Source organism: Bradyrhizobium sp. 956_D2_N1_4 (assembly GCF_052076025.1).
Taxonomy (GTDB): Bacteria; Pseudomonadota; Alphaproteobacteria; order Rhizobiales; family Xanthobacteraceae; genus Bradyrhizobium; species Bradyrhizobium barranii.
This window is the reverse complement of sequence record NZ_CP197237.1, coordinates 3,251,125-3,361,069: the sequence shown is the minus strand read 5'-3', so window position 1 is coordinate 3,361,069 and position 109,945 is coordinate 3,251,125. Positions and strand designations below refer to the sequence as shown.

The 109,945-nt window shown below is 60.8% G+C and carries 121 protein-coding genes, 1 tRNA gene and 5 pseudogenes (1 of these 127 cut by a window edge); 66 read left to right on the top strand and 61 right to left on the bottom strand.

All coding sequences use genetic code 11. From position 1 onward, the window contains the following. The first annotated feature begins 221 nt into the window (after positions 1-221). Positions 222-545 carry a hypothetical protein gene (locus tag AB7535_RS15735; RefSeq protein ID WP_071913852.1) on the top strand — a complete coding sequence of 108 codons (324 nt, stop codon included), beginning with the start codon at positions 222-224 and terminating at the stop codon, positions 543-545. Positions 546-894: 349 nt separating this feature from the next. On the opposite strand, the gene AB7535_RS15730 is transcribed toward AB7535_RS15735, so the two are convergent. Then, the gene (locus AB7535_RS15730) at positions 895-1,416 is read right to left on the bottom strand and encodes a GNAT family N-acetyltransferase (protein WP_439036656.1); all 522 of its coding nucleotides are present in this window, start codon (positions 1,414-1,416) and stop codon (positions 895-897) included. A gap of 151 nt (positions 1,417-1,567) precedes the next feature. Between AB7535_RS15730 and AB7535_RS15725 the strand changes: the two genes are divergently transcribed. The 4 genes from AB7535_RS15725 to fabI are packed head-to-tail and all read left to right on the top strand — an operon-like array spanning position 1,568 to position 6,787. Continuing rightward, entirely contained in the window at positions 1,568-3,790 is a 2,223-nt protein-coding gene (locus tag AB7535_RS15725) for a DUF3141 domain-containing protein (protein WP_439036655.1), read from the top strand. A gap of 29 nt (positions 3,791-3,819) precedes the next feature. After that, positions 3,820-4,782: a phosphate acetyltransferase gene (locus tag AB7535_RS15720; protein ID WP_439036654.1), complete on the top strand. Its 963-nt coding sequence runs from the start codon at positions 3,820-3,822 to the stop codon at positions 4,780-4,782. Positions 4,783-4,787: 5 nt separating this feature from the next. Continuing rightward, positions 4,788-6,002 carry an acetate/propionate family kinase gene (locus tag AB7535_RS15715; protein ID WP_439036653.1) on the top strand — a complete coding sequence of 405 codons (1,215 nt, stop codon included), beginning with the start codon at positions 4,788-4,790 and terminating at the stop codon, positions 6,000-6,002. Beyond that, positions 5,999-6,787, top strand: a complete 789-nt coding sequence (gene fabI / locus AB7535_RS15710; RefSeq protein WP_028147828.1) for an enoyl-ACP reductase FabI — start codon at positions 5,999-6,001, stop codon at positions 6,785-6,787. Before AB7535_RS15715 ends, fabI begins: the two co-directional genes overlap by 4 nt. A 6-nt stretch (positions 6,788-6,793) precedes the next feature. On the opposite strand, the gene AB7535_RS15705 is transcribed toward fabI, so the two are convergent. The 5 genes from AB7535_RS15705 to AB7535_RS15685 form a co-directional block, all read right to left on the bottom strand. After that, positions 6,794-7,252 carry a MaoC family dehydratase gene (locus AB7535_RS15705; RefSeq protein WP_354175517.1) on the bottom strand — a complete coding sequence of 153 codons (459 nt, stop codon included), beginning with the start codon at positions 7,250-7,252 and terminating at the stop codon, positions 6,794-6,796. A gap of 13 nt (positions 7,253-7,265) precedes the next feature. Continuing rightward, the gene (locus AB7535_RS15700; RefSeq protein WP_166096587.1) at positions 7,266-7,916 is read right to left on the bottom strand and encodes a 3-oxoacid CoA-transferase subunit B; all 651 of its coding nucleotides are present in this window, start codon (positions 7,914-7,916) and stop codon (positions 7,266-7,268) included. Between the two features lie 4 nt (positions 7,917-7,920). After that, positions 7,921-8,568: a CoA transferase subunit A gene (locus tag AB7535_RS15695; RefSeq protein WP_439036652.1), complete on the bottom strand. Its 648-nt coding sequence runs from the start codon at positions 8,566-8,568 to the stop codon at positions 7,921-7,923. Positions 8,569-8,661: 93 nt separating this feature from the next. Next, positions 8,662-9,258, bottom strand: a complete 597-nt coding sequence (locus AB7535_RS15690) for a hypothetical protein (RefSeq protein WP_439036651.1) — start codon at positions 9,256-9,258, stop codon at positions 8,662-8,664. After that, entirely contained in the window at positions 9,255-10,181 is a 927-nt protein-coding gene (locus tag AB7535_RS15685) for an alpha/beta fold hydrolase (RefSeq protein WP_439036650.1), read from the bottom strand. The genes AB7535_RS15690 and AB7535_RS15685 overlap by 4 nt, the downstream gene beginning before the upstream one ends. A 132-nt stretch (positions 10,182-10,313) precedes the next feature. Between AB7535_RS15685 and AB7535_RS15680 the strand changes: the two genes are divergently transcribed. From AB7535_RS15680 to AB7535_RS15645, 8 genes are all read left to right on the top strand, one after another. Further along, on the top strand, positions 10,314-12,821 hold the full coding sequence (locus AB7535_RS15680) for an alpha/beta hydrolase (protein WP_439036649.1): 2,508 nt from the start codon (positions 10,314-10,316) through the stop codon (positions 12,819-12,821). 9 nt (positions 12,822-12,830) lie between these two features. Beyond that, a complete protein-coding gene (locus AB7535_RS15675) occupies positions 12,831-13,694 on the top strand; it encodes an alpha/beta fold hydrolase (RefSeq protein ID WP_085401516.1) in 864 nt (287 codons plus the stop codon). 27 nt (positions 13,695-13,721) lie between these two features. Further along, positions 13,722-14,072, top strand: a complete 351-nt coding sequence (locus tag AB7535_RS15670; protein ID WP_071913875.1) for a phasin — start codon at positions 13,722-13,724, stop codon at positions 14,070-14,072. Between the two features lie 49 nt (positions 14,073-14,121). After that, positions 14,122-14,298 (top strand): hypothetical protein, encoded by a 177-nt coding sequence (locus AB7535_RS15665; protein WP_166096581.1) that lies wholly within the window; start codon positions 14,122-14,124, stop codon positions 14,296-14,298. A 16-nt stretch (positions 14,299-14,314) separates the two neighbouring features. Then, positions 14,315-14,449, top strand: a complete 135-nt coding sequence (locus AB7535_RS15660; protein ID WP_256376406.1) for a hypothetical protein — start codon at positions 14,315-14,317, stop codon at positions 14,447-14,449. Positions 14,450-14,473: 24 nt separating this feature from the next. Further along, positions 14,474-15,163, top strand: a complete 690-nt coding sequence (locus AB7535_RS15655) for a MarC family protein (RefSeq protein WP_439036648.1) — start codon at positions 14,474-14,476, stop codon at positions 15,161-15,163. Between the two features lie 674 nt (positions 15,164-15,837). Next, the gene (locus tag AB7535_RS15650) at positions 15,838-17,451 is read left to right on the top strand and encodes an NAD(P)-binding domain-containing protein (protein ID WP_439036647.1); all 1,614 of its coding nucleotides are present in this window, start codon (positions 15,838-15,840) and stop codon (positions 17,449-17,451) included. A gap of 204 nt (positions 17,452-17,655) precedes the next feature. Beyond that, positions 17,656-17,847: a hypothetical protein gene (locus tag AB7535_RS15645; RefSeq protein ID WP_063983274.1), complete on the top strand. Its 192-nt coding sequence runs from the start codon at positions 17,656-17,658 to the stop codon at positions 17,845-17,847. 47 nt (positions 17,848-17,894) lie between these two features. Here the strand turns inward: AB7535_RS15645 and AB7535_RS15640 are convergent, their stop codons facing one another. From AB7535_RS15640 to AB7535_RS15620, 5 genes are all read right to left on the bottom strand, one after another. After that, complete coding sequence (locus AB7535_RS15640; RefSeq protein ID WP_439036646.1) at positions 17,895-21,275, bottom strand: AAA family ATPase; 3,381 nt, start codon at positions 21,273-21,275, stop codon at positions 17,895-17,897. 814 nt (positions 21,276-22,089) lie between these two features. Further along, positions 22,090-22,350, bottom strand: a complete 261-nt coding sequence (locus AB7535_RS15635) for a DUF3551 domain-containing protein (protein ID WP_071917452.1) — start codon at positions 22,348-22,350, stop codon at positions 22,090-22,092. A gap of 283 nt (positions 22,351-22,633) precedes the next feature. After that, positions 22,634-22,906, bottom strand: coding sequence for a hypothetical protein (locus AB7535_RS15630; RefSeq protein ID WP_063983276.1), 273 nt, complete (start codon positions 22,904-22,906; stop codon positions 22,634-22,636). Between the two features lie 42 nt (positions 22,907-22,948). Further along, positions 22,949-23,203, bottom strand: a complete 255-nt coding sequence (locus AB7535_RS15625) for a hypothetical protein (RefSeq protein WP_038937372.1) — start codon at positions 23,201-23,203, stop codon at positions 22,949-22,951. A 118-nt stretch (positions 23,204-23,321) separates the two neighbouring features. After that, positions 23,322-23,621, bottom strand: a complete 300-nt coding sequence (locus tag AB7535_RS15620) for a hypothetical protein (protein ID WP_439036645.1) — start codon at positions 23,619-23,621, stop codon at positions 23,322-23,324. A gap of 195 nt (positions 23,622-23,816) precedes the next feature. On the opposite strand from AB7535_RS15620, the gene AB7535_RS15615 reads away from it, so the two are divergent. After that, on the top strand, positions 23,817-24,167 hold the full coding sequence (locus tag AB7535_RS15615; RefSeq protein ID WP_439035038.1) for a hypothetical protein: 351 nt from the start codon (positions 23,817-23,819) through the stop codon (positions 24,165-24,167). Between the two features lie 312 nt (positions 24,168-24,479). On the opposite strand, the gene AB7535_RS15610 is transcribed toward AB7535_RS15615, so the two are convergent. Together AB7535_RS15610 and AB7535_RS15605 are read right to left on the bottom strand one after the other, a co-directional pair. Beyond that, positions 24,480-25,094 (bottom strand): tetratricopeptide repeat protein, encoded by a 615-nt coding sequence (locus AB7535_RS15610; RefSeq protein WP_439036644.1) that lies wholly within the window; start codon positions 25,092-25,094, stop codon positions 24,480-24,482. Between the two features lie 293 nt (positions 25,095-25,387). After that, a complete protein-coding gene (locus AB7535_RS15605) occupies positions 25,388-25,810 on the bottom strand; it encodes a hypothetical protein (RefSeq protein ID WP_439035036.1) in 423 nt (140 codons plus the stop codon). 183 nt (positions 25,811-25,993) lie between these two features. On the opposite strand from AB7535_RS15605, the gene AB7535_RS15600 reads away from it, so the two are divergent. Both AB7535_RS15600 and AB7535_RS15595 read left to right on the top strand, forming a co-directional pair. Next, complete coding sequence (locus AB7535_RS15600; protein WP_439036643.1) at positions 25,994-26,203, top strand: hypothetical protein; 210 nt, start codon at positions 25,994-25,996, stop codon at positions 26,201-26,203. Positions 26,204-26,318: 115 nt separating this feature from the next. After that, positions 26,319-26,696 (top strand): hypothetical protein, encoded by a 378-nt coding sequence (locus tag AB7535_RS15595; RefSeq protein ID WP_439036642.1) that lies wholly within the window; start codon positions 26,319-26,321, stop codon positions 26,694-26,696. Between the two features lie 211 nt (positions 26,697-26,907). Here AB7535_RS15595 and AB7535_RS15590 read toward each other — a convergent pair whose 3' ends face one another. After that, positions 26,908-27,060, bottom strand: coding sequence for a DUF1214 domain-containing protein (locus AB7535_RS15590; protein WP_439036641.1), 153 nt, complete (start codon positions 27,058-27,060; stop codon positions 26,908-26,910). Positions 27,061-27,178: 118 nt separating this feature from the next. Between AB7535_RS15590 and AB7535_RS15585 the strand changes: the two are divergent. After that, positions 27,179-28,729 (top strand): annotated as a pseudogene (locus tag AB7535_RS15585) (winged helix-turn-helix domain-containing tetratricopeptide repeat protein). 156 nt (positions 28,730-28,885) lie between these two features. On the opposite strand, the gene AB7535_RS15580 reads toward AB7535_RS15585, so the two are convergent. After that, positions 28,886-29,056 (bottom strand): hypothetical protein, encoded by a 171-nt coding sequence (locus tag AB7535_RS15580; RefSeq protein WP_439035031.1) that lies wholly within the window; start codon positions 29,054-29,056, stop codon positions 28,886-28,888. Continuing rightward, the gene (locus AB7535_RS15575) at positions 29,053-29,397 is read right to left on the bottom strand and encodes a hypothetical protein (RefSeq protein WP_439035030.1); all 345 of its coding nucleotides are present in this window, start codon (positions 29,395-29,397) and stop codon (positions 29,053-29,055) included. The genes AB7535_RS15580 and AB7535_RS15575 overlap by 4 nt, the downstream gene beginning before the upstream one ends. 291 nt (positions 29,398-29,688) lie before the next feature. Here AB7535_RS15575 and AB7535_RS15570 point away from each other — a divergent pair, with 291 nt between their 5' ends. The 5 genes and pseudogenes from AB7535_RS15570 to AB7535_RS15550 all read left to right on the top strand — a co-directional run bounded on the left by AB7535_RS15570 (position 29,689) and on the right by AB7535_RS15550 (position 34,331). After that, the gene (locus tag AB7535_RS15570) at positions 29,689-29,961 is read left to right on the top strand and encodes a hypothetical protein (RefSeq protein ID WP_439035029.1); all 273 of its coding nucleotides are present in this window, start codon (positions 29,689-29,691) and stop codon (positions 29,959-29,961) included. A gap of 1,126 nt (positions 29,962-31,087) precedes the next feature. After that, a complete protein-coding gene (locus tag AB7535_RS15565; protein WP_439035028.1) occupies positions 31,088-31,531 on the top strand; it encodes a hypothetical protein in 444 nt (147 codons plus the stop codon). Between the two features lie 408 nt (positions 31,532-31,939). Beyond that, positions 31,940-32,218, top strand: coding sequence for a hypothetical protein (locus tag AB7535_RS15560; RefSeq protein ID WP_439035027.1), 279 nt, complete (start codon positions 31,940-31,942; stop codon positions 32,216-32,218). Positions 32,219-32,534: 316 nt separating this feature from the next. Further along, positions 32,535-33,169 (top strand): annotated as a pseudogene (locus AB7535_RS15555) (tyrosine-type recombinase/integrase). Between the two features lie 397 nt (positions 33,170-33,566). Beyond that, positions 33,567-34,331 (top strand): outer membrane protein, encoded by a 765-nt coding sequence (locus AB7535_RS15550; protein ID WP_439036640.1) that lies wholly within the window; start codon positions 33,567-33,569, stop codon positions 34,329-34,331. Positions 34,332-35,348: 1,017 nt separating this feature from the next. Here the strand turns inward: AB7535_RS15550 and AB7535_RS15545 are convergent. The 3 genes from AB7535_RS15545 to AB7535_RS15535 all read right to left on the bottom strand — a co-directional run bounded on the left by AB7535_RS15545 (position 35,349) and on the right by AB7535_RS15535 (position 37,314). Beyond that, on the bottom strand, positions 35,349-36,191 hold the full coding sequence (locus AB7535_RS15545; protein WP_439036639.1) for a helix-turn-helix domain-containing protein: 843 nt from the start codon (positions 36,189-36,191) through the stop codon (positions 35,349-35,351). A gap of 55 nt (positions 36,192-36,246) precedes the next feature. Next, positions 36,247-36,525, bottom strand: a complete 279-nt coding sequence (locus AB7535_RS15540; protein ID WP_439036638.1) for a helix-turn-helix domain-containing protein — start codon at positions 36,523-36,525, stop codon at positions 36,247-36,249. 81 nt (positions 36,526-36,606) lie between these two features. Beyond that, a complete protein-coding gene (locus tag AB7535_RS15535; protein WP_439036637.1) occupies positions 36,607-37,314 on the bottom strand; it encodes a hypothetical protein in 708 nt (235 codons plus the stop codon). 350 nt (positions 37,315-37,664) lie between these two features. Here AB7535_RS15535 and AB7535_RS15530 point away from each other — a divergent pair, with 350 nt between their 5' ends. Next, entirely contained in the window at positions 37,665-37,817 is a 153-nt protein-coding gene (locus AB7535_RS15530; RefSeq protein WP_439036636.1) for a hypothetical protein, read from the top strand. A 437-nt stretch (positions 37,818-38,254) separates the two neighbouring features. Here the strand turns inward: AB7535_RS15530 and AB7535_RS15525 are convergent, their stop codons facing one another. The 3 genes from AB7535_RS15525 to AB7535_RS15515 all read right to left on the bottom strand — a co-directional run bounded on the left by AB7535_RS15525 (position 38,255) and on the right by AB7535_RS15515 (position 40,897). After that, a complete protein-coding gene (locus AB7535_RS15525; RefSeq protein WP_439036635.1) occupies positions 38,255-38,485 on the bottom strand; it encodes a hypothetical protein in 231 nt (76 codons plus the stop codon). A gap of 517 nt (positions 38,486-39,002) precedes the next feature. Beyond that, entirely contained in the window at positions 39,003-40,559 is a 1,557-nt protein-coding gene (locus tag AB7535_RS15520; RefSeq protein ID WP_439036634.1) for an ISL3 family transposase, read from the bottom strand. A gap of 92 nt (positions 40,560-40,651) precedes the next feature. Continuing rightward, the gene (locus AB7535_RS15515) at positions 40,652-40,897 is read right to left on the bottom strand and encodes a hypothetical protein (protein WP_439036633.1); all 246 of its coding nucleotides are present in this window, start codon (positions 40,895-40,897) and stop codon (positions 40,652-40,654) included. 133 nt (positions 40,898-41,030) lie between these two features. On the opposite strand from AB7535_RS15515, the gene AB7535_RS15510 reads away from it, so the two are divergent. Further along, positions 41,031-41,222 (top strand): helix-turn-helix domain-containing protein, encoded by a 192-nt coding sequence (locus tag AB7535_RS15510; RefSeq protein WP_354110815.1) that lies wholly within the window; start codon positions 41,031-41,033, stop codon positions 41,220-41,222. A gap of 583 nt (positions 41,223-41,805) precedes the next feature. On the opposite strand, the gene AB7535_RS15505 is transcribed toward AB7535_RS15510, so the two are convergent. From AB7535_RS15505 to AB7535_RS15475, 7 genes are all read right to left on the bottom strand, one after another. Then, positions 41,806-42,597: an acetoacetate decarboxylase gene (locus tag AB7535_RS15505; protein ID WP_354133855.1), complete on the bottom strand. Its 792-nt coding sequence runs from the start codon at positions 42,595-42,597 to the stop codon at positions 41,806-41,808. Positions 42,598-42,632: 35 nt separating this feature from the next. After that, complete coding sequence (locus AB7535_RS15500) at positions 42,633-43,802, bottom strand: DUF3734 domain-containing protein (RefSeq protein ID WP_354133854.1); 1,170 nt, start codon at positions 43,800-43,802, stop codon at positions 42,633-42,635. A 159-nt stretch (positions 43,803-43,961) separates the two neighbouring features. After that, positions 43,962-44,561, bottom strand: a complete 600-nt coding sequence (locus AB7535_RS15495) for a PepSY domain-containing protein (protein WP_354133853.1) — start codon at positions 44,559-44,561, stop codon at positions 43,962-43,964. A 78-nt stretch (positions 44,562-44,639) separates the two neighbouring features. After that, the gene (locus AB7535_RS15490) at positions 44,640-45,131 is read right to left on the bottom strand and encodes a hypothetical protein (RefSeq protein ID WP_439036632.1); all 492 of its coding nucleotides are present in this window, start codon (positions 45,129-45,131) and stop codon (positions 44,640-44,642) included. Between the two features lie 56 nt (positions 45,132-45,187). Further along, positions 45,188-45,451: a hypothetical protein gene (locus tag AB7535_RS15485; RefSeq protein WP_354133852.1), complete on the bottom strand. Its 264-nt coding sequence runs from the start codon at positions 45,449-45,451 to the stop codon at positions 45,188-45,190. An 18-nt stretch (positions 45,452-45,469) separates the two neighbouring features. Next, the gene (locus AB7535_RS15480) at positions 45,470-45,628 is read right to left on the bottom strand and encodes a hypothetical protein (protein ID WP_354133851.1); all 159 of its coding nucleotides are present in this window, start codon (positions 45,626-45,628) and stop codon (positions 45,470-45,472) included. Continuing rightward, the gene (locus tag AB7535_RS15475) at positions 45,625-45,831 is read right to left on the bottom strand and encodes a hypothetical protein (RefSeq protein ID WP_354133850.1); all 207 of its coding nucleotides are present in this window, start codon (positions 45,829-45,831) and stop codon (positions 45,625-45,627) included. The genes AB7535_RS15480 and AB7535_RS15475 overlap by 4 nt, the downstream gene beginning before the upstream one ends. Positions 45,832-46,008: 177 nt before the next feature. Here AB7535_RS15475 and AB7535_RS15470 point away from each other — a divergent pair, with 177 nt between their 5' ends. The 4 genes and pseudogenes from AB7535_RS15470 (at position 46,009) to AB7535_RS15455 (ending at position 47,427) form a co-directional block, all read left to right on the top strand. After that, complete coding sequence (locus AB7535_RS15470) at positions 46,009-46,302, top strand: hypothetical protein (protein ID WP_354133849.1); 294 nt, start codon at positions 46,009-46,011, stop codon at positions 46,300-46,302. Positions 46,303-46,306: 4 nt separating this feature from the next. Further along, positions 46,307-46,744 carry a hypothetical protein gene (locus AB7535_RS15465; RefSeq protein WP_354133848.1) on the top strand — a complete coding sequence of 146 codons (438 nt, stop codon included), beginning with the start codon at positions 46,307-46,309 and terminating at the stop codon, positions 46,742-46,744. Positions 46,745-46,752: 8 nt separating this feature from the next. After that, a pseudogene (locus AB7535_RS15460) lies at positions 46,753-46,935 on the top strand (TetR/AcrR family transcriptional regulator); the annotation flags it as partial. Between the two features lie 12 nt (positions 46,936-46,947). Beyond that, a complete protein-coding gene (locus AB7535_RS15455; RefSeq protein ID WP_439037346.1) occupies positions 46,948-47,427 on the top strand; it encodes a TetR/AcrR family transcriptional regulator in 480 nt (159 codons plus the stop codon). 18 nt (positions 47,428-47,445) lie between these two features. On the opposite strand, the gene AB7535_RS15450 is transcribed toward AB7535_RS15455, so the two are convergent. Next, complete coding sequence (locus AB7535_RS15450) at positions 47,446-48,108, bottom strand: TetR/AcrR family transcriptional regulator (protein ID WP_354133846.1); 663 nt, start codon at positions 48,106-48,108, stop codon at positions 47,446-47,448. Between the two features lie 212 nt (positions 48,109-48,320). Here AB7535_RS15450 and AB7535_RS15445 point away from each other — a divergent pair, with 212 nt between their 5' ends. The 5 genes from AB7535_RS15445 (at position 48,321) to AB7535_RS15425 (ending at position 55,186) form a co-directional block, all read left to right on the top strand. Next, complete coding sequence (locus tag AB7535_RS15445; RefSeq protein ID WP_354133871.1) at positions 48,321-49,181, top strand: sensor histidine kinase; 861 nt, start codon at positions 48,321-48,323, stop codon at positions 49,179-49,181. Further along, entirely contained in the window at positions 49,178-50,305 is a 1,128-nt protein-coding gene (locus tag AB7535_RS15440) for an efflux RND transporter periplasmic adaptor subunit (protein ID WP_439035018.1), read from the top strand. The genes AB7535_RS15445 and AB7535_RS15440 overlap by 4 nt, the downstream gene beginning before the upstream one ends. Continuing rightward, positions 50,302-51,378, top strand: a complete 1,077-nt coding sequence (locus AB7535_RS15435) for an efflux RND transporter periplasmic adaptor subunit (protein WP_354133844.1) — start codon at positions 50,302-50,304, stop codon at positions 51,376-51,378. The genes AB7535_RS15440 and AB7535_RS15435 overlap by 4 nt, the downstream gene beginning before the upstream one ends. Beyond that, the gene (locus tag AB7535_RS15430) at positions 51,375-54,524 is read left to right on the top strand and encodes an efflux RND transporter permease subunit (protein WP_354133843.1); all 3,150 of its coding nucleotides are present in this window, start codon (positions 51,375-51,377) and stop codon (positions 54,522-54,524) included. The genes AB7535_RS15435 and AB7535_RS15430 overlap by 4 nt, the downstream gene beginning before the upstream one ends. 332 nt (positions 54,525-54,856) lie before the next feature. Next, positions 54,857-55,186: a hypothetical protein gene (locus tag AB7535_RS15425; protein WP_439035017.1), complete on the top strand. Its 330-nt coding sequence runs from the start codon at positions 54,857-54,859 to the stop codon at positions 55,184-55,186. Between the two features lie 149 nt (positions 55,187-55,335). On the opposite strand, the gene AB7535_RS15420 is transcribed toward AB7535_RS15425, so the two are convergent. After that, complete coding sequence (locus AB7535_RS15420) at positions 55,336-56,079, bottom strand: C13 family peptidase (protein WP_439036631.1); 744 nt, start codon at positions 56,077-56,079, stop codon at positions 55,336-55,338. 489 nt (positions 56,080-56,568) lie between these two features. Between AB7535_RS15420 and AB7535_RS15415 the strand changes: the two genes are divergently transcribed. Next, the gene (locus AB7535_RS15415; protein WP_439035016.1) at positions 56,569-57,561 is read left to right on the top strand and encodes a Gfo/Idh/MocA family protein; all 993 of its coding nucleotides are present in this window, start codon (positions 56,569-56,571) and stop codon (positions 57,559-57,561) included. Positions 57,562-58,439: 878 nt separating this feature from the next. Next, the gene (locus AB7535_RS15410; protein ID WP_439036630.1) at positions 58,440-60,092 is read left to right on the top strand and encodes an arylsulfatase; all 1,653 of its coding nucleotides are present in this window, start codon (positions 58,440-58,442) and stop codon (positions 60,090-60,092) included. A gap of 296 nt (positions 60,093-60,388) precedes the next feature. On the opposite strand, the gene AB7535_RS15405 is transcribed toward AB7535_RS15410, so the two are convergent. From AB7535_RS15405 to AB7535_RS15385, 5 genes are all read right to left on the bottom strand, one after another. Beyond that, positions 60,389-61,831 carry a DUF1254 domain-containing protein gene (locus AB7535_RS15405; protein ID WP_354133870.1) on the bottom strand — a complete coding sequence of 481 codons (1,443 nt, stop codon included), beginning with the start codon at positions 61,829-61,831 and terminating at the stop codon, positions 60,389-60,391. A gap of 337 nt (positions 61,832-62,168) precedes the next feature. Then, positions 62,169-62,381: a hypothetical protein gene (locus AB7535_RS15400; protein WP_354133838.1), complete on the bottom strand. Its 213-nt coding sequence runs from the start codon at positions 62,379-62,381 to the stop codon at positions 62,169-62,171. A gap of 227 nt (positions 62,382-62,608) precedes the next feature. Then, positions 62,609-63,040 (bottom strand): hypothetical protein, encoded by a 432-nt coding sequence (locus AB7535_RS15395; RefSeq protein WP_354133837.1) that lies wholly within the window; start codon positions 63,038-63,040, stop codon positions 62,609-62,611. A gap of 478 nt (positions 63,041-63,518) precedes the next feature. Further along, complete coding sequence (locus tag AB7535_RS15390) at positions 63,519-63,719, bottom strand: hypothetical protein (RefSeq protein ID WP_439036629.1); 201 nt, start codon at positions 63,717-63,719, stop codon at positions 63,519-63,521. Between the two features lie 50 nt (positions 63,720-63,769). Further along, a complete protein-coding gene (locus AB7535_RS15385) occupies positions 63,770-63,916 on the bottom strand; it encodes a hypothetical protein (RefSeq protein ID WP_439036628.1) in 147 nt (48 codons plus the stop codon). Here AB7535_RS15385 and AB7535_RS15380 point away from each other — a divergent pair. Continuing rightward, positions 63,905-64,114 (top strand): hypothetical protein, encoded by a 210-nt coding sequence (locus AB7535_RS15380; protein ID WP_439036627.1) that lies wholly within the window; start codon positions 63,905-63,907, stop codon positions 64,112-64,114. The two genes, AB7535_RS15385 and AB7535_RS15380, sit on opposite strands and share 12 nt — an antisense overlap. Before the next feature lie 282 nt (positions 64,115-64,396). On the opposite strand, the gene AB7535_RS15375 is transcribed toward AB7535_RS15380, so the two are convergent. Continuing rightward, entirely contained in the window at positions 64,397-64,609 is a 213-nt protein-coding gene (locus tag AB7535_RS15375; protein WP_038976660.1) for a hypothetical protein, read from the bottom strand. Between the two features lie 1,204 nt (positions 64,610-65,813). Continuing rightward, a pseudogene (locus AB7535_RS15370) lies at positions 65,814-66,722 on the bottom strand (sulfatase-like hydrolase/transferase); the annotation flags it as partial. Positions 66,723-67,072: 350 nt separating this feature from the next. Between AB7535_RS15370 and AB7535_RS15365 the strand changes: the two are divergent. Both AB7535_RS15365 and AB7535_RS15360 read left to right on the top strand, forming a co-directional pair. Beyond that, the gene (locus AB7535_RS15365; RefSeq protein WP_039156949.1) at positions 67,073-67,327 is read left to right on the top strand and encodes a PepSY domain-containing protein; all 255 of its coding nucleotides are present in this window, start codon (positions 67,073-67,075) and stop codon (positions 67,325-67,327) included. Between the two features lie 107 nt (positions 67,328-67,434). After that, positions 67,435-67,632: a hypothetical protein gene (locus tag AB7535_RS15360; RefSeq protein ID WP_135217200.1), complete on the top strand. Its 198-nt coding sequence runs from the start codon at positions 67,435-67,437 to the stop codon at positions 67,630-67,632. Positions 67,633-67,668: 36 nt separating this feature from the next. Here AB7535_RS15360 and AB7535_RS15355 read toward each other — a convergent pair whose 3' ends face one another. From AB7535_RS15355 to AB7535_RS15345, 3 genes and pseudogenes are all read right to left on the bottom strand, one after another. Further along, positions 67,669-68,046 (bottom strand): NUDIX hydrolase, encoded by a 378-nt coding sequence (locus AB7535_RS15355; protein ID WP_039148570.1) that lies wholly within the window; start codon positions 68,044-68,046, stop codon positions 67,669-67,671. Positions 68,047-68,299: 253 nt separating this feature from the next. After that, the gene (locus AB7535_RS15350; RefSeq protein ID WP_439036626.1) at positions 68,300-68,539 is read right to left on the bottom strand and encodes a hypothetical protein; all 240 of its coding nucleotides are present in this window, start codon (positions 68,537-68,539) and stop codon (positions 68,300-68,302) included. Further along, positions 68,539-68,900, bottom strand: a pseudogene (locus tag AB7535_RS15345) (hypothetical protein). The gene AB7535_RS15350 and the pseudogene AB7535_RS15345 overlap by 1 nt, the downstream one beginning before the upstream one ends. A 472-nt stretch (positions 68,901-69,372) precedes the next feature. On the opposite strand from AB7535_RS15345, the gene AB7535_RS15340 reads away from it, so the two are divergent. Both AB7535_RS15340 and AB7535_RS15335 read left to right on the top strand, forming a co-directional pair. After that, entirely contained in the window at positions 69,373-69,615 is a 243-nt protein-coding gene (locus AB7535_RS15340; protein WP_038937291.1) for a DUF6894 family protein, read from the top strand. A 327-nt stretch (positions 69,616-69,942) separates the two neighbouring features. After that, positions 69,943-71,226, top strand: a complete 1,284-nt coding sequence (locus tag AB7535_RS15335) for an ATP-binding protein (RefSeq protein ID WP_441279795.1) — start codon at positions 69,943-69,945, stop codon at positions 71,224-71,226. Between the two features lie 1,825 nt (positions 71,227-73,051). On the opposite strand, the gene AB7535_RS15330 is transcribed toward AB7535_RS15335, so the two are convergent. The 4 genes from AB7535_RS15330 to AB7535_RS15315 all read right to left on the bottom strand — a co-directional run bounded on the left by AB7535_RS15330 (position 73,052) and on the right by AB7535_RS15315 (position 76,246). Next, the gene (locus AB7535_RS15330; protein ID WP_039148576.1) at positions 73,052-74,281 is read right to left on the bottom strand and encodes a tyrosine-type recombinase/integrase; all 1,230 of its coding nucleotides are present in this window, start codon (positions 74,279-74,281) and stop codon (positions 73,052-73,054) included. A 160-nt stretch (positions 74,282-74,441) separates the two neighbouring features. Next, positions 74,442-74,531 (bottom strand) — tRNA-Ser (locus AB7535_RS15325). A 91-nt stretch (positions 74,532-74,622) separates the two neighbouring features. Next, positions 74,623-75,885, bottom strand: coding sequence for a site-specific integrase (locus AB7535_RS15320; RefSeq protein WP_441279794.1), 1,263 nt, complete (start codon positions 75,883-75,885; stop codon positions 74,623-74,625). Beyond that, positions 75,875-76,246 (bottom strand): toxin-antitoxin system HicB family antitoxin, encoded by a 372-nt coding sequence (locus AB7535_RS15315; protein ID WP_439036623.1) that lies wholly within the window; start codon positions 76,244-76,246, stop codon positions 75,875-75,877. Before AB7535_RS15315 ends, AB7535_RS15320 begins: the two co-directional genes overlap by 11 nt. A gap of 98 nt (positions 76,247-76,344) precedes the next feature. Between AB7535_RS15315 and AB7535_RS15310 the strand changes: the two genes are divergently transcribed. The 5 genes from AB7535_RS15310 (at position 76,345) to AB7535_RS15290 (ending at position 79,668) form a co-directional block, all read left to right on the top strand. Further along, positions 76,345-76,551, top strand: a complete 207-nt coding sequence (locus tag AB7535_RS15310) for a helix-turn-helix domain-containing protein (protein WP_439036622.1) — start codon at positions 76,345-76,347, stop codon at positions 76,549-76,551. Continuing rightward, positions 76,548-76,919, top strand: a complete 372-nt coding sequence (locus tag AB7535_RS15305) for a hypothetical protein (RefSeq protein WP_439036621.1) — start codon at positions 76,548-76,550, stop codon at positions 76,917-76,919. The genes AB7535_RS15310 and AB7535_RS15305 overlap by 4 nt, the downstream gene beginning before the upstream one ends. Next, positions 76,916-77,614 carry a helix-turn-helix domain-containing protein gene (locus AB7535_RS15300; protein WP_439036620.1) on the top strand — a complete coding sequence of 233 codons (699 nt, stop codon included), beginning with the start codon at positions 76,916-76,918 and terminating at the stop codon, positions 77,612-77,614. The genes AB7535_RS15305 and AB7535_RS15300 overlap by 4 nt, the downstream gene beginning before the upstream one ends. A gap of 75 nt (positions 77,615-77,689) precedes the next feature. After that, entirely contained in the window at positions 77,690-78,247 is a 558-nt protein-coding gene (locus AB7535_RS15295; protein WP_439036619.1) for a terminase small subunit, read from the top strand. Between the two features lie 560 nt (positions 78,248-78,807). Further along, the gene (locus AB7535_RS15290) at positions 78,808-79,668 is read left to right on the top strand and encodes a hypothetical protein (protein ID WP_439036618.1); all 861 of its coding nucleotides are present in this window, start codon (positions 78,808-78,810) and stop codon (positions 79,666-79,668) included. A 202-nt stretch (positions 79,669-79,870) separates the two neighbouring features. Here AB7535_RS15290 and AB7535_RS15285 read toward each other — a convergent pair whose 3' ends face one another. Together AB7535_RS15285 and AB7535_RS15280 are read right to left on the bottom strand one after the other, a co-directional pair. After that, on the bottom strand, positions 79,871-80,950 hold the full coding sequence (locus tag AB7535_RS15285) for a DUF6161 domain-containing protein (protein WP_439036617.1): 1,080 nt from the start codon (positions 80,948-80,950) through the stop codon (positions 79,871-79,873). A 137-nt stretch (positions 80,951-81,087) separates the two neighbouring features. Further along, positions 81,088-81,228: a hypothetical protein gene (locus tag AB7535_RS15280; RefSeq protein WP_439036616.1), complete on the bottom strand. Its 141-nt coding sequence runs from the start codon at positions 81,226-81,228 to the stop codon at positions 81,088-81,090. Positions 81,229-81,572: 344 nt separating this feature from the next. Here AB7535_RS15280 and AB7535_RS15275 point away from each other — a divergent pair, with 344 nt between their 5' ends. Then, positions 81,573-82,262 (top strand): hypothetical protein, encoded by a 690-nt coding sequence (locus AB7535_RS15275; protein WP_439036615.1) that lies wholly within the window; start codon positions 81,573-81,575, stop codon positions 82,260-82,262. Positions 82,263-82,737: 475 nt separating this feature from the next. Here the strand turns inward: AB7535_RS15275 and AB7535_RS15270 are convergent, their stop codons facing one another. The 3 genes from AB7535_RS15270 to AB7535_RS15260 are packed head-to-tail and all read right to left on the bottom strand — an operon-like array spanning position 82,738 to position 84,009. After that, positions 82,738-83,040: a hypothetical protein gene (locus AB7535_RS15270; protein WP_439036614.1), complete on the bottom strand. Its 303-nt coding sequence runs from the start codon at positions 83,038-83,040 to the stop codon at positions 82,738-82,740. A 16-nt stretch (positions 83,041-83,056) separates the two neighbouring features. Next, positions 83,057-83,692, bottom strand: coding sequence for a hypothetical protein (locus AB7535_RS15265; protein ID WP_439036613.1), 636 nt, complete (start codon positions 83,690-83,692; stop codon positions 83,057-83,059). Further along, complete coding sequence (locus AB7535_RS15260) at positions 83,689-84,009, bottom strand: hypothetical protein (protein WP_439036612.1); 321 nt, start codon at positions 84,007-84,009, stop codon at positions 83,689-83,691. Before AB7535_RS15260 ends, AB7535_RS15265 begins: the two co-directional genes overlap by 4 nt. A 123-nt stretch (positions 84,010-84,132) precedes the next feature. On the opposite strand from AB7535_RS15260, the gene AB7535_RS15255 reads away from it, so the two are divergent. The 9 genes from AB7535_RS15255 (at position 84,133) to AB7535_RS15215 (ending at position 87,187) form a co-directional block, all read left to right on the top strand. After that, a complete protein-coding gene (locus AB7535_RS15255; RefSeq protein WP_439036611.1) occupies positions 84,133-84,324 on the top strand; it encodes a hypothetical protein in 192 nt (63 codons plus the stop codon). A gap of 25 nt (positions 84,325-84,349) precedes the next feature. After that, the gene (locus tag AB7535_RS15250) at positions 84,350-84,595 is read left to right on the top strand and encodes a hypothetical protein (protein ID WP_439036610.1); all 246 of its coding nucleotides are present in this window, start codon (positions 84,350-84,352) and stop codon (positions 84,593-84,595) included. After that, positions 84,592-84,942, top strand: a complete 351-nt coding sequence (locus AB7535_RS15245; RefSeq protein WP_439036609.1) for a hypothetical protein — start codon at positions 84,592-84,594, stop codon at positions 84,940-84,942. The genes AB7535_RS15250 and AB7535_RS15245 overlap by 4 nt, the downstream gene beginning before the upstream one ends. Beyond that, positions 84,942-85,289: a hypothetical protein gene (locus tag AB7535_RS15240; RefSeq protein ID WP_439036608.1), complete on the top strand. Its 348-nt coding sequence runs from the start codon at positions 84,942-84,944 to the stop codon at positions 85,287-85,289. Before AB7535_RS15245 ends, AB7535_RS15240 begins: the two co-directional genes overlap by 1 nt. Positions 85,290-85,292: 3 nt before the next feature. Further along, positions 85,293-85,595 (top strand): hypothetical protein, encoded by a 303-nt coding sequence (locus tag AB7535_RS15235; protein ID WP_439036607.1) that lies wholly within the window; start codon positions 85,293-85,295, stop codon positions 85,593-85,595. 112 nt (positions 85,596-85,707) lie between these two features. Next, complete coding sequence (locus AB7535_RS15230; RefSeq protein ID WP_439036606.1) at positions 85,708-86,451, top strand: hypothetical protein; 744 nt, start codon at positions 85,708-85,710, stop codon at positions 86,449-86,451. Further along, positions 86,452-86,637, top strand: a complete 186-nt coding sequence (locus tag AB7535_RS15225; RefSeq protein ID WP_439036605.1) for a hypothetical protein — start codon at positions 86,452-86,454, stop codon at positions 86,635-86,637. Beyond that, a complete protein-coding gene (locus AB7535_RS15220; RefSeq protein ID WP_439036604.1) occupies positions 86,637-86,822 on the top strand; it encodes a hypothetical protein in 186 nt (61 codons plus the stop codon). Before AB7535_RS15225 ends, AB7535_RS15220 begins: the two co-directional genes overlap by 1 nt. Beyond that, entirely contained in the window at positions 86,819-87,187 is a 369-nt protein-coding gene (locus tag AB7535_RS15215) for a hypothetical protein (protein ID WP_439036603.1), read from the top strand. Before AB7535_RS15220 ends, AB7535_RS15215 begins: the two co-directional genes overlap by 4 nt. Positions 87,188-87,231: 44 nt before the next feature. On the opposite strand, the gene AB7535_RS15210 is transcribed toward AB7535_RS15215, so the two are convergent. The 7 genes from AB7535_RS15210 to AB7535_RS15180 form a co-directional block, all read right to left on the bottom strand. Further along, a complete protein-coding gene (locus tag AB7535_RS15210) occupies positions 87,232-87,606 on the bottom strand; it encodes a hypothetical protein (RefSeq protein ID WP_439036602.1) in 375 nt (124 codons plus the stop codon). Then, positions 87,593-88,114 carry a hypothetical protein gene (locus AB7535_RS15205; protein ID WP_439036601.1) on the bottom strand — a complete coding sequence of 174 codons (522 nt, stop codon included), beginning with the start codon at positions 88,112-88,114 and terminating at the stop codon, positions 87,593-87,595. Before AB7535_RS15205 ends, AB7535_RS15210 begins: the two co-directional genes overlap by 14 nt. Positions 88,115-88,197: 83 nt before the next feature. After that, a complete protein-coding gene (locus AB7535_RS15200; RefSeq protein WP_439036600.1) occupies positions 88,198-88,728 on the bottom strand; it encodes a thermonuclease family protein in 531 nt (176 codons plus the stop codon). A gap of 1 nt (position 88,729) precedes the next feature. Continuing rightward, positions 88,730-88,948, bottom strand: coding sequence for a hypothetical protein (locus AB7535_RS15195; RefSeq protein ID WP_439036599.1), 219 nt, complete (start codon positions 88,946-88,948; stop codon positions 88,730-88,732). 1 nt (position 88,949) lies between these two features. Further along, positions 88,950-89,459, bottom strand: coding sequence for a hypothetical protein (locus AB7535_RS15190; protein WP_439036598.1), 510 nt, complete (start codon positions 89,457-89,459; stop codon positions 88,950-88,952). After that, on the bottom strand, positions 89,456-89,932 hold the full coding sequence (locus AB7535_RS15185; protein ID WP_439036597.1) for a hypothetical protein: 477 nt from the start codon (positions 89,930-89,932) through the stop codon (positions 89,456-89,458). Before AB7535_RS15185 ends, AB7535_RS15190 begins: the two co-directional genes overlap by 4 nt. Before the next feature lie 156 nt (positions 89,933-90,088). Beyond that, positions 90,089-90,724 carry a hypothetical protein gene (locus AB7535_RS15180; protein WP_439036596.1) on the bottom strand — a complete coding sequence of 212 codons (636 nt, stop codon included), beginning with the start codon at positions 90,722-90,724 and terminating at the stop codon, positions 90,089-90,091. Between the two features lie 658 nt (positions 90,725-91,382). Here AB7535_RS15180 and AB7535_RS15175 point away from each other — a divergent pair. The 7 genes from AB7535_RS15175 to AB7535_RS15145 all read left to right on the top strand — a co-directional run bounded on the left by AB7535_RS15175 (position 91,383) and on the right by AB7535_RS15145 (position 100,542). Next, positions 91,383-93,488: a tyrosinase family protein gene (locus tag AB7535_RS15175; RefSeq protein WP_439036595.1), complete on the top strand. Its 2,106-nt coding sequence runs from the start codon at positions 91,383-91,385 to the stop codon at positions 93,486-93,488. 18 nt (positions 93,489-93,506) lie between these two features. Continuing rightward, positions 93,507-95,786 (top strand): LodA/GoxA family CTQ-dependent oxidase, encoded by a 2,280-nt coding sequence (locus AB7535_RS15170; protein ID WP_439036594.1) that lies wholly within the window; start codon positions 93,507-93,509, stop codon positions 95,784-95,786. Then, the gene (locus tag AB7535_RS15165) at positions 95,783-96,199 is read left to right on the top strand and encodes a hypothetical protein (RefSeq protein WP_439036593.1); all 417 of its coding nucleotides are present in this window, start codon (positions 95,783-95,785) and stop codon (positions 96,197-96,199) included. The genes AB7535_RS15170 and AB7535_RS15165 overlap by 4 nt, the downstream gene beginning before the upstream one ends. A 161-nt stretch (positions 96,200-96,360) precedes the next feature. Then, positions 96,361-97,338, top strand: a complete 978-nt coding sequence (locus tag AB7535_RS15160) for a tryptophan 7-halogenase (RefSeq protein ID WP_439036592.1) — start codon at positions 96,361-96,363, stop codon at positions 97,336-97,338. Positions 97,339-97,348: 10 nt separating this feature from the next. Beyond that, entirely contained in the window at positions 97,349-99,556 is a 2,208-nt protein-coding gene (locus tag AB7535_RS15155; RefSeq protein WP_439036591.1) for a multicopper oxidase family protein, read from the top strand. Between the two features lie 31 nt (positions 99,557-99,587). Next, positions 99,588-100,235, top strand: a complete 648-nt coding sequence (locus tag AB7535_RS15150; RefSeq protein ID WP_439036590.1) for a DJ-1/PfpI family protein — start codon at positions 99,588-99,590, stop codon at positions 100,233-100,235. A 115-nt stretch (positions 100,236-100,350) separates the two neighbouring features. Beyond that, complete coding sequence (locus AB7535_RS15145; RefSeq protein ID WP_028153368.1) at positions 100,351-100,542, top strand: hypothetical protein; 192 nt, start codon at positions 100,351-100,353, stop codon at positions 100,540-100,542. 58 nt (positions 100,543-100,600) lie between these two features. Here AB7535_RS15145 and AB7535_RS15140 read toward each other — a convergent pair whose 3' ends face one another. After that, a complete protein-coding gene (locus tag AB7535_RS15140) occupies positions 100,601-100,825 on the bottom strand; it encodes a hypothetical protein (RefSeq protein WP_028153369.1) in 225 nt (74 codons plus the stop codon). A gap of 262 nt (positions 100,826-101,087) precedes the next feature. On the opposite strand from AB7535_RS15140, the gene AB7535_RS15135 reads away from it, so the two are divergent. Further along, positions 101,088-101,408: a DUF1476 domain-containing protein gene (locus AB7535_RS15135; protein WP_439036589.1), complete on the top strand. Its 321-nt coding sequence runs from the start codon at positions 101,088-101,090 to the stop codon at positions 101,406-101,408. Positions 101,409-101,426: 18 nt separating this feature from the next. Here the strand turns inward: AB7535_RS15135 and AB7535_RS15130 are convergent, their stop codons facing one another. Continuing rightward, positions 101,427-102,017 (bottom strand): TIGR00645 family protein, encoded by a 591-nt coding sequence (locus AB7535_RS15130; RefSeq protein WP_063983282.1) that lies wholly within the window; start codon positions 102,015-102,017, stop codon positions 101,427-101,429. Between the two features lie 162 nt (positions 102,018-102,179). Between AB7535_RS15130 and AB7535_RS15125 the strand changes: the two genes are divergently transcribed. Further along, positions 102,180-102,470, top strand: a complete 291-nt coding sequence (locus AB7535_RS15125) for a hypothetical protein (RefSeq protein ID WP_439036588.1) — start codon at positions 102,180-102,182, stop codon at positions 102,468-102,470. A 31-nt stretch (positions 102,471-102,501) separates the two neighbouring features. Here the strand turns inward: AB7535_RS15125 and AB7535_RS15120 are convergent, their stop codons facing one another. Beyond that, positions 102,502-102,630, bottom strand: a complete 129-nt coding sequence (locus tag AB7535_RS15120) for a hypothetical protein (protein WP_256374848.1) — start codon at positions 102,628-102,630, stop codon at positions 102,502-102,504. 804 nt (positions 102,631-103,434) lie between these two features. Between AB7535_RS15120 and AB7535_RS15115 the strand changes: the two genes are divergently transcribed. Next, positions 103,435-104,367, top strand: coding sequence for a septal ring lytic transglycosylase RlpA family protein (locus tag AB7535_RS15115; protein ID WP_166096571.1), 933 nt, complete (start codon positions 103,435-103,437; stop codon positions 104,365-104,367). Positions 104,368-104,433: 66 nt separating this feature from the next. On the opposite strand, the gene AB7535_RS15110 is transcribed toward AB7535_RS15115, so the two are convergent. After that, positions 104,434-108,888 carry a beta strand repeat-containing protein gene (locus tag AB7535_RS15110; protein WP_441279793.1) on the bottom strand — a complete coding sequence of 1,485 codons (4,455 nt, stop codon included), beginning with the start codon at positions 108,886-108,888 and terminating at the stop codon, positions 104,434-104,436. A gap of 584 nt (positions 108,889-109,472) precedes the next feature. Between AB7535_RS15110 and AB7535_RS15105 the strand changes: the two genes are divergently transcribed. Continuing rightward, positions 109,473-109,945 carry the 5' portion of a phage tail protein gene (locus tag AB7535_RS15105; RefSeq protein WP_166096569.1) on the top strand. 73 nt of this gene lie beyond the right edge of the window, so 473 of the gene's 546 nt are visible here — the first part of the coding sequence; its start codon is at positions 109,473-109,475; the stop codon falls past the right edge of the window.

The window sequence follows — 109,945 nt, the reverse complement described above, 5'->3', positions numbered from 1 at the left end:
CGCTGCACCGTCCGCGCCTCGCGCGCATAGTCAACAAGTTCTGAACGGCCGGCGAAAGCCGGCCGTTCGCATTAAGGATGCCTCGACGAAGTTCGGCAACTCGGGATGTTGCAGCGTATACTGCTCGCGACCTTCGCAAATCCATTTTGGGCAACTGGGGCACCACCACAATGTCTCGTACTCTCGCTATCGCTTTCTCAACAGTCGTCGCCGCGATTTCCATGACGAGCGCGGCCTCTGCCGGCTGCTACAATTGCTACGCGCCGCCGCCGTGCCAGACCTGCTACCAGCAGCAATACGTGCAGCCGCAATACCGCACCGTCGACGAGACCGTGATGGTTTCTCCCGGCGCTACCGTCGCGCACCGCACGCCGGCGCAGTACCGCACCGTGATGGTGCCGCAGACAGTGATGGTGGCACCGCCGAGCGTCCAGTACGAACGCGTCCCGCCGCAATACGCCACGCGCCAGCGCGTCGAGATGGTTTCGCCGGGGTATTCCTATTACGCGCCGGTGCAGATGGGCTGCGCGTCCTGCGGCTACTGAGCCGACGCAGCGACGAAGAGTTTCGGGCGGCGCTCCTTTGGGGGCGCCGTTTTCTTTTGAGGCAGCAAACGAGGCCCGGAAATGGACGCGAATCCAACCGGGCCTCGCAACCGGCGACGCCCTGGGCGGTGTCGCCAGTGTCCGGGATTGCTGAGGGGCGGCGTGTGTCGGCGGCCGACATGTTGCGAAGCTAGACGAACAGGCTGACGCTCGCCTGACAGATCGCGCGCGGCGGAAAATTCAGGCCTGGGGTGAGGGCGCGCGCTTGGAGGTGCTGGTACCAACGGACGGTGGCGCGACGCGCCGCCGCCATTTCTCTCGATGCTGGAGCTCTCGTGCCGGCCGCGTATTAGGACAGCTTCAATGCCATGTGAATTACACCGGGTTCGCGGATCGTTGCGGGCTTGAAGCCAAACTTGTCGAAGACGCGGCGCATGGCTGCGTTCTCCGGTAGCACTTCCGCGGTCAACTCCGTCAAACCGGCCTCGCGGGCGATAGCGATCAGATGGTGCGTCAGCAGCCCGCCAACGCCGCGTCCCTGCCAGGCATCGATCACGACGAAAGCTGCTTCGGCCCGTCCAGGCTCGAATATGACATAGCGACCACCGCCGATGATCATGCTGCGGCTCGCCTCTTCCGTGCACGCAACCAGCGCCACGTGGTTTCTGAAATCGGGTTCCATGAAGAAAGCGCGTTCCCGTTCGGAAAAATGACGCTTCGTCACAAAGAAGCGGCGTTGGAGCGATTGAGCGCTGGTCTCCTCGAGCGCGGCAAGCATGTCGGGCTCATCCTCGGGACGAAGCGCCCGGATATCGACCAATCGTCCGTCGCGTAGTCTCTCCTGGCGGCTGTAATTGGCTGCATCCGGCACTTAAGCTCTCCCGCGGCCCGATTGCGGCGTGCCCCCGCGGGGCGGTTGGTCGATCCCGATTGACGCGAACGCCGTCACCAACCGTTGACCTAAATCAACGTCAGCGACCGCCGAGCTTTTTGAATGACCTCGCGCGACGACGAGGTCGAACATGGCGATCAAAGACTTAAAGCTGCCTGATGGCCCGATGTCGGGGCTAGTCGCCTCGGCCGTGGAATACATGGTTGATGCGGGACAGCGCAGCGTCCTGTTCCTGGACATCATGCGCCAGCGCGGCGACCAGTACCGCGATCACGTCGCCCAGACCGCACCGCATGTGCTGCAATATGCTGCTGAATTGATCACGGACGGCCGGAAGCTGGACGAACCGGTCAACTACGCGCTGGTGCGCATCATTCCGCCGAAGGATGTTGAGATCGACATGAGCCGGCGTCCGTTCGTCGTGGTCGATCCGCGCGCCGGCCATGGACCCGGCATCGGCGGCTTCAAGGCCGATAGCGAGATCGGCGTCGCCATGAAGGCGGGGCATCCCTGCTACTTCATCGGCTTCCTTCCGGAGCCTATGCCCGGGCAAACCATCGAACGCATTGCGCGCGCGGAAGCCATCTTCATCGAGACCGTCATTAGCCGCCATCCGGACGCCGACGGAAAGCCCTGCGTGATCGGCAATTGTCAGGCCGGCTGGGCCGTCATGATCCTGGCATCACTGCGGCCGGAATTATTCGGGCCGCTGATCATCGCCGGTGCGCCGCTGGCTTACTGGGCAGGCGTGCATGGCAAATACCCCATGCGCTATTCCGGCGGCCTGCTGGGCGGAAGCTGGCTCACGGCGCTCACGAGCGATCTCGGCGCCGGCAAGTTCGACGGTGCCTGGCTGGTACAGAATTTCGAGAACCAGAACCCGTCGAATACGCTCTGGGCCAAGCAGTACAACGTCTACTCCAAGGTCGATACCGAGGCGGAACGCTATCTCGATTTCGAGCGCTGGTGGGGCGGACACGTCAATCTCAATGCCGAGGAAATCCAGTTCATCGTCGACGAGCTCTTCATCGGCAACAATCTCGCAGCCGGCAAGATCGATATGTCCGATGGCCAGAAGGTCGATCTGCGCAACATTCGCTCGCCGATCGTGGTGTTCTGCTCCAAGGGCGACAATGTCACCCCGCCGCAGCAGGCGTTGGACTGGATCCTGGACTGCTACGCCGACGTCGACGAGATCAGAGCTTATGGCCAGACCATCGTCTATACCGTTCACGAGAGCATCGGCCATCTCGGCATCTTCGTATCCGGCGGTGTGGCGAAGAAGGAGCACGCTGAGTTCTCCAGCAACATCGACCTGATCGACGTGCTGCCGCCAGGACTCTACGAGGCCACGTTCGAGGCCCGTGGCAACGAGACGCTCAATGCGGATCTTGCGACAGGCCAGTGGGTGATGCGCTGCGAGGCCCGCACGCTGGATGATATCCGCGCGATGGGCGGAAATTCGCCCGAGGACGAGCGGCGCTTCGCTGCGGCCAAGCGTGTCTCGGAGCTCAATCTCGCGGCCTATCAAAAATTCTTGCGGCCGTGGGTGAAGGGCATGGTGACGCCCCAACTCGCGGAATGGGCCCGCAACATGCATCCGCTGCGGCTGCAATACGAGGCGTTCAGCAGCCAGAACCCCTGGATGTCCACGGTCAAATCGGCTGCAGATCGTGTCGAGACAGACCGCAAGCCGGCTTCAAAGGACAATCCATTCCTGGCATTCCAGGAACAAATGTCGAAGCAGATCGTGCACACGCTGGATAGCTGGCGCGATGCGCAGGAGGCGCTGAGCGAGGCCGTCTTCCTCAACCTCTACGGCTCGCCGCTGCTCCAGGCCGCGGTCGGCGTCGACCCTAATTCCGTGCCCTCGCGCCACCGGGAGATGTCGCCGGAGCATCGCGCCATGCTCGCGGCACGGATCGCCGAGCTGAAATCGCACATCGCTGAGGGCGGGCTCCGCGAAGCGGCGCTCCGCGCGCTGCTTTATGTTGGCTCCGCACGCGGCATGGTGGATGAGCGGAGCATCGAGGCGTTGCGGCATGTTCGGCGTGACCATGCCGGCGCCCGCATGACGCTGTCGGAATTCAAGAAGCTGGTGCGTGAGCAGTTCTTCATGCTGCTTCTCGATCGCGAAGGTGCTCTCGCTGCGATCCCGAAATTGTTGCCCGACGACACCAACCAGCGGCGTGCGGCCTTCGTGGCGATGCGCGAGGTGCTGTCCGCGAGTGAGGACATCACCGGCGAGCGGGCCAATCGCCTGAAGCGCGTCGCCGCGCTCTTCGGTCTGGACGGAGAGGCGGAGTTGACATCGAACGTCGCCCCTTTCGATCCCAAGGCACGGGCGTCGTAACGCGGATTGGCAGGATCGGGAGTGACATCATGTCGGCCGACACGACGCAAATCCAGCCCGGTAGCAAGTACGATCGCTTAATTGCGGCGGCGAAGGGTGCGCCACCAACGCCGACCATCGTGGTGCATCCTTGCGACGAGACCTCGCTGCGCGGCGCCATCGATAGCGCAAGCGCCGGAATTATCCGGCCTGTGCTCGTCGGGCCCGAGCGGAAGATCAAGGATACTGCCGCCCGGTGCGATCTCGATGTGTCCGGTTTCGAGATCGTTGATGCCGCGCACAGCGACGAATCCGCGACCAAGGGCGTCGAGCTCATCCATGCCGCCAAAGGCGAGCTGTTGATGAAGGGCAGCCTGCACACCGACGAATTGATGCGCGCCGTCACGGCCAAGACCGGTGGCTTGCGCACCAACCGGCGTATCAGCCATGTCTTCGTGATGGATGTGCCTGCCTATGCAGAGACCATCTTCGTGACGGATGCGGCGATCAACATTTTCCCCGATCTCGACGCCAAACGCGACATCATTCAGAACGCGATCGACCTCTACAACCAGGCAGGGTTCGGCAAGACGCCGCGGGTGGCGATTCTGTCTGCTGTCGAAACCGTGACCTCGAAAATCCCCTCGACCATCGAAGCCGCTGCCCTATGCAAGATGGCCGATCGCGGCCAGATCACCGGCGGCATCCTCGACGGCCCGCTGGCTTTCGACAATGCCATCGATCTGGAAGCGGCGCGGATCAAGGGCATCACATCCGAGGTCGCCGGCCGCGCCCAGATCCTGATGGTTCCGGACCTCGAGTCCGGCAACATGCTCGCCAAGAATCTCGCCTATTTCGCCAAGGCCGATGGCGCCGGCATCGTGCTCGGTGCGCGCGTGCCCGTCGTGCTGACCTCGCGCGCGGATTCGCCACGTGCGCGGATGGCGTCTTGTGCCGTCGCCGCGCTCTATGCTCATGCCCGGCGCCGGAAGGCGCCGACGGTTGCCGCGTGATCGCCATGGATACGATCCTCGTCGTCAATGCCGGCTCGTCCAGTGTGAAGTTTCAGGTCTATGCGATCGAAGGCGACGGTGCGCTTCGTCGTCAGATCAAGGGACAGATTGACGGTATCGGCAGCCGACCGCGTCTGCGGGCAAGTGGCCCGAGCGGCGATCCGATGGCCGATCGGGCCTATCCGATCGAGGCCGTGCCTGATGTTCCGGCGGCGATGGCCGTTGCCGGCGACTGGCTGCGGGACGAACTTCGCGTCACGCCGATGGCGGTCGGTCACCGGGTCGTGCATGGTGGGCCGGACTATTCGCGGCCGGTACTGATCGACCACGGCGTCGTGTCCCGTCTCGAACGATTTGTGACCCTGGCGCCGCTGCACCAGCCCCACAATCTGGCGCCGATCCGTTCGCTGCTGGCGAATTTCCCGACGCTGCCACAGGTTGCCTGCTTCGACACCGCATTTCACCGCACGCATGATGCCGTCGCCGACCATTATGCTATTCCGCATCAACTTCATGCCGAGGGTGTCAGGCGCTATGGCTTTCATGGGCTGTCCTACGAATATATCGCCCGGACGCTGCCGGGCGTGGCGCCCGATATCGCGAAGCGGCGCGTGATCGTTGCCCATCTCGGCAGCGGCGCGTCGATGTGCGCGCTCAAGGACGGGCGTAGCGTCGAGAGCACCATGGGTTTCACGGCGCTCGATGGCCTCCCGATGGGAACGCGTCCAGGCCAGATTGATCCCGGGGTGGTGATCTACCTCATCTCCGAGAAAGGGATGTCTGCCTCAAACGTGCAGAACTTCCTTTATCGCGACTGCGGATTGAAGGGGCTCTCCGGTGTCAGCAATGACATGCGCGAGCTGGAGGCGAGCGCCGACCCCAAGGCGAAGCTCGCGGTCGACTATTTCGTCTATCGGATCGGTCTCAGTGCCGGCATGCTCGCGGCCGCCTTGCAGGGCCTCGACGCCTTCGTCTTCACGGCCGGGATCGGCGAGAATTCGGCGAACATTCGCGCGCGCGTGGTCGAGCAGCTCGGATGGCTCGGCGGCACGCTCGATCCCGTCGAGAACTCCCGCAATTCCAGATTGATCTCGCGTTCCGACAGCCGCATCCCCGTCTACGTCGTGCCGACCGACGAAGAGCTGATGATCGCACAGCATACGCTGTCGCTGTTGATGAACGGACAATCGACCAATCCAAGGCAAGAGAGGGTGTCATGATCCCCGTGTTCCCGGATACAAAGGTTGCCCTGAAGGGCAAGAAGGGCCTCGTCGTCGGCATCGCGAACGACCAGTCCATTGCCTGGGGGTGCGCGAGGGCATTTCGTGCGCTTGGGGCCGATCTGGCCGTCACTTACCTCAACGATCGCGCCAAGAAGCACGTCGAACCGCTGGCGCAGGCGCTGGAAGCGCCGATCTTCATGCCGCTGGACGTGATGACGGAGGGGCAGACCGAGGCGGTGTTCGAGCGGATTACGAAGGAATGGGGACAGCTCGATTTCCTGCTGCATTCAATCGCCTTCTCGCCGAAGGAAGCACTCCATGGCCGCGTGGTGGACGTCGGCCGCGATGGCTTCCTTAAGACGATGGACGTCTCTTGCTGGTCATTCCTGCGCATGGCGCATCTCGCCGAGCCGCTGATGAAGAACGGCGGCACGATGTTCACCATGACCTATTACGGCAGCCAGATGGTGGTGGAGAACTACAACATCATGGGCGTGGCGAAAGCGGCGCTTGAAGCGGCCGTCCGCTACGCGGCCGCCGAACTTGGCCCAAAGGGGATCCGCGTACACGCGATCTCACCCGGCCCGCTCGCCACGCGTGCAGCGTCAGGTATCCCGGAGTTCGACGAGCTTATGGACAAGGCGCAGTCCAAAGCGCCGGCGCGCAGCCTGGTCAGCATCGACGACGTCGGCAATGCCACCGCGTTCCTGGCGCTTGACGGCGCCAAGCTGATCACCGGGGGCGTTCTCTATATCGATGGCGGGTATCACATCATCGACTGAGCGCCCTCAGCGATAGTGCAGGGCGATCAGCTCGGCGACACAAGCGGGCTTCTTGCCGCCCTCGATCTCGATCACGAGATGATAGTTGACGCGCAAGCCGTCCGGCGGCACGTCCTCGGTTTCAGCGACGGTGACCCGGCCGCGGAGCTTTGAGCCGGCCGGCACCGGCGCCAGATACCGGATGCGATCCGCGCCATAATTCAGCGTATTGCGCAGCCCTTTCAAGCCCATCACGGATCGAATGAACAGTGGAGCAAGCGAGAGCGACAGCAGGCCGTGAGCGATGGTGGTGCCGCCGGGCGCTTCCTTCCTGGCGCGGTCCTGGTCGACATGGATCCATTGCTGGTCACAGGTTGCTTCGGCGAATTTATTGATCCGATCCTGGGTCACTTCGATCCAGTCGCTCGCGCCGATCTCGGTGCCGACCGCGGATTTGATCTCGTTGAAGTCGCTGAATATCCGCATGGTCGTGACCTCGTCAGATCGTCATTTCAGGGATGTTGTCAGGAACGACCAATTCGGCCTCTGTCACCGCCATAACCTCGCCAACGCTGACACCTGGGGCGGTCTCGAGCAGCGTCGCCTTGCCGTCCGCAAAACCGATGACCGCCATGTCGGTCACGACCAAATGGACCGGGCGCGCCGAGGTCAGAGGCAAGTTGCATGTCTTGACAATCTTCGACTTGCCCTTCGCTGCATGTTGCATGGCGACGATGACCCGCTTGGCGCCGCTGACGAGGTCCATCGCCCCGCCCATACCCGGCACCATCTTGCCTGGGATCATCCAGTTGGCGAGAAGCCCATGCGCATCGACCTGGAGGCCGCCGAGCACGGTGACGTCGACATGGCCGCCGCGGATCAGTCCGAACGACATCGCACTGTCGAAGGTCGCCGCACCCGGGAGCGCGCTAATGGGGCGGCCGCCGGCGTCTGTCAGTGTCGGATGCGCCATGCCTTGTTCGGGAATCGGCCCGGTGCCGATCAGTCCGTTCTCCGACTGAAAGAAGACTTTCAAATCGGCCGGAACGTAGTTCGCAACCAGGGTCGGAATGCCGATGCCGAGATTGACGAGGTTTCCGCTCTTCAACTCCCTGGCGACGCGTCGGGCGATGATGATCTGCGGGTCCATGATCTCACCCGTTGGTAATGAGGTAATCGACGAGCGGCGCCGGGGTCACGACGTGATCGGGCGCGATGACACCGACGGGCACGATATTCTCTGCAGTGACGATGACCGTGTCGGCAGCCATCGCCATGATCGGGTTGAAGTTGCGGGAGGTCAGAGCGTAAGCGAGATTGCCGAGATAGTCGGCGAGAAACGCGTGAACCAGCGCGTACTGCGCCCGCAATGCCGTCTCCAGCAGGAACGGCTTGCCATCCACCTCGATCTGACGCTTGCCTTCGGCAACCAGCGTTCCGACGCCCGTCGGCGTCAGCACGCCGCCGAGGCCACATCCGCCGGCGCGGATGCGTTCGACGAAGGTGCCTTGCGGCACGAGATCGACGGCGATCTGGTTCGCGAGCATCTGCTGCTGCGCCTTCGGATTGAGGCCGATATGCGTTGCCGTCAGCCTTGAGACCAGCGCAGCGTCGAACAGCTTGCCGACGCCTTTGCCGGGAGTAGCGGCGTCATTGCAGATCAGAGACAGGCCGGTCTTGTTCTGCCGCACGAGTTCGTCAAGCAGGCGCTCCGGGGTTCCGACGCCCATAAAGCCGCCGACCATGACGCTCGCACCGGCCGGGATCATCGCAACGGCTTCTTCGACGGAAACGGCCTTCATGGGCGGAACTCCGGTCGGCAGGCGCAAGTGAATACTGGATCGATGTTGGGGGCGGGCAGACTCTCGGCTTTGATCTGCGTCAAGGTTGCCGGGTCATTCGCGCAGGCCAACGCCGACGCCTGCAAGGGTCTCGTGCCAGAGCCTGCGCACCTCGGCGTGCCGCCGTTCGAGCGTCGCGCTGACGGCATCCCGGAAAGGTAGGAGGTCCGGGCCCTTCAGGAACAGAATCTGCGCCTGCAACAGCCGGCCGCTTTCGAACTCGATGCGGCGCAGCGCCATCACGAAGGGATCGTTCGCGTTCGCTTCCGTCGGCAGCAGGGCCGCCGGCCGGATCCCGGCATGGACCGCATGTGCGAGCGTCGCGAGGTGAATGGTCTGCGCGCGGGTGTGGTCGGCGATGCCTTCGATGGGGGCGGGGAGCCAGGCCATCTCCCAGGATGCCGCCATGGGGCCCAGCGCGAGGTCCGGGACCCAGGCGGTCGCGCGCATGAGAAGCGAGACGATCTCGCTCTCGCGATAGAACTGCGCGTGCAATTCGGTCTGCCAGGCGGCATCGAATCTCGCGGGCAGGGCGACCGCGAATTGCCGTGCCAGCGCACCATGCGCAGAAACCAGGAACGCGGCGACCCGCGTCTGCTGGTGCGGCGGCACGCGCCCGTCGGCTTGCAGCGGTCCGAAGAACGCGCTCATGTTGCTGGCCTCTGCACCGGGATCGCGCGCAGATGGTCATAGCCGGCGGGAAACGGCGAAAAGTCTCCGCCGGCATCTTCCGGCGCGATCAAGACCTGCTTGTTGCCCTGCCAGCGGCCAGCCAACACGTCCTCGGCGAAGCGCGCCAACAGGTCGGCAGTTAGTGCAGCCTTTTCGAGCGTGAAGGCGTGATAGGCCCTCGGGATGATGACGAGCGCACTGTCGGGAATCTCCACACGCAACGTCTCGTGCAGCGCCCGCGGCGTGAGGAAGTCGAACTCGCCGTTCAGGATCATGGTCGGGACGGATATTGAGGAGAGCTGCGGCGTCAGCGGCTTGAAGTCGAGGAAAGACTCCATCAGGTTCTGAAGGGCGTAGACGTCGTTGACCAGCCAGCCCCGCCGCTTCACGTTGTCGAGCTTGTCCAGCAGCGGCTTCAGCCACTGGTCGGACAGGTTCATCGGCAGCAGCAGATCCTGGAGGTAGCCGGTTCCGCCCAGGATGAGGCCGGTGCGCAAGGCGTTGCCGATCAGAAGCAGTTGTGGTGAAAGCTCGGCAAAGCAGCTCATCGGTACAAGGCCCGACAGCCGCGCGCCATGCTCGATGGCATAGCGCAGCGCGATCAAGCCACCGAAACTGATGCCACTGAGGAAGACCGGACTGTCTCCAAGTTCGCCGATCAGGCGATGCAGCACGGCGATGTGGTCGTCCTGATCGATGAACAGCGCGGGCTTGTCGGAGACGCCCTGGCCGAGCAGGTCGAAGGTAGCGACCCGGAACCGCCGTGCGATCAGCGTGTCGCGATACGTGCCCCAAAGCTCGGAATACTGCGTGAGACCGTTGACGAGCACATAGGCAGGCGCATTCGCCGGTCCGTCGAGCTCATAGCGGATACGATATGAGCCATGAGTGAGGAAGGGCATTGCGGAGACCGGCCAGCGTGACGATGACCACGATCCTCAACGCAGGCTCAAGGATTCCATTGAGCTAAATCAAACCTCAGGAGGAGGTCCAGCCTAGCGTTCGCGCAAAATACCGCCAGTAGGGAGTTCGTCATGAACGGGAGAAGCGCACTCAAGCGTTGCTTCGTCAGCCTGATCCTGTTGCTGCTCGGCACCGCGCTCGCGGTCGCCCAGCCGTTCACGCGGCGCTCGTCGCAGATGCAGCATGACGGGCTCAAAAAGACCTATGAGATCGCGAACTTCCGGCTTGGCGGCAAGTACGACCTGGCCAATCCCTCCAAATGGGAGAATGGCGGCGAGGGCGGCGTGACGCTGGAATCGCTCGGGGCAGGCAAGCTGCGTACCGGATACATCGCGATCGGCAACGCGCGGCGCAATGCCGCCGGTGAGATCACCAACGCGGTCGTGATCAATTCCTATTATTCCGGCGATTCCACCGATATGTACGAACAGTGGGTCAAGGGCGCGGCCCTGTCGGGCGGCGTCCCGATCATCGGCCCCGGACGGCCGATCGACACCGACCGCTACTACGTCATCATGGTCGACCCGCTCGGGACGTGGGGCGCCAGCAAACCGTCCGACGGCCTCGGCATCAAGTTTCCGCAGTACAGCTACTACGACATGGTGCAGGCGAACTACCGCCTGCTGCGCGACGAGTTGAAGGTCGCGCGCGTCGCGCTTGTCACGGGCGTCTCCATGGGCGGCACCCAGACCTATGTGTGGGGGGTCATGCATCCCGAATATATCGGCGCGCTGATGCCGATCGGCGGCACCACGCAGTCGGACGGTGAAGACCCCGTCGGCAACTGGACCTTCCAGATGATGACGGCCGCGATCGAGGGCGATCCGGTCTGGCAGGCGACCAAGGGCGACTACTACAATCTGCCCAAGGAGAAGCACCCTATGCCGGGTGTGGCGTTCGGTTGGTCGATTCTGGGCATGACGGGCTACGACTTCGGCTTCCGCACGACCCAGAACTGGGCCGCGGTCCAGCCCGAGATATTCTACTGGGATCCGCCGAACGAGAAGGCCGGTCTGAGTGTCACCAACCGTGCCAAGCTCTATGACGCCGTCGATCTCGTCTGGCGCAACCGGGTCGGTGAGACCCACAACATCAATCCATATCTCGGCCGCATCCAGTCGCGCACACTGGTGATGCACATCACCAACGACCTCTGGCTGAACTTCAAGCTGGCGCAGAAGGCCGTAGATCGCGTGCCGGGCGCGGACCTGATCGCGCAGGAGAGCCCGGTCGCACATTACGGCGTGTTCCCAATCATCAACCAGCGCAAGAACGATCCGAAGTTCGTCGCCTTCATGGACGACGTCGCGGCTCTCGATCGTGCGAGGATGTTCGTCGACAAGAATTATCGTGTGCCGGGCGTCGCCGAAAACATCGATCCGAGCAAGTCCTTTTGGAAGGACTTCGTGACCTATCCCTATCCGGTCAAATACGCCAACGCCAAGGACAAGATCGGCAACACCTGGCAGATCGGTTACATGGATGAGTATGCCGGCACCGACAAGGATCCCAAGGTCCTCGTCATCATCCACGGCAAGGGCGCATTCGGCGGGCACTATGGCAACATCATGCAATATGCGCTGCGGAGTGGCTTGCGTGTGATCGTGCCGGACTTGCCGAACTACGGCATGTCCGGGCCCGGTAATCTCGATAAGAGCCCGGCGCGCACCATGCAGGATATGCGCGAGGTCATCTACGATCTCGTCGTAAACCAGCTTGGCGTCAAGAAAGCCTATTATCTCGGCCACTCGCTGGGCGGTCAGTTCGTCACGGGGTACGCCCTGACCTGGCCGGATGCGGTGCAGGGCCTCGCGCTCGAAGCACCATCCGGGCTCGAGGAATACCCGCGCGACATTACGATCGCGAAAGACAAGAAGGCACCTCTGTTCCAACCGGGACTCGGTCGCGACTTCGACAAGTGGAAGCAGATCTGGGACCAGACCGGCATCCTGGCGGCGGAGAAGGCTCGCGACGAGCAGGGCATTCGCGACTTCTTCTATTTCAAGAAGCGCGACCCCGACACCGGCGTGGTGTCGGCGGCCAAGAGCGGCTACTTCTTCAGCGACAGCGAATATGCGCGCTTCCATACCGAGCAGCGCGTCGGGCTTACAAAGGGCAATCCCAAGGAGCTCGAACAGTGGTGCAACGTCTTCATCTTCGACATCTACACGATCGGGGCCGAGCTCCAGCAGGATGATCCGAAGAACCTTTACGAGCGGGTTACCCAGATCAAGGCGCCGATCTTCCTCGCTTTCGGTGACAAGGAGCCGTTCATCCCGACGCCGGCTTTCAACGGGCTGACCGATCTCGGACGCGACGTCATCACGCCGTTCATGACGCGCATGACCAATGCGGGCAACCGGCCGATTCTGAAAATCTATCCGGAGACCGGGCACTTCATCCATACCGACAATCCGGTGGAATATTCCGCCGACGTCGTGGACTTCGTCACGAAAGGAACGGTCGACACCTCATCGCCCCTCGGCACAGATCGCATGATCAAGGGTTCCGTGGTATCCGCCCTGCCAGTGGCGCCGACACCTCCCGGTGCGGCACCAACCGCCGGTCTCAACAAATAGGATCGGTCTATGCCACGGGTGCAGGCGGGTGAAATCGAGCTTGGCTGGCGGGAGTGGGGCCGAGGCGAAGTGACCGTCGTCTTCATCCATGGCAATCTCGCCAGCAAGGACTGGATCGAGCTGGCTGCGCCCTTGTTTCCAACGGGCCTGCGCGTCATCGCCATCGACTGGCGCGGCTGCGGGGACAGCGACCGGCCGAAGCCTGCCGCCGATTATTCGAACTACTCCATGCAGCAGCATGCCGAGGACATGCTGGCGGCACTCGATATGCTCGACATCGGTTATTGCCATCTCGCGACGCATTCGACCGGCGGCATCATCGCTGCCCGCATGCTCTTGATGCAGCCGCAGCGTTTCGGGCGCGTGTTCGCACTCGATCCGGTGACGCCGCTCGGCATGGCTTTCAATGCCGATCAAATCGGCCTGTTTCGGGCGATGATGGCGAGCAAGGACCTGACACGGACGATCATGGCGACGGCGGCGTCCTCGCTGTTCGTGCCCGAGAGCATGGCGCCGAACGCCGTGCCTCGATTTCGGGAGGGATTGAAGGACATCCAGGCGTTATTCGACCGCATCATCGAGCAGACCTTTGGCGTCTCCGAGGGCATCTGGATCGGGACGCCGGTCAACCTCACGAAGGAAAGAGAGAGCAGAGAGCTCGAGCGCCGCATGCCGGAGCTGAAGCATCCGCATCTGGTGCTATGGGGCGAATGGGACGGCTGGATTCTGCCAGCCGATCTTCACGTCATGGCCGATGCGATGCCGGATTGCCGTCTCGTGATCGTGCCTCGCGTCGGGCACTCGATGAATCTCGAAGTACCCGCGCTCTACGCCGGCTATTTCGGCGCCTGGTTCGGTGGACTTACCGCGTAACTGCTAACACCTGAAGGGAGAGACGTCATGGCAGAGATCAATCTATCGGCAGATAACGTCCGTGCGGCGCTGACCGAGGCGCTTGGCCGCCTGCGCAAGGCCAACGCGGACTATTTCGAGATGCTGGAGAAGGGGATCAGTTCGTCGCCTCTGCCGATCGCGAACCAGGCGAAGGAGTTTTGCAGTTTCATGCAGCGCAATGTCACAGCGACCCTGGACCTCAGCGACAAGCTGATCCATGCCAAGGATGTCCAGGACGCGCTCAAGCTTCAAGCCGATTTCTTCCAGGAGCAGATGCGGGCCCTGACCGACCAGACCAAGACCATGGGTGAGGCGGCGATGAAGGCGGCCGGCGGCATGTTCAGTCCGAAGAGCTGAGACTGCAACCACGGTACTGACAGACGCGGTAGCGTCAGAAAGGTCTGGTATGGCCGAGACCAACAAGCTTTCTGTCGAAAAGGCACTCCAGAAGTTGCTTCGCGACGAACCCTTGGAAACGGCGAGCGAGCAACGAGACGAAAAAGCCGAGGCGCTCAGGGAGGAGATCAAGCGCATGCGCGCGCAGAGATCGCGTCTTGAGCGATCACCCGGCAAGGACAAGTGAGATCCGGTATCATCGGATGATGCCCCGGTTTTTCGTCGGCATGCTGGCCCGTGTCGCCAACAGCTGGTCGGTGGCCGTGCTGTTCGAGGTTCTGCGCAAGACGCTCGACAATCTGGCCGATTTCAAAGCGCCCGGCTTCACATGCCCGTAAGCCGAAGAGCGGAGCGGGCGCAGCATGCGTGATATCGCCACATCGGGGCTCGTTGCCGATTTCCTGTTCGGCTTCGGCGCGCTGTTCGCGATCATCAATCCCTACGGACTGGCCTTCATCTTCCTCGACAAGACGAGAGGTCTTTCTGAAGACGAGCGCGCGAGCCTTGCGCTACGGGTTGCCGGTTATGCCTTCGTGGTCCTGCTGGTGTCGCTGTTTCTGGGCAGCCAGATCCTCAACTTCTTCGGCGTGACCATCCCGGCGCTTCGGATTGCCGGTGGCCTCGTGGTCGCAGCGACGGGCTGGTCCATGCTCCACGCGCCGTCGGGCCCGGCCGGACCTCACCAGGTCTCGTCCCCAGATCATGCGACCATGAAGCGCATGGCCTTCTTTCCCCTCACAATTCCGCTGACGACCGGGCCGGGAACGATCGCGACAGCTATCGCGATCGGAATCAGCCGGACCAGCAGCCTCGATGCGATGTTCCAGTCATCGATCGTTTCGCTTCTGGTGGCGTTCGCCGTGACTGCCGCGATCTATCACGCCTACCGGAAATCGAGCGCAATGGCGCGTCTGTTCGGCGAGGAGGGCACCAGCGTGGTGACGAAATTGTCAGCTTTCCTGCTGCTCTGCATCGGCGTGCAGATCATCCTCACCGGCGTTTCCGAGGTCGCGCGGTCCATATTGGACAGCGCTTCGCGCGCTATTCAATAGGTGGAAGCACGCCGACCGCACAATCGGCCAATGCGACTCCGAGGTTGGTCCGGTGATGATCAGGTAGAGTCCGTCTCCATCGGCGTTTGGCGCTCTACCTCGAGCGGTTTGAGCCTTCCAGCCATTCCTCAGGAAAAACCGTCCTCTGAACCTACGGTCAAAAGCCGCGGTCAGTGATCTGTCACCGCTCCTCCAAACAACGCTAGCCAAGAAGTTGAACTCATTGCAAATTCTGACGATCCGCGCGGAGCTCGCGTACAATGCTACGGTGACGAGCTACGAATGGACCCTCGCAAATTCGGCACTACGCCGATTGGGCGGGCAGGGGACTTCGTCAGGAACGCGGCTAAGCGTGCCGCTATGAGGCTACCTGATGGGCGAGCTAGCCTGAGTCTTTCAGTCGATTGACGCTCAGATCGTCACCGATAGGCGCGTTGATTGTCGATGTTGCGTGTCTCGCGATCGGAGGCAACTGATGGCTCGATCGTCGAGCGGATCAGAATTTGAGTGAGCGCTAGAACAATAGCCCGCTGTCTTGCGGGCCAAAATCGCTCTGTGCGAAACCCAATGGCGGTCGGGCGGTCGATTTTTCTGCAATCAGACCTGTGGTAATGGGACAGTAAGCCGAATGGCAAAAGTCATTTCTAACAAGAGCGCAGCGGCAGGAATGTCCCATGAGCGTCTCCCAACTCACGAAGCGCGTTCGACGCGAGCTTACTTATTTGGACTATCCGGCTCGGGAGTGGACCGTCCCGCGATTTATGGACGGAGTGCCGGTTTTGGACGTGCTGGTTGTCGGCGCTGGACAGAGCGGACTGGGTATCGCGTTCGGCTTGAGGCTTGAGCGCATAGCAAACTTCAGGATCATCGATCGTTGCCAGCGCGGTTTCGAAGGACCTTGGCGCAGTTTCGCTCGGATGGAACGGTTGCGGACTCCGAAGGAGGTGACTGGGATTGATTTCGGTGTCCCGAGTCTAACGGTGCGGGCGTGGTACGAGGAAAAATTTGGGCGGCGAGCATGGGGTCGCATAGATACCGTCCCTCGGGAGGTGTGGCGCTCGTATCTGGATTGGTACCGAGACGTCCTGGACCTCCCGGTTGAGAACGAGGTCGAACTAATGTTGATTGAGCCGGCGGATGGCATCTTCCTTGCCCATCTCCGTCGTTCCGAAGGAATTGAGCGGGTGTATGCAAGAAAGATCATTCTTGCGACAGGCTTTGAGGGAAGTGGCAGGTGGGGCGCTCCTAAGTCTCTGGTCGCCCATTTGTCGGCAGATCTTTACGCACATTCGGCCGATGATATCGATTTTCGCAAGCTTGCAGGAAAACGCATTGGTATCCTTGGTGCCGGGGCATCCGCCTTTGACAACGCAGCTCTCGCACTTGAGGCGGGCGCCGCGCGAGTAGACCTTTGCTTCCGCCGTTCGGAGATGCCGCGGGTCAACCCACTCACTTGGATGAATTTTGCCGGTATGTTGGGCCACTTCGGCGATCTGACGGACCTGGACCGCTGGCGATTCATGCGTCACATTCTTGAGGAGCTTCCGGTCCCGCCTACACAGGACGCTTTTTGGCGATGCCGCGAGTTTGAGAATTTCGCCTGGCACCCCGACTGCGGATGGAGTTTCATCGACGAAGCTTGCGGTATTGCAAGTGTTCGAAGCAGCAATCGTAGATTCGAATTCGACTTCATGATTTTTGCGAGCGGCGTTGAGGCGGATCTCTCGGCGCGTCCCGAGCTCGCCCTATTCTTTGAACAAATAGCCCTTTGGCGCGACCGCTTCACGCCTCCATCGGGCGAGGAAAGCGAGGCCCTCGCGCGCTATCCCTATTTGGGCCAAGCCTTTGAATTCACGGAGCGGCACCGCGGCACTGCTCCGTTTCTGCGAGGGCTACACAACTTTACATTCGGAGCGATGCTGAGCCATGGAATATCAGGAGCGGCCATCACGGGGATAAAATATGGAGTGCGGCGGCTCGTAAATGGCATCGCGCGTGATCTGTTTTGCGAGGAGTCGGCAACTTATTACCGAGATCTGCTTTCATACCAGACGCCTGAGTTGCGCACCTTGGACAGTGCATTTGTCTGGTTGAGCCAGCTTGGCAGTGACGCCACTGATTTCGAGAGCTTCGCCAATCAGCTGGATCAACGCCAGTTTGCCACGCTCCGCGCCTTGTTGCAGCGATCAAGGCCCCATGAGAAATCTCCGACTGTAAGGTCTTCCCGACTCGGTCGCACGAAGCGCACCTCGCGACCGGCGCGGCTCAAGAACAAAAAGCGGAAGTGAAATAACGACGGCGTGGTAGCGCGATGTCAGTTGATACCGCTTTATCTCGCGCTCACCACGAGGGCCCGTAGGTCGGAAGGCCGATCGAGTATTTCTGGAAGAAATGCCGTTTGACTATAGGTCGATGATATTGGAGAATATTTGTTTCACTGCCTTGCACATATTGATCACGGCCTAACGACCACCACCATCGGGAGGTAAGCAATGGCCTTCATCGCGTTTACGAAGGTGATCGATTTTACGACATTGACCGCCGAGCAGCGAAGACAACTCAAGAGCATTCTTGGAAAGCGCGAGAAGCAGCTCAAGAAGGCAATCAAGGATGTCGAGAGCGCCCTTAGCAAACTTGAACGAACAGGTGGCAAGTCCGGAAAGCGGGCGAAGGGCAGGCGTTGATCGGACGCTGATCAATTTACGTCAGGCATGATGTTGAGCGGTGTTGGTCAACAGCTGCCACGCTTTGGCTCATCTTTCATTCCTGAAACTGAGCGTAGTTCGTCCACGAGATTTCTCGCGTCTGTCAGATCGGGTGTATCCCGACCTTCGGTGAACCAAGTGTATATAGGCTCTAAGAGGGACCAAGCCTCGAAATATCTGCCTTCGTTACTCCAATGCCGCGCGAGACAGATCGAGGCACGCAACTCCCACCAGCGAGCTTGTTGTTGCCGCGCAATCGCCACGGCTCGCTGCAGTGCGGCCTCTGCCTGGTCACGCCTGCCGAGTTTTAGGTTGATGTTGCCCCGAAGACGATACAACTCGGCCTCAAAGAATCTCTCCCCTGTTGTTTCGGCCAGCTGGACGCCTTCGTCCAGCAGGCGCAGTCCAACTTCAAGCTCTCCGAGCTGGGCATGAGCGAAGGCGAGATGGCCCAAATAGAGAGTGCGGCGGCACCGTTCAGAGTTTTGGTAAGTTGCCGTCAAAGCGCCGCGCATCAGTTCGATCCCGACTTGAAGATCCCCTCCTTGGGCTAATAGCGCTCCGCGGAAAAAACGTGCTCTTCGTTCAATTGCCGCAAATTCATGCTCGATGCTGAGCGATATCGCTTCGTCGGCGTGAGCCAAAGCGCGCTTTGCGTCGCCGCCGATTGTGCCCAGAACGACTATGTTCCCCAGGGCCAGGGCCGTCGTAAAGCTTTGTTCCCTCGTTCGAGCAAGAGTTTCAGTACGCTCGACGATTGTTGTAGACTGTTTAGGATAGCCAAGGACCAATAGCGTCGTCGAGAGCCACGCTAGGCTGTTCACCGCGTCATCGACTCCGAAGCGGCGATAGGTCGATATCGTGGCTGGATTGGTTGAGCACAGTGCGAGGGCGCGATCGAGGTGTTCGCGTGCGTCGGCGAAGGCACCCGTGAGATGCAATGATTGTCCAATAAAGCGCGTGGCTAGGACGGCCACGCCGGGATGATCATGCTCTGCGGCCAACGCGAGGCCGTACCGGGCATCCTCCAGCGCTGAGCTATACTCCGCGCGCACACTGTGGGCTAGGTAGCTGCCCCACAGGATCGTCATCCGTTCTTCTAGGCTGACACTTTCGCCTAGCAGCGTGCGAGCCCGTGAGAAGACCCGCGACGTTTCAGCCGCGGCATCGCCCTCAGTTGCGGCGACTGCAGGACCAAGGGCCAGATAGAAATCCAGTTCTTTGCGATCGCGTTGCGGCGAGCTGAGCAGTTGCTGGGTCAGCTCCATTCCTCTCGTGAGATGTTTTACAGCCTCGGCATTGGAGGAGCGCCCGAGCGCGCGCTTTCCGGCCTTGAGCCAATAGTCCGTAGCCTTCTCAAGCATGCCGGCTTCGGTGAAATGGTGCGCAAGGATTTCAGGGTCGTTCACGACGGCATCCTGGAAGCCTTCCTCTAGCACGCGCGCTATTTGCGCATGGAGTTGCCGCCGCCGTGTCTTCAGCAGGCTCTGATAAGCCGCATCCCTCACCAATGCGTGTTTGAAGCTATAAATGGCATCCGGCAGGTCACCTTCGCGGAAAATAAGCCCGGCCTCCTCGAGTTCGGAGAGGGAATGCTGCAACCGTGTTTCCTCTCGAGCGACCACAGCCCGCATCAAGGAATAAGAAAATTCGCGACCGATGGTGGCGCCAATCTGGGCGATCTCCTTCACCGAATGCAGGCGGTCGAGCCGCGCCATCAGGGAGTCGTGAAGGGTTTCCGGGATGGCAAAGGGCGGTAACGGTCCCCCGAGCTGATAGCGATCCTGGCATTCGATCAGAATGCCAGCTTCGAGGACAGCCTTGGTGAGTTCCTCCACGAAGAGCGGATTTCCGTCAGTCTTTGTTACGATCTGCTTCATCACGTCGATCGGAAGCGCTCGGCCATTGGCCACCTGCGTGGCAACACCTTTGACATCATCTGGGTTGAGCCGTCCGAGGACCAGGCTTCCGACATTCGCAAGACCGGTCCAGGGAGGCTCGAACTCTGGTCGAAAGGTAACCAGCGCAAGGATAGACAACTGTCGGGCTCGCTCTACGATGAGGTCGAGCAATTCGAGGGTGGTGTCGTCGGCCCACTGAACATCTTCGATGAGCAACAGGATGGGCTGTTTGCGAGAACGGCTCTCGAATTGATCGAGCAGCGCGGCAAGTGTGCGGCGACGCTGCTGGGCGGGGCTTAGCTGCGGTTTTGGATAACGGCTCGCGAATGGGATCGATAGCAGCTCAGCAAAAAGTGGTACTACCGTCTGAACTTGCGGTGCGCTCAACGAGAGGAGTGCCTCCAGCTTGTCAAGCCGCGTCTCGACGGGATCGTCCGCCTTAAATCCGGCACTCCTTTCCAACTGCTCGACCACGGGATGAAGTGCGCTGTTGGCGTGGTAAGGCGAGCACTGATAACGGAAATGCACGTGTGGTTGATGCTTAGCTGCACGTTCAGCCAGAGCCGCTGCTAAGCGCGATTTCCCGATACCCGGCTCGCCTGAGATGAGAACGATCTGGCCTTCGCCCGTGCGAGCCAAACGTTGACGTTCCAACAAGAACTCCAACTCGGAATCGCGGCCGATGACAGGGGCGAGTTCTGTCGGACGCACCGCCTCAAAGCGGCTCTCGGAAGCCGAGACGCCCTGGACGGCCCACGCGCTCACCGGCTCGCTAATGCCTTTGAGGTGGTGGGCGCCAAGGTCGCGAAGACTAAAGATATCGCCAAGGAGACGACGGGTGGAGTCTGCGACGACCACGGTGTTCGGCTCGACCAAGGCTTGCACGCGAGCCGCGATATTGGGAGCGCCCCCAACCACGGAGTGCTCCCGAAGTTTGCCTTCGCCGCCCAGGTCACCGACTACCACCATGCCGGTAGCGATACCGATACGCACCGCGAGCGGTTCTCCAGCGCGGGTTTCAAGCCGTGCGACAGCAGCAATGATATCGAGCGCAGCTCTTACAGTTCGTTCGGGATCGTCCTCGTGCGCAATGGGATAGCCGAAATACGCAAGAATGCCGTCTCCGCGAAAGTCGGCGAGAAAGCCGTCATAGGAGCGCGTGATACGAGCACAAGCAGCGTGATAGGCATCGATGACGGCGCCCATATCTTCCGGGTCAAGGCGTGCCGTCAGGGCGGTCGAATCGACCAAGTCACAGATCATTACCGTGAGGTGGCGCCGTTCCGCGTATTGCGCAATTGCAGCATTCACGACAGTGGAGGGAAGGCTGGAGGGAAGCGCACTGATCGCATTCACGAGGCGTTTCCGGTCGCCGAGTGGGATGCCAACCTTTTCGAAGTCAACTTCTGTCAATTGCGGCAACACATCGCAATCTATGGCGTTCGCGATGAACAGGGACTCATGTCGTCCTAGGCCCAAACTTTTCAGCCAAGTCCCGATTTCCATGGCAGGACCCTTGTGTGTACGAACAGCTTCAGCGCATCAGAGCCGAATATTTGCTCGTCCTACTTAATTCTATTGGAAGCCATTCAAACGAACAGTTCGGCATGACCGCACCGACAATAGCATGCTGTCGGGTCCGGACATGTGAACAGCCTCGCAATTCGCAGCATCCAAATACCTGCGGAAACGCGCGAGCGCTTCCGGTTCGCGATGATGGTTGCGACCTGGGCGGCCCGTGAAATTGAGCGGACGATACGTCCGTGAAGCCAGGCCCGCCGGCTCACGCGGGCGGCCTACTTCGCGATCCGATATTTCCTGGCCGCCTTGCGCCTTGGTGGTGTATCCGGCGTACGCTGCTTTCCGAGGTCTCAAACAGAGGCAGGAGATAATGTCGGCTACAGAAATCCTAAAGAGCGCGCTCGCGCTAGCCCTTTCTACTGCGGCGACAACAACGACGCTCGCAACCGCCCAAGAAGCGACATTTTCAGAAGGCGAGCGACTTGGCCTTGCGGCGTGTTTGTCCAAATGCCCCGATAACGACAAGGCGTGCAACAATCGATGTATCTCGAGTTCTCAAACCAAGGGCCGTGTGTGGGGCGACGATGTGCGCGCTTGCATTAGGGGTTGCCGGGTAGGCACCCAAATGAAAGATCAGATATTTGGTTGTATAACGGGCTGCCGTCTTGATCGGATCGTCCGATAGAAGCGCGGTGGTAGCGTCGACACAAGCCGCTAGGGATTGCGGTACCGAAACGCAGGCGGCCCAAGCAGCAACCCGCCGGTTCACGCTGGCGGGCTGAGCGTCTCTCGCAATGCCCTAGTAGGCGCGGCGGCCGTGCCGCCGATAAGCTGCGGGGTTTTCCACGCCCGCGAAGTATGGATTAATGGCGCACTCTGCGGCGCGGCCCGATGCCGAAGCATTGCACTGAGGCAGCGATGTGTAGCTGCAATCGTAATAGTTGGCCCCCGCGCGGTAAACGTGCAGGCAAACCGGAAAGGCCGGATTATACGTCTGAGCTGCCGCCGGCTCTGTTGATGCCATCCCGATTGCCAAAATCGCCAAGGCCGGAGTACGCATTGGAACCTCCATTCGGACATTGAGAACGCGCGCGAAGCTCCACGAGCCAGTACTTCGATCGTACCCCGCGGAGGTCGCGACTGCGCCTGACGATCGCTACCAGCCCGCTGGTCACGCTGGCGGGCCGTCCCTTCTAAACTTCATTGCGATCGGTTCCGTTCCAGATCTGGAACTATACTGCTTTGGGCACAAGTGGACAGAACTGATTGCCGGTTTTTCCTATGCTCATGACCACCTGGCGACCCCATTACCGCCAAGGTAGCCTCCAAACGGCCCCGGCAACTTAGTCTTTTGCTGGGGCCGCTTTTGCGCTGGTGTCGATCAGCCGGACATAGGTCCCGCTCTCGTGCAGCTCGAGCCAGCCCTTCTCAACTGCATGCTTGATGCCGGCGCCGAACTCCAACCCGGTGGCCTTGAGCGTGTAGAGAAACGGAGCATTGAGCTTTTCGATGTGAATGCGACCGTCCTGGACAGCTTCAATGGTCTTCGCGAGCTCGACCAGTTTGCGGGCGGCGGCTTCAGGAGCGGCAAAGGCACGTTCGGCGGCGAGTTTCATGCAGATCGACTACCCGATTCTTCGTCCCCAGGCCGTACTGCTTCACCCGCACTTGTGGTTTTTGGCGTGCAGCGCGGTTCGGTCGCCGGTCATCTCACCGACGTAGTCGTCAATGGCGCTCATCAGCTTCTCGCGGTCGGCACGGCGATCCTTCCTGCCAAAGATGAGGTAGTGGCGAAGCCGGCCGAGTTCGGCCAGGTCGGCTGCTACCGCCTCGGCCCGCACTTCTTCCGCGCGCTGACGCATGCGCTCTTGGTGCCAAGCTCTCGCCGCCGCTCTGTTCTCTGCCTTGGTCATGACGCCATCGAACCGCGGCGCAGGCGAGAGTCAAATTATCGATTCCTAGCGGCGCGGAATGCTCGCGAGCTACTGCCGGTCGTGGGTGTGGATAGATGCGCGACGCCATCGCTGTGATTCAAGGACCGTCTTGTCGCTCCTTCGATGCATCGCGTCGAAACACGACAGTCCATCGCGACGTCGGAAAGCTGATGAGATCGGCGGCGGCATCAGTGTTGGGATCGGGCGTCGCCTCGTCCGAACTGCGACAAATCGACTCGATCTCACCGCGACGCTTACGGCGCCACCAAGCGACGATTGTACGTTCGATTGTGCGCTGAAGCGAAAACCACGGGCTAACTAATTGATTTTGTTGATGTTTTGGCGGAAGGGGTGTCTTGTCAACTGTATTGATTTCTAACGCCTTTTCCGTGCGCACCTCACGCCTTCTACGGTCGTGTCTACGGAGTGCAGCCTCGTTCGCGCCTGGGCGATTGCAGAATCCGGCCGGCGTGACGAAGGTCTTGCGGACTTTGATGCGGGGCTTGAGGATTTCCGGCGCATAAGTGCGGGGCTACGTATTCCGCACCATCTCGGCTTGCTCGCCGCGCTTCGTCGCAAGGCTGGAAACGCCATGGCCGGGCTTCGGGTCATCGACGAAGCGGTCGCACTTGCGGACGCAAGTCTCGAGAGCTGGTGCGCCGTCGAACTTCACCGGGAGCGCGATGAACTGCTGTTGCTCGCAGCCGGGGCGGAGGCCGAAAATCAAGCGGACGCGGAGTTCGAGGCTGCGATTGAAATTGCCGCGGCCCAGGGAGCAAGGCTGCCCGAGCTTCGCGCAAGCGTTGCGCGCGCCAGACTTCAAGCGGCACGCGGCATGCGGCGAGAGGCGCGCAACGCTCTTGTGCCGATCTACAGCTGGTTCAGCGAGGGCTTGGAAACACGCGATCTCGTGGAAGCTCGCAAGTTGCTGGCAGACTTGTGACCAAGTTGACGCATTAACCACTCGATCTGGGTTCCGGACAAGACAGAGCATCTCGCAGGCTGACTTTGGGGTCAAAGGGCTACCAAGGCCGAACCGACCGGTTTAGACCACCGGGCAAAGCGGACAACCTGCAGACACGCCACTTCTACTGTGGGTCACAAGCGGCGGTGAACGCCGGTGCTGCCCATCGTCTGCTCCACCTTCCACAGCCGACATCTCAATGGCTTGAACGCTGTTCGGCTTGGGGCCATGAACAGACATAGCCTCACCCGTCGCGTTAGCGCCGAGCTCTGACCGCCGCTGCAAGGCGTCCTAATAAACCAGGCTAGTGCCGGGCGGTTTCTCTAGCGCGGCGGCCAACGACCGGTACTCCTCGCAGCCAGTCCCGCAAATCGCCGCGATCCGACTCAAATGATATTGCGCTTGATCGCGGTTGCCCTGCTCGAGCTGCCATAGACCGTAATATTGCCAGGTCAGCACATGGTTCGGATCGGCCTTCAGCGCGCGCTCATACCAGAGCTGCGACTGCCTGTAGTCGCCGAGCTTGCGAAATGAGTAGCCGATGAGGTTGGCCACATTCGGGTGATCGTCGTGGCCGAGCGTCTTCAACTGCTCAATCGCAGAGGCATAGTCGGTGCGGTCGTAGACCGCCGAATAAGCTGCGCGGTACCCATGGGCAAAGGCGGGGTCGTCGAACAGGGACTGCTTGGCTTTTTTGGCCTTGGGCGCGTGGTTGGCCTTGTTGCCCGACCGCTTCGGGTATGACGAAGGCGGATAAGCGGAGCGTTGCCCCGTCCCGCTATAGTCTGCCTCACTGCCACCTGGCTCAGTGCCCGGGGCCGCAACAGCCGGAGTGACCGAGAACGCAGCGATCAGCGCAATCGAACACGTTGCCAGCGTCACAATCCTGATCATCAAGTTGGCCATAGGAACCTCCTGCAAGCTACGCCTTCGAGCTCCCAATCCAGCCGAACATGTTAACTCCGGCTTACCTCAAACATTCCTGGAAAGGTATTTAGAAAAACGAGATTTGGTGTGACAGCAATGTTGTCTTATCAGCCAATCAATGTCCGCAGCGGGTCACACGCTGGCGTCGCGACCATATTGACCTTGGTCCGTTCGCACCCCGCAAGCCGACGTCAGGGCGTAGAAACAGAGAGGCAGCTAAGGGGACATGAGCCGACCTCGCTCCAATCAAGCGGCGATACTTGTCAGGCTCCTTAACGGCCGTAGGGGAAGCAGCGGTTGCGATCGAGTGTGAGACCGAAATGCGCTCCCAGTGCAGCGATGGCCGCGTCCTGCTGAGGATAAGGATCGGCATTGGATGCGGCAACGATGATGATCCGGAACCCGCCGCGATCTTTGCCACCCGGTGGCAGCATCGCTGTAGTTAGTGCATTGCCCTCCCTGTCGCGCAGCGTGAGGAAAAGCGGCATCTCTCGCTGTACATGGGCCTCGAGGCCGATGTCGCGCTCGATCGCGTTGGGCCGCTCGGGACGCCAGGACTGGACTGCCTTCTCCCGCTCGCGGCGGAAATATTTCTCAACTGTGTGGCCCATCAGGCGCGACTCATACATCGCTTCACCTTCCGTCTCGATACGGAACCAGGTCTTGCCCTTCGGCGCGTCGCAAACATACTGCATTTCGCCCGTCCTGCGATCGCCGCAATTCTGGGGCGGTGGGCCTGCAAAGCCAATATGAGACTAGCTCCAGTGTATAGCGCTGCACGATCAGAGGGGCTAAGAGTATTTGATTGGACGTTGAAGTTCTAGTGAGCCCGAACAATACTAGGTCGACCGGAACAATCCTCTTCAAGGAGCGTCCCGATGCCTGACGTAAGGGAAAAGCAACGCGAGGTCCGCCGGAAGATCATTCGCCAATGGGCGAAGCTTCCGAAGGATAAACGGCAGTCTATGGAGGGGATTTCTGAATTCGCCAGGGCCGCCGCTCAGCAAAACGAGAACGCATTCGTCCCCAGTCGTCGCGATCCATATCAGAAGATCATGGGATGGCTATTGCCGCGTGCCCATCTCTGAACGACTGAGTCCTCTGCGCATTCTTCGAAGGCGACACCGAAATTTCGGCAAAGTCATCGAATGTCCTGCCGTGTCCGCTCCCCCGGCAGGGCCGTCACAAAGCGACGAGATAACTTTGAAGCTGAAAGCAACAATCATCGTCGTAGCGCTGCTAGCTGCAACGGCTGCACATGCCGAGACGATCGATCTGAAATGCTGGGCGCGGGGCCTTACGGGCGGCGAGCGCAACTCGGTCTACATAAATGGGGAACAGGTCACCGTTAATCTGGACGAGGGGACGATGCACTCTCGGACATTCGGAAGCAATTTGGCCGTCCACGTGACGGATACGCACTTGTTCTTTGAGACGGCGCTTACGCTCGGCAACATTTGGAAACATCTGTTCGACCCGACCGCTGTCTGGCAAGGTTTCATCAACCGCGTCGACGGCACGCTTAAGGGGCATAAACGCGACGGTACTGTCATCAGCGGGCACTGCCAGCTGGTCGGCTGAACCTGCCCATGTCGCAGATGGGTCACATGGGCGCTTCGCGGCGATCTTCGTCCTTGGTCCGCTCGCCCCCCGCAAGCCGACGTCAGCGCGTGGAAACGGAAGCAGCTAAGGGCCAATCGCGACATCAAGCACCATTTTCACGTGACCCTTTCAATATCCGGCAACTTCCGGCTCTTGTCCATGATCGCCTTTCCGGGCCGTACACACGAAATTACGGCAACCACTTCTGACCGGCAGGGGTGTAAAGCCAGTTGGACTGCTGACCCGCGGGCGGCTCAGGGCCGATGTAAATGTCCACGGACCCGTCGGCGTTCTCCGCAACTCCTTGTCGAGCGAACCGCGCGTGAGGCGCGACGAGGGCCAAGGGCGGACAAGACAATCCGAGTCGCGGTCGTAATTCGATGACCCTCGTTGCTTACATTTTTCTGAATGTAAGCTATTCTTGCTCGTCAGGCGTAAAGGGGGCAAGGGAGGGCGGAAGATTGCGCTATCTCTTTGAGGAATACACATTTGACACCAGCCGACGCGAGTTGCGTCGGGGGATGGAGTTGGTATCTGTCGCGCCGCAAGTATTTGACTTGCTCGAATTGTTGATCTGCGCGCGCGAGCGAGTCGTTAGCAAAGACGAACTCGTCGCTACCGTTTGGAAAGGGCGCATCGTTTCGGATGCGGCGCTAACGACCCGGCTAAATGCTGCGCGGAGCGCTGTTGGCGATACGGGCCAGAAACAACGGCTGATTAAGACGCTGCAGCGCAAGGGCTTTCGCTTCATTGGCGCTGTGCGGGAAACACCCACCGTTGAATTGAACTAGTTCAGCGACGCAAACGTCACCGCCGCACCTTTCAATTGTTGTGTTGCCTTTCGCTAATCTCAGCGGTGATCCCGAACAAGATTACTTCGTTGACGGTGTTACCGAAAGCCTGACCACAGACCTGTCGCGTATTAGGCGATCGTTCGTCATCGGTAGGCACACTGCATTCACCTACAAAGGCAAGGTTATCGATCTCAGGCAGATCGGCTTGGAGTTGAACATCCGTTATGTGGTCGAAGGATCGGTTCAGCGTAGCGGCGACCGACTGCGGGTAAACGTTCAGCTCGTAAATGCCGAAAATAGCTCACATCTATGGTCCGATCGTTTCGACAAGTCCGTTGCCGACTTGTTGGATCTGCAAGACGAGATTGTATCAAGACTCGCTAATGCGCTGAACGCGCAACTCATTGAGGCTGAGGCGCGGAGGGCCGAAAACACTCCGCATCCGGATTCAATGGATCTGTATCTTCAAGGTCGCTATTGGTGGAACAAAGGACTTACGTCTGAATATTTGCGGCCGGCTCGTCATTTTTTTGAGCGTGCATTGTCGATTGATCCAGGAAATGTCGATGCGATGGTGTGGATGGCGACGGTCGACACGGTAACTGCTTGCGCCTTGTTGACCGACGCTTACCATCAGCTCTTTGTTGCGGCAGAGACCATATTGCTGAAAGCGCTGTCTCTTGCGCCGAATCATTCTTGGGCTCACGTAAATTTGGGGACTGTGCTCGTCTATACGAATCGCGTGGCCGAAGGCGTGGCCGAGTGCGAGCGGGCGTTGGCGTTAGATCGCAATTTGGCTATAGCGCACGGAGTTATGGGTATCGCAAAGCTGTTCGGTGGTGGTGGCGCAGACACGGAGGGCCACATCAATCAGGCGCTACGTCTATCTCCTCACGATATCTTCGCTTTTGCCTGGATGGGCGACGTAGGCTTCTCCAAAGTGCAGCTCGGAGCAGAAGCTGAGGCCGTCACTTGGTTTCGTCGCGGACTCGAAACGAATCGAAATTATGCTTTTGCACATTTTGGACTGGCTGCCGCGCTTGCGCTTCTTGGCAATTTGCCCGAGGCGCAAGCTGCCGCGAAAGCTGGACTTGCACTTGATCCCACGTTCTCTATTCGTCGTTTTAAGAGTTTTTCGGTAAGCGATAATCCGGTGTTCCTGGCTGGCGCCAACGTACCATAAGAGGGCTGTATATAGCCGGCGTGCCGAAGGAGTGATGTCGCAGTTGGGTCAAAAGCCGTAAGCTTCAGTTTGAGCAAATGCTTTCCGGTTTGCGCCTCAAAGCAGACGCCGCCGGTCAAGACCGAGGCCGTACATCCGCGCCGCTGCCTTGCCGAGCTGGGTGCGATTGCAGAAGAAATGATGGTGGCCCGCTACGGGTCTAAGCGGACTTTTAGGATGGCGCGCTCGACCCGCTTGGCAAGATCGAGCGAGAGGCGCGGCGGCAGGTAGGTCAACCTGTTGGCCTTCTTCCATTCTTCGACGACGCCGATGGCAAGGCCGAGGGTCGTGCCATCATCAGGCTTCGGAGTTGGCAATGTCATGATGACTTGTCCTCGTCGAGGTCCACGTCTCCTATGAGCGGCCCGCTGACGCCATTACGTTCATCTCTCGCGATATGCTGCCCGATTGCCCTGGCCAGCGCCAACCATTGTTCACGGTGGCTAGGATGATCAAGACTACGCGGGTCGCTCGGCGGTACGTTGCTGCTGATGGCGATCATGGGGTCGCCCTTGCGTTTCAGCGTCGGCCTGACCTGCTCGAAGCATGCTGGGTGCCACTCGCCATGGACAGACTCTCCCTTTTTGTAGGAGACGGTAATGCTGATCACATCCGCGTCTTGCACTCGGCAGTGCGCGCAGGTGAATAGCGGAACCTTTCTCATACTCTTACTCCGCCGATGCCTCAACTTTGGTGGCGGACACGAGCGAAATTTCGCTCGCGGAAACTGGCCCCGGCGCCGGGGATATAGGGGGTTGTTTGTACGCCGGGGCCAGTGCTCTCCGCCGTCGAATCGTGCTATTGGAGGTAGAACATCCTGGGCGGCAAGCTCACTGATGGTGGAGACATCGCGCTCCTGGGCAAGTGCAGTTTGTGCCAAGCGATGTTGCGCTCACGGAAAGCCGTGTGCCGATGGTGAATTCACTGGAACCGCGAAATTCGTAGGTCGGAAAAAATGGCGCGCTGGAAGCAGGATTGGACCGCAGAGGAAATCGAAAAGCTTAGGACGTTGGCGGGCACGATGCCGCTGACGCAGATCGCCGCCGCTCTGTTCTCTGCCTTGGTCATGACGCCATCGAACCGCAGCGCTGGCGTGAGTCAAATTATCCCAGCGGCGCGGGATGCTCGCGAGGTACTGCCGGTCGTGGGTGTGGAAAAGCAGGTCCGGCCGCCGGTTCACGCTGGCGGGCCTAATTTCGATAATGACGTGATTTTAGATCGGCTCTAAACTCGTTCCTGCTTCGGAGCGAGGCGGTGTTTTGGAGCGGGATCATGCGAGAGTTTCGCGCATACTTGATTGACGGCGAGGGGCACATAACGTTTCGAATCGACCTTGACGTGCATGACGAGGAGGAGGCTCGGGAGCGAGCCAAATTGCTTGTAGACGAGCACGCGGTTGAGCTTTGGGGGGGCGCAACCAGACTCGATAGATTTGAGCCGATCAGCAGGCACTAAGGCCATCTCAGATGGCGGTCGGTTTCAAGCTTACCCTTGAGTGCGTTAGCCCTGGACGGCGAGCAACGCTCTGATCCACGCTACCTTCTCTTTGGCGCTGCTGGGTCCCTCTATGGCCTTCCGGATATCGTCGACCAGGCCCTCCAGTCGCAGTCGATGCGCGCGATCAACTTCGCGGCGACGGGCATCTGCAATCTCATCAAGAGCAACCATGCGGCGAGTATTGCTGAAAATTCCCGTTGCGTCAAAGCGCCGTTCGTCACTACGGGGTACAGCCGCACCGTAAGACCGTAGATTGGGGGCGGGTAGAGCGCTTTGGGAGCCTTGGAGACCTGTCTCGATCGCTCGTAAGACGCATCTGTGAGGCGACGCTCGAGCACGGCAAGAGAGCCAGTGAACGGGTCGGGAGAGCTCAGATAGGATGCATAACGAGCCCTTTGAAGAGGCTCGAGCCAAACACTCGTCCCCGTCGATTGTCTGGTTCGGGTCACTTTGCAGACATGGCAGGAGAGGGCGCTAAGGTCCGCGAAGAGCCACTTCCGGACTCTTGCATCGCGGCAATTATACCAGCGGTCAGAAGAGCTGACCGGTGAGCGTATGATGGATGAGCCGCCACCGAGACTCAACGCCGACTAAGCAAGCTGCGTAGGCTGATCGGGAGGCTGCGCGGGTGACGCCCGCAGCGACCGCCAGCCCGTTAGTATCCGCGGCGATATGCTCGTCGCGCAGTCCTTCGACCGACGCCTGCAACGCTCGTCGCAGTTAGCGGCCGTCCTACTCGGGCATCAGCGCGGTCAAGGGATAGCACCACGTTCTTTTGAGGGGACCACTGAAACGAGAAGGGCGCCGCCGCCAATAACGCGCCTCCAACGATAATCGCAAGCACACTGAGCTTTTTCATGATCGGTCTCCATGTTGATATCGCGGCGTTATTGGCATGGCGGCCCCAAATACCGGTGATGCGAGAAAGCACCGCCAAAAGCGGAGAAGGACGCCATCATCGCAGGGAGCGCTATCAGGCCAAACGCGGTCGCCAATCCGAGAGAAGAAAGAGCCTTTCGCCGAGAGATCATGAGATCCTCCTCAAGCTCTCCCCCACAAGTATAAACCAACTCAGTCGCCTTGGGTTGATCTACATCAGTGTGGACGGAGCGAGTGGGCGGCCGAATGATTATTCAGTAGCACTGACCTGTCTTGCGAAAGGATGCTTCGGCGCGGTGGCGCAGTGCAAGCATGTGTGTCGATGGATGTCCCGACATGATGACGTGGTCGAGGTCGAGCTGAAGCGCGCGCGACGGCGCGACCGTCGAAGGATGGCGGATGTGCGCGCTTCCGTCCAATGACATAGATCAAGACGAGGACGGGCAGAGCGAGTAAACTTCTAATCTTGGGGCAGTCCAGTGAGGGAGGCAGTCATGATCTCTCGACGGAAGCTTCTTTCTTCTTTCGGCTTGGCGACTGCAATTGCCGCGTTCCCGACCGTGCTGATGGTCCCTGACGCGGAGGCGCAGACCGCTGGCATGGAAAGGCGTCAAGATCGACGTGAGGGGCGCCACGAGCGCCGCGAGGATCGCCGTGACGCGCGCCAAGTGCGCCGCGAGGGTCGCCGTGAGGCGCGCCAAGTGCGGCGCGGAGTTACGCCGGCGCCAGGAGTTACGACGGGGGCAGCTAAGTAGCTTGGCTATAGCGTAGTGGGTCGATAGGTCATCATCTTCGCTCATCGTCCCGGTGCAGCGCGTGCAGGAACTCGCGTGCATGAAGGGAAAAATGATCGAGACGCGGCATCCTATATCTCCCACGCATTTGCCTTGGTTATCACGCAGCCCGGGCAAATTGACACGCTCATGGTGTTCACCGCAGCCTTTCTCTTGTTGTTCACCGTGACAATGGGCGTCCTGATGCTCCGACTTCTCTACCTGCCTGAGAAAATGGTCCCGCAGGAACAGAAGGCCAAATATGAGGTCGTTGCAACGCTCTGCTTGCTCGCGATGTTTGCTTCCGGCAATTTCCTTTGGATTGCCGCTCTATAGGTGGCGATGACAGACATACCCGACTTCACGCCGCTCCTCCGCCGGATAGCTGAGGCTGTTCGGCGCATCGCTCAGTCACGGAAGATGGAAGAAGAAGTTCGTTCGCGCGCGGAGAGCCACCGGGATTTGTGACCCAAAAATCGTGAACCAGCGTTGAAGTCGTCCGATTGCCGCCTGAATGTCCGTTGAGGGTCAAAACCGCCACCTGATCGGTTGGATCGAGCCTGAACCACGTCTCAAACGAATTGAAAGCCGACGTTCTTTCAGAGGTTTACCCGCTCCAATATGGCGCACCTCACTAACTGAGGAGGCCATCATGCCTGACATCTCAAGCGTTACCAAAGTGATTGCGAAGCGCATCCCCTGGAATAAGGGGAAGATCGTCGGAGCGAAGCCGCCACTCCGGCCCAAGCACGTGTGGTCCATTCGAACGAAGCTTCAAGTCGAGGGGCGCGTTCGGGACCTTGCTCTCTTCAATCTCGCCATCGACAGTAAGCTCCGCGGCGGCGACGTTGTGGCGCTTAAAGTCGGCGATATCGCCCCTAGGGGCTACGCGGCCGACCGCGCAACCGTTCGGCAGAAGAAGACCGGCCGGCCGGTCAAGTTCGAACTCACCGAGGCGATGCGGGAAGCCGTCGATGAATATCTGAAGGCGACCACCAAGAGGCCGGGTGACTATCTGTTCACGAGCCGGCGTGGGTTCAATGTCAGCTTGACGACACGGCAGTATGCGCGGCTCCTTGCTGGGTGGATCGCCAGCGTCGGCTTAGACCCCCGTAACTTCGGGACACACTCACTGCGTCGAACAAAGGCAACCTGATCTACAGGCGGACGGGCAACTTGAGAGCCGTCCAACTCCTGCTCGGTCATACCAAGATTGAAAGCACCGTCCGGTATCTGGGCATCGAAGTCGATGACGCCTTGGCAATAGCGGAACAGATTGACGTCTGAAGTGCCCGGGCAGAGCGGACATGCTCTGCCCGTCGTCTCTCCGCTGCTTCGGGCCACGAGCGGGCGCCGTCAGCGCTGGGCACCTTGTGGCCCCACCGAGCGTAATTGGGGATTGTCTCTTAGGTCACTGTACCAAGGTGCAATGTCAGGGGCATTCAACCAGCCGAACAGCCCCGCATGACCGCTACAGATTTCTTCGGCTTGAAGCGGGCACAAATGCACGTTGCCGGGCATTTGGTTCCTTGTAAGTCCTTCACACGAATAAGGAAATCCCGCTCAACATCTGAGCCCAGTGTTGCGGCTGGGCTACATCAACCTGCGGGCGAACGGGATAGCATCGATTCCTTAAGTGGGCGTCGTGCCTTTTTTGAACTTCTTTCTGGGGAGATTTCTCGTAATGAAAAAGCTTCTAATTGCCGCGGCCGGGATGATGGCCGTGGGTCTATGTGCTCCTGCGTCGGCGGCTGATTTGGCGGCACGCCCGTACACCAAGGCGCCCCCTCCGATTGTCTCTCCGGTCTATGACTGGACTGGCTTCTACATTGGCGCCAACGGCGGATGGGGCCAAAGCCGCGGTTGCGTGGATTTCGTAACTGCTCTCGGAACAGTCGCAGGTGGTTGCGCGGATCGCTCCGGCGGCCTTGTCGGCGGACAGATCGGGTATCGCTGGCAAACCAACCAGTTCGTTTTCGGATTGGAAGCGCAGGGCGATTGGGCCGACATCAAGAACACGCGCATCAGCCTAGTCGATCCACTCATTTCGACCACAGGGAAAACCGACGCTATTGGTCTCTTCACGGCTCAACTCGGTTGGGCGTGGAACGCCTCGCTGCTCTACGTGAAGGGTGGTGCGGCCGTGACCCACAATCGTCTTGATGTCTTCAACAACTTCACCGGAGTGGGTCTGGACTCGGCAAGTCATACGCGCTGGGGCGGCGCCTTGGGCGTCGGCTGGGAATATGGCTTCACGCCGAACTGGACGGTTGGTGTTGAATACGACCACCTTTGGATGGGGAATGACACCCGCACCTTCGTGGGTGCAGGCTTAGTCACGCCCGGTGGTGTCACTCTCGTTGGCGAAAGGTTCAGTCAGGATGTCGACATGGTCACGGTCCGGTTGAACTATCGCTTCGGCGGTTACGGCTCTCCGGCCAGATACTAATCGCTTCAGTCTGCGCAAACCAAAGCCCCGGCTCGCCGGGGCTTTTTTCTGGCTATGAATTGCTGGCGGTCACTGTATCCTTGCGATGTCCGAGGTGGGTCACAAGCGGCGGTGAACGCCGGTGCTGCCCCGCGACTGCTCTACCTCCCACAACCGACATCTCAATGGCTTGAACGCTGTTCGGGTTGGGGCCAAGTCCGGACTCATGCGCGCAGCAACAACGACGATCCGATCCACCTCGCGGCGAGGTCACCAGTGACCGCGATCATGAAGACATTGACCCGATCAACACCGTTCAACAGCCCCGAATTGGTAGTGGCTCCAGCTCCGAGAGGGGCCACTTGGAGGTTGGACCTCAAAATGCGAAGAACTCAACCTGAGCAAATCTTGTCAGCCATGCCTCGATGAGCCCCCTCGTGGAGGGATGCCGCCACTGCGCCTATGGGCTGCTAGGCGACGTCGGATGGAAACAGAGCTTCCGAGGGTTCACCTGTCGCGCTTCAATGCGTCCCAACCGTTTTGCTTTTGCAGGAACTCGTTCGACCACGTCCGCATGTCGGACCTTTAGATTGCTTCTAGCATGAGCCCGCGCTGTGAATCGTCGCGAAGCGTTCCCAGAATGATCTCACGTCCAGCACCCGTGTTGTGCGAGCGGTCGGGCAGACAAATGCTTCAACGGGTTGGCTTCAAGCGCGCCTTTGATCACTCTCTCAACCGGCGCATTCATTCTACCCGCGGCGTCGCTTGACTACCCCGTAGCTGGTACTGTCGGCGTATTCCAATCGAAGTGCGGTCGGACATCGGCAACTCTCCCACTGCAAGCTGACAGACGAGGCTCGACTCAAGGTCCGAGAGCCTGTCGGCGATACGTAGGTCCGCACCGTAGCTTGCCGAAGAAAACCTCGCCACTAGTCAAAATTCGATCGAGACTTCAATACGATCGTCAACTCGATGTGGAGGAGGGAGTATCCTCGTCGAGCCGAAGACGCTCTTTCCATCCGAGCTCTCGCTGTCAGACTATCGCTTTGCGGACTCTGTTATGCAGCTCGACGCATTCTGGAGCGACCGCACAGTAAAGGTGCCGTCGGCTAGGTCACCGACATACTTGTGCAGCAAAGACGCCGGAAGCTTGGCCAATTGCTTTCTGCCTTGGTCCTCACCTTCGTCTGCTCCGATCAGAATGCATAACACTCGATATTCAACTTCGAACGGGCTGGTGGGTGAATGATCAATTTCATAGGGGTAGTTTATATTAGTTGTGAGAATAGATTTCCGGTCTTGCGGGCGTTGATTTCCCATCTTGTCCGTCTCGATTTCTTCTCTTGCTGGATTTCTTTTCCACACTTTCGCACATCGTCCTGAGCTCTCCGGGTCGTCACATTTAATGTAGGCCGCAAGTAACCGGCGCTCAAAGCTGTCTATAGCTCGTAGATTCCTGATACCACGCGAACTCAGAGCGAAGCGATGAGTTGCCGTTCGCGCCATTGGATATTTCCAGCCCGCGTATTCTTCTACTACAATTAGCCCGAGGCGCCTGAGCGTTCTGAACGACGAGTTGACGGTTCTAACGGTCAGATTGAGCTTGTGCGCGATGGTGTTTTGTGAGGCCCAGCCTGTCCCATACCACGGGTGGGCTGGATCCATATTTATGAATGACGCTATGGCAGAGGCGACGTGTTTCTCAGCCGGCGTCAGATGAAATGACTGAACGACGATATCTATCCACGCGAAGTTGAATAGTCGCTCACGTTTGGCATCGGAGCTGAACCCGGCTAACGCTTGATTGAGCGTTTCTGGTTGAGCATGTTCGCTAACCTCCTCGAGCGCCAGCTTTCGTCGCCGCGCACGAAGTTTCCGCAAGTTCGGCGATTTCGACACGTTTTACCTAATTGTTCGACCTGGGAATTACATCAGCTCAAGCGCGCTTGGGTTTGCGCTTGTTGAGGCTTGCCTCGGTAGCCTTGGTCGTAGACGACCATTGAGGAGCAGAGGCTTGGGCCTCGATTTGGCGCTGCACGTAGTCGTAGATAGACGACGTGAGTACGCGGCGCGCAGCACCTTCTCGGTAAGAAATCAGCTCGCCCAGCTGAAGCAACTGATAGATGCGGGTCCGGCCGCAGCCGAGGATCTCTGCTGCCTTTCCTGGTGAAACAGCGAGTGCTTTCGTAGAGCCGCTAAGTTTCATGTCGTTCACGTTCGCTCCTGTTCGCGGACGTGTTCGCCCTAACAGGCGCCAAGTGGGCAAAGAAGCAATTTCTGCGACCAGCTTTGCCCTCTATCCAGACGGAGCTTTAAACAACCTGCGCAGGTCATCACAGCGGCTCCGGTGCCAGGACTCAAAGAAGCCGGGCACAAGCAATCGATGAGGCCCGAGCTTTCGGCGTTCGCGCCCCTCGGCGACCAAAGGGCGCTTGGCTGCTTTGACAAATGAGTTCACGGAGTAGGGGCTGCTATCGGTTTGCTCGATGCCAAAAAGATGAGCAAACGAGATTGCAAAGCTGATATACGGACCACCTTTGGCGGCGCGCTCCTGAGGCGTATCGCCTCCAGAGAAACCGGCAGCAACAAAAACTGCCGGGAGATAGTCTCCGAAAAGCCGTTCGAATGGCGTCCAATCCTTGAAGGACTCTATATAAAGGTCTTCATCTGTCGCAAACGCTGCATCCCGCTCTTTCTGTAAGCAAGAGAGGAGCTCCTGCGCCATCTCTCCCGAAGTTCTTGCTGGCCGGCTCTTATGGCGGTCATCCCACAGCACTTCGCTGTTCAGCAGGGTCGCCAATTTGCGCGCGATGGGTAGAGCGTCTTGGTACAAGCGGCGCCGCGTTGCTTCGTGACTCCCAGTGCTATATTTATTTGCGTCTTCAAACCATTCCAGACACCATCTCACAGCTTGCGCGAGCGCCCGTAGATTGACGTATGACGGACGGAAACGCTTTTCTACGGATCGGATCAGACGAGCAATATCCGCTTCGATATCCTGCATGTGCACCACATTTCGGGTCAGGTAGTCTTCTCCAGGACCGTCGGGAAGCGGAATACCGCATCAGAGCAGCTGCCACTCCAAAATTCGCTGTTGCTTTGCGGCAAGACGCCCAACCACAAGGGTCGAATAGTGAGTCACCGAGCTGACTCAACCGTTTCATGGGGCCTTCGCCGCATACCGATGCGAGATCCAGGTGTGATTTCCGTGACTTGCTAGCAGTTCACGCCTGTGACACAGAGGTGAGACATGTAGCGTATCAATTGATCGGGCGCGCGGCGAAGCTGATCGAGACGCCTGCTGCTGCTCGTGTTGGGTGGCATCGCGCTGCTGATCGCCGCCAAGATGGCGTCGTGAGGCTGCTTTGGCGCGGCGTGCGCGCGATCTGGATCTCGTTCGGCTGGATCATCCTTTTCGCCTCCGGCATCAACATCGGTCAATGGACCGGCTACGGCAAGGGCGCCCGCGACACCGCTCGTCTGATGATCGAGACAGGGCGCCAGTGAGACACCCGAGCCGCGGCGAGATATGATCCCAACACGAAGCCACTGGCTTAGCCAGTGGCTTCAAACTGGCATAGGAGACGACATGGGGCACATTAGAGGCGGCAGCATCGGCAAGATGGCCGGCAGCTACGATCCCACCCGCAAAGAGGGGGAGGCGGAGATCAGCCAGCGGTCGGTTCCCCCCGACCGCCAACATCATCAGTCAATACTCCAGCCGGCTCGCAGGTCGGCGAGTCAAACGGGAATTCGGCTCGCGAGACACGCGAGTCACCGCGCCGCCTCAGATTAGACAGGTGTCTCGGCCTTCGCCCGGCCGAAAACCCAATTTGGAGAAAAGCTTAGCGTGAGACACCCCGCCGGTAGGCCGGTGAGACACCCCCGGGGGATGCAAAGCGAGGCCCAGTAGCCAGTCGCTCAGCGCCTGAGTAATTCCCGCTTCAACCCATCCATGTTCCTGGCGGATGCCGCTCGTCACGCGCTTTCCTTGCCTCTATCATCGCATCGTAGGTACGCCTTAGCTCGGATCCGAGCGGCGCCTTGGCGCCTTCCTGATTGCATTCGGGCATAAAGGCGAAACCGAATTCACGATTGAGCTCGCGTTCGTATGCCTCAATCGCCAAACGGTATTCCGCGAAGTAGTCCCGAGCTGCGCCTTGGCCGGACAACATGTTCTCCTCACCTGGTCGGCGATTCAGAAGCTGACATCCTAAGTGGCAGGATGGACCCCACGAGAGCGCAAACCAAATAGTCCCGCCTGGGGCGGTGACTTCTGTCCCTTACTTGCGCGCAAGGGTGCATCTGCTCGTTGATCAAGCTGCTCCCGCTGAGTTGGAGGCTGGTAGAAGCCGAGCAGCCCCTGGCCTCTGTCGTCAGTGCGCGTGGTAGACCGAGGTAGGGTCCGTCGCTCGCATCCTGGGATCACCATCTGCAATCCAGCCGAGGTACGTTCCAAGTTCGTCACACTGGGTCTCCCTTGATTCTCACCAATTGTCCGAGTCACTCGCGATGTAGACGAGCGCTTCGAGTCCTTCGTCAGCAGCTAGTTTCCGTCCAGCTTCCTTCATGGCCAGCAGGAGGGACAGGGCTTCTTCCTTGGAAATGCGAGCGTCTCGGGCGAGCATCTCAGCAGCGGTCTGTCAATCGGCCTGTAAATTTGGCTCTGACGCAATTTTGGTGCAGCTCCGATTATTCTGCACCGATTAGCCTGGCCTGAAGGAGATCGATTTTCCCGCGACCGTACATCTGCCTTCTCACGAGCTTGAGGCGGGTGATCTGACCTTCAGTCTGTCCGTTGGACCAGGGCGAAGTGATTGCCGCCCGAACCGCCGCTTCATCCTTCGTGACGCCGCTGGCGAAGGAAGTCACGAGACTGGCGCGGGCGCGGTCGATCCACGGCGTGAGCCCTGCTTCGGCTCTGCGCCGGATCATCAAGTGGAATTCGGCGATGATCTCGCGAGCCTCGACCAAGGATGGTACGCCAGCTTCGATTGCCGCGACCGTGACGGTCTCTGCTTTCGTGAGCAGATCTCCGCCGATTGTCATGAGGCGCGCGATCGTTCTGGCCGATGGAATCCGCTGAAGTTTTCGTGCGTCGGGCTTTTCAGCCCTTCGTCTGCGGGTCGCCCACTCGCTGATGACGCGGAGCGAGCCTCTGAAGCCACGCGCCGTTAAACGACGCCAAAGTTCAGCCCCGTTTCGGCAGCCGGACGCCCACTGATCGTCGAGCCACGGCAAGTGTAAGTCCAACGAACTTTGCCGGGTCCGGAAGACATCGTGTCGTTCGCCGCGAATCGCCTGCCGTACCAGCTGCCTGCTGTGACCAGTCTGACGCACGATCTGCTTGATGGGTATGCCATTCTTCGACAGAGCCAGGATAGCCGCATTGGTCTCCTCGCGGCGCAGATAACCCTCATACTGGATCCGCTCTGCGGCTGTTAGCAGCTTGGGATCAATCGTGGTCGCGCCGATCACTGTGCGTATCTGGCGCATCGATTTGCGAACGGCATCGAGGAAGGCCCGACTGGCGTTCTCCATCAGATGCCAACGATCTGCAACCTGTACCGCATGCGGTAAGGCTCTTGCTGTCGCTTCGCCATATCCCCCACCACGGTCACGGGCAACGATCGCGATCGTGGGATGAGCAGCGAGCCAGGCTTGGGCAGTTGCGGGCTCCCGATCCGGGAGCAGGGTGACTACTCGGCGCCGCTCCAGGTTGCAGATGATGCTGGCGTATCTGTGGTTGCGCCGCCAGGCCCAATCATCAATGCCGATAACCCTGAGCGGATCAGCTGGCGGACGGCTACGGCGTCGGACCACGCGAAGGAGCGTATCCTTGCTCACCGGCAGCATTAGCCGTTTTGCGAAGCCTGCTGCCGGTCGACCGCCAAGTGCCAGACCGAGGTGATGGACGATAGAGTCCAGCCTTGCCGTGCGTCGCGCCGACGGTGCCAGCACCCCTTCGGCGAAGCGCTCGGTGAAGATTTGGCGCCCGCATAGGACGGCGCCGCAACGGAAGCGACGAGCAATCACCAGAAGCTGTACGATCCGCCCCGAAAGGGGAAGATCAGTCACACGACGCCGGTATCGGCTATGGACGCGTCGGGAAACCGTTCCGCAAGATGGGCACAGACCAATGCTTCCCGACGCCCGGACCGCAATAACAGCCTTATCACCTTCGTAGTACGCACTCTCTACAACAAATCCACTCGGCACCAGACTGGAGCGCTGGAGTGCCTGCTGCATGGCGCTGATTCTCCCCCAAATCAAAGCGCCAGACATCCCTCGAACTGCATCAAAAGTGAGTCAGAGCCAAATTTGGACGCCGATCCCCCGGCTTAGGGGGTCAATATTGCAGGCCGAATGACAGCGGTCGGATTGTGAAACATGATGATCGCCCAACCCAGGATCTGATCTCGCCTTTTCTTGCCGAAACCTCGCATCTCGACGGCATTTGTATTCGCTGCCCACATGAGCAGTTCGACGAGCGCCGTTGCCGTTCGCGTGCCGGCGAAAAAGCCCATACGATCGACGACCTGTACGGCCCACCAACGACGTCCTAAAACGAGTTCAGACAATCCCATGTAATCGCGGTCTTTTTAGCGGCCCGGGCCGATTGTAACTTAAAAGCGGTAGCCTTAAAAGCGGTCACTAGGCGCTATCCCCCTTGTGAAAAAGACTCACAAGGGGCCGCTCCGGGATGTGCTGGCGAGAAACATGCGCCGGCTGAGAGCCGAGCGTGGCCTGAGCCAGGAGGCGCTGGCGCACGAGTGCGGTATCAACCGGACTTACCTGAGCGGCGTCGAGCGCTCTGAGCGCAATGTCTCGCTCGATAATATCGCGCGCATCGCCCGAGGACTTAAAGTAAAGCCATGGATGCTCCTGGACGACGGTTCTGTAGCCCAATAAATTCGCGAGTCCAGCAACTTGAGTACAGGTTCATCCGCACTTGGCGTTGGATTCTTGACTACGGGCGTCCTTGCCGTCGTCGCCTATTTGGGTTTCTGGCTTATCGCGGGCTTTGGGCTGGCTTCACGCGGGATGCCTAGCCGTCGCTGGCTAGGAATGTCGGCTCTGGCGCGTCTGCTGTTGCAATCACCTCTGGAACTGTCCAGTAGTCGAACGAATAGGTGTGAGGGCAACCCGTTGCGCTGTAATCGAGCTGCTCGTTGTATTCGTACTTTTTCTTGAATGTGTAGGGCAGCCAGCAGGTCGACGGAACGGGGCTCCCCCAATCCGCGGGAGCTATCCCACTGAGTTTTTAGGAGATTCAGCCTGCTCATCCAAAAGCAATCTGAATAGCTACGGTGACAAGCTACAGGTGGCTGCTTTTGCGCCTGGTCGCCGGCCTGCAAAAGCACACGCACACGTAAGGCCAATGCCGCTGGTCGAGCCGGTCACGATCGCCGATTTGCCTTTCAGAATAGCATCTCAATCGGTTGTTCTGTATGTTGGGTTGAGCCTCACGATGTGCTCGGTTCGGGAACTGCGGTCAGGTGACCAGACTTTGTTCTGCGGCCCGCACCACAGGTCGGCTTGGTCTTTGCAGATAGTCATGGGCCACCCTGCCCAAGCCGAGCGTGAGATCTGCGCGGATGTGGATGGCCGAGACGATCTCCAGGACGGGGAGGTCGGCCACCGGCGCCAGGGCATGAGGCGTCAGGGAGAGAGCCGCGGGTCCGGTCCAGGCACCCTTCAGCGCAATCTGCTCGAGGTGGTATTCGACGAGCTCTAAGATGCGCGGGCTACCGTCGACATGGGGAATGATCTTGAGCAGGAAGTTCGGCTCATTGAGCCCTGCCTTGACCTGGCCAAGATCGGCTTCGCGGTGCTTGTAACCCATCGTTCCCGTTGCAACCCGCAGTGGGCCATAGTCGAGCGTGCCGATCAGCGTGTCGATCTCGGTCCGCAATGTCGGCTGGGCGAGCTTTTTCGGAAAGCCCCATAACTCGCGCCCACCAGCGATGGGCCCCTCATCGTTGAGGAACATGCAGTGGGTGTAACCGCCCTTGCGTCCACGGAAGGAGACTGGGATGACTTGGCCGCTTTCGGTATAGTCGCCAAAGCCATTCGAATCCGGCATGCGGATGAATTCATATTTGACGAGCGCTTCGCGTGCATCTAGCTCCAGCGGTTCGGGCACCACAGCGCGCAGCTTTGCCGGATCGGTGCGATAGGTGATGATCAAATATTCGCGGTCCACAAACCGATACGGTCCTGGCGGATAGGACGGACTGGTCAGCGGCATCGCAAAGGCGCATTTTCGTACTTCACTCTCACGCATTTGGGTTCTCCTTGCGGCCGGCATGGCCGGCCTGCCTATTCGCGACCGTCGTTATCGAGGTCGAATGTGAAGACGCCATCCGCACTAGCAGGGCGGGTGAGTACCTCGGGATGGCGTAGCGTGCGCAGCGCATCGTGATAACCGGCGCGCCAATGGTCCTGCATCGAAAGCCGAGAGAATTCGTAGTCCTTGGAGTGGCCTTCGTGGTTCCGCGCTCGATAGATCAGGTGAACGATGTTGTAGACGTTGTGGGAAACCGCCGTGCTGAGGAGCTTCACGTCCTCATGGCCCTGTAGGTCTTTCGGCAGCCGTCCCAGCAGGTCGGCGAGCGCACGGCGGAGGCGCTGTACCCTCTTGAATTGGTCGGTGCTTGCGCGCGTGCGGCTCGAATATTGAACCTCCTTCTGACGTGTGACGACCTCGGCCATGTTGCTTGGAAGCTGACCTTTCGCGCTCCAGAGGTCGACCTGAAACGCCAGCATGTCCTGGGGCGCACCCCAGTCGATCACCCATTGCAGCGGCGTATTGGACACCAGGCCGCCGTCCCAGTAGTGCTCGCCCTCGATCTCCACCGCGGGAAAGCCAGGCGGCAGCGCGCCGCTCGCCATGATGTGCTCCGGTCCGATGGTATGGGTGCTATTGTCGAAATAGACGAAATTCCCCGTTCTTACATTGACCGCGCCCGCACTGAAGCGCGTGATTCCCCCGTTGAGGCGGTCGAAGTCGATCAGGCGCTCCAGAGTGCTCTTCAACCCGCTGGTGTCGTAGAAGCTGGTCGCCTCGGTCGTTCCACCCGCGTGCAACCAGGGCGGAAGGGGGCGCGCGGAGAAAAATCCGTTTGCGCCGCATGTCGCGGCAAGGCCCGCGCTCATCTGATTGAGGACATTGCGCGCATTGTCGCTACGCCTATCGAGAAGTGGATTTCCGGACCAATCCCAGGGCGCAGTTGAAGTCACTTGCGTCCAGAAATCGCGGAGCCGGTCAACACGGGACTCGAGCGGGTTGCCGGCGATAATCGCCGCATTGATCGCGCCGATCGAAATGCCGGCGACCCAATCCGGATGGATGCCGGCTTCGGCCAAGGCTTCGTAGACGCCCGCTTGGTAGGCCCCCAGAGCGCCGCCGCCTTGCAAGAGCAGGGCGATGCAATCGAATGGTAGCCGCCGTTGGGTGGTCGGCAGGTGTAGTCGGGGCTGGAAGTTCATGACTTGGCGTGTCTCTCTGGTGTGTGATGATCGAAGCTAACGTTGTGCGAAAGAGTGGAGGACGCTCTAATAACAAACTACACGGTATAGTTTAAATATCGCGCGACGATCAAGCAACTCACGAGATCGTGCTTCAGCGGCGGAACGGCACGTCCGCGCCTAGTGCTGAGTTGACCGCTGTCCGACCTTGGGCGGCTCAAGCGTCACTTCCTTTAGGCGGTCGCCGCTGGCGACGACGACCACGAAGTTGATTTTGCCATCCTGCTTCACCAGTCCACCGGCAAGCGCGTTTCCCGCCGCGGCTTTCTCAGCGACCTGGACCGCTTCCGACAGTTCCTGCTTGATCCACTTCAGGGCGATGATGTTGGCGAGATCAGCTCGATCAAGCTCCTTGAGCGATGAAGCGATTTCCGCTTGCGATACCCTTCCGGTGTTCGCGTCTATGACATTCTCGAAGACTCGCTCATTCTTGACCGTACGGACGCGATAGACCGGCTGGTCAGATGTCTCGAAGCTGATGTCCGCAGTCCTCGAGCCGTCATGCAGGCGCTCCGCAATTGCCATTGCATGGCCGAGTGGTACCTTCGTGGTGCTGAATTGTTCGAGCACGCGGCGAATAGCTGCTTCGTCGGCATTGCCCTGCGCGGCCGCGCTTTGCTGGTCAGCATCGGCCGGGGCCTGCGTGACATCGGCCGTAGCTCCCGTGCCAGCGAGGGCGGCGGAACAAACGATCAGGGCAAGCAAGTGCTTCTTGGACATCGCGTCAATCCTGTGGTTTTCATCCAAAACATGAGCAGTGACCTAGTTGGGAACGGGAGCGCCCGGGTAAGGACAGCGCTAGCGGCTAAATGGTATGCAGCCGCCGAAGCTGGTATCGAAGCTCGGATGCTGAGCGGATCGCCGCAGCCTTCGGGGCGGTGCCTGCGCGAGCTTGCGCTGTCGTGCCGCAACGTCGCGTGGCCTTGTGGCTCCGCTTGCTTGAACGTGAACGGGGGACTGCAACCTCGCCAGGCTTTCGCGAAGGCGCAGATCAGTCGTTGGCGCTTGGCTACTGTCACCGACACCCATAGCGGCGTTGGCGACCTCAGGCTCCAGCAGCTGCGATGGAGCCACAGCGATATCGTGTTCAGGGGGCATCGGGAGCAGTCCGAACCCGCTGGTGTCGATGATGACCGCTTCCGGTCCTTTCAGCTCTGTGTGGATGCGGATCGGCGGCAGCGCGGAATGCGAGTCCGTGAGCCGGCTCGGCAATGGTGCGGGCAGCACCCAATCGGCGGCCAGAAGCAGCAGGAGCAGCGCTCCTCCAACCGACAGAAAATAGGCCCGCAACGGAAGCTCGGGTTCGACAAGACTGTTCGCGTGTCTCGACAGCACAGAGTTCCTGCTCACGGCAGCCGGCTCCTGGACATGGACTGATTTCGTCTCACCGTCAGATGCCCCAGGGGCGGGGATGCCGGCGCGCCGAGCTCGGCATCGAGATAGCCGCGCTCGTCGATCCAGTCGGCCGGGCAATAGGCCATCGCCTTTGGGTTGATCAGGTGCCCGTCGCGCTCGAGGGCCGTTCGCGTGCCCGTGAGTCCGGTCCACACTGAAGCGCCGGTGGCCGGCTCCACGTGCATGATGTCGAACACTTCGATGAAGTTGAGCATGTCGTAATTCCAGGAGTCTCAGGCCGCGGGCCGGGAAGGGGGCTCGACCCCTTCAAACGCGACGCCTCTGCGGACGAGTTCGGATTCGATCATGTCGAACATGCATTCGACCGGCGCGAGCCAGACGTTGACCCAATAGATGATGAAATCGCGAGCGAGCAGCAGTGCCGGGGTCATGCGAAGCCCCGTCGGTTGGTGGCATGCCGCATCGGCGCCAGCTCGCGATCGGCGAGCGCGTGCGCCCAGGCGAGCACCGAAATCGTGACACCCAGCAGCAGGCTTACGCCCACGAGCGACACGGCCACGATCAGATTCAGCGACGCGACCGCAATACCGGGCCAGGGATTTTCCCGCGCGAGCGCCACGAACAGGGTTGACATCTTCGATCTCCGAAATAAACTACACCGTATATTTCATATACAGCGTGGTTCGCGAAGCCTGTCAAGAGCAGAGACTCACGAGCGCGTATTCGTACTGATCGGACGACGGGGACTTCGGAATGAGGCCAGGAACTCCCTTTCGTAAGCAGATGGCTTCAACTTCAGAAAGGATTCGTTATGTTCAAGAACCGGCTAATGCTTGCAGTCTTGGTGTTCGTTTCGTTCGGTGGCGGGGTTGCCTTCGCACAGGAGAACCGCGGCACAGCAGAGCAGAGGGCGGCATGCGCGCCTGATGCATTTCGTCTGTGCGCCGGCTACATCCCTGACCCCACCAATGTGGAAGCCTGTCTCAGGCAAAGAAAGTCGGACCTGCGCGATGCTTGCAGAGCCGTCTTCGAGAACTCCGCGGCCGCGGCTTCGGTGAGAACCATCGGATCGCTTCGCTATCGCGGCGCAAAAGATGGGGAATGACCGCATGAACACGATCTATGCTCCCGCTTTCGCTGCGTTCGGGGGCTCGGCCTTCGGAGCCATTTCCACAATCGTGACGGGATGGGTGACCCGTCGTCGCAGGGTCCGTGAGCGCCATCATGCCCACACGGTCTCGAAGCGTGAAAAGCTGTACCGATGCTTCATCGAGGAGGCGTCCCGGCTTTACGCGGACGCGCTGACCAGCGACAAATCCGAGATCCCGGCGCTGGTGAACTTGTATGCGCTTGTCGGGCGAATGCGGATTCTGTCCGACGATGAGGTGGTCCACGCCGCGGAGCGGGCAGGCCGACTGATCATCGAAACCTACCTTTCGCCGAACACGTCGTTCGTCGACCTGCCGGGCTTCTTGGAAGAGATGGACCCGTTGCGTGAATTCGGCGAAGCCTGCCGGCGTGAAATGCACACGATTCACTCGCGTTGAGGCCGAATATGCTAAAGGCACGGACTCCCCGTCGGGGTGGATCGTCGTGCACTCGTGAACGAATTGTGCAGGCTGCAATCCGCTTGTACCGCGAGATCGGGTACCGGAAGACCACGGTTGCCGACGTCGCTCGCGACGCATCAATGTCGCCTGCAAATCTCTATCGGTTTTATCCCTCCCGCCGAGCGCTCGAAGAGGCCGTCGTGACCGAGCTGCTCGAGGGGGTGTCGGCGGCGGCTGCAAGCGCAGCGCGAGGCGAGCGCTCGGGCCTGGAGCGGCTGAATGCGGTCTTTAGGGCGATCTCCCGGATCCATGAAGATACGCTGGCAAACCATGTCCGATTGCACGAACTGGTGGTCGCCGCAGGACAAGCAGACTGGCCGGCCAGCCTGTCCCATGCGGATCGGCTTCGCGGTGTCGTGCAGTCGGTCATCGCGGCCGGGCAGGCCGGTGGCGAATTTCGAGCCGGGAGCCCGATGGCGCTGGCCTGCTGCCTGCTCGTCGCGATGGATGCATACCTCAATCCGTCCCGCATCAAGACGACCGCTGTTCGGCCGGGCTTCAACGAGATGATGAGTTTTTGCGCGGGGGCGCTTGGCAACGCAGCGTCTGTTAACGCGGCGTCGTTTCAAGTGACCAGCATCGGGGCCGATTTGCGTTACAAGTCCGTCTGTCGAACCTGACGCGCGGCGATCGCCGGCTCACGGCGTCCAGTCTGCCTCGCAGGCCGCAAGGAAAAAGCCGACCCGTTCGCGCACGAAAGAGGGCAGCTCCCGTCTCAGCTCCTTTGGTGTTTCTCCCACCAACGAGCGAAATAGCATCGGCAGCAGGATCAGATCCAGGAAGATCTGAGCGGTGGCAAGGCTTCGCTTTCCAGTGAAAGGGCCTTTTGGTGCGCGCGCCAGCTTCTGCGTGGCTTCATTCAAGAGTTGGGAAACGGCGTTGACGGAGCGATCGCGCGCGGCATCGTGGACGTTGCGGCTCAACTCGGGGAAACGCTGCGCTTCGGCGATCGTGGCGCGGACCATGCCCATCGATTCTTCGATGACCTTCTCGACGACGGCGGTGCCGAGGCTCGAGAGCTTGTCCTGAAGGGTGCGGCCCTCGGGCTCGAAGCCATCGAAGTCCGTCAGGCCGCTGATGGTGCGGGCCACGACCGCTGCGAACAGTGCCTCCTTCCCGGGAAAATGCGCATAGATGGTTGGCTTGCTCGCCGGCGCCAGCTCGGCGATGTCATCGATACTGGCACTACGGTAGCCCTTCTCGAGAAAAAGCTGCTGGGCTGCATCAAGGATCCGGACCTGAACGTCACCGGCGAGATCCTTGGGCGGTCTGCCCCGTTTCGGGGTGTTTTTCTTCGTCATGCGTCGGTCTCCCAATCACGAGCCTGTGGGCGCGCAGATCGCACTTGACATGCCCGGTGGGAAAAGGCAACAAAAAGAAAATATACGGTATAGTTTAATTTGTCCGTTGCCTGGACCTCGTAGGACCGGCGACGGCCTTCCGGATGGTCGGGGCCCGCAAAAGTGCGCGTTGGCCCCGATCATCAGGACCACCTCAGGAGATCACAGTGACGATGTTGAGCCCGGACCCGCACCGCCCACAAGACGGCGTCCTGCTGCGTGAACTGCATCACAGGGTCGATAAAGGGATCGCCTCGGCGATCGATCTGGTCTCGGCCGCGGTCGTGCGGGCCGATGGGGCGGAAGCCAAGGCCGCCTTGAGCGATGTCGTCGAGCTGCTGCACGGACACGCCGAGCTGCATCGTGCGCTCGCAATGCCCCGGGGCGAAGCCCTCAATGACGCCGCGACTTACATTCGCAGACTGGGCTGCGCCCTGCGCGAGTCGCTGTTGGATCGAATGGGGATCCGGCTGGCATTGACCACTGAATCTCTCCCGCTTCAATCGGAGCGGTGCTGGCGGCTTGGCCTGATCGTCCATGACCTCATCGTAAACGCAGCGAGGCATGGGTGTTTCGACGCGCGCCCCGGCGAAATCAAAGTCAAGCTGGCGCGCATCGGCGCGGTGGCGAACTGCGTCGTGCTGGATAACGGCTCGCGGTCCGCGCGGGCGGCCCCGGGCCGGGAGCTCCAGATCAGCAGTGACCTTGCCAAGGGGCTCGGGGGACGGATCGAGCATGGCTTCGCCGCCGAGTTCACATCTGTCGTTCTCTCGTTTCACTTGAGCGAGCGGGAGCAACGGGCGAGCTGGTCGATGGCGACGCGCCGCATCAGGTCGCCGCGCCCGCTGAGAGCCAGGTCGTCCGTGACACCCGGCTCGAGCTCCGGCCTCTCGGATCAGGTCGGACGCCAGGCCGCAATCGAAGCGGATCCAAACTTGTTGCGAGCACGTCCGAACGAACCGGCCCCGCTTTGCAAGGGCTCGGACATCCTTGGCGAGCTGCTGTCACCCTCTCACCGCATGGACGCGCTATGAAACCGCGCTATTCGAACCGCACCAAGATCGATCGAACCGAGCGGATGTTGAGGCCTCTCGCCGGCTTGGCGCTCGCCCTTGTCGCAGCCGCGCTCAGCGGCTGCAACGATCACACAGGTGCTCCATCCGCGCGCGCCGCGTTCGTGCGCACGGAGGTCGTCCAGCCGAAGGACCGGCAGGCTTCGATCACCCTGACTGGCGAGGTGCAGCCCCGCTTCCGCGCCGATCTGTCGTTCCGTGTCAGCGGACGTGTGATCGCGCGCTATGTCGATGTCGGGACCCACGTCAAGGCCGGCGAAGTGCTGGCCCTTCTCGATCCCGCCGAGCAGGAGGCAGATGTCGATGCTGCGACCGCTGCTGTCCTCGCCGCGGAATCCCAGCTGCGTGTGGCGAAAGCGACTTTCGAGCGGCAGAAGGCGTTGATCGCGAGCGGCTTCACCACGCGCACGGCCTACGACCAGGCGCAGGAAGGATTGCGGACCGCGGAAGGCGCGCTCGAAGCCTCAGGAGCACTGCTCGGAACGGCAAAGGACGTTCTTGGCTATACGGCGCTGCGAGCGGAAGCGGACGGCGTCGTCACCGCACGCAGTCTGGAAACCGGTCAAGTCGTACAGGCTGCGCAACCCGTATTTTCGCTGGCGCAGGATGGGGAGCGGGACGCCGTCTTTGACGTCTATGAGTCCATTTTCCTCGGCAATGCCGACGACCGCAGCGTTTCGTTGGCGCTGGTCTCCGATGCGGGCGTGACCGCAAGCGGCCACGTTCGGGAGGTCTCGCCGGCGGTCGACGCCAAGAGTTCAACCATTCGGGTCAAAGTAGCGATCGAGGACCCGCCTGCCGCAATGACGCTTGGAAGCCCCATCGCAGGGTCCGTGAAAGTAAAGGCTCAGCGGCAAATCGCATTGCCGTGGCGTGCATTGATGGCCGCGGGCACCAGGCCAGCGGTCTGGACCGTCGACCCGGCTACGCGGACAGCTTCGCTGAAGCCGGTAACAGTCGGTGGCTACGAGGCCGGAGAAGTATTGATCAAGGCAGGTCTCGAGCCGGGCGAGCGCGTCATCGTCGATGGCGGCAAGCTTTTGAGCGTGGGTCAGCCCGTGACTTATGAAGGAGATCTCTCATGACCAACCGCGCAATGATTGTGGCGGCCCCGCTTGCATGCGCGCTCGCACTTGCCGGATGTCAGCAGGAGACAATGGCGCCGGAGCCCGTGCGGCCCGTCCAATCGGTGCTTCTCGAAGCGGACCACGCCGACGATGCGGTTGCGGTGGGCGTTGTCGAGCCGCGCTACAAAACCAATATTGGATTCCGGGTGCTGGGACGTCTGACCGCGCGCCCGGTCTATGTCGGCGATCTCGTGAATGAAGGACAGACGGTCGGCATCATTGACCAGACGGCCCTGGAGCTCGCCGTTCGCTCGGCCAAAGGGGAGCTTGCCAAAGCAGAGGCGCAGTTCGCGACCGTCAGAGCGACGGAGGAGCGGCAGCGAACGCTCATCACCACCGACGCGACCACAAAGCAGACGCTGGACAACGCCGAGCAGGCGCGGGCCGGCGCCGAAGCAACGGTGGCGCATGCACAGGCAAACCTGACCAAGGCGATCGAGCAGCTCGGTTATTCGCAGATCAAGGCCGATTTCGCCGGTGTGGTCACCGCAGTCGGCGCGGAAATCGGACAGGTGGCGTCCCCGGGCCAGAGCGTCGTGACGATCGCAAGACCGGATGTGCGCGAAGCCGTCGTCGATATCGGACAGGACTTTCCGGTTCCGCTGGAGGTCGGCCTGCCGTTCACGGTCAGCCTACAGATCGCGCCCGCCGTTCAGGTGCAAGGCAGCATTCGCGAGATCGCGCCACAAGCCGATCCGGTAACGCGCTTGCGGCGGGTCCGCATTGCGCTCAGCAACCCGCTTGAAGGCTTCCGCCTCGGCGCGACCGTCACCGCGAAACTTGACAAGGGCCAAGCCCGGATATTGCGGCTGCCCGCCTCGGCGGTGCTCGTCAAAGACGGCGCGAATTTCGTCTGGACGGTCGATCAGCACGACAGCACGGCTTCATTGCAAAAAATCGATGTGATCGCTGACCAGGTGGGCGCGCGCGTGACCGGCGGCCTCACTCTCGGCACACGTGTCGTCACAGCCGGAATCCACAGCCTTAAGCAAGGACAGCGAGTCCGCATTGAACAGGATGAGAAGCCATGAAGTCGTTCAACCTCTCCAATTGGGCGCTCGGCCATCGCTCGCTCGTCTGGTATTTTATGATCGCCTTCATGGCGGCGGGCCTTTTCGCCTATCTCCAGCTTGGGCGGCAGGAAGACCCCGACTTCACCATCAAGACCATGGTGATCCAGGCGCAGTGGCCGGGTGCCTCGCCTGAAGAGATGACGCGCCAGGTCACAGACCGGATCGAGAAGAAGCTCGAGGAGCTGGAATCGCTCGACTACACCAAGAGCGTGACGGTTGCGGGCCAGACCACAGTTTTCGTGTATTTGCGCGACAGCACCAAGGCTGCCGACGTCAAGCCGACCTGGATCCGAGTCCGCAACATGATCGCGGATATCAAGGGCGACTTCCCGCAAGGGGTGATTGGGCCGGGCTTCAACGACCGCTTCGGCGACGTGTTCGGCAACATCTATGCGTTCACCAGCGACGGCTTGAGCCAACGTCAGTTGCGCGACCAAGTGGAGGACATCCGTGCCAAAGTCCTGACCGTGCCCGATATTGGCAAGGTCGACATCCTGGGCGCGCAGGACGAGGTCATTTATCTCGAATTCTCCACCCGCAAGATCGCGGCCCTTGGTCTTGACGTCCACTCCATCATGAATTCCTTGCAGGGGCAGAATGCAGTCGCCCCATCGGGCGTATTTCAGGAGGGGCCCGAGCGGATCAGCGTTCGGGTGAACGGACAGTTCACGTCCGAAGCAAGCCTGAAAGCAGTTAATCTGCGCATCAACGATCGCTTTTTTCCTCTGACCGACGTCGCAACCATCACGCGCGGTTATGCTGATCCGGCCAAGACCTTGTTCAGGTACAACGGGGAGCCGGCGATTGCGCTTGCCATTGGCATGAAGTCCGGCGCAAATCTGCTGCACTTCGGCGAGGCGCTGAAGGCGGAGATGTCGAGAATTATTGCCGACTTGCCGGTCGGCGTTGGCGTTCACCTCGTCGCCGATCAGCCCATCGTTGTTGAGCACGCTGTGTCTGGCTTCACCGAGGCGCTCTTTGAGGCCGTGATCATAGTTCTCGGCATCAGCTTTCTCAGCCTGGGCATGCGCGCCGGACTTGTCGTCGCAATCGCGATTCCGCTGGTTCTCGCCATCACGTTTGTCGTGATGGCATATGCAGGCATTTCGCTTCAGCGAATTTCGCTTGGCGCCCTGATCATCGCGTTGGGGCTCCTGGTCGATGACGCAATGATCGCCGTTGAAATGATGGTGGCGCGGCTCGAGGTCGGCGATCCCGTGGAAAGGGCGGCAACCCACGTCTATACCTCGACCGCCTTTCCCATGCTGACGGGCACGCTGGTAACCGTCGCTGGCTTTATTCCCATCGGGCTCAATAGCAGCAGTGCGGGCGAATTTACCTTCACGCTGTTCGTTGTCATCGCCGTCTCGCTGATCGTCTCCTGGATCGTCGCGGTGCTGTTCACGCCGTTGCTCGGCGTCACCATCCTGCCCGCCAAGATGAAGGGCAATCATGGGGAGAAAGGCCGCGTGGCGCAGCTGTTTGCGCGTCTGCTTCTGTTCTGCATGCATCACCGCTGGATGACCATATCGGTGACGGTTGCGGCCTTCCTGCTCGCCTTGTTCGGCATGCAGTTCGTGCAGCAGCAGTTCTTTCCGTCCTCGGATCGTGCTGAGCTCGTGATCGACTGGAATTTGCCGCAGAACGCTTCCATTGCCGATACCAATGCGCAGATGGCGCGGTTCGAGCGAGAACAGCTTCTGGGCAATGATTCGGTCGATCACTGGTCGACCTATGTCGGCACCGGCTCGCCGCGCTTCGTCCTTTCCTTCGACGTGCAAACCGCCAACACCTGGTTCGGTCAGCAGGTGATCGTGACCAAGGGCGGCATCAAGGCGCGCGATCAGGTCAAGGCACAGTTCGAGGACTACCTGAAGAAGACGTTCCCCGGGACCGACACCTACGTCAAGCTGCTCGAGGTCGGCCCCCCGGTGGGGCGCCCTGTGCAGTACCGATTGAGTGGGCCTGATACCGCGAAGGTGCGAGATCTGTCGCAGAAGCTCGCCGGCATCGTGCGGACCAACCCCGATCTCGGCAATGTCGTGTTCGACTGGATGGAGCCGGCCCGCGTCGTCAAGGTCGACGTTCTCCAAGACAAGGTGCGCCAGCTTGGCGTCACATCGGAAGACATCGCCACGACCTTGAACTCCGTGCTCGAGGGCACGCCGATCACCCAGGTGCGCGACAGCATCTATCTCGTCAATATCACGGGACGTGCGACCGCGCCGGAGCGGGCTTCCATCGACACCCTGCGCGATCTGCAATTGACCGGGCTCGGCGGTCAATCCGTGCCGCTCGGTGCCGTGGCCAATTTGCGTTACGAGCTCGAGCAGCCGACGATCTGGCGACGCGCGCGGATCCCCACCATCACGTTGAAGGCCGGCATCGTTGGCAACGCGCAGCCCAAGACGATCGTGGATCAGCTCGCTCCAAAAGTCGCAAAGTTCACCAAGGAGCTGCCAGCCGGCTATTCGGTGAAGCTCGGCGGCTCCGTCGAGGAGAGCGCCAAGAGCCAGGCGCCGATCGTGGCTGTCGTTCCGCTCATGCTGTTCGTCATGGCCACGGTGCTGATGATCCAGTTGCAGAGCTTCCATCGCTTGTTTCTGGTGTTCGCGGTCGCGCCGCTCGCCGTGATCGGCGTCGTCATGGCCCTGCTGCCGAGCGGTGCCGCGCTTGGCTTCGTCGCCATCCTCGGGGTGCTCGCCCTGATCGGCATCCTAATTCGAAACTCCGTGATCCTCATCGTCCAGATCGAGGATCTCCAGAAGGAGGGGCGTCCGGCGTGGGAGGCCGTCGTAGAGGCGACCGAGCATCGCATGCGGCCGATCCTTTTGACGGCGGCCGCCGCAAGTCTCGCGCTGATTCCAATCGCGCGCGAGATCTTCTGGGGGCCGATGGCCTACGCTATGATGGGCGGCATCATCGTCGGCACATTGCTGACGCTGCTGTTCCTGCCCGCGCTGTATGTGGCTTGGTTCCGGATTCACCCTGATCACAACGAGAACTCATCCACGCATGAGCCCGCCGTGCCTGCGCACGACTCGCCAGCCACGGAGGCGATCTCCGTATCCAAGCCGGTGCCCGTCCTCGTAACTCAGTTTTAGCAAGAGCAAGACCATGTCCCGCAAGATACTGATGATGCTGTCGATCCCCGTGACGCTCGCAACCGTTGTCTCCCACTGTAGCGTTCGCGCCGTTTCCTCCGCCGTCCCCCATGGCCGGGCGCTCGCCGATTGCGGCCGGCGGGCTGCCTCCGCTGGCAACCGGAGGTCCTGCGGCTTTCGCGGAGCGTCCTCCAATAGGCCCTGGCGGTGCAACCCGTGTTGGCCTTAGCGGCCCGGCATCTCTTCTAGGTGAGAGACCTGCGCCGCGCGGTGCTCTCGCCGCGGCTAGGCGTCCCGGCTCCGCTGGTCGCAGAGGCCCAGCGGTGGCGAGTGTGGTTCGCGGCACATCGGTTACTTACAACCGCTTTGGGGACGACGGCCGCTACGGCGGATACCGATACGGCCATGGCGCCGCCTATGCCACAGGTGCCTATGCTGCCGCAGCCACTGCCGGCTACGTCTATGGCCGTTCGCGCGACCGCTATAACTCCGACAGCGGCTGCAATCCACGGATCACCGCTCCTCCAAACTGGAGCAACCAAGGCGCTGAAACCCCAGCGATTTTAGTCGATCCTTATGAAGCATGCGCGAGTAGCTACGGTGACAAGCTACAAACAATTGGCCCAAACGTGCGCAACCGCCGACAGAAGGTAACACTTTAAGATCGGCGGCACGCGGGTGCGGCGGGGAGTTCATTTGCCCGGCGCACTCGCGAATGTGATAAAGCGACTTGTTCCACGAAACCGTGATGGGATGTGCATTGCGGGTGCACGCCTGCAAGGAATCGCCTCAGGGCTTCGCGGCCGGTTGTTCAAGGGCGTCCGACGAGCAACGGCAGGACGTCTGCGCCGCCTGCCATGAGGGGATTCGACGGCTCGAAATGTTCCCGCAATTCTCGCTTCCGGACGAGTGAGCGCGCATCCAGAAACGCATCCTTCAGATTAACGGCTTTCCGGAGCGCGATGTTGAAAAATGCGTCGCCGAAATAGGTCCACTTGGCCTTGTCCTGACAGCCGAACGACGGATGGTTGGCATCGGCCGCGGTGATGACCAGCACATCGGGATTCGCCAGGCGCGGGATAAAGACCCCGGAATAACAAGCCGAGATGACAACCACCTTGTGTCGCACACCTGTCTTCGCGAGCATGTTGCTGAGACGAGATGGCGTGAGCGTCTCTGTGTGCCGCCCCGCCTTGATTGCGAGGCCGTCTGGAGAGCCATGCGAGGTGAGAATCAAAAAGAGAACGTCTTTCTCAGCATCCAGGCGGTTGGCTGCCGCCTGCAACGACCTGGTCAGCGCTTCGATCGTTGCATTTCCACCCTTCTTGGAATTGTACTCCACATTGATCGATCTAGTCCGAAAACGGCCAGCTACGACCTGAGCTGCGCCGGTCGCCTCGGATCTAAACACGCCTTGATCCCCGAACAGGCCAAAGGACACCACGCCAACCTTTCCAGCGTCCTCAACAGCATGTACCGACGAAACTAACGGCCAGATGGTCAGAAAAAAAGCGACGAGCGGCGCACCGAGCCTGATCGAGGACCTGGAGGTCATAGCGAACCTCGTTTCGAGATCGCCGCGAGAGAACTACCGCTCAACACAAATAGTGAAAACCCAGTGTAGTTCCATTCTTCGGAACGGACACGCATGAGCCCGGAAATGCGAAGTAGCGGCACCTCCGATTGAGGTCCGCTTAGTGGGTCGGAGCGGACCAGGTTTGCTAACGCTAGGTTCTTCGCATTTTGACCCAACGCGGACATTACCCCGGAGATCTTGCGGCAATGATAGCCGCGGAATCTTTGCGTGCTGCGCGGGACACAAGGACGTTATCGCCGCGCGCAGCAACTACACAAGAAAGTTGTGCGCGCAACTCTATCGGTGGGTCTATTTAGTTATTTGCGCTGTTTTTTGATCACCCGCTCGGACCCGATCGGCCACGTCAGTGACGAAGCGATGCGGAGGTGCTCGCAGCCGTTGCTTTTCCTTTTGAAGGCCCGACTCTGGTAACGAAGGATTCGAAATATGAAAGGAGAGGGGACCTCGATGTCGAGCCCGTTGCGAGTCGGCTTGGTCGGCGCATCGAAGATCGCGATTCGCTCGGTGCTTGCGCCGGCGCGCGTCCTTCCTGGGATCGAAGTGGTTGCGATTTCCGCGCGCGATCCTGGCCGGGCGGAGGCCTATGCTGCCGAGCATGGCATCGGCCGCGTCTATGCGAGTTATGCCGAGATGCTTCGTGATTCCGCGATCGATCTGGCCTATGTCGGCACCACGCCGAACGTCCATGCCGAGCAGGCGTTGGGCGCGGTCGAAGCTGGCAAACCGGTTCTCGTCGAAAAGCCGTTCGCAATGAACGCCGACGAGGCGCAACGCGTGTTCGAGGCGGCGCATGCTGCGGGCGTGCCGGTGTTCGAGGGAATGCATTCGCTGCATCACCGGCTCTGGGCGCGGGTGATGGAGGTGATCGAAGGCGGCATGATCGGCGCCGTCCGCCATGTCGAAGCCGAGTTCAGCGCCTTCATTGCCAAGGAGGGTAATTTCCGCTGGGACGCGCAGTCGGGCGGCGGCGTGCTGCGCGATCTCGGCGGCTACCCGCTCGCCTGGGTGCGGCGTGTCTGCGGCGATGCCTTCCGGGTGACGCAGGCCGAGCTTGAATTCGAGGAGGGCGTAGGCGCCCGATTTTCGACCGAGCTGATGTTCAAGAGCGGGGTGAGTGCGGCGGTCCGCGGTTCGATGATCGCGACGCCGGCGCGGGTGCGCCTGATCGTGGAAGGCGAGCGCGGCCGGCTCGACGTCACCAACCCGCTCGCACCGCAGCTCGGCCATTTGCTGCAGCTCAACGTGGACGGCAAGGAGCGCACCGAGACCCTCGAAGGCCCCAGCACCTTTGAGGCGCAGCTTACGGCGGTACGCGCCACCCTGCAGGAGGGCAAGCCGTTCCCGCTGCCCGCCGACAGCTATGTCCGATCGATGGAGGCGATCGATCGCGTCCGCGCCGTCTTAGCCGAGCGCTATGGCGCGCCGGGCGCGCTCGCCTGAAAGTTATGTTCGGCCGCGTTGCCTTCGGAATTTTATCGTGGCGCTGATTTGGTCATTTGCGCTGTACTTTAACTCTGCAAGATTCGACTGCAGCTCGGAGGAATGGCGTCGCCGGAACGTCCACCCAGGATACGCCGGGAGCGCGTGAAAGCTCGGGCATTGGAGTTGGAGATGGAATTACCAGCCGAAGAAGACGGTCGATTACCCTAATCGGGCCTGCTATTTGCCGTGACGGCAAGGCAAATGATTTAGGCGGAAAATCCGGTGTGGGGAGGGCGGGCACGCGGGCCAACCATGGGTTTGTGGTCCCAAAAGCCCGCCGACTGCGTCGAGCAATGTCCGAGTTCGAGGGCAAAGCGGAAATCATATGCTCGTACTGAGTTCTTCTCAGTTTGACCCGTACCGGACGTCGGGCCGAACTCTGGACGATTCGTTCGTAATCGATCTCAATGTTGCGCCCGCAGTTTGTGTCTGACGAACGGTCCTCCGCCCGGCTCCCGCGACGCGCGCGGCAAACATGTCCGCCTCCGGACAAGATGAAATCGCAAACAGAAGGCTAACGAGCTGTCCGTCAATGTCAGCATCACTGACGTACGCACGAACGCCTGGTCGCAAACCGCATTCGATGGTTGTCCTGCTTGATCTGAATCAAAAGCGGGCTCTCCCGAGAATTGGAGGTTGGCTTTCCGTGCGTCAGGCAAAAAGCGTGACAGCACTGCAACCGGAGAGTGACCATGTTTGACTGCATTCTCAAGAACAGGCCGCGAGCTGGAGCGAGCGTTTCGCCGAGGAAGACGACAGGTTGGCATAAGCGGGTCACGGCTACATTCCTCGGAGCAACGACACTTATGTCATTGTCAATAACCGGGCTGACGAGCATGCCCGCTGCGGCACAGCAGCAGAAACCAAACATTCTCTTCATCATGGGCGACGACATCGGCATTATGCAGCCGAGGATCTACCATCAAGGCCTGATGGTCGGTGAGACACCCAACATCGACCGCATCGGACGAGAGGGTGCGAAGTTCATGACCTACTACGCCGAGCAAAGCTGCACTGCCGGGCGCACCGCCTTCTTCACCGGCATGACGCCGCTGCGCGCCGGCATGATTCCGCCGCAACTGCCCGGCAGCCCATCCTTCCTGCAGCCCGGCACGCCGTCGCTGGCCAAGTTCCTGCTCGACCTCGGCTACAACACCGGCGAGTTCGGCAAGAACCATCTTGGCGACCACTCGGCAGCGCTGCCGACGGCACACGGCTTCCAGGAGTTCTGGGGCTACCTTTATCACCTCGATGCGATGCAGGGCGTGAGCTTCCCCGACATCAACAAGACTCCGATTGAACAGGCCATCGTTGCGCCTTGCAAGAACACGCCGGTGCGCGGACTCGCGGAGGTCCCAGGCGCGGTGGATCCCGCGACCACGCTGTGCATGACGCCGCCGCGGCCGGTAATCGCCTGTACCTCTTCCGACGGCACCGAGAGGAACCAGACGTGCAAGGACGAGGGCCCGATGACGCTGAAGCGCTCTGAAACCGCGGATGAGGAAATCTCGGCCAAGGTCATCGACTTTCTCGACCGCAACGACCCGAAGAAGACCAACAAGCCGTTCTTCGTCTGGTATAACCCGGCGCGCATGCACATCACCACCATGCTGTCCGACAAGTACATGGCAATGGTAGGGACGCCCGGTGGCAGGGACTGGGGCGTCAACGAAGCCGGCATGAAGCAGATGGACGACAACATCGGCTATGTGATCAAGAAACTCGAAGACATGGGCCAGCTCGACAATACGATTGTAGTCTTCACCACCGACAACGGCGCCGAAGTGATCACCTACCCCGATGGCGGCAACACGCCGTTCAAGGGTGGCAAGCTGACCACCTGGGAGGGCGGCATGCGCGCTCCGTGCGTCATTCGCTGGCCGGGCCAAATCAAGCCTGGCACAGTCTTGGACGACATCTTCGCATCGTACGACTGGATACCGACCTTTGTTGAAATCGCCGGTGGCGCCAAGGGCAACGACCTCAACAGGCAGATCATGGCGGGCACGTATCCCGGCATCGTCAAGACCAAGCTTCAAGGCGTCAACCAGCTCGACTATCTGACCGGCAAGTCGGACAAATCGGCACGCGATCACTTCTTCTACTACGGAGGTCCGGTTCCGTCGGCAGTGCGCTACAAGAACTGGAAGATCTACTTCGCGATGGCATCAGAGGCCGCGAGCGGTGGCCTCCTGGGGGTCCATACCTTCCATTGGCCTTTGGTCAACAACATCAAGCGGGATCCGTTCGAGGGTTCGGTTGGTTTCCAGCCGTCAAGCCTTATGGGTCAGAGCGGCGCACTCGCCGGACCGGTGACCGCTTATATCTACGACTGGAACATCATTCCTGTTGGCCAGGCGCTGTGGCTGCAGGAGCTCGAAAGCTACGGGCCGTACCCGTCGCTGCAGTCCCCGGCGTCCTACAGCCTGGCCCAGGTTCTGACGGAGGTGAAAGAACAGATGAAGAGGACTCGCGCAAAAGGAGATTAGGACGTCGCGAGACTAGATAGCCTAGCAACGCGTCTGATCATGCTCGCGGGCGGCTCGAAAGAGTCTCCCGCGACTCTCTCTGCCGGCGATTTCAGCAATTGGCCCTTAGCCGAACAAGGCTGAGACCATTGTAGTGTCGGCTATCGGCGGCAGATCGGACGCGGGGCCGTGCTCACTTCGACCGCCGCTTGTGACCCTAAGGCGACATTGCATCCGTTCAATCAGCCGGCGCACTGGCAATGGGGTTCTCCACCGCGTGGTGCTCGAGCCTTTAGTTGGCCGCTCTCTGTATCGCTCTATGCGATCCGCTTTATGCCGGGCGGCTGCCATGTCCCTTCGCCCGGCGGCAAGATCGAAGGTGCTTCGGTCTTCGGCCAGTAGAGCCGCATGACAAGATAGATCGTGTCGTTCGGCGCCGGCAGCCAGTTTGCTTCCTTGCCAGCGCCGGGCGACTTGTTCTGGATGTAGAGCGTTAGTGATCCGTCCGCATTCTTTTTCATGTTCGGCAGCATCGGCGAGTTGATCAGATAGCGGTTGATCGGATTTTCGATCAGGAGTTGGGACTTGCCGTCATACATCGTCAGCGACCAGAACGAATTCACCGGTGGCAGTTTTCCGGCCGGGAAAGTCAGTGTGTAGTTGTGCTTGCTGCCGTCGAGCGTTTGACCGTCGCCGTCAACGCGCGTGAATGGATAGGTCGCTTCCGCCGGGTCATTACCATAGATGCCGGCCTGAGCGGCGACGGCACGCTTCAACCAGTCGCCATTGTAGTGGGCGCTATCGCCTGGAAGACCGCTAACCCGCCAGCCATTGATCGCCTTGCCGACATTGGCGACGGCCTCGTCGACTTTCCGCTGGCCTTCCTTCATGCCAAGGCCTATCTCCAGTTTCTGCTCCAGAGGGAGGTCCTTAAAGTTGAAGGTCTTGCCAGGCCCAATGCCGATGCGTGCTAGCTTGGCGCGTATCTCTTTCTCATTGCCCTGCGCCGGCGCGAATTGCAGCGCGAAGTCGAGATAATCGAAGAAGTTGGTCTTCACGAGTTCCTTATCGATCTTGGGGAAGTCGATGGTTGGCGCGGCCGGCGGCGGCGTCTGCTTCAGATAGGCCGATAGCATCTGCACCTTGTAGCCAGCCTGCACCTTCTTGACGTTGTCGAGATCTTCCGGACCGAAAAGCTGGGTGCGATAGCCTGCGACGGAAAACTGTGTGCTCGAACGAAACACCTGCTTGATGCCCGCCGGGGTGTCGCCCTTCCAGTCGGGCCCGACCACCATGTAGTCGCCGGCCTCGCTCCCTGTGGCACGGGTGCCTATATAGCCGTAATTGTAGGTATTGCCGTCGCATAGCATGACCGAGTAGTAGCGCTTCGGATCGATCGCCGGCACCGAGAGCACCACCGGCTCCGCCCGCAAATCCATCCACACGAAGGAATAGGGTGTGTCGCTGTTCGGCGTGACGATTGCGGTATCTTTGTAGGTGAAGACGTTAGGTTCGTTCTTGATCTGATTGAACGGAGCCTTGAACTGCCCAGAATTCCGATCGATCGCATATTCATGCATGACGGCATAGTTCATCACGATAGGCAGGCCGTAGACGAACCCTGCCTCGGCAATGTCTTTTGCCTCGAAAAAACCTGAGCGATCGACGCTGGTCTGTGCGTGCGCGGGGACAGACTTCGCCGTCGATGCAGTGATGGCAGCCAAGGCGGCCGAACGAAGAAGATCGCGCTTAGTAAACATTTTCCGCAGTCCTTCCAGTTCTTTGTGCTCAAGCGCGCATGCGCTGCTCGCAGATCGATTTGTTTGAGAAGTTTCGCACCTGCCGCGATGGTTGACAATGCAAAATCGGACAACCCTAAGCATGCCCGGAGGTCCGTTGTTGGCCCTTAGCGTCGAAGCGTACCCATCACTTCGGCGTCGGCTGTTCGGGGAAGACCGGACATGGATGCAGGTATGCCAAACCGACGCGAATTGCACTAAGCCGCTGTCGCGGTAGAGCACGACGGCTCGATATCCGCGGTAGGGAAGTGGCTCCGCTGCCCGGCGACAGATCGGCCCGGGTGGGCTCTGCCAGCAATTAGCTGCGCATGGCGGCGCGGAAACCGACGAAGCTCAACGCGCCCGCCACGGTGACGGCAATCCAGCTCACCCGAAACGGTACATCGACGCCATTCAAGGTACGGACCAGCGCATCACAATCCGGATCAACTGCAAAAGCGCGCTCAGGGCAAAGATGGCGGCGGCGAGCGTGCAAAAGGTTCTTATGGTCATTGCCCGTCTCCGACGGCACACGAGGACGTGGCTCGCCCCCGCAGCCAAAATGGGGAGGGGCCGGCGCGGCGGCCGCTCCCTTTAAGCAGGGAAGTAGCTAAACAGAGCCATTCTCGATGTGTCGCACAATCGCCGTTTCGCGACGCCGCGAGTCGGGATCACTTCCGCTTTTGGCACAAATGCGAAGTGCAGCGATGTCCGCGGTTACTGTGAGCGGCACTTCGTCCCCACAATCCGCGGGCAGTGTTACTGCGCCAGAAATCTATATGCGACAATCAGAGCCACCACGCTCGCGAAAATCAGCAGTGCTGGAAGGAGTTCTCGGATCATTGGCTTCGTCGAATGCAGTGCAGCCGATAGACCGGGCTGATTAGGCCGTTTCTTGAGCCGCACGACTTTGCCCTCTGTCATTGGTGTGCGAGCCTTTGGTTCCGGGGGCGCGCCCACGCCTCCCATCTCGCTGTAATAAGCGCTGTAGACCTCGCGAACGGCTAGGGCCGTGGACTCGGCCTCGCTCATTGTCTCGAGCCGAGTTCGATAGTTAGTCAGAAAGCTTTGGGCGCTGGACGGCAGGTCATCGAAACCACCGAGCTTGGCCATCATGAGCCAGGTGGCAAAATCCGCCTCAGCCTTCGTGCGCGCTTTCTTGGCGATACTAGCTTTGGAGCTAGAGGACATGGTGGTCCGATTGGTTTGAACCCGGCCGCGAAGCTGTTCATTGACACCATCCGCGCGGCGGGAAAGGCAATTGGCAATCCAGTCACAGTAATGACGGCGCGGGAGAGTTCAAACGCGAATCTTACCAACTAGTCGGCTCCTGGCCCAGGTTGAAGCGGACTGAGCAGGCTCGCTAGGGTAGGGCTCACCTCCGCTGATGCCCCAACGGCAGTAGCTCTGCGACGCACATACGAACAGTAAGCGCGGAAAACAGCGCCTGCAGGCCGATCCATTAACGTTTGCGGATATCCACTCCTTCGCACCCCGGCCGCATTCTTCCGCACGAGCAAAGGGATATGGCAATTGATCGGCCAAATCCTCAGCTCTTCCACGGTCGTAAGCCACGGTCCGGGTGCCGCGGCGAAAGAGATTTGGCCCAGCCTGTCCAAAGTCGTTGGCGACCAGATAGACGGTCGGCTCGTCCGCCGACATGAGAGCATCAAAGCTCCTCCAGACCTTTGAAGAACGGATCGGCGGACTTGGCGTGATGCTCGATCTCGGCAAGCAGCTTCGGCTCGACCCAGATGCCCCAGTGCGCGATCCGCTTGGCATAGGGCGGTGTCTTGCGGACGAGCGGTCGAAGCTTCTTGCACAACTTGGCGGCCGATGTCTTCAAAGCCGTGGTCGACCTTGACGGCAAAAACCAGATCCTCGCCTTGACGACCGAGATACATGCCGTCCCACTTGCCCTCATCGAGGGCGAATGGCGGTGGTGAGCGTCTCGCGCTGGGCACAGGTCTTCTTGACCCAAATATTGCTGCGGCCGACCGGGTACACGCTGTCGCACACCTTGGATACGACGCCTTCGAGCACGACCTTGCGGGCATGGGCAAACATCTCGCGCCCGTCGATCTCGAAACTCTCTGTGAACTGGACGTCGGTGCTGGCGAGCGCGCCTGCACCGAGGTGCAGCGGCAGGGCCTGGCGTTCGGCAGCTTCATCGAGACGGCGGAGTCGCGAATCCTGGTCGGCTACGTCCGCGCTTGGCTGCGCGACACCTTCGCCGCCTTCACGGGCGCTGGCATCCAGGAGTGATCGAGCAGAGCAGGGCGTAGGAGCCGGATTCGAGCAGGGCAGAGGCGGCGCTGAACGCGCAGGAAGCGTGACCGGGGTGACTGACGGCTCATGCCAGGAGGTGAAGGAAACAGAGAAGGAAATACGCCGCCGGGCTCCAATACATGTCCCGGCGGCGGTGTTCATTTCCAGCCCCGAGATGGGAACTAACAAAAACCTCGGATATAGGTCCTACGCACGAAACCGAGGAAGGTTTCAGGCCCGCTGGTGCACGCCGCCGGGCCTATCCGCTCCCGGGACGCCTTAGACGACCCTAAACGTGCGGCGTCGATCGCGAGCTCTGACCTGCCGAGCGTATAATATCTCCGCAACTATGGCGTAGGCGCGCTCTCTGGGCACGCCTAGCGCGACCTTGCCCTTGATGAACTCTTCGAGGCCGACCAAAAGTTTACGTTCAGCCTCTGTCATCTGTTGAAGAGCGCACGTTTCCTGCTTGAGTGCGTCGTCGTCAGACATCAGTGCCTCATCCTAGTGGTGGCTGCAGCGAGCCGGGACAAGTACGGCGCCGGGCTTAAATTGGCCCGGCGGCGGTAAGGTTCAATCTGTTGGGATGCCAACTCAAAGGCCCGCTGGTTCACTGGCGGGCCTACCACCAATAAGCAACCCCTGCCGGTTTACGACAGGGGCTGCCGCGGATGGATGGCCTGAGGCTAGCGCCGGGGCGTCTAGGTGTCACGCCAAGGACCCGCTGAAAGTCAACGCCGCTCGGCGCCTCGCAGCTAGCAGATTTGTTAAGCAGCGCGCACAAATAAGCGGCTTCTTAGGGCCGTGTCGGGTTCGATCACGTGTACCAGGGCGGAATACACGTTTTGGTTTTACCAATTGTTCTGCAGTACGCATTGCGACCACCAGTCACGCTAGCGGTTCGCCAGCTTGACCGATCGAAAAGCGGTCGCGCAAGCCGTGGTCCCCCGACACACGGGCTTTCTAACTCAACGATGCTGCGATATTTTAAAAGCCATGCCTCGGAGCGCAAACCGTAACCTGCCGAAATCTGCAGACCTATTGGCCGCCAAGGACGAGCTTCTTGCTGGTCGACGGATCGTCATTGGTGCTTCGGCTGGACCGCGTCTTAGCGGGAAGAAAGGCATCGTTCTTGGTCAGGGAGCGACGGCCACTCAGGTCAAGGTGCTCTTAGACGGTGCCAAGGGCTACGTGATTCTCCATGCGCGATACGTTGATCTATTCGAGGATCGATCCGCTACCGAGGGGGTCTAGAATGACCGAAATGAAGGCGCGGTACGTTGTTTGGTATGAGCGACCGGTGACCGGCCGGTTCACCGTACTGGATCTTTCACTAGATGTGCCTGCGATCGGAAAAGGCGGGAAGCCTCTGTCTGGCTTGTCGCACTCCATTGCTGAAGCAGAGGCCGATAGACTGAACGCTGCCCGCAGCCGACCGAGGGGCCCAGAAAGGGGATGGACGGAAAGGGGCAATTGAACCGCCGGGCGACGCATCGTCGGCGCTTAAAGCGCTAGGAAATAACGAAGGCCGCAGTGATTGAAGTCGCCGCGGCCCGCGCATGGTCAGACCGGGTAAAAAGATCTAAGTGAAATATGGCCAAATGCTCTATGCGACCTGATCATCCTTTGTGGGACTTCTGGATGCTCGGGGACAAGTGGCCGATCCGAACGGATCGGCCACTTCTGACGTTCGCGACTAATCGCTGCGACCGGCAATTTTGGCCTGCTTGATCTGTTGCAGCACCTGGTCGAGGTTGTAGCTCGCCGGGTCCTGGAGCGGCGGGTACGCAATATAGGTCTCGAGTTCCTTCAGCCACAGCGACTGGCCGATGGGCAGCATGTTCCAGTCATAGACGTAGGCTGTAGAAGGGGAGCCGATTGTGCCGCCCAGACCCATGAGTGTCTTGTATTGTGAACCGATCGAGGTCTCGAACGGGTCTCGCTTGATATTGACGACCTGGGCCCAGTGATAGGGAGCCGCACCGGCAATAAAGCCCTGCGGCACGTCGGATACCATCGTGAAGTAGATCTTCCAGTTCTTGTAGCGGACCGCCGACGGATCCTTGCCCGAATAGTAGAAGAAGGTATCGCGCGCCGACGTTTCCGAACGCCCGGAAAGGTATTCGGTCTGATCGACGCCATCGAGCGTCGTCTTCACGATGCCGGGATATTGACCGGCCTCGATACGCTTCTTCAGCGCATCTCCCTTTGCGCCACCGGCGATGTTGACAAACGTCGGCAGCCAGTCGAGCGCCGCGAATATCTCGTTCTTGATGGTGCCGGGCTTGATGACCCCCGGCCAGCGAACGACCAACGGAGCGCGCATGCCGCCTTCCCAGGTGCTCAGCTTGCCGCCCTTGAACGGAGTGGTGCCGCCGTCCGGAAAGGTGATGGTTTCGGCGCCGTTGTCGGTGGTGAACACGACCATCGTGTTGTCGAGCTGACCCATGTCCTGGAGCTTCTTGAGCACATAGCCGATGTTGTCATCCATCTGCTTCATGCCGGCCTCGTTGAGGCCCCAGTCCTTGCCGCCGGGCTCGCCGACCATGGCCGCGTACTTGTCATTCAGCACGGTCGTGATGTGCATGCGCGCAGGGTTGTACCAGTCGTGCCCGTTGCGGGTGAATAGCCGCACGGTCTTTCCGTGGCGCTCGACGCGCAGGCGATAGCCGTCATACTTGATTTCGTGGATCCAGTCGGGCCCGGCCGGCACCACCTTGGCGGCGGTCGGCAGGCAAAATTCGAACGCGGTACGCATGCTGCGGAGATAGGGATCGTCTTTCCCATAAGAAGGGGCAGCATTGTCGGTTTTGACCCGAAGCCGACTATCTTGTCCCCAGGAGCCCAAAACGGACGTCCATTCGTTTGCGTCGATCTGACACCAAGTCCGCGGGCGAGACAGAGGAACATCAATTCAGCGCGCCCGTTGAAGCCTTTCATCGAGAGGAGGCCAAAATGAAGCTTGCCACAATTCTGGTTCTCGGTTCCCTCGCCATTGGCTCAGCAGCGAGAGCAGACCAACCCGGGCCTGACTGGATGCCGATGGAGCAAGTGAAGGCCAAGGTCATGGAGTCGGGCTATTCGCAGGTCACTAAGCTTGAAGCCGACGACGGCCAATGGGAGGGCGAAGGCATCAAGAACGGACAGAAGATGGAATTCCACGCCGACCCTAAGACCGGCGTGATCGTGCGCGAAAAGCCAGACCACTAGCTTTGAGAAGATGCAAGGTGGGTGGCCAGTTGAGCCGCCCCCTGGGGGCATTACAGTATTGACGCATCAGCATCTGGCCCGAAACGACAATCGGGATCGCACTGCAAATGCGCACCAAGGATGTCACCAAAGCCGCCGCGCTCTATATGCTCAAGAATGGTCTTGCGAGCTATAAGGAAGTCGCCGAGCTTTCCGGTCGATCACGGCAACTCATTCGCATTTGGGGCGGGAAGGTTGGTGCACCGGGAGCCCGAAAACGATATCTGAAGAAGGTCTGGACCCGCGCTAAACGGTTGCGCGGTTGACCGCTGGGTTCGAGGCCGCAGTTGCGAGCGCGTGGTCTACTTCGGAAACAACTTGTCCCGGATGTAGCGCGACGTGGGCGTGAGTCTGATGCCGCGCGGCTTGCGCCAAGCCGCTTTGTCGATCTCGTTCTTATCGCCGATCCTCAGGGCACCGGACGCCTTCTTGGCCACAAAGATCGCGTCGCTCATCTGTCGTCCGGACTGACGGTTTTTTCCCTTTACCTCTTTCCAGAGCTTCACTGGCCCAAGTTTTAGCTTCGGCAGTTCCTCGGTGATCTCGCGGCGAAGACACTTCCTCTCACTTTCACCCGCACGCTTACGGCCGCCCGGGAACGCCCAGCGCTTATCGCGCCGTCGTCGGACCAGAAGTACTCGCCCATTCTTAGCGGCGACAAGTTTCGAGGATTTAGCCATCTTCCTACGAATCGATTTCACAATCCGGCATCAGTTTACAGCGGGGTTCGCCCCGCAGTGAAGAGCATCGTTCCCCTATGATTACGGAGCAATCGGTTTACGTCCACGTCGCTGGTTCGCGCTGGGCCAACGACTGGTCGCGCTGTGCGTATCGGGCGGGTGAGCGCCGAAGGCGGCTCTTGTGGACCCGCCGATGAAGTCGCCAGCGACCGTTCGGCGCTACTGCGAAGGCGCTTGGGGCCGCTCACAAGGCTCAGTGCCGCCAGCCGTCCTTGTCGACCTCCACCCGAAAGCCTTCCGGCATGCGCGGCACTTCACCTTCGCCAGCAGCGTTGCAGGCCGGGCAGGGTGCGCCAGCGCCGCCACAGGTGCAGGCGCGCGCGCCGTCCCAGGGGCGGTCCGGGTGGTTCTCGCAAACCCAGCCGAGATCGTCACAGTTGGCGCACGTCGTAGCCATTGCACCGGCCGCCAGGGGCTTTTCGTCGCTGGGCATCAGGCGACTCCGCGCAAGGGCAGCGCTAGCTGCATGTCGAAGCGCCTTGTGGCGTTGGCGATGATGAAGGCTTGCAGTGCAGAAGAGACCTCAGTGTCAGTGTCAGATGCGCGCTGGGCCAGTGCGTCGGCGACGTCGGAAGTCGCATCTCGCGACCACCCCTCGATGGGATTGAAGGACACAATCCGAACTGGATAGGCGACTGGCCGGACGGGAGATTTCGCAAGATCGTCTCGAGGTCGGTCTCAGCCTCGTCGGTCTCGCGCCAGGCGCAACCGGCGCGCGCGCCAAAGTCTTCAAGCACCAGATAGATGTCGCGGTCGAAGCGGTCAGCCGGCACGATCGAGGGCGCGGAACGCATACGCTACTCCGATCGACAAGGGCGGAGACACGGCCCCGGCTGCAGGGGACGAGGGGGGTAGGCCGGGGCCGCTCCGCCAGCTCTGGCAGCGAGCCGGCGACGACTCAAATAAGCGCCCGTGCTCGTCGTTCCTATTGGGATCACTCCAAAAAATTGGCTCGTGCCCGACCTTAGGAGAGCCCTGACGGTACTTAACCTCAATGTCCGAAGCTGATCTTTGACTGGCCTTACGGCAAAAGGGAGGCTGAGCTCTTGATCAACATTGCTGAGTGCCGAGAACATACTGACCTCTACAAGAGACTTTCTCGCGCGAGCGGTATTTCCAAGGATCGCGTCGCCGTCTTGAAAAACATTGCCCGAGGAATGAGCAGAGGTAGGATGCCGGCACTGCTTCCGGCGTCAGTCCCAGTTTGATTTGGGTGTGGCCTGCTTTACGAAAAGAACAATTTGAGGTCGGCGTCGTTCTGGTCTGATGAGACGGTATTACTTTGACATCAGAGAGGGTGACGAGATTTTCCCGGATGAGGAAGGTCTGGAGCTCTCAACCATAGAGAAGGTGCAGGAAGAGGCGGCGCGCTCGCTGGCCGATATGGCCCGAGATGCCGTCGGCACCCTAGGGACCAGTGGCCGACAGATGTCGATTGAAGTCCGGGACGACAGCGGTCCGGTGCTCCACCTCAAATTCACATTCGCGGTCGAACGGCGCAGGCATTGAGGCCGCCTCCGTTGGCGGGCTGTGTTCCTTCTGTCGGGAACCCGAGTTCTGGTTTATGGTCCCGAGATCACCGCCCAGTCCGAGGCGTCCATCGGTGACTGAGAGTGCTTCATGCTCCCGCCCCATATGCGAGCGGAAGCATGTGTGAAAAGTGCACTCTGTACGACGATAAGATCGCCCGATATCGACGATTGTCACTCGGGATCAACGACCGGCAAACACTGGACGAAATTGCAATCCTGATCGCACAGGCGACGGAAGCGAAGGCCGCCAATCACCCCCCCGACCCGAAAGAGTAGGGCCGCCTAAGTTTGGCGGCTTCGGTCATTGACCTCTTCAGCCTGCGCCGCCGCTAACAGCGTTTCTGAACTCACTCGAAGCATGGCGCGCTTTCACCTTAACAAAAAAACCACGGCAGAATACTCAACATGCGCAAAGGGGCCGGCTGTGACCAATCCAAGTGAGACACGAGGGCATGAACGCCGGCTGGCGGATTTCATTCGGCAAAACCACGCCGCTATCGTCAAGGAATGGATCGATTTCGCGCGAACTATATCGCCGGCCAGCGACAAGATGACGAAGCTAGCTTTGCAAGATCATGTCGTGGATATTCTCGGGTTTATTGCAGACGACCTCGAATCTGCGCAGACTGCGCGAGAGAGGTTTGATAAATCGCGCGGCGTGGGCCCTCCAGAAAATCCGTTTTCCGAGAGCGCGGCTGAGGTTCATGCCGCTCTTCGCCTTGCCGATGGTTTTGACATCGACCAGATGGTCTCCGAATACCGGGCGCTTCGCGCAAGTGTTGTGAAGCAATGGGTGGCTCATCATCAAGGGCTGGCTGCAACCGATGTTGAAGACCTCACGCGATTCAATGAAGCGATTGATCAGGCTGTCACGGAGTCGGTAGCTCACTACACTAAGACGATTAATGACTCCCGCAATTTGTTCTTGGGCGTGCTGGGTCATGATTTGCGCAACCCCATAGGCGCGGTTTCGATGGGTGCTCAGTGGATGGAGCGATCCGGAATAACAAATCCGAAACAGGCAAAGGTGGTTTCGGAGATTAGGACGGCGGCCGGTCGGGCGACACAAATTTTAAATGACTTACTCGATCTCACGCGCTCGTCCTTCGGTACTGAAATTCCAGTTGTAAAGACCAAAATCGACATGGTGGCGCTCTGTCAGGAGATTGCGGATGAGCTACGCGCCATCCACACGGATCGTGATTTTGAGGTCACGCACGACGGAGATCCTACGTGCTCGTGTGACGCTGCGCGCCTGGGGCAGGTGCTGTCGAACCTGATGGGCAACGCCATCCAATATGGCGACCGAGAGCAGCCTATCACTGTGAGGATCGCAGGCAACGCCCCCGACACCGTCACAATAGCCGTGCACAACATGGGTTCACCAATCCCCCCGGACACACAAAAATTAGTATTTCAGTCTTGGATGCGCGGCCAGGACGTCAGCGATGAGTCTGAGCACAGTACACATCTGGGCCTCGGTCTCTATATCGCGAAATTAATCGTCGAAGCCCACGGCGGCGAAATTTCTGTCGCCTCCAACGAACAAACGGGAACGACATTTTCCCTCCGACTTCCGCGCAGTTGAACTCGCAGGAGCAGGGCTACACACTTCAAGGCTGTCCTTGGGCGAAGAGAACGGCCCCGGCGCCGGAGGGATCAAGGGGTAGGCCGAGGCCGCTCCGCCGGCTGTGGTCAGCGAGCCAGCGACGATTCAAATACTCGGCCGCCCTTGTGTTCCCTTTGAGTCCTTGTCCCGCAAGAAAAGGGCCCCAGCTCAAATGGGGGATGAGCCGGGGCCTAGAGGTTACCCTCGACGAGCCTCGAGGGCGTCGGGAAAACTTGGCAAAAGCGACGATGTTCCTGGCTCGGCAGAACCCCCTCGGCCAACAAACGTCAACGGTGCAGGGTAGCACCAGATGCACGCCGATCGTGCGGAACGTCGCAGCACGGGCCGCAGGTGCCGGACGAGACCGGACCCTGCGGCCGAGCGCGCGCTGTGTGAAACAGGCCACAGGCAGGGGAGATTTAGGACTTGGCTGGGAACATCTATGTTGCGCCCGGCTTGTGTTCTGCGGTGACGGTCTCGGTCCCACGAGACAGAAGCCTGTCCGGAAGCCGCAGCATCATCACGCCCCCCGGCCCGATGCTGGGGCCTCCACGGGCAGAGGATTCAAAGATGGGTCCCAATGCCAATACGGTTTTGGGCGTTCCGCTGGCGGCCGCCCTCGCGTACTTCATTTTTGTGCATTAGGCGCTGGCCTGTTTCCGATCGCGGTGGCTTATGTAGGGGAGTGGCCTTTACCTTCGGTGACTGGTGCGAGGTGATCAAAATTGACCATAAGTCCGGTAGCGTACATGCCAGACTAGCCCCATCACCGCGCAGCCCTTGGCATCTATCGGTGATGAGAACGCCATCACGCGCTCCCGCCTCCTTCCCTTTGGACAGGAGCTGGCGCCATGCACCGACGCCGCATCAAGCAAACTACATCTCTTGAAGAACGCCTTGCCGAACAAGCCCAGCGGCTCCGGCAGGCAGCCAAATCGCTTCCGCCAGGTATCGAGCGGGAGCGGGCGATCCGCAAAGCTCGGCAAGCCGAGACCGGCGCTCACATAAGCGAGTGGCTGACCTCGCCGGGTCTGGCACCACCGAAATGATCGGATACCACGCCTACCTCATAGGCTCCGATGGTCACATTCAACAGCGGATCGACCTCCTATGCGATGCCGACGAGGCCGCAAAGGAACAGGCCGAACAGCTTATGGATGGTCATGACGTAGAGCTGTGGCAACTCAACCGCAGGATTTGCGAGTTCAAGCCAAAGAGTGAGGCCACCTCAGTTGGCGTTCGTTGTCGCCGGCCGACCGCCATGAGAGACTGACGGCCGCGTCTCGGAGGGAATACCGATGCGCCTGGCATTGCCTTATCTGGGAATTGGTTTCTGCGCGCTTCTCTCGGGCTGGTTGTTCTTTACCCTGATCTATTGAGTGAGTAAGCCATCGCCCGAGCTGAGCAAGCGTACATATGTCCCACTCTCGTGGAGCTGGAGCCAGCCGCGCTCGATCGCGTGTTTGAGCCCGGCGCCAAACTCGCTGCGACTGCCCTTCAGCTTGAACAAGAAGGGCGCGTCCTCTCGATATAGATGCGACCGTCCTGCACGGCCGCGACGTCGGCTGCGAGCTTGACGAGCTTGCGCGCGGCTGCCTCCGGATTTGCGTATGGTCGTTCCTCGGCGTGCTTCATCGGCGTGTCCCGTTGGTCGCCTTCGCGGCGGTGATGCGCGCGGTGCGGGTAGCTCGCCGCCGGTTTCCAGCTGTCGAATGTGGTCCCGGATCCTTAAGACCTCGTTGTAGAGATCGTCGACAAGGGGCCGCCCGCGAGAACCGGCGGGCCTTTCGCTCGGTAGCCGGAGTTATCCCACCCTGCGGTCTTGCAGCTGAAACACATTGCTGCCGGTGAGGAATGCGGCCCAATCCTTCATTAGAGCCCGTCGCTTTTCCAACTTTTGGCCTCGCTGATAGGCTGCGGTGGTCTCGCTCTTGTATTTGTGGGCCAGCGCGGCTTCGCGTACGCCGTCCGGATAATCGGTGCATTCCTCCGCCCAAGTCGCGAAGGTTGATCGGAAACCATGGACGGTGACGTGTCCGTAGCCGAGACGATCAAGCACTGCGAGCATTGCGTTTTCTGAGAATGCTCCGCCATCAGGTCCGGCGAAGATTAGTTCGCCTTCGCGTCCATCGCGCAACTCGTCGAGCACCGCCAAGGCGGGGGCAGACAATGGAACGTAATGGTCCTGGTCCATCTTCATTCGGTCGCCCGGAATTTTCCAAGTCGAATTTGGCCGATCGATCTCGGACCACCGCCCCTCGACCGCCTCGTTGGTGCGGCAAGCCGTAAAAATTAGAAAGCGCAACATGGCAGCAGCTCTGCCTGGCGCGCTAGCTAGAAGCCTCAAAAATGCTGGTGCTTCGGCATAGGCCAAAGCGGGATGATGCCGAACGACTCGCTTGGAGCGTTTTGGTAATTTCTCGCGCATCTGCCGTGTCAGTTCGGCTGGGTTGCGGAATTCCGGATCATCGATATCGACGTTCTTTGCGATGATCGTTTCAATTCGGCCACGGACGCGGTTCGCAGTCTCCCGCTTCTCCACCCAGATTGGCTCCAGCAGATCGTGGATGTGGCTTGGCTTGATCTCCGGAATCGTCAGTTTGCCGATGGTAGCATAGGCGTAGCGTTTGAGGGAGGACGGCCATTGATCGCGATGCTTCTCACTCCAGGTCGACCAGTTCGCCCGAATGTAGGCTTCCGCACATTCTTCAAAGGTTGGCAATACCATCTTGGCCACGACGGTTTTTGCCTCGTCGCGTTCTTTTCGCCGTTCTTGAACGATGTCGATACCGGCAGTGCTGCGATCACCTTTAACACGCAGTCGGGCCGCATCTCGCGCAAGCCGCGCATCCTTTAGCGATACCTCCTTCAACGAGCCAAGACCGTGCCACCGCTCTTTGCCGTCTTTCCAATATCTATACGACCAGCTTCTCGAGGTCGGTCCTGTGACGATCAAATACAGGCCGCCGCCATCGGCGTATTTGCCGGGCTTTATGAGGCGCTCTACGTCGAGTGGTCTGAGCCGTCCAGCCATTGTTCCTCCAAGGAATCGTCCTCCGAACCCACGGTCTTCAGCTACGGTCAGTGACCCGATTAGGAAGAACACCAACGAACTGCGAAGTACAGTCGTTCGGCGTAAGTCACTGAAGTTGCTGTGGAGTTCGAACGACCACGAACAGTGGCGAACAATATACTGGCGGAAGGGGTGGGATTCGAACCCACGGTACCCTTGCGGGCACGCCGGTTTTCAAGACCGGTGCCTTAAACCACTCGGCCACCCTTCCGGAGCAATAGTTTCAACCACTTAGCGGCTGGCCCCGTTGAACGCAATGCGAACAGTCCCTGGTTTGGGGACAATTTGGGGACAAGCGTCTCTTACGGCTTGAGGAAGCCCGCCGCAAGCGCGGTGAGAGCGCTCGCAAACTTCTCTTTGGCGTCCTTGCTGCGCTTGCGCTTGCTGTAGTTTCTGAGCAGCACGGCAGGGTCATCGCCGAGGCGTTGAGCGACCAGATCGACGGGCATTCCTGCATCGAGCAACGCTGTGGTGTGGATGCCGCGCAAGGTGTGGAGCTTGATGCCGAACCCGAGAAGGTCAGCGCGGCGCCGAAACTCCTTCGAGACATTGCGCGGGACGCGCCAAGTCGTAAGGGAGATGTCCTTGCCCGGTTCAGGCGCGGCCGGGAAGATCAGCGCCTTCAACGGCAACTTAATCAGCGACAGTTCGACTTCGGCGCCATCGGGGATGCCGGAGAACAATCGCTGGTGCTTCTGCTTCTCGGCGAGCAGCATGGCGATGGTGCCGTCGTCGAGATCAATGGTGCGCCTGCCGCGCGCGGTCTTCGGTGGCTTGACACCGAGCTTGAATTTCTCGCTCGGCGCGCTCCGATCCAAGGCGCGGCGGATGTCCAGCGTCTTGTTCTCGACGTTGAGGTCGCTCCAGCGCAGCGCCAGTAGCTCGTTCCGGCGCGCGCCGGTCGCTGCCGCCAGAGCGACAAACGGATACAGCGGCGACGGCTTGAAACCTACAACTAAGGCGGCAAGTTCAACTTCGTCCAGCCCCTCGGCATGATCGTCAAGCTCGTCATCGTCGGCATCGTCATCAAGGTTGACGACCCCCGGCTTGGCGTCGGGCCGTGGAATGCGGATCACCTTGTCCATGGGATTGGCGGCGATCAGACCGGTCCTGAGCGCCGTCCCAAGGCTGGCGTTGAAGACGCTGTGGACATGCCGCGCCGTCCTCGGCGCGATGAGGCCCTCCAGCCCAGCGTAAAGATCGTCAATCTCGGACGCGGCAAGCTTCTGGAGAACCTTGTCGCCGAGCCTGGGCCTGACGTGGACGCGCAAAAGCTCCTCATACCGTTCCAAGGTTCGCTGGCCGACGGGCTCACGCCTTCGGCCCGGTGCGCCAAGACCGATCCAGCGGTCAAACCACGTGGCCACGGTAAGCTTGCTGTTCTCAACGGCGTTGCCCTTGTTGCGCACGTCCAGCAGCTCTGTGAGCTTCTTGCGCGCCTCGGTTCGCGTCGTGCGCTCGGGCAATGTGACGGACTGCTTCTTACCGTTGATGCGATAGCGTAGGCGGAATACGCCGTCGCGCTCCTCAATCGAGCCTTCTCCTTTGCCCCGCTTACTTGCCATTGTCGCGCTCTCCCTTGACCTCAATCATCAAGTCGGGCCTGCCCAAGACGCCGTAGATGCGGTTGAACTCGTCGATGACACCGTCGAGATGAGTGACGATACCGTTGTTGATCTCGTTCTTGACGGCCTGCGCCACAGCCATAGCGGTTGATTGGATCAGAGCCTCGACACCTTGATCGACGAATGTGCGCTCCAGCCGACGCACCAATTCCTGATTGAGCGAGACACCGTTCTTCTTCGCCTCGATCTCAACCTTCTTCCGCAGTGATTCCTTTAAGCGCAGATTCATCTGCGCCGTGTCGGTCACTTTTCGCTTGGCCATGCTCCCCTCATTTTTGAACGCGGTGGCACACAATAGCATGAGATATTTTAGCTCCACAAGTGGAGTTGACTCCAAATTTGGAGCTGCATTATACGGAGTGGGCCGGAACGGCATCGCTTGGTATTGGAGTAGACAGAATGTCTGAGTCAGAAGGTGCAGCACCAAAAACCCTGACCGTTGAAGAAGCAGGGTCTCGATATTTCGGATTGTGCCGACAGAGCAGCTACGCCGCCGTCAAGCGAGGCGACATTCCGTCCATCAGGATTGGCCGTGTGCTGCGCGTACCGGTCGCGGCGCTGGAGCGGATGATGCAGGAGCCAAACAAGGCGAGGACCGCGAAATGAAAAAGCCCCCGGCGATGGGAACGCCGGAGGCCTCGATCGATAACCACAACAACAGCACAGCCATTGTAGTTGATCGAGAGACTTCGGCGCAAGCCAGCAAACCCCAGCCAACTGAAATCGCTCATGTCGGCGCGATCTGGAAGAGCGCGCGCGACAGAACGCGATGTCTCCAGTTCGACATCAAGGAACTCAATGGCCACGCGTACCTCGATTGCCGGACCTACAAGCTCGACGGCAACGGCAGGATGCAGCCGACTGATCAGCGCCTGACGATCGGGACCAAGCAGCTCGCCAAGCTCGCCGACATGATCGGCAAGTCCTACCGCAAGGCTCACCAGTTGGGTTTGACGGCGGGGTCGTCGTCATGAGCGGGCCAATCATCGTCGTGGGCACCAAAGCTCGGCACCAGTGGATGAAGGCCTTCACCGCCGTGGCCAGGCGGGACCGCCGCACCCCCAGCGCCAAGAACCTCGCCGTGATGCTCATGCTGCACTTCAACGGCAAGACCGGACAATGCAACCCCGGATATGAGCTTCTCGCTGAGGAAATCGGCGTAAGCGAGCGACAGCTCATGCGCGCCATCAAGGAGCTTGAGGGAGCCGGCTGGATCAGCCGGCGCCACCCAGGCGGACACGACTACGTCGAGTTCGATCTTTTGATCCCGAACTCTGAGGTGACACGGGATGTCACCCCGGAAAGGCTGCCAGAGGTGACACGGAATGTCACCCCGAGATCATCTCCCGTGACGGATCACGTGACGCGCCGAGAGGTGACACCAAACGCGCCTCGGGGTGACATGGAAGGCCATCTAGGGGTGACATCTGATGTCCCACATAAAGAACAGGAAAGAACAGGGAAGAGAACAGGGGCGTCGCCTCCGGCGCCTGCGGCGCCTCCAGCGCCGCCAAAGCGAGCAGCGCAACTCGTGGATAGAGTCGTATTCAACAACGGAGAGGAGACGCGCGCTCTAAGCGCGCTCTCGCTTTTGACGACGACTAACTCAGGCAACGAAGAGGAGCCCGACTACTACACTGGCGACGACGACGAGGAAATTCCGTTCTGAGCCGTCATGTAAAACAACACGCTGCATCTCGGCAGCATCTTTCGAAACAAGGGTATGTCGGTGTAACGTCACGACATGGCACCGCTCCGAAACCAACGTCATGAAAACTTCTGTCACCAGATCATCGAGGCCGCCAGATTTGGCCGAACGCAGGGGCAGGCGTACTCCCGCGCGGGCTTCAAGGCGGACGGCGCTTCCGCCGAGGCCAATGCGTCTCGCTTGCTAACCGATGCTAATATCCAAGCGAGGATCGCCGAGCTGGGGCGGCCTACCGCACGCCGAACGCGGGCAACGGTGGACACGCTGGCGGCGCAGCTCGACGAGGTCTTCGCTGGCGCGTCCGGTGACAAGCAGTGGGGCGCGGCCGGTTCCGCAACCGCACTCAAGGCCAAGCTCCTCGGCTTCATGAGGGACAAGCTGGAGCTCGGCGGCCCTGGTGATTTCGCGGTGGCCGAGACACCTGACGAGGTCGTGGATCGCATGATTGAGGATTGGGGCGCTCAAGAGGCCCTGCGAGTCGCCGATCTGATCAAGCGGTTGATCGAAGAGCGAGTGGCTGGCGCCGCGTTCGATGTGACGCCCCCGGCGAAGAGATGGTCATCGATGCCGGAGCGTCGGCGCGGATTGGGATGATGGCATCACCGGATAGGTTAACCGGTGCCGAAACATCGCTAAGGCTTTGAACAACGTTGTCTTTGATCGACGAAATGCGCTTCTTGGGGACAATCTTGGGGACGCACTGCGCAAAGTGCCGACACCATTGGGTCGTCGTTGCCCATTTCGGGGCGCGTGACGACGCGGCCGATGGTACGCGAGACCGGACCATCGGTGTGCCGATGAGCTTTCTTGACCCCCGTCCCCGGGAGGGGAGCCGTCCCCCCGGGTAGGGTCTGAGTTCCCGGCTCGGCTCAGGTAAATCAAACCCCGAGCCTCAACGCCTTCGCGCTATTTTTTTGCTGGAGAATTTTTCGAGACCTCATCTGGACCCACCACAGCAGGTTCAGATACCCGCCAGATCGCGCCGGTTCGGGCGCCTGCCGTGTGGCCAGAGTTGGAGGCTTCCCATGCGCTCTCCCGGACGGCTGCTGTAGCGCCTCCGCAGGGCTTCTCTGTGGATACCGTCGGCCCGTGTATGCCAGAGTAATAGGATGCTGGCATGATCGGCTGGGGACGGCTGAAATGGAAGGGCTGCCGTGACAATACCCGATAGCGTTTCCAATGCTGTTGCGCGCCTCTGGCGCGGTCTAAAGTGGGGCGGTCGCTACCTGCGTACGGAGAAGGAGGAGCCCGTCGCAGCAATCCGCGACTGGCTCAAGATAATCATCAGCGGCCTCGTCATCGTCACGCTGTCGGTGCAGGCTCGGCAGTTGGGCATCCAGGGCGGCCAGCTCGCAACACAGGGCAAGCAGTTCGACGTGCAGGGTGAGCAGTTGAAGGTGCAGGGCGAGCAGCTAAAGCTTCAAGCCCGGCAATCCGAGCAGGCCACGCGGGCCGCCAACATGGCGCTGGCAACCCGGCTATCGGCGCAACGCGTTGATATCGAGAACGCGCAAATCAAACTCGGCCAGTTGTATCAGTCGTTTGGCGACATGATGCAGCTAACCACAAGGGGCTTCGTTAAGGGAAAAGAACTCGACCCGAACGAGTTTGCCCGCGCCCGCGATCTGATCGCGCGGGTTCGGAAGGATGCGGATGCCCTCGAAGCCTCGACCCATGCCTTGCCCTTTGGGGCCTTCCAAGCCGTGCGGAAGTATCACGCGACGGCGGCGATTTATGCCGAGAAATTCGCGCGCGATCTTGAAGACTTGCCGAAAGACGCCCGACTCCAGGCGATATTGAATCCGAACCCGGCATTCATCGAGATGTTGAAAAAGGACGGCGCCCTGGTACCCAAGGCATTACCGCGCTTCGCCGATGCGTTGAGCGGCATGGCGCGCGAAGCCTTCAAGGATCATTTCGAGGCGGTAAAAGCGCTCATCGATGCGGGCAAGGAAACCGAAACGCAGTGGGTCGAAGTCGAGCGCGCGATCAAGGCGCCGTCGTCTAACCCATGACTAGCGGCGCGCGTGACGACGAGGGCGATCTCGCTGGCAACATCCTGCTCAAGGACGACGAGGCCCGCCAGATCGCGCCGCGAGCCCGCTGGAGCGTTTTGCGTAGCCCGACGCTCCGACGAGCGAGAGCCCGTGCATAACTCACTGGCGGGCTTCTCTGGGGATACCGTCGATGGCGACATGATGCGCGCCGACGGCCTTGTCACTTGTTCCGGATCAGATCGATCACTCCGGATGGCGGCCCCTCGTCTGCGGTCTGAGGCGGGATCGGACGGAACAGGGCGTTGAGAATAATGGCGCGGTCTTGATCGGACGCCGGATGCTTCTCGTCTTGCAGCAGGCCCATGTAAGTCAGCGCGAGCGACTGTCGATGCGCGGCATCGTCTGCCAAATTGAGGTTTTGAATGAATATCCGGCTGACATTCTTGAGCAGCCAAGCATAGAGCAACGCTGGCACCGTGATCGTTGCCAAACCCGCGATCGAAAAGGCCCCGTTCGCTCCGACTGTTAATTCATGAACATTTTTGGAGATGCTCGGCCAAAAGGCGACAGTAAGCAGGAGGGGGCCTGCCACCAGACAAGCGAAGACGATGAGCCACACCCCCCACACCTTCGTTTTTCTTTCGGCAATTTTTTTCCAAGTCAGCGCCGGTTCGTCCAGCGTTAGCTTGGTTCGATAAAGCTGTTCGAGGCGACCGAATACCTCGGTTTTTTCTTGGATGAACTCTTCAAGCTCGCGCTTGGCATTCTCGCTGACTTCGACCGCCGTTGAGGCTTGCCGCATCGCCTCTGTGGTTGAGATCAGGTCTCCATATGCCTGAGTAAGCGGGTTAGCGGCAAACGCTGCTCGAAAGGGAGATAGCAGTTGATCGGCGGCATTATTGACCGACCAATCAGCGCAAAAGATATACGCCATCCAACGCGCCTGCTGCTGGAGGCTACCGTTGTTGCCCTTTGACAGAACCTTGATCTGCTGCCCTGCTTGGCCACGTCCGATGAGAACCCTAAGTTCTCTCGCGCTGGTCACGTAGTTCTCGAATGATTGGAACTCCCCGCCCTTAATCTCACGCAGCATTTCGTCGAACGCGCGGCTTGCGCCTTCTTGTATCTGCGGGTTGCCGTAATTGGTATTCGCCATGTTGATATTGCCGGAGAGCAAGCTGCCAAGCTCGGCGAAATACGACGATTCTTCTCGCAAGAAGGTTTCGAGCGCGGCGGCGTCGGGAATGTTTAGGGAGACACCTTGGCTTGGAATGCTCAGCTGATAAGGAAATGCGATCATCGCGAAACAACTATTCTCCGGCTTGGGACGCGCCCCGCCAAGGCAAATCGGCAACGGCGATTTTCATCGCAAATCCCTCCTATCAATTGTTGATTCGGTCCAGCTGCAACGAGCAGTTGTGAGCCGAATCCACAGGCTCAGTTCGCCAGCGGCTTGATCAGCCGCCTCGCGATCTCGCGCTGATCGGCGATGTATTTCTCGATCATCCGGCGCAGTTCCTCGGCCTGCGACGGCTTGGGCGACTCCTCGTCTTTGGCGGGTTCGTCGGTATCGTCCATGCCGCGATGGTCATTCGGTCCCGGGCTCTGAGCTCGATGTGGATCAAGGCCTATGGTCGGCCTCGATCTAGAGGCCCGCCAGGCCGGCGCTGCGAGCCTCCTATGCGTCGGCCGTGCTCGCCGCTCTGGGACAGCGCCCTCCGTTCATAACTCACTGGCGGGCTTCTCTGGGGATACCGTTAGTTCGTGTATGCCAGCGCAACAGGATACTGGCATCATGACAGCTGGAGAGCAGATCGCGTAGGGGGAATGCCGTGACAATATTGTCCGATGCTAGCGCGCGCCTTTGGTGCGGCGTCAAGTGGTTCGGAGACTGGCTGCGAGCTGACGGTGAGGCCCCCGTCTTGGCTGTTCGCGACTGGCTCAAGATCACCATATCGGGTGCGGCGATCATCGCGCTCATCGTGGCGGTGCGGCAGTATGGAGTCCAGACAAGCGCTCTCCTTACGCAGGGTGAACAGCTCAAAACTCAGGCTGAGCAGTTGAAGGCCCAGCAGGCGGCGCGACGGCCATGGCTCAAGGTCGGTGACCCTCGTGTCGCATCTGCTTTTCCGGTTAGCGACAACGGCGGTGCATTTGCTGTTGATTTGAAGATTGAAAATTTCGGAAGTTCTCCAGCCTTAAACGTGGAGGTGGAGGCAAAAATTCAAATGCTAAAATCCAACTTGGGCGGCGCTGCGATACAGGAAGATATCTGCAAGAAACTGAAAGAGCGACCCACTGGCGACAACGGGAACGGCTTTGCGATTTTTCCGCGAGAAAGCCGTGTTCACCGGCTCAGTATTTCAGTCCAGCCGGGAAACGTTAGCGCGGGAGTGAAGTCCATGGGATTGCCGGATCAATCGTTCGCGCCGATCATGATCGGGTGCATTCGATACCTATATCCGGGCGTGGGATCGCAGGGCGAGACCGGTTTCGCCTATGATGTATCGCATCTACCGCCTCATTCACTTTTGCAGGCGGAGAGAGGAGACGTGCCTGCCGAAGAGATTATGCTCGTCCAGCCGATGATGCTTAACAGTCGGATCAATTGAGGCAAAGATGGCAGCGAGCTTCGGCTCTCGAAGATAATGGACGGCGTTACGTTTATAAAGCTCCTCGGCTAACATGACGTCAGCCGAGGACTTTGTTGTGACATGCGAGGGGTCAATTGCAAGAAGTGACCGGATGATGTTGTCCGTTGAACGGGCCGACGAATACCTTCTGCCCCTTCTTACACTGTATTTTGCATTCGTCGGCTGCTGTAGTGCATTTCTTCAAGTTCCTGTCGCCGTCTGCCGCAGGACCGCTGGAGATGCAGGTATTTCTCCACTGGCTACAACTATCGGCAAGCGCAGATGCCCCCCCAAGGCCAACGGCTAGGGCGGTGATGGCCAATAATGTTAGAAGTCTCATCTTTCCCCCAAATTGTTACGTCGCAAATAGATTGTGCTCAGCCGATGGTTCTCGGTCAATCCGCCTTCTTAGTGATGCTATCTAATCTTGAGGCATGCTCGGAGAGACGAGCCGCTAGGTGCCTTCAATCACAGCTGCCTTCGTCCCTGCCGCAGAATAGAGATAGATCGAGTCCGTTGGGACGACCGTATCCCATGTCCAGCTTCCGCCTTGGCCGCCTGATGACGTCGCAGGATCAAGACTGGGGCCGCGCCCTTGTCCGGTCGGGGACGTCGAGAAGCCGATGGACAGTGGGCCACCTGTGCCGACGTTCTGGACCATCAACGATGACCGATACATGTTGATCGGCAGGACGCGCTGCGGAACGGACGATGCCAGCGTCACTGCGAAGGTCCGGAAGTTCAAAGGATTGGGCATCTCGAATGCTCCTCGGTCATGCCATGGCCGAGGCCATGACTGGCGCGATCATCTTCGCGGACTTGGGCGGCTCCGGCCGCTCAAGGAGCGTGAAGAGGGCGGCTTCGTTCGGGATCGCGGCCTCCAGCGCCGCGCGCGCCAGGACGATGCAATCGCTACTCCGACATTCGCGGATCGCATTCGCCGCGCGCCGGAGGTGATCTTGTCCCCAAAAGACCGGCCTCGCGTAGGTCCGGGGACGTTGCTTTAAGGTCGGAGTCCGCCGCGTACGCCTTGGCCTCGCATGTCCTTGTGACCTCCGCCAATTGTCCCATGCGCTCTGAGGATGGTTCCAGCGGCGCCGACTGGCGTCGTCGAGATTGGCGCGCCAGTTGTCGATCTCAGCGAGATTATCGACGACCTTGAGCGCCCACCACCGTTCCTGTTGGTGCAGACCATCGAGGCCGTTGCTTTCGAGCCAGAGCGCCATGGCGGCGGTGTAGCGCGTCCCAAAGGGACGGTTCGTCTCCGCCACCTTGAGACAATGCGCGCGTCCCAATGCCAACGCCTTGCCGACCGCGACCCAGTCCGAGAATGTCTTCTCGCCACGTCCTCGGAGCCGAGCCCATGCCTCGCGGCCCTCAAGGATGATCGCGCCGGACTCCTCGGTCATTGCCCGATCCCTTGAAGGATTCGCATCGTCACGGCCGCGCTCGACGTCGCCGCCACGTTGAGCCTGATGCCTGCAAGCGGCCCGGCAACGATGTTAAGCGAGCTGTTCGCCGTTGTGGCCGAAGAGAGTGGGAACCATGCAACTGCGGCCGATGCCGTCTGCTGGAGATCGTCGAGCGCGCCTTCAACGGTGTAGGTGAAGGTCCCCGAGCTGGAGCCGGTGACCGTCCATGACATGTACTTGCTCGACATCCAATCGAGATTGACAGCGCGGCCGATGCCGCTGCTCGTTAAGGTCACCGAGATCGGCATTCCCATGTTCGATCAACCTGTTGCTGGCTTCGGATGTTAAGTCGAGCTGACGCTTATTCAGTTAATTGATTCAATCACTTATCTGAGATAGTATCCTTACAATATTCCGAACACAACGGGAGAGCTTCCATGATGTTCTGGACGGACCTGGACCGCGCTTATGACGACGTCCATTCGGCGCGCGCGGCTGTCGATAAAGCCCAGCGTGACTATTCCAAGGGTGGCAGCGTCAATGCCGTCAACACCGCCGAAAAGCGGCTCGCTGATTCATACGATCGTCTTCGCGAGATCAATGGCGGGCGCGTCCGCGACATGCGCTGATGATCTCGGGAGAGATGTCAGGGAAATGACCGGCATCTCTTCTGGAAACTGTAGGGATAACATCATGACACGCGCCCGACGTTTCCCCGTCACCTTCGAGTTTCATGGACTCGAAGAGCACGAGACTGCGTTCAATGCGCTCGCCGCGAACGGGCTGTTCACCAAGTCCGACCTGTATCGAATGGCATTCGATCAATTCCTCCGGCAGCAGGGCGCATTGCCGCCGCGAGCGCCGCGCACACCGAACCAAACAATGGAGCCGTCCAGATGACCGACATCAAGCACGTCTATCAACGGGGCATCGCTCAGATGCATGCCGCCTACAAGGAGGCGGAACTGGACTACCAGCACGCCGCGCTCGCTGACGACATCGATGGCATGGCTCGGGCTGGGGTGCAGATGGCAGGACTCGAAGCAACCTTTGAGAAGTTCAACAGCATCGCCAATCGCACAGCCAATCCGCAGCAGCGGACGCCGACCAATCAGCACGGCCTCACCGCGGCGGAGAGCGAGGCTGCTCGACTTAGCGGCGTCACGGACGAGGAGTACGGCCGCAACAAGGCTCGCCTGTGGGATATGCGAAATCGCGGCCTTTATCCGATGCCGGGGCAAGGCTAATGGCGCTGACCTTCAAATCGTCACGCGCCGAGGAGCGCGTCATTATCGAGCGCGGCAAGGACGGCAGCCAGCGCGTCTGTCGCGCTGTGCAGACCGACTATAACGCGAAGATGTGGAATCTCTGTCTGGAGCATCCCGGCGGGCAGCGCTGGAACGGGACCTTCCATGGCGATGGAAACACCGTTCAGGTCGCGATGACTCAAATGATGATGGATCGCGAGGACGCTTATCGGCAGGAAGCCAATCGTGGTCATCGGCCGCCGCCGCAGTCCCGCGACTTCAATGTCCGCGTTGACGACAGCGGGCGCGCAATCGAGCCCACCATTCAAGGTTCAGTCAGGAGATAGACCATGGGGCGTCTGGAACGATTGAAGGAATACGCAAATCCCCGCCGGCGCGAGAATTGGGACGGCGAGACCTGCGACAAGGCGAACCTCGATCGCTGGAGCGAACGAGCCGCCGAGAACTCGAAACTCGCGCCGCGTGCTCGCGGCGGCGCGATGAAGCTGGCCGACACCGACAAGATGGACCTTCATTCCACGTCGGATGCTCCGCGCCGCGACAAGGACGCCGACAAGCGCGCCGTGGCCAAGGCCGACACCAACACCGATGGCGGCTCCAGCTTCATGCGCAGCGTCCGGCGGCAAGCCTGATAGGTGAACCTTGGCCACGAAGCGACGGTTTAACCCGCCGAAGTATCGCGACGGCGGTCGCGTGCCTCTCGTCACTGCCGACAGCGCGGCGGCGGAGATCGCCCAGAAGCCGGTGGTGAGCGCGGATGCACCGCCACCACCGGCTCCTGACGACCCGGTCCAGAAGGCATTGGAAGGGCAGCGCCGCGCAGAAGAGCTGCAACAGCGACAGGCCCAAGAGCCGATGAGCGTAGATCGGTACGTCGATAGCCTTCCGGGCCTGACCGATCACAAGAGGCAGTTCCTCAAAGCGCATCCCGAGATGCTCAACGGGCAGCAATTTGACCTGATGGCGCAGGCCTATGGCGAGGCAATGCGGGTCGGCTTTCAGGACGACACGCCAGAGCTTGATCGTTTCCTGGTCGAGACGGTTCGCGCCGAGTTGACCGCGCGCCATGGACGCCTTGCTGAGGCCGCGCGTTCGGCGATGGAGCCGCCGCGACGGCCCGTCCTCAGCGTAGAGCAGGAAGTCGCGCGGCTAGATGCCGAGGTCGCGGCTCATACCGCGATTGACCACGTCAACGCGTCAACGCCTGCGGCTTTCGCATCGCAATTGCCGCAGCCGGAGCGCATGCCGCGCTCGCGCTCGATGCCGATGACAGCGCCTGTCTCGCGGGACACGCCAATGCTGTCGGGGCAGCGGCCGATGTCCATGGGACAAGTGACACTGACCGCCGAAGAGCGCTTCATCGCGCGCAATTCGTTCACCGACCCGAATATGACGGACGCCGATAAGGAGAAGCTCTACGCCACCCAGAAGGCGCGTCTGCAACATCTGCGGAGCCAGGGCCTGTATCCCGAGCGGGAGCGCGGATAAATGCGTTTTCATCCCGACAACGAAATTGACGCCCGCATTAGGCGGCTGATCGGCAGCTTTTGTGAGGACCTTCGGCCATTCACCTTGGACCGCTCGCCGACAATGACCGTCGCCGAGATCGTCGCGGAGATCAGGCTGTTCTACGGCGCCAGAGCGGCGGGCGCCGTCACCATCACGGTTCATTGATGGGTATCCCGACAAGCCAGGATCACGCGCTGGCTGACATCGAAGCGCTTCATGGCGTCGTGATGGTTCGCTGCCGCGCCTTCGTCCATGCCAGGCAGAGCCGCAATCCGGCCAGCATCAAGGAAGCTCTGCGGGACTATGCCGATGCCGTGGTCGCGCTTGTGAACGAGACCATGGGTCAATGAGCCATTGGGCGGAACAGAGCAGGGCCGCCATCGAGCACGAGCGCACGCGCTTCAAGGGCTCGGACACACTGGCAAAGACGAGAAAAGATCGGTTCGCTGATCTCAATGCATGGATCATGAGCCGGAGCGGGGCTTGGCTGGTCTCGATCCCCGGGGACGTTGAGATCGTGTTGGAATGCCTGCCCAGTTCGACGGTGCCGGACGAGTTGGCGGAGCAGGGCTATGCAATGCGAGAGATTGGCGAAGGCCAGCGCATTCTTCCGCACGCCATCACCGAGACCGTGATCACCGAGGAGGGGGCAGCGCGCATAACGGTGACGCATTCCGGGATCGTTCGCGTCGTCCATTACTCGTTCCCACTGTAGTGATTCTGGGAAAAGCAAGGTGAGAGCGCCAGTAGCGGGGGGCGCTATTCTGCTGCCGGAACGTCCGAAGCGCGGATTAGGTGACTCGGAATCCCCAACTGCGAGCCGCCTCCAGAACGGGCTTCCATCTGTTGGTCATGCTCCATGATGGCGATCTTCGTCGCCAGCGAATTTAGCTTGTCATTGAATGCGCCTTGGACAGCGTTCACCGCTTGCTGAACCTCGCGTAGCGCGTCCCGCTGAGTTTCGGCTTTTAGGACTCGAAACTCGGCCTCCATCGCAGTCAGCCGTTCGTTCACCGCATTAATTGCTGCGGCCATTTCTTTCTGCGCTTGCTGGATAGCTTTTATGTGGTCGACGATTCTCAAATGATCGGCGACTTCTTCGACGGTCTTGCCGATCTTCTCACGTCCCCACATGAATCACCGATCTGAGCTGCTTACGAATTTCGGCCAGATGATCTTCTGGTGATCCTAAACCATCTATAGCCGAGCGTGTCAGAAGCTGTTTCAGCGCGTTGAGCCCATCATCTTCATTAAATGACTCTTGCGCCACAGGCGACGGCGGCGCCGACTTTAACAATTCAGCAAGCGCGGCTTCCTCTGCCAAGAAGCTACCCTGTGCTTCCCGGAAGGCTGGAGGTTCCTCAAGATTGGCGGCAGATATAGCCGCGAGAGCCGCGCGCTCGATCTTCGCAGCATGGCCAAGGCTCAGGCCAGTCTCAAACGGAGGAGACAGAGATGCGACGGAAAAAGTCGCCAGTTTAGACCAGATGTCATCAAGCCTACGCACGTAATCGCGAGTAATATCCCAATCGCGGCGAAGCTTTTCGGTTTCAGCATAAATTCTGCTGGCTTCCGCAAGAAGTGCCGTGCGCTCGTCTTGCTTTTCGACGATAGGATCATCTGGATCAGGCGGCCCAGACATAGATGAAGCTCCTTCTAGCGGAAGAGACAAGTTGAGCACCCGCTCAGCGGGTTATCAAGCCCTCAGAACGTTCGGCATGCTCTTCATCGTCCATCTTTCGTGCAGGTTGCCGAATCCAGCTTGTAGTGACCTTTGGAATGGCGTGGCCAGTCGCAGGCCTGCCCCAGCTTCACCATTTCAGCGGCGACGTCCTTGTTCCCGATGAAGCATTGCGCAACCATTCGATCCCGACTCTTTGCCGGTGAGCGGCCGTCGCAGGGTGTCCCTTCGCCGACCTGCAAGCAGTGAACCTGCTTGCCCTCGACCATATCAGCCAATGCCCCGGCTGCCTTCCCATAGCCGGGCCTGCTGCGCTCCGGGCTGTCGATCCCGCATAGGCGGATGTGAACGTCCTTCCCGTTGGAGAGCATATGGAAGCTGTCACCATCGTCTACGGCGGTCACCTCGCCGAGGTAGTCGGCAGCTGCGGCCGGCGCCGCGCCGAGGATGGCAACGACCGCTATCAGCGTCTTCGCACGACGAAGCATTACCCGGAAATCCCATTGTTGAAATCGATCACCTCGGACCAGTCCAGGCGGATATCGATCCAGCCGACCGAGCAGCACACGGAACATTTTAGGTGCGCACAGATGTCGACCCCATGTTGGTGGCGCTCAGCTCTAACACCTCGGGAACCCAATCGAGACCGCTCGTGATGATCTGCACCATCTTGAACGAGACCCGGACCACCGGCTTCGGATAGATGAATTTTGACCAGACGTTCCAGAGAAAACTCGCGGCTGAAACGACTGGTGAGAAGAGGCTGATCACTAGAGCCCAATCGGCGGTTTGCATTTTAAGTAGCGTCCTTACTGCCCGGCTTGACGTAATTCTCCACGATGGAGTCAAAGTCGCGCTTACGCATCCAGACCCGAATGGTTCGATCTGCCTTCCAGAGCATTGGCTGGGCATACCGCCAACGTAAGCGCACTTGCACCGAATTCTCCGGGTCGATCTGCCTGAAATTGCTCGGCTTGATCACCTGCAAATGGACTTCCGCGTCCGGACCAAGGCAGATTTCTTTCTCGCCGGGGAAAACGCTGTCAACGATACCGTGCACAGAGCTGTCTTTGGCCAGCCCGAGATGGTTGTGATTTTCGAACTCCCAAGTGACGATCACGGGCCGCGCGCTATAATTTTTCACTGAGAGAAAATGCACGATGTTCCGGCTATTCTCCATGATCGGTCGGGCGAACATGATCGCAACCGGGTAGTGCTTCGTGAAGCGGTCCCGGATCAGAAAGATTGCGGAGCAAATGCCTGCAAGCGAGCCGATGATCTTTACCCATTCCTCCACGTCGATCACTCGCGCGCCCTCAACGTCGATTCAATGGGCCAAAAATAGCGCATTTTTTGATCGAGCTTTATGTAAGGTGTGAAAAGTGGAACGCCCTCCGTCTCAAAATTGGCAACGTCGAGCAGGTAATCATACTTTTTGTCGATTAGCCGGGATCGCTCGGGTTCATCCCGTCCATCAATGATTTGATCGGTGAAGGCAGACATGAAGGCCAGTCTCTCTCGGAGGCCCGCCAGGTAGTGATGGACGTCATCGCCGAACAAAAAGCGGCACCTCTCCACGGCGGCAGCGAATGCAAAAAACTCTTCGTTGGTAATCGCACCGTTTCGCATGATTGGCACGATCGCCTTCTGTATGTCTCGGAATGCTTCGAGCCTCTTTTCAAATAGCTCAAGGACTATCTTTTGATGCGCCGTGATCCATTGAAGATATGCGACCAAGGCGGCAAAAGCCGCGATCACTGGCACAAGCCAACCTGTCACCGGCCTTCCTCCTGGGCGAATGCGGGGCTCTATATCTTAATGATGCTCCGACCGCTCAGGAGATTACACGTTCAGAACGTCCTGCCACTCTGCCGCAACTCAATCCTGTGGATAATTGCTTGCCGCTGAGGTGCAGCCCGTCGTGGGTGCGGACACCTAAGGCTGCCAAGTCGTGACGATCACCGCCTTAACGCGATCCCGGCTCTCGCTATCCATATCGCTACGGAACGCGGAATCGAGTTGGAATAGGCTTTGGACCTCGGCCGCCAATCGGCCGATGATCCCAACCATCATCCTCAACTCCTCAATCGTCACCGACTTCTTGAGCGCGTCGAGCGTGAGATGCGCGATGCCTTGATTCCGCAGGTTGGTCAGGCGGCCGTGGGCTTTCCAATCGATCTCCCGGTAAGCCCGGACGAAGTCGTCAATTTTTTCGGCCCGAGAGGGGGTGAAAACATCGGGGCCGATCCGCGCCTCCAAGAATTGCAGAAGCGCCGTCTGCACCTTCGCATCCGTAAGGCGACGATAGAACGACTGAAAGCTGAGAAGCTTCGGGTCGGCATCGAGCAGGACCGCAATCCTTAGAGCGGCCATCAGGACAGCATCCCGATGCAGGACGGCGACCGGCTGCCGCCAATCGCCGTGTGGGTCAGTCGGTGAGGCCAAGATGTCGTTCAGGCCGTCCGCAGACCCGAACGACCAGAGGCATCTGGTCGCGACAGTCACCAGGCGGCTGGCGTTCTGAACCAAGAAAACAACTTCGGGATCAGATGCGGCCATTTGCTCGGTCAATCTTGGGGCCAATCTTGGGGACAGACACGCCAGACGACCCGCTTCCCATTGCTTCTGGTGACTTGCCTTGCAGGGGCGCGACGTCGCCTAAGTCACTGAAAAGCAAGACAGGTTGATATGGGATAGCACGGGACTGCACGGCCCCGTGCGTCTTTCAAGACCGGTGCCTTAAACCACTCGGCCACCCTTCCGGACAGAGAATGGTTGTCGCTTAACGCAGTCGACCGCGCAAGGCAACGCGAAGTTCGCGCTTGCGGGGGAAAACCAAGTCCGATGGGGAAACAGGCCGGGAAGGGCGAAGCTCGGCTTCGTCGAGCAGTCGTTCGGCGCGGATTCGCTCACGGTGGGGCTCGGCTTCGTCCCACGACGACTGGAATGCACGCTGGGCTCAATCGCGCAGCGCTTGATGACCGGACACGTCCGATGGCCGGCGCAGAGCTTGAGCAACACACTCGTGCTCGCATCCGCCTCATCCGCCTCATCCGCACGACGCATGGCCAGATCTGTCGTTTCGATAAAGGTTGTATGAAATAGATCACGCAACCCCGAAAAATATTCGCGCTTGCTTCGACGTTGAAGGTGCGTGTCTACGTGACATCACCCAAAAGTTGTGATTAGTCTCCGGCCGCCTTCTTCGTCTTGCTGTCCGGGGGCTGGAATGGACACCGAAGCATTGACCGTTGCTTATGCGCGCGTGAAGGCGATCCTGGATGAAGCTGCCGGCGATAGCACCGCTGATTATGGTGGCGCTGGACGGTTTTGGGATAAGGGCGCACAGGCGTTGGAGGCGGCCGAGATCTTCGGCATCAAGATGGTTGCTCCAGTGCCGGAGGGCCACGCCTGCTGCATCCCGCCGCATGCGCGCAGCGACGCGTCCGGATTGATCAAGGGATTGCGCGGTGAAGCACCGTTCGACGGTGGCCGGTTCCCGGCGCTGCCATGGGGCGGCAAGCGCGTCGCGCCCGCTGACGTCGACCGCATTGCCGACTGGATCGATGCCGGTTGCCCGGATGATGCGACCAGCGTCGCAGTCGAGCTTGCGCCTGGCAAGCCGGCGAAGACCGCGACGGTGAAGGTGAGCGAGATCGCCGAGTTTGCGGTCGCTGCCGACGGCTATTCGCCGGCCGCGGATGCCGGCGAGCCCCGGCGGCGCATGAACATCGACTGCATGAGCGAGCCGCAGCTCGAACGGCTGCGCCGCGGCTTCCGCCGGCTTTACGATCTCGACCACTGGCCGGAAGACCGGCGCAACTACAACAACCAGGCGCTGATCCACCAGAACCATTGCCAGCACGGCTGGGAGCGCTTCCTGCCCTGGCACCGCGCCTATCTCTACGAGTTCGAACAGAACCTTCAGGACTTCGAGCCCGGGCTGATGCTCCCGTACTGGGACTTCACGATGCCGGAGTACCGGCCGGAGGAGCCGGACAAGGGCCGCATCATTCCGAATTCGATGAAGGCCTATCTCACCGAGGAGGCGGCTGAGACGCTGTTGGCGGCGCTCGACCCGGCGCCGACGGCGGCGCAGAAGAAGGCGATCCTGGCGCTCGCGCATGACCGCGTCACCTTCACCTCACAGCACAGCTTCTTCTGCTATGTCATCAGCAACATCGGCTATGCGGCCGTCACGCCGGATCCTGACAATGCCAACCGCCAGCGCTTCATCGACGCGCTGCTTCAGTCGAACTCGCTCTGGTATCCGCTGCGCTATCCGGCCGAATATCCCAAGGGACAGACGATCAACCAGGCAATCAACTATCATTACCCGTCGGCCGACGACATCGCCCAGATCCTGAGCCTCAACAATTTCCGCGACTTCGGCGGCGGCAGCATCTACGACGCGGCGTTCGGGTTCCTCGACCAGAATCCGCACAACACCATGCACATCTGGACCGGTGGGCAGAATCCGGATGCAGGGCAGGCGACCTATGTCTGCAAAGATGCCCCGACCGCGGCGGCTGCGTCGCAATCCGACGCCGAGACCACACGTCTGCGCGCGCTCGCCAAGCGCCGCAACGATGCCGTACAGGTCGGCGGGCGCCGTTTCCACGCCCGCCCGGATCTCTATTCGCAGCCGGGCTCCGGCGACATGTTCAGCAACCTGACGGCCTCCTACGATCCCGTGTTCTGGCCGATCCACGTCAATATCGATCGGATCTGGTGGGAGTGGCAGAAGCTCAATCCGAATGCGCTGCCGGCCGATCTCGATTCCGTGCTGTCGCCGTGGAACTACACCATCCGCGACACGCTCGACATCGCGCCGTTCGGCTACGAATACGTCCGCAGCTCGCATTTCATGCCGGTCGGCCTCGAGGCGCCGGTCAGCCGCTTCGTGTCGCAGCCGATCAACGTGCCGCAGGCCGCGCGCAGTTTCAAACGCGCGGAGATCCGCCTGCATCAGGTGCCGCAATTGATGCGCTCCTGCTTCGTGCGCGCCTTCCTGAACGAACCCGGGGCCGACGCCTCGACGCCGATCAAGGGCAATCCGCACTACGCCGGCTACATCTCGATCTTCGGACATGGGGCCTGCTACGGCGGTCCCGGCCATTGCGATATCCCGCCGCCGCAGCCGCGGCGCTTCGACCAGCGCGGGCGCAGCCACAATATGCCGCGCGTCCATCGCATCGACGTCACGGCCGCCGCCAGGCAGGCGCTCAAGAAGAAGGGCCCGCTGCAGATCACGCTGGTCGTGATCGGCGGCGACTACCAGGAGGAGAGGGAGCTTCTGAAGCTGGAAGGCGTGTCGATCAGTTTCCTGGATTGAGAAAGCGGCGGGGAAGTCATGGCGACGTATCGAATCCATCCGGGCATCGGCATCGCGCGCCTGGGCAACAGCGACAGCGAATTCTACCTCGCGCCGGAGACGCCCGCGGCGATGCCGCTCGCCTGCGACAGTTTCGGCAATCCCGTGCACGGCCCCGACGGGGTCACACCTGTTCCGGTCAAGACCTTCAAGGATGCGCAGGGCCGCGTGAAGCGCCAGGCCGCGCGCTTCCAGATCTTCGTCTATGACGAGGAGTCCCCGGAAGGCAGGCCGCTGGCGCTCGGCGATGCCGTGGAGGGCGGCGGCAATCATGGTGTGCTCGTCGACATCCAGTGGCGCGTCTATGTCGCCAACAAGAAAGCCTCCTGGTACCCGTTCACCGAGCTCAAGGGCGAGCATGGCTACGCCCCCGGCAGTGCGCGCCGCAACGCCGACATCACCGGCCAGGACCGCGACCTGCTCATCATCGATCCCGGCCCGCGCAGCGTGAATGCGACCACCAACCGGCGCGCGCATTTCGATCGCTCGGGCGGCCCCGGCGGCTATGCCACCACGTTCCCGCCCAGGGGCCTCCAGCCGTTCGACATCGACACGCTGGGCGAGATGATGACCGACAACAAGGGCCGCCTGGTCGTGCTCGGCGGTCACGGCAATTCGGGCATGGACGTCAACGGCAGCTTCGGTCCGAAGATCGAGGACTATGCCAACACCGACGGCTGGTACGACGACATCTCCGATGGGCCGGTGATGGCGCGGCTGATCATGTATTCGAAGCAGGTCGGCCAGACCCGCTACATCGACGTCGAGTTTCCGGCCTGGGTCGTGGTCGGCTACCCGCGCTTCGTCCCTGAGATCCTCGACATGATCACGATGGACGAGGTGCTGTACGATCTCTATGTGCGCCAGTTCGCCACCGATACCGGCATCTATGGGACGCTCGGCACCTATGACGATCCGCAGCAGATCCCGTTCCGCGACGAGGCGGCGCTGCGTCATTGGCAGGCCGGCCGTCTTGCCTGGAATCGCAACTACCGGCCGTGGTTCTATCGCGACATCTGGCCGATCCTGTTCCGGCCGGATGAATTCAGATATCTGAACGATATCCTTCAGCAATCGAACTATCCGCACGATCAGGCGCAGCGCGGCACGTTCGATCCCGACAAATTATCGAAGACCCCGAAACGCGCGACGCGGCCGACGGCGACGGCAACACCGTCGGATGCACCGTTGCGCGATGCCAGTCAGGGCGAAGCGGTCATGGCGGTGGCGGCGGTCGCAGGTCCGCCCCACTCTTCCAAGGCCGACGATCCCTACGGACCGATGCGCCGCTTCCTGTTCGATTTGTTGCGCCGTACGGGCGAGGCCAATTCGTTCCAGGTGCAGGACCGGGCATCGTCGCGCGTCCATTCGCTGCCGCTGATGCCATTGTTGTGCGGCGACAATCCGCTGACCAACGAGACGCCGTCGAAGTTCCTTCATCTCACCCAGTACCAGCTCTTCATCCTCGGCCAATGGGCGCGCGGCTGGTTCATCAACGAGAAGGAGGAGGGCTGGCTGCCCGAAGGCTATTCACCCTTCGCGCCTTATCCGAAGACACCGCCGAAGACCGGCCGCGAGCTCGACCGCGGCGTGCTCAGCAACGTGCTCGGCGGCGCCTTTTGTCCGGGCGCCGAGCTCGGCTGGGTGATGCGCAACCCTTCGATCTACTGGGCGCCGTATCGCATCAACGCCGATCGCAGCGTCTCGGATTTCCTGCAGAGCGCCGCCCAGGCCAATCAGGACCACGGCACCGTGATTGCCGACCCGACCTTCAACGTCAACTCGCCGCTCAGCCAGGACAACGACTTCAAGACCGGTCTTCAGCCGGGGGACCTCACCAAATATATGGGTCTGCCCTGGCAGTCCGATTTCAACGAGTGCACCACGCAGCCGATCAACATCACCTACGCCGACTGGAACAATCTGTGGCCCGACAGCGACAATGACGATCGCTTGCGGCGCGACGAGAAGACCTGGACCACGCTGTGGTGGCCGGCGCATCGACCGTTGCAGTCGTTCGAGATTGCCTCGGTCTCGAACGGAAAGCCCAATTACGTCTGGACCACGTGGAGCCGCGGCGTCCCGCAAACGCCGGTCGGCGACCTCAAGATGGTCACCGAGTGGTCGCTGCTCGGTTTCATCGTGCGCAATCCCTACGAGCCGGCCGTCAAGCCCGCCGACAGTTATCAAGGGCCCAAATACATCAGCGTCGAGCGAACAACCGGGTCGAGGCCCGATCCCAAAAGCGAGGCATCATGAGCGACAATGCATTCGTCGGACATTGGACCTATCGCAGCCTGCTCAACGATCCCGACGTCAACACGGCCTTCAACAATCTCGAATTCGGCCGCGGCACGATCGAGATCGTGGACGGGCCGATGCAACTCTTGACCGGCACGATCGGCGGCCCGGGCTGGTCGCTCGCGCTGAAGGGATCGCGCGCCTATGGATCGCCGATGCAGGTGCGTTTCCAGGGCACCGGCGTCGTCGGCGGCGAGGAATGGATCTACGATTATTGGGGCTCGCTGGTGCCGGCCTGGCCCAATGGCGTCGACCAGCGTCCGGCCATCGTCGGCTCAGTGATCCGGACCATCCCGCATAGCGGCGGTTCGCCCGGCACGGTGGCGCCGGCCGGCGTGGTTGCCTCGTTCTACGCAGTCCGGGCCGACTGACCTTGGCCGCGTTCGACATCATCGTTGCAGGCGTAGGTCCAGCCGGGGCGGCCGCTTCCCGCGCGCTTGCGATGTGCGCGCCGGAGCTTCGGGTGGCCGTGATCGCGCCATCCGAGCGGCGCGGGCGAGGCGAAGGACGAGGCCAAGGACGAGGCGAGGTCTTGTCACCGCTGGTCCAGCCGGTGCTGCGGCAGCTCGGTCTGTGGCCGACTTTCCTGGCGCAGGGCTTTGCGCCGTCGCACCGCACGCTCACCTCCTGGGACCAGGCCGGCCTGACGTCGAGCGAATTGCTGCTGGAGGCGCGCGGACCGTCATGGCGCGTTGACCGCCGGGCGTTCGATGGCTGGCTCACGGCGGCGGGTTGCCGCGCGGCCGAGCGCGTCGACGCGAAGGTCTGTCATCTCGCGCGCGAGGCGGCGGACGGCTGGTCGGTCGTTTGCGACGACGGCGACAGCCATTCGGCCCGGCTGATCATCGATGCGACGGGCCGCGCCCGCGCACTCGCCGATCGCCAGGGGTCGCGGGCGAAAGCGCAGGACCGCCTGATTGCGGCCTATGCCGAGGCGACGACATCGGGACCAGCGACACCGGAACTGCTCGTCGAGGCCTTTGAAGACGGCTGGTGGTACACGATGGCACTCGACCAGGGCAGGCGCGCCTTTGCGTGCATGACCGATGCCGATCTCGCGCGTGGCCTCAGGCTGAACACGCCGGACGGCTGGCGCAGAGCTCTCGCCAGGACGCAATTCGTCTCGGCGCTCGCGAGCAAGATCATTCGGCTCGAACAACCCCGCTTGATCCCTGCGGGCAGCCGGTACGCCGCAACGACTGCCGGCTTCCATTTCCTCTGCGCAGGCGATGCCGCAAGCGCTTTTGATCCGATCTCGGGTCATGGCGTGGTCAAGGCCATGCGCTCGGGCGTGTTCGCCGCCTACGCCGCCAGCGATTGCCTCGCGCGCGGTGATGCGGCCGCTCTAGATCGCTACGGCGCGTGGATCGCGCGCGAAGCTGCGGCCTACGCGACGACGCTAAGCGAACACTACGGCAGTGTCTCGCGCTGGCCCGAGCGCCCGTTCTGGCGGCGCCGGCGTGCCGACGCGCCTTCACGCAATCCTTCGAGCAGTCTTCTGGAACAGTAGGGCGGACAACATGATGAAGAGCTTCGCGCGAATTGGTCTTGTCATCGCCGCGCTGGGACCGAGCCTTCCAGCATTCGCGGCGCCGGTTCCCCGTGCTTTCGAACCGCCGCCGACGCTGCCCGGACAGGGCAATGTCGTGGCCCTGGAGGCCGGCGTGGCGCCGGCCGTTGGCGGTTGCCGGCCGCAAGGATCGATCTCGCGCAGCGGCTCGATCGTCTCGGTGGTGCTCAACTTCGTGCGCGGCCGCTTCTTCATCAACAACCCGGATCCGACCGATCCGCAACCGGATGGCCTCGACCCCGTCGAGCTGCGCTCCTATGGCGGCTGCAAGTCGGGCCCGGCGATCTTCGTCAAACCCGGCGATACGCTGCGCGTCGACCTGATCAACCAGCTCGCGAAGGACGACCCGAGCTGTTTGCCCAATCCTCCGGAGGGGCTGGGCTTGCCGGCGTTGGTCGGGTGCTTCAACACCACCAACCTGCACACGCACGGCCTGCACGTTTCGCCTGCCGGCAACAGCGACAACGTGCTGCTCAACATCGCCCCGCAGACGAAGTTTCCGTATGAGATCAACATCCCCAACGACCATCCGGCGGGGACGTTCTGGTATCACGCCCACCGTCATGGCTCGACGGCAGTGCAGGTGGCGAGCGGCGCCTCGGGCGTGCTGGTCGTCAAGGGCGAGCGTCCCTATACGCCACCGTCGCCGCAGAACCCGAAGCCGATTGCCGATATCGACACGGTCCTGCATGACGTCAACGGCGCCCCGTTCAAGGAGCAGCTCTTCCTGTTTCAGCAGATCGCCTATGCCTGCTTCGCCAACCAGCCGAACCAGCCCGGCGGCCCGTGGCAACAGATCTACACCACGCAGGGACTCTACAACGCCAGCAGTCCGGCAAATATCGCCAACGCGCCGTGGACGTGCCCGCTGGCGACGTCAGGCAATCCGGTAAGCCCCGGCGTCGTCGAGAACTTTGGCTTGCAACTGGACTCATCGTCGATCTGGGACACCAATGGCCGCTTCACCAGCGTCAATGGCATCGTGCAGCCGACGCTCACCGTGCCGGCGGGCGAGATCCAGCGCTGGCGCTTCGTGCATGCCGGCATTCATGACACGATCAACATTCAGCTCGTGCGGGCTACGCCGGTCGGCACAACCAACCTGATCGCGACCTCGGCGCTGAGCGGCAACCGCCAGCAGCAGAAGGCCGATCTTCTGGCCGCCTGCAACGCCTCGACGGGCACACTGATCCCGCAGTTCGAGATCGCATCCGACGGTCTGACCCGGACCAAATTGCGCACCGTGCACGCCTCGCAGGTCGGCGGCGTGCTCGAATCGAACTACATGCAGCCCGGCTATCGGAGCGACGTCCTCGTCGTATTCCCCACGGACGGGGACTATTGCCTGCTCAACCAGGCGGCGCCGAAGGCTGAGCGCGTGTCCAACGGCAATGGCGGCGGGCAGGGGCCGACGACGCCGCAATTGCTGGCCTATGTCCATGTGCGCGGAGGGCAGCCCGTGACGGGGGACCTGCAGGCCTATGTCGGCAAGGCGCTGTACGATGCCAATCCGACGCTGCCGGACGCCGTTCGCACCGGGCTGCGTGACGGCGATCTGCGGCCGTGGGCGCCATTCGAAAACCTTGCGCCGCCGGCTGCCGGCAGCCAGCAGCAGCAGGCGGCCTTCGCGATCAACTTCCCGGCCTTCACGGTCAACAACGCCTCGTACGATCCCGACGTGGTGAACTTCACGCGCGAGGTCAACACCACGGACGACTGGATGCTGTCCGCGCAAGGCGAGCCGCACATCTTCCATATCCACGTCAATCCGTTCCAGGTGATCGACGTCACCACCACCAACACCAACGGTCAGCAGATCTCGATCTACAATCCCGACGGCACCTGCAAACCTGACATCGTGTATGCCGACAAGCAGCAACTGGCCAACCAGTATTGCGGCATGTGGCACACATTCCGCGACACGATCATCGTCGAGAACAACTATCAGATCCGCGTCAGGACGCGGTACGACCGCTACATCGGCGAGTATGTCCTGCATTGCCACATCCTGGACCACGAGGACGCGGGCATGATGGCCAACATCGCGATCGTTCCCGACCTCAACGCGCCGGGCGGCGGCCTCGGGATGGCGGGGATGCGCCATGCCAAGCAGCCGACGGCAACACCCGCGGCGACGCCCGTAGGCCACAAACATTGATCGTCAATGGAAGCAGGGAGGATTACGCGCGATGAAGATCGGCATTCCCGTCTACGACGGCGTCGACATGCTCGACGTCGCCGGACCCTTCGAAATGTTCGACTGGGCGGATTTCGACGTCGAGGTCGTCGCTGAAAAGCCGGGAATGAAACGGTTTCGCAACCGGGGATTTCCGTTCGAGGTCGCAAAATCCTTCGCGGAGTGCACCCAATATGATGCCGTCTGGATTCCCGGCGGCGATCCAGTCGCGCTCACCGAGATCATCAACGATCCGCACCGGACCTACGTCCAGTTTCTGACCAGGCAGGCCGCCGGTGCGAAGTACATGTGCTCGGTCTGCGAGGGGGCGATGCTGTTCGCGGCATCGGGTCTTCTCGACGACCACTGGGCGACGACGCACTGGGCTTTCCTGGAATGCTTCCCGACGCTGTTCCCGAAGGTGAAGGTTGCCGACGGACATCCGCGTTTCGTGCTGGATCGCAATCGCCTGACCGGAGCCGGAATATCCGCGGGCCTCGACGAGGCCCTGATGTTGATCACGCTGCTCGGAGGCACGGAGCTGGCGCGTCAGGTTCAGCAAAACACCGAATACTATCCGGATCCGCCCGTGCGCAGCGCGATTCCCGCAGCGCCGCAGTGCCCGCTCACAGGCGTCAAGCCGCCGGGGTCGACGCAATAGGTCCGGCCGACCGAATGCATCATCTAACTATCTGATATGTTGAGACTTCAATCGGCAGTGTCGACTGCCGGGTTCAACTCATGGAACCGTTTCGTTGCTTGCGCGTTGTCTCCGCATGACCGAAGACCTTTCCTTCCGACGCAAACCCCTGACCCCTGAGCAGCGCCAGGCTCGTGATGCCGCACGCCGGATCGAGGCCGAAAAGGCCATGCGCGATCACGAGGAGGCCCAGAAGGCGTTTTACGCCAACAAGGAACGGCTGAGGGCCGAGCGGCTCGCGCGCGAAGCGGCCGAGGCGAAGGGCTGACCGAACGCGGTCGCCGCCCACAATCTTCTGAAGCGATCTCCCAACCGGAGACCGGCCGCTAATGCCGGTTGGACATTCCCGTTGCGCTCAAAGCCAGCTTGAGCGCCTGGACGGCGCCGGCGAACGCGCCGCGGGGCGCTTGCGCCTCGATCGCCTCGGCCGCGATGCGACAATCGTCGGCGACCTTGAGCAACCCGCTTCGCGCAAGATCCATGGTGGAGAGGGCAGCCTGCTCCAGGCAGACCCGTTCAAGCCGTCGAAACTCCCGCAGCTCTTTGTTCATGCGCCAGCTCTCGATGTCCCCCGGCCCATCCGGCGCCGAGTCTGCTTAACGGACGGTAAACATCTCTGCCTAGCCGATTTGGCTGGCGCGGCGCTGGTGCGTGTCGTGCCCACGCCCGGGCTTGCGGCGCACCACCGCGCAGGCTTGACGGCCTCGGCCTTCCGGGAGGAAGATTCAAATGATCCTAAACTGACGAGAACCACGGAGACGTTCGCTCCCAGCCAGTCCGATTCTCCTCAGCGAAAACGCATTGGAGCTGACCATGACCACGTTCGACAAGCGCGAGCAGGGCTTTGAGGCCAAATTCGCCCACGACGAGGAATTCATGTTCAAGGCCACGGCCCGGTCCAACAAGCTGCTCGGGCTCTGGGCCGCGGGCCAGCTCGGGCTCAGCGGCGATGCCGCGGCAAGCTACGCAACGGCGCTGGTGACAGACAATCTGGAGAGCCAGAGCATCGACGATGTCGTGGGCAAGGTGTCTGGCGATCTTGCCGCCAAGGGCGTGGCGCGCGAGCAGGTCGCGCAGAAGCTTCAGGAGTGCCTGCACCAGGCGCTCGCGCAGCTCGAAGCAGGCAAGCAATAAGAAGGCCGGCCGTTGCCCTCACTCGGCGTGCTTGCGCATTCCGGAGTCGCTGAGCCTGTCGACGTAGGCAATGCCGATCGCCGAGGCGATGAAGGTGATGTGGATCAGGACCTGCCACATCACGCCGGTCTCGGTGAAGCCGGCGCGGTTCGAGCCGAGATTGCCGGCCTCGATGAAGGTGCGCAGCAGCGCGATCGAGGAGATGCCGATGATGGCCATGGCGAGCTTGATCTTCAGGACGCTCGCATTGACGTGGCCGAGCCATTCCGGCTCGTCGGGATGACCCTGGAGGTCGAGCCGCGAAACGAAGGTCTCGTAGCCGCCGACGATGACCATCACGAGCAGGTTGGAGATCATCACGACGTCGATCAGCGCCAGCACGCTCATCATGATCTGCTGTTCGGTGAGGTCGATCGCGTGCCAGGAAAGATGCCAGAGCTCCTTGAGGAACAGCACGATGTAGACGCATTGCGCCACGATCAGTCCGAGATAGAGCGGCAGTTGCAGCCAGCGCGAGCCGAAGATGATCATCGGCAGCAGGCCCAAACGCGGCAACGGCGGGCGGGGTTCGGTGCGCAGTTCGGACTCGGGTCCAGGCTCAACCGACATTCAGGCAGCATCCTCGCGAGCTGAGATGATCTCGCCTTCATGTAACCCGACAAGATGGCCGGTGGAAGACGGCCAAGCCGCTGGTTGCGGCCGGCAGATCGCGCAGTCTCGTGCTACCGTGCCGAACGGCCAAAGAGTCAGGGCTTGAATCGGGAGGCGGGGGTGTCTTGGAGCGGCTTCGGCAAAGGGCTCGGCGGCATCGCGGTCGCCGTCGCAATCGTGGTTGGCGCCGGTGGCGCGGAGGTCTCGGCGACGCCGCTGACGCCGTTTCGCTACGAGGCGCAGGCGCAACGTCATTGCCCGCACGATCAGGTGGTCTGGCTCGATTTCAGGAAAGGCATCTACTACGGCAAGGGCCAGAAGCGGTATGGCCAGGGTTTCTACGGCAGCTTCGTCTGCCTGACCGAGGCCCGCGACAGCCTTTATCGCCGCTCGCTATTGGGCCTGCGCTGAGCAGCGCGTGATTCGGAAGTTTGGGGGACGGCTATTTCCGGTCCGGCAGCTTCACCGGCACGTGCGGGGAGGTGCTGATCACCCGAGGACTTCCGTCGGGATAGGTGCGGTCGCCGCGGATCAGCGATTCCAGAACCAGAAAAAATTTCTCAGCAAGCATTTGCGTCACCCTCGTTGGTGATGGCCTCTTGAAATGAGTCGAGGCGCCGAACGCAGAAATTCAATCAACTAAACGGGAGCAGGGCAATACCGGACAGCGCTGTATGCTGCATCGCGGTGTAGTTGTGGTTAGAAAGAAGGAGACTGGTGGTGGTGCTCAGGCGAAGGCCAGTGCCACCAGGCTCGAGCAGAGAAGAAACAAGCCGCCGGCGGTCAGTGCCAGGAAGCCATCGGATACGAAGTCATGATTGCGCATGGGACACCTGCCGCTCTCGTGTTCGATGCTCGGTCGGATCGATTAAGATTGTCCGAACGTGCCGTCTTGAAAGAGGTGATCCTTGCCGTCCGCGCGAATGCCCTCAGGCCCTCGTGCGGTAACCTTCAAACGCATGGGCCAGGAAGATCCCCGCGCTTACCAGACCCATCAGTGCCGAAACCGTCTCGATCATCGTCAAATTCCAGTTCGCCCCTGCAACCGAGAAAACGCGTGCGGCCTTGCACAGTCAAAAGAATTCCAGTGAGCCACAAGACAATGGGGGTGGAGTGAGGATTTGGCGCAACAGAATGTCCAGGAGTGGCACAGAGCAGGGGGCCTGCGCTCCGTAGATCAACGGGGAGAAGCGAACGCCCCGTTTACCATCCCGGCGTGAACGCTGTGGGCTCCCCATTTCCGCCGTGTTCGGGTTGCGTTATCCTTACTGCTTCCGACGCGGTGGTGGGCCGCCTTGGATTTTGGGACCGGACAGCGCTCCCCCGTAGCCAAAGCGGGTTGGGTATGCCTCCGGCGAAGTGGTATTTGGGGCGCATGGGGATCCGACGGTCAGATTCGGTTTTGCGGGCCGCGCGCGGTGTTGCCGCGGTCGCGACCTGCCTCGCGCTCGCCAATTGCGCCTCCTCGAACAAGTTCGCCAGCCGGGTCGATCCGAAATACGGCGTGTCCTCGAGCCCGCGGGTCGTGGCGTTTGGGGATCCGGTTCCGAAAGGCGGCGGCACCTACCGCGTCGGCAAGCCCTATGTTGTGGGCGGCCGGACCTACGTGCCGGAGGAGGACGTCAACTACCGCGCCGAGGGTATGGCGTCCTGGTACGGCGACGATTTCCACGGCCGCCTGACCGCCAATGGCGAAGTGTTCGACATGACCTCGCTGACAGCGGCGCATCCGACCCTGCCGATGCCGTCCTATGCGCGGGTGACCAATGTCTCGAACGGCAAATCGCTGATCGTGCGCGTCAACGACCGCGGGCCCTATCACGGCAACCGGCTGATCGACGTCTCGAACAAAGCCGCTGAACTCCTTGAATTCAAAGGCAATGGCGTCGCCAAGGTCCGTGTCGAATACGTTGGCCGGGCGCCGCTGGAAGGCTCCGACGATCGCCAACTGATGGCGACCCTGCGCACCGGGATCCCGGCGCCGTCGCCCTCGATGGTGCGGGTTGCCTCGGCAAGGCCCTTCGTGCCGGAGCTTCCGTCGTCGAACCGCGGCGCCATTCGCGGTGAGGTTCCGACGCCGGAGGGGCGGCCCTATAATCTCGGCAACACCTCCGCCGACATGGCGTCGCTCAACGCGACCTCGGAGATGTCGGCCTCGAGCCGCAGCCGCAGCCGGGGCCGGGCGCTCCAGAACGCGCGTGCCGTGTCCTATGACGAGGATGGCCGCTACGCGACCGAGAACGCACCGTCATCGGCCGACGGCGCCGCCGAGGCCCGCAGCATCCTGAGCGGCCGCGGCCTCTACTAAGCAGGTACCAAACCGGCAAATCCGGCGAGCGGCGTAGCGCCGCTGGCCCGTCGTCGCGCCCAGGGATCAGAATGGGATGCGCGCGCGTCCCGTGAACGTCCAGATCTGCGTGTTGCTGCCGATGCCGCCGAGTTCGGCGCCGAAGCCGACCGTGGTGCCACCCGCCAGCCTTGCGCCGATGCCGCCCGTGATGCGGGCTGACCAGCCCTGGAGCAATGGTGTCGAAGCGAGCGGGATGCCGCCCGCAGCAACGATCGCGGCCGCATCGTCCTGCGTGAAGTAATAGTCGGCAAAGACGCCGGCATAGGGCGCCAGCAGCACGCTATCGAGCCACGGTATGGGGTAGGAGACCCTGTTGCCGGCAGACGCGCGGCCGCTCGAGAAGGTGCGGGCCGCCTGCTGGGTGCCGAGCGAGTCGACATAGGCGTTTTCCCGCTCCCAGATCGCGTAGACCTTGGCCGACGGTTCGATATTGAAATTGGCCCAGCTGTAGCTGCCGGTGAAGCCGGTCGCGAATATCCAGCGATTGCCGTTGAAATTGCCTTGCGCCGTGCCGGCGGTGCCGTCATAGCCGATGCCGGAATAGGTCACGGCCACGTCGTAACGCAGCGTCGGGATGATCTTCCAGCCGAGATAGGCGCCGACGGTCCAGCCGTCGCCCTTCAGCTTTCCGTTGATGTCGGTCTGGGTGTAGCTGAAGTTCTCGTAGCCGCCGGTCACACCGACCAGCAAATTGGGTCTCGCCCGGTAGGTCAGTCCGGACAGCAGGTTGATCTGCTGGCCGAAGAGCGTGGCCTGGGTTGCACCCTGACCGATGTTGCCGGACGAGCCCCATTGATCGATGCCGGTGCCGCGCACGTCGATCCAGAACAGCCAGTCCCTCTGCTCCCTGAAGCGCGCAGCCGGTGCCTTGGTCGGAGCCGCCCGATCGATCGCGGCGAAGGCGTCATCGATCCGCGAGGAGCCGCGCCCGCGGCCGCCGGTCCGGCCGGAGCCGCCGTCGCCCGAATAGGCGTTCAAACTTTGAGAACCGGGCTGCTGACCGGATTTGGGCTTGTCGTCCTCATCGCCGTCGGGCGCGGCGGCGAAATTGACGCGCAGCCCGCCCGCGCCTGGCGTGATGTATTGCCCGCCGTCGCTGAACCCTTCGGAAATCGCGGTGTCAATCGAACCGGAGATCGCCTGTCCCGAACTCTGCGCCACGATCTTGGTGACGTTGAGCTGGAGGGCGCGCAGCTTGGCGCTGTCGGCGGGAATGTCGATCGACTGGTTCAGGGCCGGCGAGGTCGAGGCGTTGAAGGCCACACTGCCGTTGTAGGTCACCGTGATGCTGTGATTGCCGACGGCGAGCGTCGTCGTGGCAAAGGTGGCGACGCCGGCCGACAGGCTAGACGTGCCGATCGGCGTGCCGCCGTCGTTGAAAGTGACCGTTCCCGTCGGCGTTCCGCCCAAGCTGCTCACCTTGGCCGTGAACGTTACAGACTCGCCGTAGCTGCTCGGATTCTTCGACGAGGTGAGCTCCGTGGTGGTCGTCGCGGACAGATAGGTGAACCTGTCTGCCGCCGAGGTCGGCGACGTCCCTCCGGCCGTCGTCACGGTGACATCGACCGTGCCGGCGCCGGGCGGCGAGGTTGCCGTGATCGACGTTGCCGAATTAACCGTGAAGCTGGTCGCGTTGTTGGCGCCGAACTTCACTGCGGTGGCGCCGCTGAATCCGGTCCCCGTGACCGCCACGGAGGTGCTGCCGATCGCGGATCCGGAGCTCGGTGAGATCGAGCCGACCGTTGGTGCCGGCGTGTAGCTGAATTGGTCCGATGCCGATGTGGCGGACGTTCCGCCTGGCGTCGTCACGGTGACATCGACCGGACCGGCGCCGGCCGGCGAGACCGCGGTGATCGAGGTTGCCGAATTGACCGTGAAGCTCGATGCATTCGTCACCCCGAACTTCACGGCGGTCGCACCGGTGAAATTGGTACCGGTGACGGTCACCGACGTGCCGCCTGCGAGCGGGCCGCCTGTCGGCGAGATCGACGTCACGGTCGGCACGGCGAAATAGGTGAACTGGTCTGCCGCCGATGTGGCCGAGGTGCCGCCCGTGGTCGTCACCCTGACGTCGACGGTACCGGTGCCGGCCTGCGATGTCGCGGTGATCGAGGTTGCGGAGTTGACGGTGAAGCCCGCCGCCGCGGTTGCACCGAACGTCACGGCTGTCGCGCCGGTGAAATTGGTGCCCGTGATCGTTACCACCGTGCCGCCGGCCGCCGGCCCCGACGTCGGCGAAAGCGACGTGACGGCTGGCGTGGCGACATAGGTGAACTGGTCGGCGGCGGAGGTGGCCGAGGTGCCGCCCGTGGTCGTCACCCTGACGTCGACGGTACCGGTGCCGGCCTGCGATGTCGCGGTGATCGAGGTTGCGGAGTTGACGGTGAAGCCCGCCGCCGCGGTTGCACCGAACGTCACGGCTGTCGCGCCGGTGAAATTGGTGCCCGTGACCGTCACGACCGTGCCGCCGGCCGCCGGCCCCGACGTCGGCGAAAGCGACGTGACGGCTGGCGTGGCGACATAGGTGAACTGGTCGGCGGCGGAGGTGGCCGAGGTGCCGCCTGGATTGGTCACGCGGAGGTCAACGGTGCTGGTACCGGCGGGTGACGTCGCGGTGATTGATGTTGACGAATTGACCGTGATACTCGTTGCGGCGGTTGCGCCGAATGTCACTGCGGTGGCGCCGGTGAAGCCTGTGCCCGTGACCGTCACGACCGTGCCGCCTGTCTGCGGACCCGTAGTCGGTGAGATCGAGGTGACGGTCGGCGCGGCGGTGTAGGTGAATTGGTCAGCGGCGGACATTGCCGACGTTCCGCCCACGGTGGTCACTCTGACATCTACGGTGCCGGCCCCGGCAGGCGATGTCGCGGTGATCTGGGTTGCCGAATTGACGGTGAAGCCGATTGCCGCCGTGGCGCCGAACGTCACCGCCGTTGCACCTGACAGATTAGCGCCGGTGATCGTGACCGTCGTGCCGCCGGCAAGGGGGCCGCCTGTCGGCGAAATCGACGTGATCGAGGGAGGGCCGGCATAGGTGAACTGATCAGCCGCCGAGGTCGCGGACGTCCCGCCCGGCGTCGTCACCCTGACGTCCGCGACGCCGGTCCCGGGCGGCGAGGTCGCTGTGATCGATGTTGCCGAATTGAACGTGAAGCCGAGCGCGGCCGTCCCGCCGAATGACACGGCCGTGACGCCGGTGAAATTTGTGCCTGTGATCGTCACCACCGTGCTGCCGGCCTGCGAGCCCGCAGTGGGGGAGATCGAGGTGACGGTCGGTGAGGGAATATAGGTGAACTGGTCCGCTGCCGATGTTGCCGACGTGCCGCCGGCTGTCGTCACCCTGATGTCGATCGTGCTGGTTCCTGCCGGCGACGTCGCGGTGATCTGGGTCGCCGAATTAACCGTGACGCCAGTCGCAGCCGCTGCTCCGAACACCACGGCCGTCGCGCCTGTGAAGTTGGTTCCGGTGATGGTCACGGTGGTGCCGCCGCCACCCGGGCCTGACGTCGGCGAGATCGAGGTGACGGTGGGCGCAGCCACATAGGTGAACTGGTCGGAGGCCGTGGTTGCGGACGTTCCGCCCACAGTCGTCACTGTGATGTCGACCGTGCCAGTCCCTGCGGGCGATGTCGCGGTAATCTGGGTATTGGAATTGACCGTGTAGCTCGCAGCATTGGTGGCGCCGAACTTCACGCCGGCAGCGCCTGTGGTCGTGCTGAAATTCGTGCCGGTGATGATCACCGATGTGCCGCCACCGGTTGGACCTGATGTCGGCGATATCGAGGTTACAGTCGGCGCGGCGACATAGGTGAACTGGTCCGCCGCCGACGTCGGCGATGTCGAGCCGTTGGTGACGGTGACATCGACGGTCCCGGCGGACCCCGCCGGCGCCGTCGCCGTGATCTGCGTATTGGAATTGACGGTGTAACCCGTCGCGTTGGTGGCGCCGAACTTGACGCCGGCCGCGCCGGTCGTCCCGGTGAAGTTGGTACCCGTGATCACCACCGAAGTGCCGCCGGCGAGCGGCCCGGTCGTCGGTGAAACCGACGTCACCGTGGGGCTGGGTAGGTTGATCGTGAACGTATAAGGGGTGTTTGCGATCGAGCTGCCGGAGCAGCCCACGTTGAAATCGCTGCAGCCCGGCGTGTAATACAGGGTGATCGAGTCCTGTCCGCCACCTGTCTTGCTGTTCAGCGTGATATCGATCTCGGCCTGGCCGGCCTTCGCGGATTGACCGTTTTGGTTCGGGTTCGTTGGATGAAATGTGTAAGTTGCCTTTGACGTGGTCGGATTATAATCGGCCGCTGTGAGCAGTGCGCTGCCCAAATGGCCGCTCGAATTTGCGATCGGTGCATTGTAAAAGGCGTCTGTGCCCGCGACGGAATAGACGCCGTATACAACCGAGTCGTCGGCCGCGGCTGCGCCGACGGTCAGACACAGGCGATAGATCTGACCGACCGACGTGAAGTTGATGGTCACGCCCGACGTCGAATCTGTCGTTTGATCGCAAGCCGCGTTCGCCGCTGCCATCGCGCCGAGCATCACGACGGCCGCGATGCAGATGCGTTGAGCCGCCCGCCAGAGAGAGCGCAATATCCGCGAAGGCGTAGCTTCACCATCGCGTGTCGGGACGGCCAGTTCCCCGACTATCTCTGGAATGGCCACCGCAATTGCGTGACTCACTGGCCCCCCTTAGCGGCAGCTCTCGATAGAGCATCCGCCTAAAATCCCTGATTGTGAAATTATTCGCCTATATCGTTGCGTGCATTTGACGGGACGCGGTGCGCAACGCAAGCGAACGAGCCAGCCAAACGGCCGGTACCAAGTCGCGGGCACTACTTTCCGGCGAACCGTTGCATAGTGGCAACAAAAGCGTGCTTTGATGGCAATCGACGGAAACGCTTGACGCGTCAATTTATGGTTGCGCTTGCGCTTGACTGTCGACGCTGGCTGTTCAACAATCTTGGCGAGTGGGCCGCAATAAATTCATTCTTTAATTTAAGTGCCGCCGTCGTGGTCTGCATCATCACGCGACGGGTCGTTAGATTTTTGGGGGAGGCGTCATGCCGTTACAGCCGGTTCTCGGACAAATCATGCCTTTTGCGGGCGCAGTGATTCCCAGAGGTTGGGCGCTGTGTAACGGTGCGCTGCTGGCTATCCAGCAAAATGCCGGGCTGTTCTCGTTGCTCGGCACCTATTATGGCGGCAACGGAGTGACGACGTTTGCACTCCCGGATCTGCGCGGTCGCGCGATCCTCGGCTCGAGTGGCGCCGGCCAATATCCCGTGGGCATGACCGGCGGATCGTATATGGCCAGCCTCAATGTGCAGCAGCTCCCGGCCCACAATCATCTCATTCAAGTGTCTGCAGCGGTCGGAGGAGGCGGACGCGGGAGCGTCCCTCCCACAGGCAACGTCTTCGCGACAAACTCACTGCCGGCGACCAATCCGACGAAGATTTTTGCCGCAGCCGGGAGCGGCGACACGCCATTGGCCACCGCCACCAATCTGGTGAACGAAGGCGGCAACCAGCAGCA

Excerpts from the sequence above, each read along its gene's own strand:
- AB7535_RS15430 (WP_354133843.1), top strand. The coding sequence starts at position 51,375 with ATGAAGTCGTTCAACCTCTCCAATTGGGCGCTCGGCCATCGCTCGCTC.
- AB7535_RS15610 (WP_439036644.1), bottom strand. The coding sequence starts at position 25,094 with ATGGCCAACTTGATGATCAGGATTGTGACGCTGGCAACGTGTTCGATT.
- AB7535_RS15695 (WP_439036652.1), bottom strand. The coding sequence starts at position 8,568 with ATGAAGGCCGTTTCCGTCGAAGAAGCCGTTGCGATGATCCCGGCCGGT.
- AB7535_RS15340 (WP_038937291.1), top strand. The coding sequence starts at position 69,373 with ATGAGACGGTATTACTTTGACATCAGAGAGGGTGACGAGATTTTCCCG.
- AB7535_RS15535 (WP_439036637.1), bottom strand. The coding sequence starts at position 37,314 with ATGCAGGATATCGAAGCGGATATTGCTCGTCTGATCCGATCCGTAGAA.
- AB7535_RS15285 (WP_439036617.1), bottom strand. The coding sequence starts at position 80,950 with ATGATCGCATTTCCTTATCAGCTGAGCATTCCAAGCCAAGGTGTCTCC.
- fabI (WP_028147828.1), top strand. The coding sequence starts at position 5,999 with ATGATCCCCGTGTTCCCGGATACAAAGGTTGCCCTGAAGGGCAAGAAG.
- AB7535_RS15250 (WP_439036610.1), top strand. The coding sequence starts at position 84,350 with ATGACCGGCATCTCTTCTGGAAACTGTAGGGATAACATCATGACACGC.
- AB7535_RS15520 (WP_439036634.1), bottom strand. The coding sequence starts at position 40,559 with ATGCAGCAGGCACTCCAGCGCTCCAGTCTGGTGCCGAGTGGATTTGTT.
- AB7535_RS15145 (WP_028153368.1), top strand. The coding sequence starts at position 100,351 with ATGACCGAAGACCTTTCCTTCCGACGCAAACCCCTGACCCCTGAGCAG.
- AB7535_RS15715 (WP_439036653.1), top strand. The coding sequence starts at position 4,788 with ATGGATACGATCCTCGTCGTCAATGCCGGCTCGTCCAGTGTGAAGTTT.
- AB7535_RS15330 (WP_039148576.1), bottom strand. The coding sequence starts at position 74,281 with ATGGCTGGACGGCTCAGACCACTCGACGTAGAGCGCCTCATAAAGCCC.
- AB7535_RS15265 (WP_439036613.1), bottom strand. The coding sequence starts at position 83,692 with ATGACCGAGGAGTCCGGCGCGATCATCCTTGAGGGCCGCGAGGCATGG.
- AB7535_RS15635 (WP_071917452.1), bottom strand. The coding sequence starts at position 22,350 with ATGCGTACTCCGGCCTTGGCGATTTTGGCAATCGGGATGGCATCAACA.
- AB7535_RS15130 (WP_063983282.1), bottom strand. The coding sequence starts at position 102,017 with ATGTCGGTTGAGCCTGGACCCGAGTCCGAACTGCGCACCGAACCCCGC.
- AB7535_RS15705 (WP_354175517.1), bottom strand. The coding sequence starts at position 7,252 with ATGCGGATATTCAGCGACTTCAACGAGATCAAATCCGCGGTCGGCACC.
- AB7535_RS15255 (WP_439036611.1), top strand. The coding sequence starts at position 84,133 with ATGATGTTCTGGACGGACCTGGACCGCGCTTATGACGACGTCCATTCG.
- AB7535_RS15500 (WP_354133854.1), bottom strand. The coding sequence starts at position 43,802 with ATGAACTTCCAGCCCCGACTACACCTGCCGACCACCCAACGGCGGCTA.
- AB7535_RS15235 (WP_439036607.1), top strand. The coding sequence starts at position 85,293 with ATGGGGCGTCTGGAACGATTGAAGGAATACGCAAATCCCCGCCGGCGC.
- AB7535_RS15630 (WP_063983276.1), bottom strand. The coding sequence starts at position 22,906 with ATGAAACTCGCCGCCGAACGTGCCTTTGCCGCTCCTGAAGCCGCCGCC.
- AB7535_RS15320 (WP_441279794.1), bottom strand. The coding sequence starts at position 75,885 with ATGGCAAGTAAGCGGGGCAAAGGAGAAGGCTCGATTGAGGAGCGCGAC.
- AB7535_RS15380 (WP_439036627.1), top strand. The coding sequence starts at position 63,905 with ATGGGCAAACATCTCGCGCCCGTCGATCTCGAAACTCTCTGTGAACTG.
- AB7535_RS15485 (WP_354133852.1), bottom strand. The coding sequence starts at position 45,451 with ATGCTCAACTTCATCGAAGTGTTCGACATCATGCACGTGGAGCCGGCC.
- AB7535_RS15475 (WP_354133850.1), bottom strand. The coding sequence starts at position 45,831 with ATGTCAACCCTGTTCGTGGCGCTCGCGCGGGAAAATCCCTGGCCCGGT.
- AB7535_RS15505 (WP_354133855.1), bottom strand. The coding sequence starts at position 42,597 with ATGCGTGAGAGTGAAGTACGAAAATGCGCCTTTGCGATGCCGCTGACC.
- AB7535_RS15725 (WP_439036655.1), top strand. The coding sequence starts at position 1,568 with ATGGCGATCAAAGACTTAAAGCTGCCTGATGGCCCGATGTCGGGGCTA.
- AB7535_RS15225 (WP_439036605.1), top strand. The coding sequence starts at position 86,452 with ATGCGTTTTCATCCCGACAACGAAATTGACGCCCGCATTAGGCGGCTG.
- AB7535_RS15575 (WP_439035030.1), bottom strand. The coding sequence starts at position 29,397 with ATGAGAAAGGTTCCGCTATTCACCTGCGCGCACTGCCGAGTGCAAGAC.
- AB7535_RS15295 (WP_439036619.1), top strand. The coding sequence starts at position 77,690 with ATGGCACCGCTCCGAAACCAACGTCATGAAAACTTCTGTCACCAGATC.
- AB7535_RS15410 (WP_439036630.1), top strand. The coding sequence starts at position 58,440 with ATGCCCGCTGCGGCACAGCAGCAGAAACCAAACATTCTCTTCATCATG.
- AB7535_RS15300 (WP_439036620.1), top strand. The coding sequence starts at position 76,916 with ATGAGCGGGCCAATCATCGTCGTGGGCACCAAAGCTCGGCACCAGTGG.
- AB7535_RS15395 (WP_354133837.1), bottom strand. The coding sequence starts at position 63,040 with ATGTCCTCTAGCTCCAAAGCTAGTATCGCCAAGAAAGCGCGCACGAAG.
- AB7535_RS15655 (WP_439036648.1), top strand. The coding sequence starts at position 14,474 with ATGCGTGATATCGCCACATCGGGGCTCGTTGCCGATTTCCTGTTCGGC.
- AB7535_RS15435 (WP_354133844.1), top strand. The coding sequence starts at position 50,302 with ATGACCAACCGCGCAATGATTGTGGCGGCCCCGCTTGCATGCGCGCTC.
- AB7535_RS15665 (WP_166096581.1), top strand. The coding sequence starts at position 14,122 with ATGGCCGAGACCAACAAGCTTTCTGTCGAAAAGGCACTCCAGAAGTTG.
- AB7535_RS15375 (WP_038976660.1), bottom strand. The coding sequence starts at position 64,609 with ATGTCTGACGACGACGCACTCAAGCAGGAAACGTGCGCTCTTCAACAG.
- AB7535_RS15270 (WP_439036614.1), bottom strand. The coding sequence starts at position 83,040 with ATGCCCAATCCTTTGAACTTCCGGACCTTCGCAGTGACGCTGGCATCG.
- AB7535_RS15385 (WP_439036628.1), bottom strand. The coding sequence starts at position 63,916 with ATGTTTGCCCATGCCCGCAAGGTCGTGCTCGAAGGCGTCGTATCCAAG.
- AB7535_RS15215 (WP_439036603.1), top strand. The coding sequence starts at position 86,819 with ATGAGCCATTGGGCGGAACAGAGCAGGGCCGCCATCGAGCACGAGCGC.
- AB7535_RS15260 (WP_439036612.1), bottom strand. The coding sequence starts at position 84,009 with ATGGGAATGCCGATCTCGGTGACCTTAACGAGCAGCGGCATCGGCCGC.
- AB7535_RS15660 (WP_256376406.1), top strand. The coding sequence starts at position 14,315 with ATGATGCCCCGGTTTTTCGTCGGCATGCTGGCCCGTGTCGCCAACAGC.
- AB7535_RS15550 (WP_439036640.1), top strand. The coding sequence starts at position 33,567 with ATGAAAAAGCTTCTAATTGCCGCGGCCGGGATGATGGCCGTGGGTCTA.
- AB7535_RS15220 (WP_439036604.1), top strand. The coding sequence starts at position 86,637 with ATGGGTATCCCGACAAGCCAGGATCACGCGCTGGCTGACATCGAAGCG.
- AB7535_RS15195 (WP_439036599.1), bottom strand. The coding sequence starts at position 88,948 with ATGCAAACCGCCGATTGGGCTCTAGTGATCAGCCTCTTCTCACCAGTC.
- AB7535_RS15570 (WP_439035029.1), top strand. The coding sequence starts at position 29,689 with ATGGCGCGCTGGAAGCAGGATTGGACCGCAGAGGAAATCGAAAAGCTT.
- AB7535_RS15515 (WP_439036633.1), bottom strand. The coding sequence starts at position 40,897 with ATGGGATTGTCTGAACTCGTTTTAGGACGTCGTTGGTGGGCCGTACAG.
- AB7535_RS15685 (WP_439036650.1), bottom strand. The coding sequence starts at position 10,181 with ATGCCCTTCCTCACTCATGGCTCATATCGTATCCGCTATGAGCTCGAC.
- AB7535_RS15605 (WP_439035036.1), bottom strand. The coding sequence starts at position 25,810 with ATGCAGTATGTTTGCGACGCGCCGAAGGGCAAGACCTGGTTCCGTATC.
- AB7535_RS15200 (WP_439036600.1), bottom strand. The coding sequence starts at position 88,728 with ATGTTCCGTGTGCTGCTCGGTCGGCTGGATCGATATCCGCCTGGACTG.
- AB7535_RS15305 (WP_439036621.1), top strand. The coding sequence starts at position 76,548 with ATGAAAAAGCCCCCGGCGATGGGAACGCCGGAGGCCTCGATCGATAAC.
- AB7535_RS15675 (WP_085401516.1), top strand. The coding sequence starts at position 12,831 with ATGCCACGGGTGCAGGCGGGTGAAATCGAGCTTGGCTGGCGGGAGTGG.
- AB7535_RS15650 (WP_439036647.1), top strand. The coding sequence starts at position 15,838 with ATGAGCGTCTCCCAACTCACGAAGCGCGTTCGACGCGAGCTTACTTAT.
- AB7535_RS15670 (WP_071913875.1), top strand. The coding sequence starts at position 13,722 with ATGGCAGAGATCAATCTATCGGCAGATAACGTCCGTGCGGCGCTGACC.
- AB7535_RS15415 (WP_439035016.1), top strand. The coding sequence starts at position 56,569 with ATGTCGAGCCCGTTGCGAGTCGGCTTGGTCGGCGCATCGAAGATCGCG.
- AB7535_RS15135 (WP_439036589.1), top strand. The coding sequence starts at position 101,088 with ATGACCACGTTCGACAAGCGCGAGCAGGGCTTTGAGGCCAAATTCGCC.
- AB7535_RS15360 (WP_135217200.1), top strand. The coding sequence starts at position 67,435 with ATGCGCACCAAGGATGTCACCAAAGCCGCCGCGCTCTATATGCTCAAG.
- AB7535_RS15645 (WP_063983274.1), top strand. The coding sequence starts at position 17,656 with ATGGCCTTCATCGCGTTTACGAAGGTGATCGATTTTACGACATTGACC.
- AB7535_RS15350 (WP_439036626.1), bottom strand. The coding sequence starts at position 68,539 with ATGCCCAGCGACGAAAAGCCCCTGGCGGCCGGTGCAATGGCTACGACG.
- AB7535_RS15280 (WP_439036616.1), bottom strand. The coding sequence starts at position 81,228 with ATGGACGATACCGACGAACCCGCCAAAGACGAGGAGTCGCCCAAGCCG.
- AB7535_RS15480 (WP_354133851.1), bottom strand. The coding sequence starts at position 45,628 with ATGACCCCGGCACTGCTGCTCGCTCGCGATTTCATCATCTATTGGGTC.
- AB7535_RS15420 (WP_439036631.1), bottom strand. The coding sequence starts at position 56,079 with ATGACCTCCAGGTCCTCGATCAGGCTCGGTGCGCCGCTCGTCGCTTTT.
- AB7535_RS15625 (WP_038937372.1), bottom strand. The coding sequence starts at position 23,203 with ATGACCAAGGCAGAGAACAGAGCGGCGGCGAGAGCTTGGCACCAAGAG.
- AB7535_RS15640 (WP_439036646.1), bottom strand. The coding sequence starts at position 21,275 with ATGGAAATCGGGACTTGGCTGAAAAGTTTGGGCCTAGGACGACATGAG.
- AB7535_RS15150 (WP_439036590.1), top strand. The coding sequence starts at position 99,588 with ATGAAGATCGGCATTCCCGTCTACGACGGCGTCGACATGCTCGACGTC.
- AB7535_RS15735 (WP_071913852.1), top strand. The coding sequence starts at position 222 with ATGACGAGCGCGGCCTCTGCCGGCTGCTACAATTGCTACGCGCCGCCG.
- AB7535_RS15700 (WP_166096587.1), bottom strand. The coding sequence starts at position 7,916 with ATGGACCCGCAGATCATCATCGCCCGACGCGTCGCCAGGGAGTTGAAG.
- AB7535_RS15205 (WP_439036601.1), bottom strand. The coding sequence starts at position 88,114 with ATGTCTGGGCCGCCTGATCCAGATGATCCTATCGTCGAAAAGCAAGAC.
- AB7535_RS15580 (WP_439035031.1), bottom strand. The coding sequence starts at position 29,056 with ATGACATTGCCAACTCCGAAGCCTGATGATGGCACGACCCTCGGCCTT.
- AB7535_RS15120 (WP_256374848.1), bottom strand. The coding sequence starts at position 102,630 with ATGCTTGCTGAGAAATTTTTTCTGGTTCTGGAATCGCTGATCCGCGGC.
- AB7535_RS15565 (WP_439035028.1), top strand. The coding sequence starts at position 31,088 with ATGATCGGTCTCCATGTTGATATCGCGGCGTTATTGGCATGGCGGCCC.
- AB7535_RS15115 (WP_166096571.1), top strand. The coding sequence starts at position 103,435 with ATGGGGATCCGACGGTCAGATTCGGTTTTGCGGGCCGCGCGCGGTGTT.
- AB7535_RS15405 (WP_354133870.1), bottom strand. The coding sequence starts at position 61,831 with ATGTTTACTAAGCGCGATCTTCTTCGTTCGGCCGCCTTGGCTGCCATC.
- AB7535_RS15240 (WP_439036608.1), top strand. The coding sequence starts at position 84,942 with ATGGCGCTGACCTTCAAATCGTCACGCGCCGAGGAGCGCGTCATTATC.
- AB7535_RS15680 (WP_439036649.1), top strand. The coding sequence starts at position 10,314 with ATGAACGGGAGAAGCGCACTCAAGCGTTGCTTCGTCAGCCTGATCCTG.
- AB7535_RS15140 (WP_028153369.1), bottom strand. The coding sequence starts at position 100,825 with ATGAACAAAGAGCTGCGGGAGTTTCGACGGCTTGAACGGGTCTGCCTG.
- AB7535_RS15440 (WP_439035018.1), top strand. The coding sequence starts at position 49,178 with ATGAAACCGCGCTATTCGAACCGCACCAAGATCGATCGAACCGAGCGG.
- AB7535_RS15365 (WP_039156949.1), top strand. The coding sequence starts at position 67,073 with ATGAAGCTTGCCACAATTCTGGTTCTCGGTTCCCTCGCCATTGGCTCA.
- AB7535_RS15720 (WP_439036654.1), top strand. The coding sequence starts at position 3,820 with ATGTCGGCCGACACGACGCAAATCCAGCCCGGTAGCAAGTACGATCGC.
- AB7535_RS15175 (WP_439036595.1), top strand. The coding sequence starts at position 91,383 with ATGGACACCGAAGCATTGACCGTTGCTTATGCGCGCGTGAAGGCGATC.
- AB7535_RS15600 (WP_439036643.1), top strand. The coding sequence starts at position 25,994 with ATGCCTGACGTAAGGGAAAAGCAACGCGAGGTCCGCCGGAAGATCATT.
- AB7535_RS15245 (WP_439036609.1), top strand. The coding sequence starts at position 84,592 with ATGACCGACATCAAGCACGTCTATCAACGGGGCATCGCTCAGATGCAT.
- AB7535_RS15165 (WP_439036593.1), top strand. The coding sequence starts at position 95,783 with ATGAGCGACAATGCATTCGTCGGACATTGGACCTATCGCAGCCTGCTC.
- AB7535_RS15510 (WP_354110815.1), top strand. The coding sequence starts at position 41,031 with ATGCGCCGGCTGAGAGCCGAGCGTGGCCTGAGCCAGGAGGCGCTGGCG.
- AB7535_RS15465 (WP_354133848.1), top strand. The coding sequence starts at position 46,307 with ATGAACACGATCTATGCTCCCGCTTTCGCTGCGTTCGGGGGCTCGGCC.
- AB7535_RS15450 (WP_354133846.1), bottom strand. The coding sequence starts at position 48,108 with ATGACGAAGAAAAACACCCCGAAACGGGGCAGACCGCCCAAGGATCTC.
- AB7535_RS15445 (WP_354133871.1), top strand. The coding sequence starts at position 48,321 with ATGTTGAGCCCGGACCCGCACCGCCCACAAGACGGCGTCCTGCTGCGT.
- AB7535_RS15170 (WP_439036594.1), top strand. The coding sequence starts at position 93,507 with ATGGCGACGTATCGAATCCATCCGGGCATCGGCATCGCGCGCCTGGGC.
- AB7535_RS15495 (WP_354133853.1), bottom strand. The coding sequence starts at position 44,561 with ATGTCCAAGAAGCACTTGCTTGCCCTGATCGTTTGTTCCGCCGCCCTC.
- AB7535_RS15310 (WP_439036622.1), top strand. The coding sequence starts at position 76,345 with ATGTCTGAGTCAGAAGGTGCAGCACCAAAAACCCTGACCGTTGAAGAA.
- AB7535_RS15690 (WP_439036651.1), bottom strand. The coding sequence starts at position 9,258 with ATGAGCGCGTTCTTCGGACCGCTGCAAGCCGACGGGCGCGTGCCGCCG.
- AB7535_RS15470 (WP_354133849.1), top strand. The coding sequence starts at position 46,009 with ATGTTCAAGAACCGGCTAATGCTTGCAGTCTTGGTGTTCGTTTCGTTC.
- AB7535_RS15615 (WP_439035038.1), top strand. The coding sequence starts at position 23,817 with ATGGCCGGGCTTCGGGTCATCGACGAAGCGGTCGCACTTGCGGACGCA.
- AB7535_RS15315 (WP_439036623.1), bottom strand. The coding sequence starts at position 76,246 with ATGCTATTGTGTGCCACCGCGTTCAAAAATGAGGGGAGCATGGCCAAG.
- AB7535_RS15355 (WP_039148570.1), bottom strand. The coding sequence starts at position 68,046 with ATGGCTAAATCCTCGAAACTTGTCGCCGCTAAGAATGGGCGAGTACTT.
- AB7535_RS15155 (WP_439036591.1), top strand. The coding sequence starts at position 97,349 with ATGATGAAGAGCTTCGCGCGAATTGGTCTTGTCATCGCCGCGCTGGGA.
- AB7535_RS15525 (WP_439036635.1), bottom strand. The coding sequence starts at position 38,485 with ATGTTGTCCGGCCAAGGCGCAGCTCGGGACTACTTCGCGGAATACCGT.
- AB7535_RS15210 (WP_439036602.1), bottom strand. The coding sequence starts at position 87,606 with ATGTGGGGACGTGAGAAGATCGGCAAGACCGTCGAAGAAGTCGCCGAT.